The following is a 110,815-nucleotide window of genomic DNA, read 5'->3' as shown; positions in this document are numbered from 1 at the left end:
GCTGTTGGCATTGAGCCTTCTGGGTATCGCCACCGTGGCGTTTGTCGTGTTCATCGAACGCGGTCAGCGCCGGATTACGGTGAACTACCCGCGCCGCCAGGTCGGCAACAAGATGTACGCAGGACAGAGCAGCTACCTTCCGCTCAAGGTCAACATGGCGGGCGTTATCCCGGCCATCTTTGCCTCGAGTATCCTGCTGTTCCCGGCCTCCCTCGGTCAGTGGGTAGGTGCCGGTGATGGCATGGAGTGGTTGCAGCGCGCGTCCCAGGCGTTGGCCCCTGGTCAGCCCCTGTATATCTTGCTTTTCGCGGCGGCGGTGGTATTCTTCTGCTTCTTTTACACAGCGCTGGTCTTTAACCCCAAGGACGTAGCCGACAACCTCAAGAAGTCGGGTGCTTTCCTGCCGGGGATTCGTCCTGGCGAGCAAACCGCTCGTTATGTCGACAAGGTCATGACTCGTCTGACTTTGTTCGGCGCTCTCTACATCACTGCGGTTTCCCTGATGCCCCAGTTCCTGATCGTAGCGTGGAACGTGCCGTTCTTCTTTGGCGGTACCTCGCTTCTGATCGTGGTCGTGGTCATCATGGACTTCATGGCCCAGGTGCAGTCGCACCTCATGTCGCACCAGTATGAGTCGGTGATGAAGAAGTCCAACCTGAAAGGCTACGGTAGCGGCGGCATCATGCGCTAAACGCGCCGCAGGCCGATTTGGCACGCCGCAAGCCGATATTGGAGAGAACGATGAAAGTTCGAGCTTCCGTCAAGAAAATGTGCCGCAATTGCAAGATCATTCGTCGCAATGGCGCCGTGCGCGTCATCTGCAGCGAGCCGCGGCACAAGCAGCGCCAGGGTTGATCCTGGGCTGAATTGAACCGGGTGCTGGCATACCCCTTGCCCTTTTGATGGGAAGGGGGTATGCTATTGCGCCTTTTGTAGTTGATTAACCGAGCAAGCCGCTCAAATTTCGGAGTAAGCTGATGGCCCGTATTGCAGGCGTCAATATCCCGGACAACAAGCATGCGGCGATCTCGCTGACCTACATCTTCGGGATTGGCCGCACTCGCGCACAGGAAATCTGTGAAGCGACCGGCATCGCGCCGACCACCAAAATCCAGGACCTGTCATCTGAAGAGATCGACAACCTGCGTAGTGAAGTCGGCAAGTATACCGTTGAAGGCGACCTTCGTCGTGATGTGACGCTGAACATCAAGCGTCTCATGGACCTGGGTTGCTATCGTGGTCTGCGTCATCGTCGTAGTCTTCCGATGCGCGGTCAGCGCACCAAGACTAACGCGCGTACCCGTAAGGGACCGCGTAAGCCGATCCGCAAATAACACGCACGTTCTGGCGTAAAGACAGGAATTGACATCAACATGGCTAACCCGCGTAGCAACCGTAAAAAGGTTAAAAAGCAGGTAGTGGATGCGGTTGCGCATATCCACGCCTCTTTTAACAACACGATCATTACGATCACAGACCGCCAGGGCAACGCTCTTTCCTGGGCGACAGCCGGTGGTTCGGGTTTTCGTGGTTCTCGCAAGAGCACCCCGTTCGCTGCTCAAGTAGCAAGCGAGCGTGCAGCGACCGCTGCAGCCGAGTATGGTGTGAAAAACGTCGACGTGCTGGTCAAGGGCCCCGGTCCTGGCCGTGAATCCGCCGTGCGCGCGCTCAACGCCGCCGGCTTCCGCGTGCAAAGCATCACCGACGCGACGCCCATTCCCCACAATGGCTGCCGTCCGCCGAAGAAACGCCGCGTTTAAGGAGACAGATTCATGGCTCGTTACATTGGACCTAAGTGCAAACTGTCTCGCCGGGAAGGTACCGACCTCTTCCTCAAGAGCGGTGTCACTCCCTTCGAGAAAAAGTGCAAATCCGAGCAGATTCCGGGTGTGCACGGCCAGCGCCGTCAGCGTCTTTCCGACTACGGCTTGCAGCTTCGCGAGAAGCAGAAAGTACGTCGCATGTATGGCGTACTCGAAAAGCAGTTCCGCAACTACTACAAGGAAGCCGCCCGTCTGAAGGGTGCGACCGGTGAGTTGTTGCTGCAGCTGCTTGAGTCCCGACTGGACAACGTCGTCTACCGCATGGGCTTTGGCGCCACTCGCTCCGAGGCTCGTCAGCTGGTGAGCCACAAGGCGATTGCCGTTAACGGCAAGACCGTCAACGTGGCCTCCTACCAGGTCAAGCCCGGCGACGTGGTATCCGTTCGTGAAAAGGCCAAGCAGCAGGCGCGTATCCAAAACGCCCTGACCATCGCTGCCAACCGTGGCGATGTGGCCTGGATCGAACTCGACGCCAAGAAGATGGAAGGCACCTTCAAGGCCCTGCCCGAGCGCGGTGACCTGACTGCCGACATCAACGAGCAACTGATCGTCGAGCTGTACTCGAAGTAAACGGCCAGTCCGCGCCGCCCTCCCTCGGGAGGGCGGCGATCATTACCGAGTATTCGTTTGGCAGCCTGAAAGGTGTTCATATGCAGCGTTCAGTGACAGAGTTTCTCCGTCCTCGCGACATCAAGGTCGAAGAGATCAGCGCACACCACGCAAAGATCGTGCTCGAGCCGTTCGAGCGTGGCTTCGGCCACACGCTGGGCAATGCTCTGCGTCGTATCCTGCTCTCGTCCATGCCCGGCTGTGCCGTGGTGGAAACCGAGATCGCAGGCGTCGACCATGAGTACAGCGCGATCGAGGGCGTCCAGGAAGATGTCATCGAAATCCTCCTGAACCTCAAAGACGTGGCGATCAAGATGCACAGCCGCGACGAGGCGATGCTCTCGCTGAACAAGCAGGGCCCGGCCGTCGTCACCGCTGGTGACATCGCCGTCGATCACGACGTCGAAGTGGTCAACCCCGAGCACGTCATCGCCCACGTCAATGAAGGCGCCGAGCTCAAGATGCAGCTCAAGGTGGCCCGTGGTCGCGGCTATGAGCCTGCGGATGTCCGCAGCGAAGCCGACGACGAAACACGCGCCATCGGCCGTCTGCAGCTGGATGCGACCTTCAGCCCCGTGCGCCGCGTTTCCTACAGCGTCGAAGCCGCTCGTGTTGAACAGCGTACCGACCTCGATAAGCTGATCATCAACCTGGAAACCGACGGCACCCTGGATCCGGAAGAGGCCATCCGTCGCAGCGCGACCATCCTGCAAGAGCAGCTGGCAGCGTTTGTCGATCTGGAAGCCGACAAGGAACAGGAAGTGGTCGAGGAAGAGGATCACATCGATCCGATCCTGCTGCGCCCCGTAGACGATCTCGAGTTGACCGTTCGTAGCGCCAACTGCCTGAAGGCCGAGAATATCTATTACATCGGTGATCTGATTCAGCGTACTGAAGTTGAGCTGTTGAAGACCCCGAACCTCGGCAAGAAATCCTTGAACGAGATCAAGGACGTGTTGGCTGCTCGTGGTCTGTCCCTTGGCATGCGGCTTGAAAATTGGCCGCCGGCTAGCCTGAAGGACGACAAGGCCACCGCCTAAGCGTCGGCTCGAGTCCCAGTTTGGTAAGGAATCACAACCATGCGTCATCGTAAGAGTGGTCGTCACCTCAATCGTACCAGCTCGCACCGCCAGGCCATGTTCCGCAACATGAGCGTGTCGCTGGTCGAGCACGAAGTGATCAAGACAACCCTTCCCAAGGCAAAAGAGCTGCGTCGTCATATCGAGCCGCTCATTACCCTGGCGAAGGAAGACAGCGTCGCTAACCGTCGTCTGGCCTTCAGCCGTACTCGCTCCAAAGAAGCAGTCGGCAAGCTCTTCAATGAGCTGGGTCCGCGTTACGTCGAGCGTCCGGGCGGTTACGTCCGTATTCTCAAGTGCGGCTTCCGCACCGGCGACAACGCCCCCATGGCCTTCGTCGAGTTGGTCGATCGTCCCGTCGCTGAAGAAGAGGCCGTCGGCGAGGAGTAATCCTTTCGACAGCGCTTCAACACGACGCGAAACCGCCACCCTGAGTGTTCAGGGTGGCGGTTTTTTTTGTCTGCACTTCGCTATCACAAGTGCCTGTTTATTAAGTAAAACTCTGCTGACGATGAATGCCTGTAACGAGCAATGACGACGACGGTAGAGTCTTGCCATGCCTGGCCCTCCTGGCTTCCCCTATGATGTCAGTCAGGCACAAGGTTTCGGGGAAGGAGTTTAATCAGATGTGGCAGAGGCTAATATCGCTCCTCGTGCTGTTGTCGGTCATAGTCGGGCCACAGACACAGGCAGCACAGTTAGATGAGAAGGAAGAGCTCAGGCCATCATCCCTCTCGGTCGACGCTGCCAGCGTGCGTGAGTGCTTTGTGCAGATGGGTCAGGAGGGGGCCGGCAGCTGCATCGCAGAGGCTGCAAACCTTTGCCAGGAGAGCGACGGCGGTAGCACGACCCTGGGGATTGTCGCTTGCCTTCAGGCCGAGACCGAGGTCTGGGACGATCTGTTGAACGCGCAGTACCTGGAGTTGCGGGATAGTATGCGCGAGCAGGATCAGGAGTGGCCGGAACTCGGTATCTCGCGCGCGAAAGCGCTCAGGGATGTGCAGCGCGCCTGGATCGCCTTTCGCGACGCCGAGTGTGGCTATGCCTACGCCCGCTACCAGGGCGGCACCATTCGCAATGTGGTCGCCGCGTCATGCGTGCTTGAAGAAACCGCGCGCCGCGCGCTGACGCTTAAGGCTTTCCTGCATGAGGGCAATATGTAGCAACGGCCTGGCTCCTTTCCAGCGACACCCTGCGCCTCACTTCTCTTCACCTACGACAAGGGGAAGGCCATGGCCTTCCCCTTGGGTCTAGCATCCGCTGATCACCAGGTGAGCAGCGGGCTCCTGGCCGAGCCCTCAGGCCGTTGCGGTGGCCTTGTCATCCTTGCGTGAGGTGGAGGGCGCACGTTCGAGCAGTGGCTTGAGGAAACGCCCGGTGTGGGAGACCTCCATGGTTGCAAGCTGCTCAGGCGTGCCTTCAGCGATGATCCGGCCTCCGCCGGAGCCACCTTCAGGCCCCAGATCGATCAACCAGTCGGCGGTCTTGATCACGTCCAGGTTGTGCTCGATGACGACCACGGTATTGCCGTGATCGCGCAAGCGGTGGAGCACCGTCAGCAGCTGGCGGATATCCTCGAAGTGCAGGCCCGTCGTGGGCTCATCGAGAATATACAGGGTCTTGCCGGTATCCCGCTTGGCCAGCTCCCGGGCCAGCTTGACCCGCTGGGCCTCGCCGCCGGACAGGGTGGTGGCGCTCTGACCCAGGCGAATGTAGGTCAGGCCGACGTCGACCAGGGTCTGCAGACGGCGTGCGATGGCGGGCACCGGGCTGAAGAATTCTAGGGCTTCCTCCACCGTCATCTCCAGCACTTCATCGATGGTCTTGCCCTTGTAGTGGATATCCAGGGTCTCGCGGTTGTAGCGCTTGCCCTTGCAGACATCGCAGGGCACATAGATATCCGGCAGGAAGTGCATCTCGACCTTGATCATGCCCTCGCCCTGGCAGGCCTCACAGCGGCCCCCCTTGACGTTGAACGAGAAGCGCCCCGGCTTGTAGCCCCGTGAACGGGCTTCCTGGGTGCCCGCGAACAGCTCGCGGATGGGGGTGAAGATGCCGGTGTAGGTCGCCGGGTTGGAGCGCGGCGTGCGACCGATCGGGCTCTGGTCAATGTCGATGATCTTGTCGAGCTGATCGAGCCCCTCAATGCTCTTGTAGGGCGACGGCGTCAGGGTCGTGGCCTTGTTCAGCTCGCGGGCGGCGATCGGCATCAACGTCGAGTTGATCAGCGTCGACTTGCCCGAGCCAGAGACCCCGGTAACGCACACGAATAGCCCCAGCGGAAGCTCCAGGGTGACGTCCTGCAGGTTGTTGCCGGTCGCGCCGGTCAGCTTGAGCGTCTTTTCCGGATTACCGGGAATGCGCCAGGGGGGAACCTCGATGGCGCGGGTGCCGGACAGATACTGGCCGGTCAGCGAGGCCTCATTGGCCATGACCTCTTCCGGGGTGCCCTCGGCGACGATTTCGCCGCCGTGGACGCCGGCACCGGGGCCAATGTCGAGCACATGGTCGGCGGCGCGGATGGCGTCCTCGTCGTGTTCGACCACGATCACCGTGTTGCCCAGGTCGCGCAGACGCTCCAGGGTTTTCAGCAGGCGATCGTTATCGCGCTGGTGCAGGCCGATGGAGGGCTCATCGAGGATATACATGACGCCCACCAGACCCGCGCCAATCTGGCTGGCCAGGCGAATGCGCTGAGCCTCGCCGCCGGACAGGGTCTCTGCGCTGCGCTCGAGGTTGAGATAATCCAGGCCGACGTTGACCAGAAACTCCAGCCGCGCCGAGATCTCTGCCAGGATTTTTTCGGCGATCTCGCCCTTGCGTCCGGGCAGGCTCAGCTCGCTGAAGTAGCGCTGGGCGTCGCCGATCGGCAAGCGCACGACTTGGGGTAGCGTGGTGCCATCGACGAACACGTGACGCGCTTCCTTGCGCAGGCGTGAGCCCTCGCAGGTACGGCAGGGCTGCACGGCGATATAGCGGGCGAGGTCTTCGCGCACCATGCTGGATTCGGTTTCCCGATAGCGTCGCTGCATATTGGGCAGCACCCCTTCGAAAGGGTGCTCCCTGGTGACCTTCTTGCCACGATCATTGACGTAGGTGAAGGCAATGTCGTCCTTGCCGCTGCCGTTGAGGATCACTTCCCGCTCATGGCGCGCCAGTTCGTTCCACGGGGTTTCCAGCGTGAAACGGTAGTGGTCGGCGACCGCCTTCAACTGGTTGAAGTAGTAGACGCTGCGCCGGTCCCAGCCCTTGATCACGCCCTCGGCCAGCGACAGTTCCGGGTGGCTGATCAGCTTGTCGGGGTCGAAGAACTGCTGGACCCCGAGTCCGTCGCAGGTGGGACAGGCGCCGGCCGGATTGTTAAAAGAGAACATCCGTGGCTCGAGCTCGGCGATGGAGTAGCCACACACCGGGCAGGCAAAGCGCGACGAGAAGGCCATATCCTCCTGCTCACCGTCCATGAAATGAATCATGGCAGTGCCGTCGGCCAGGCCCAGGGCGGTCTCGAAGGACTCGGCCAGGCGCTGCTCCAGGCCCTCGCGCACCTTGATACGGTCAACGACCACGCTGATGTCGTGCTTGCGGTTCTTCTCCAGCGGGCGCACGTCATCGAGTTCCACCACCTGGCCGTCGATCATGGCGCGCACGAAACCTTGTGAACGCAGCTCGGCCAGCAGCTGCAGGTGCTCACCCTTGCGTCCGCTGACGACCGGAGCCAGCAGCATCAGTTTACTGCCCTCCGGTAGCGCCATGACCTGGTCGACCATCTGCGAAATGATCTGCGCTTCCAGATCCTCCCCATGCTCCGGGCAGCGGGGGGTGCCAGCCCGTGCGAACAGCAGGCGCAGGTAGTCATAGATCTCGGTGATCGTACCGACGGTCGAGCGGGGGTTGTGCGAGGTGGATTTCTGCTCGATGGAAATCGCTGGAGACAGCCCCTCGATGTGGTCAACGTCAGGCTTTTCCATCATCGACAGAAACTGACGCGCATAGGTGGACAGCGACTCCACGTAGCGTCGCTGGCCTTCGGCGTACAAGGTGTCGAAGGCCAGCGACGACTTGCCGGAACCGGACAGTCCGGTGACCACGATCAGCTTGTCACGGGGTAGTTCGACGTCGATCTGCTTGAGGTTGTGGGTGCGTGCACCCCTGACCAGAATCTTGTCCATTCCCACCTCGAGGACGCGGCAAAAGGCCGATTATACGTGGCCCGCCTCCCCACCGGCAAAGTCGCGGTCGAAAAGTCGCCTGTGAAATGACCTTGAGCGCGGCATTTTCTGCACCGCTCGCAGGCGCTAGAATGTGCGGTCCATCTCCGGGGCCTGGCCCCGTCTTCAACGCCGGTATCTTTTTCATGTCCAAGGCCCGACTTCTGTTAGCCTCCGAACGGCGTGCCATCGTCGGTCTGGCGGGGCTCTACGCCACGCGCATGCTGGGACTCTTCATGGTCTTGCCTGTGCTTGCCCTGAATGCTGATCACCTGGCTGGCGCCACGCCGCTGCTGGTGGGGCTGGCGCTCGGCGTCTACGGGCTGACCCAGGCCGTGCTGCAGATCCCGTTTGGACTGCTGTCGGATCGCCTTGGCCGCAAGCCGGTCATCGCCGCTGGCCTGGGGCTGTTTGCCATCGGCAGCGTGATTGCCGCTCAGGCAGACTCCATCGCCATGATGATCGTGGGCCGCAGTTTGCAGGGCAGCGGTGCGGTGGCGGCGGCCATCATGGCATTGCTGGCCGACCAGACCCGGGAACAGGTGCGCACGGCGGCCATGGCGACCATCGGGCTGTCGATCGGGGTGGCCTTCGGTGTGGCGATGGTGCTGGGGCCGCTGGTGGCCAGCCGGTTTGGTCTGGCGGGAGTGTTCTACTTCACCGCCCTGCTGGCGCTGCTGGGGTTGGTCGTGCTGTGGAAGCTGGTGCCTCCGGCTCCGCGGCGTCGCGGTCACCGAGACGTGGGCCTGGATCGTGGTCAGCTGGCCAGTATTCTTGGCCGCCTCGACCTGTGGCGCATGGACGCCTCGATCTTCAGCCTGCACCTGATCCTGATGGCCATCTTCACCGCGGTGCCGTTTCGCCTGGTGGATGCCGGGATCGTCGAAGCACACCATGGGCTGGTCTATCTGCTGGTGATGGGGCTGTCCTTTGTGGCCATGGTGCCGCTGGTCATCGTGGCCGAGAAGAAACGCAAGATGAAACTGATGTGCCTCGGCGCTATCGCCACCATCACGCTTAGCCTGTTGGGCCTCGGCCTGGCGGGCACCGGCCTGGCGGCGCTGTGCGCCTGGCTGTTGGCCTTCTTTACGGCCTTCAACCTGCTTGAGGCGACGCTGCCGTCGATGATCAGCAAGCTGGCGCCTGCCGGTGCCAAGGGCACGGCCATGGGTGTCTATTCCACCAGCCAGTTCCTGGGCGCTTTCCTCGGCGGTGTATTGGGGGGCTTTCTGGCCCAGCAGTTCGGGTTGTCGGCGGTATTTCTCGGAGCGGCTCTGTTGGGGCTTGGCTGGTTCCTGCTGATGCTCGGCATGCGTGCACCGCGTCACCTGTCCAGCGAGGTCGTGGCCCTGGCCGAAGACGTCGAACGCGATACGCTCGACAGTCTGATGGCACGCTTCGCCGCCGTCGCCGGGGTCGAGGACGTATTGGTGGTGCCGGAAGAACGGCTGGCTTACTTGAAGGTCGACCGCACACGGCTCGATACCGAGGCGCTGGAACGGCTGACCCGCACGTCGCGCCAGTCGACGCCCTGACCAGGCAGATGGCGGTGAGAGGCATGGGGGGCGCCAGTGCCCGCGGGATAGACGCACGCGATCAACGCCTGGCGGGGTCAGGTCATGCCGGGGCGCTCGATGTAGCGGCCAACTGTTGTGATCTCGCGTATAGTAGCCACACCTGTCTTACGTGACGCCGACCCGGTATTCGGTGTCGAAAGAACCTCTTCGAGGCGTGAGGGTCGTACCCTGCATGTCTCGGCATCATTATTTGTATCAAGGAGTCAACCATGGCCCGTGGCGTCAACAAGGTCATCCTCATCGGCAACCTCGGTCAGGACCCGGAGGTACGCTTCACCCCCTCGGGTACCGCCGTGGCCAATCTCAATCTCGCGACTACCGATACCTGGATGGACCGCCAGAGCGGCCAGCGCCAGGAGCGTACCGAGTGGCATCGGGTCGTGATGTTCAACAAGCTGGCCGAAATCTCGCAGCAGTACCTGAAAAAAGGCTCCAAGCTGTACATTGAAGGGCGCCTGCAGACGCGCAAGTGGCAGGACCAGAATGGCCAGGACCGCTATTCCACCGAAATCGTTGCCAGCGACATGCAGATGCTGGACGGTCGGGGTGAAGGCGGCCAGGGTGGCGGCTTCGGCGGCCAGCAGGGCGGCAACTTCGGCGGTGGCCAGCCCCAGCAGGGCGGCAACTTCGGCGGTGGCCAGCCCCAGCAGGGCGGCAACTTCGGTGGTGGTCAGCCCCAGCAGGGCGGCAACTTTGGTGGCGGTCAGCCCCAGCAGGGCGGCAACTTTGGCGGTGGCCAGCCCCAGCAGGGCGGTAACTTTGGCGGCGGTCAGCAGGGCGGTGGTCAGCAGAACCGTCCGCCCCAGCAGGCGCCGAACCAAGGCGGCCAGAAAGGCGGCTTTGGTGCTCCGGACCCGGGCAACTTCGACGACTTCGACGACGAAATTCCGTTCTGACCTGGGTGTATCCAAGGAAGCGCAGAATACGTCAGCCGAGCGGAAGAAGCGTCAGACGCCCGTAGTGCAGAACCCACTGCCTATTCGGTAAAGGCGAGGCGTTCGAGCAGCGCGCAACGCAGCGATTCGTCCGCGCAGGCATGTATGCAGTGTTTCCCTAAGCCAGGCAGCCCGTCTTGGCTTGCTGTCCTGGCTAGTCGTGTCGTGAGACCCCGCGGAAGCGGGGTCTCTTCGTTGGTGGGCAAGCTGGCCCGTTGCTGGCTGGAGATGGGATCACTGCGTGTGGGGCCGTCGGTCATCACCGCCTGTCGTTGGGATGAACGTGCCGATGCCTATGCCGATGGCCTGGCAGGATGTGGCGATACCCGCGCCCCCTTCGCTGCACGTTGTCTTCGCCCCATGCGTCTTCGCCCCCTTCGTCTTCTGCCTGATGATCGTTGATTCCGCTCAGGCCGTCGCTTGCCCCCATCCGGCGCCTCTTCGCTCTCTGCTGGGCCAGCTTGCGCCTCAGCGGTCGCCGCCGGCGATGGGGTTTGCGGCGGAACATGACTCTGCATAGCCAGGCGGAGATGAGCGCGCTGGGGATGGAGTACATCACCCAGACATGATCTCTGTAGTGCTGTTCATTGGCGTCTGCAGCGCGGCGGGCGGTGCCGAAGAACAGGGACTCGAGTGGCGCGTAAAGGTAAGGCCCGACGAGAATGGCCAGGGCAATCAGGGTACCGACGAACAGGAAACTGAAGACGACGATGATCGAGAACGCTCGCCGCTTCTTGCCGATCGTTACGGGCGGTTCAACATCCAAGGGGCATCCTCATCTGCTGTCGGCGGTGGGGAGGGCATGACGCCATGTCACTTTAGGCGAGCGAGCCCCCGGCGCAAAAGAGCAGACTGCTCCATGGCGAGCAGCCAAAGATCGCTAGCGTCAGCCTTTCATGAGCGGTGCCGATGGACCACTCGGGTCACCAGACATGACCTTGGTCGATGGGCCTCGGGAGATTGGGACAGAAGGTCGATACAGTGAGCGGGCTACTGATTTTTGCCCACCAACTCCGTACAGTGATAGCTCCTTTGGACGCAATGGAGTGCCCGCGACGTGGCCGGTCTCGAATGGTACCAATATGCCCTGATTGGGCTGATCTTCTGCTGGAGCGGCTTTGTGCGCACCAGCCTTGGCTTTGGCGGTGCGGTGCTGGCGCTGCCATTTCTGTTGCTGGTACTGGATGAGCCGCTGGTCTTTCTGCCCATCGTGGCGGTGCATCTGTTGATCTTCTCCAGCTGGATCGCCTGGCGCGGCAGTCGCCAGATCAAGCAGGAGGCGGGCGGCGAGCACAGCAATATCGACTGGCGCTATTTAAAGCGGGCGCTGTCGATCATGATCATCCCCAAACTGATAGGCGTCGTCGGATTGTTGACGTTGCCGGCAGAGCTGATGACGGCGGTGATCTTCGTGATCGTCATCATCTACGGCGCCAGCTACGCCCTGAACCGGCCGTTTCGAAGTCGCAGCAAGGGCGTCGATGTCGCCCTGCTGGCGCTGGGCGGGTACGTGAGCGGCACGTCGCTGATCGGGGCGCCGCTGATCGTGGCCGTGTTCGCCTCCCACGTGGCCAAGTACCAGCTGCGCGATACCTTGTTTGTGCTGTGGTTCATCCTGGTGGTGATCAAGATGGTGTCCTTCATCATCGCCGGTGTCGACCTGCAGCTGGAGCACCATCTGTGGCTGCTGCCCTGTGCTCTGGTGGGGCACGTGTTGGGCGAGCGAGTGCATCAGGCACTGCTGGGAGCGCGTTCCGAGGTGTTCTTCCGGGTGCTTGGCGTGGTGCTGGTGGTCGTCAGCCTGGTGGGGCTTGCCACCAGCCTCGGCTGAGCGCCGCTTGACCGCCAGATAGCTTCATGAGCAGGTCTGCAAGCCGTCCATACGCAGGTGATGTGGAAGACACCGCCGAGGACGGCAGCGCCTGCCATGGGAGGGGCGCTGTTTCACCAGCAGTTGGTGTAGAATGTGGCCTTTTGGTGCTGCCTCGTCGAGGGAGTATCCGCCGTAACGCCAAGGGTATCGTGCAGACCTGCACGCTGCCCTCATGGACGAGGAGTCGTCGTGAAGCTGCTGATTCTGGATGCGGGGCATTGCCTGTCGCTGGCCCTGGCACGGGAAAGCAACCGGCGCGGTGATACGGAGCTGGTGATCGATCCTGCCACCCGGGTGGGAGCGGACAAGCTGCGGGCGATTGCGCCCGATGCACTGATCATTCCACCGTTGTCGCGCCCTTTCAGCGTGCCCCCCGCCGCCGTGATGGAACACGCCGAGGCTGTCGAGGCCTGCATGGAGGCCTGTCGCGATGTCGGTATTCCTCTGGTCTGGTGCGTCTCTGACCAGTTGTATGAGGACGGTCATGCCTCGCCGATCGACGAGCATGTCATTCCGGCCCCTCGCGATGAAGGCCTGCGCCGTCTGGTGACCGCAGGCGACCGAATCCGGGCAGAGTGCCACCAGCACCTGATCGTGCGCGTTGGCCCGATGTTCGCCCTGGAAGGCAGTCACGCCTGGTTGGGCGAGCTGCTGGATACCTTGATCAGTGGTGGCGTGGTACGTGCCGAGACGGATGTCACCCTCTGCCCCACCTCCGCCGATGCAGTGGCCATGGCACTGATAGGCATGCTCCAGCAGCAAGCCTGCGGCGCGGATGCCTGGGGCAGCTATCACCTGGCAGGTGTCGAGCCGGTCAGCGCTTACACCTTTGTCTGCATGGTGCGTACCCAGCTGGGGACGCGGCTTGAAGGGCAGGGCGAGCAGATTGCGTTGGGCGAGGTCAAGGCGCTGAGTCATCACCACGATCAGCCGTTACGCCGAGTCCTCAATTGCCGTCGAGTGCTGGAGGTGTTTGGCGTGCATCAGAAGCCATGGCGACTGGAGGTGGGCCGCATGCTCGACACCTGGTGCCAGGCGCGTGATGATGCCGCCGCCATCCAGGACAAGGGGGACGCAACCCCATGAACGTGCTGCGCAGCGTCATCTTCTACATCGGCTACTTTGCGGCCATGCTGGTCTGCGGCCTGCTGTTTCTGCCTCCTGCCCCCCTGCTGCCACTGCGTTCGCGCTACCGGCTGCTGAATCTCTACAACCACTTCATCATTGCCTGGTTCCGCCTGGTATGTGGCGTGCGCTACGAGATGCAGGGGCATGAAAATCTGCCCGACGGCCCGGTAGTGATTCTGTCCAACCATCAGTGCGAGTGGGAGACCGTCTACCTTCAGCTGCTCAAGCCTCCGGTCTGCACGGTACTGAAGAAAGAGCTGCTCAACTTCCCGATCTTTGGCTGGGGCTTGCGCCTGCTTCACCCCATTGCACTGGATCGGTCCAAGCCGGCTCGCGCCATGAAACAGGTGCTCAGCCAGGGTGGACAGCGTCTCAAGGAGGGGCTTTCCGTGCTGATCTTCCCCGAAGGCACGCGGGTCGATCCCGGCAACCGTCGCCGCTACAACAAGAGTGGTGCGGTGATCGCCTGTCGTGCAGGAGTCCCCGTGGTGCCCGTTGCACATAATGCCGGTGAATGCTGGCCCGGCCGAGACTGGGTCAAGCGTCCTGGTCGTATCTCACTGGTGGTGGGTGAGCCGATCGCCACACAAGGGCGCACCCCTGATGAAGTGCTGGCAGACACCGAGGCCTGGATCGAGGCGACACTTGCTGAGATATCCAGCGTGCCTCGTCCCCACCAACCGGCTTCGCGTACCGAGACCGCTTGAGACCCGGCGACGGCGCGCCTGAAGACACGACAAGGCCTCTTCCCGGCGTGGGAAGAGGCCTTGTCGGTTAAGCAGCACCAGTGACGCCGTCAGCGTCGCTGGCCTAGCGTTGGCCAGACGCTCACGGATGTTGTCGGCGCGATCCTTGGAGCCCGGGTGTGACGACATCAGGCGGCTCTCGCCGCCGTCCATGTCGGCGAATTTCTCGAAGCCCGTCAGCAGGCCTTCGCGAGGAATGCCACGATCAGTGAGCAGGTCAAACGAGAAGTTGTCAGCGTCGCTCTCCTGGCTTTGGGAGAACTGCGCGTTGATGAACTTTTCACTCAAATCGCCCAGCTGCGAGCTGGACAGGGCGGCTACCGCACCATTGCCGGATGCCGCCATGGCGTCGCGGGCGATGGAGGTCGCGTAGGCGGTCTGCATGGCCTTCTTGCTGTGGCCTAACGCCACATGGCCAAGCTCATGGCCCAATACCCCCTCGATCTCGTTGTCGGTCATCATGTCCATCAGACCGCTGTAGACGCGCACACAGCCGTTGGCCATGGCCCAGGCATTGATGTCGTCGGTCATGTAGACCTTGTAGCTGACCGGGATGCCGTCGATCTGGTGACCCAGGTTGTCGGCGATGCGCTGCAGACGCTGGGCATACTCGGAGCCGGGAGTGGCGATGGTGGATTCGGCATCCATCTGCTCACAGGCTTGAGCGGACATGGCCTGGATCTCCTCATCGCTGATGGTCGCAGCGTCGAAGCCGGTGAGGCCGGTGCTGATCATGTCGTCCGTGGACATGTTTTCACAGCCAGAGAGGAGGAGACTGCAGCCCAGGGTGGCAACGGTCACAGATAGGGTATGACGGAGATTCATGAGCATCTTCCTTGAGAGAGGCATCCAATGGCGCCGCTGGTGACGCGCTGCAGAAGCCTTGGGGCGGCGCCGACGGAAGGAAGTGTAAACATGGCCCCAGTCGACCGCTCAACCACTCTGGCGATGCCTGTTTGCTGTGAGCTAGTTTGTAGTTAATCGAGCAAAATATAAGAGAAAGTGTGTCCATCCAGCGAAAAAACGGCGCCCAAAGGCGCCGTTTTTTGGCTTCTTGCTATCCGTCGTGATGACGGCTTAGAGGAAGTATCAGTCGCTGTAGCGCTGAAGTACCAGGCAGGCATTGGTGCCGCCAAAGCCGAAGCTGTTGGAGAGCACCCGGTCAAGCTTCACGCCATCGCGGCGCTGAGTGACGATGTCGAAGCCCTGGGCTTCATCGTCCAGATCACTGACATTGGCGGAGGCAGCGATGAAATCATGCTCCATCATCAGCAGCGAGTAGATCGCTTCCTGCACCCCGGTGGCGCCCAGCGAGTGCCCGGTCAGTGACTTGGTGGAGCTCATCGCCGGAGTGCTGTCGCCGAACACTTCGCGCACCGCCTTCAGCTCGGCCACATCCCCTACCGGCGTGGAGGTGCCGTGGGTGTTGATGTAGTCGATGTCGCCATCCACGGTGGCCATGGCCTGGCGCATGCAGCGCACGGCGCCTTCGCCGGAGGGAGCCACCATGTCCTTGCCGTCGGAGGTGGCGCCGTAGCCCACTACCTCGGCATAGATCTTGGCGCCACGGGCCTTGGCGTGTTCGAGCTCCTCGAGTACCAGCATGCCCCCGCCACCGGCGATGACGAAGCCATCGCGAGACTTGTCATAGGGGCGAGAGGCGGTTGCCGGAGCGTCGTTGTAGCTGGTGGACAAGGCGCCCATGGCGTCGAACAGGCACGATAAAGTCCAGTGCTCTTCTTCGCCGCCACCGGCAAAGACCACGTCCTGCTTGCCGAGTTGAATCTGCTCCATCGCTGAGCCGATGCAGTGTGCAGAGGTCGCACAGGCGGAAGAGATGGAATAGTTGACGCCCTTGATCTTGAACGGGGTCGCCAGGCAGGCGGACACAGTGCTGCCCATGGTCCGGGTGACACGGTAAGGACCAACGCGGCGCAGGCCTTTCTCACGCATGACATCGGCGGCTTCCACCTGGTTGGCGCTGGAAGCACCGCCGGAGCCGGCGATCAGGCCGGTACGTTCATTGGAAACCTGCTCCGGGCTGAGGCCAGAGTCTTCGATGGCCTGAGCCATGGAAACATAGGCGTAAGCGGCGGCATCGCCCATGAAGCGGCGCAGCTTGCGGTCCACCAGGGAGTCCAGGTCGATATCGACCACGCCCGCCACCTGGCTGCGGAAGCCGCGCTCGGCGTATTCTTCCTTGAAGCGAATGCCGGATTGGCCGTTCTTGAGTGCCTCGAGTACCTGCTGCCGGTCATTGCCCAGGCAGGACACGATACCCAGGCCGGTGACTACCACTCGTCGCATGGAAGCCTCCTGATCAGAAATTCGCGGTGGAGGTGAACAGGCCGACGCGCAGGTCATTGGCCTGATAGATATCGCGGCCATCGACGGAGACAGTGCCGTCCGCCATGCCCAGAATCAGGCGGCGGGTGATGACGCGCTTGATATTGATGCGATAGGTAACCTTCTGGGCTTCAGGCATGATCTGCCCGCTGAACTTGACCTCACCACAGCCCAGTGCCCGGCCACGTCCGGGATGGCCGAGCCAGCCAAGGTAGAAGCCCACCAGCTGCCACATGGCATCGAGGCCGAGACAGCCAGGCATGACGGGGTCACCCGGGAAATGGCAGTCGAAGAACCACAGGTCGGGGCGGATATCGAGCTCGGCGATCAGTTCGCCCTTTCCGTACTCGCCACCCTCTTCGTAAATGCGCGTGATGCGGTCGAGCATCAGCATGTTGGGGGCCGGCAGCTGGGCATTGCCCGGGCCGAACAGCTCACCGCGGCTGCAAGCCAGCAGTTCATCGCGATCAAAAGAGTGTTGCTTGGTCACTGGAGCGTTCCGAGAGTCGAAGTGATGTACGCCGCGTACGGCAATCTGCCGCCACGCGGCCTGCCTAGTCTACTGTTCGTGGGGGCCGAATGCACCCCGTGGACCTTCGATCATGGTCGTGGTTGCTCGGAAAAGGAATCTTGCACTACAGATTTCCTACTGTCGGCCGATAACGATAGGACAGCAATTTCGCCTGTTCTCTCCAGCGGGAGTCCGTATCGACCATGTGGCCTCGTCTCTCCTTTAACCGCCCGCTGATCTGGCTCGGGCTCTGCGCCATGTCGGCGATTTTATGGCTGCCCAGCGTGTCGTTGCGGCTCGGTGCCGTCGTACTGATGGCGGTGGCGCTGTGGGATGGCTGGCGCCAGATCAAGCTCGAGCAACGCCGCGCGCGGCTGACCGAGCAGGTGATGCGTCAGTCCGGCGAAGCGGTGATGATTACCGACGCTCAGCATCAGATACAGGCGGTCAATCCGGCCTTCACCGAACTATCGGGCTATGAGCTGACAGAGGTTCAGGGGCTGAGCGCCAGCAATCTGGCGGCGGCGCGCCATGACAGCGCCTTCTTTGAACGTTTCTGGCAGGCCTTGACCAGCACAGGTCATTGGGAAGGTGAGCTGTGGCAGCGGCGCAAGGATGGCAATGAGTATCCGATGTGGCTGGAGGTTCAGGTGATCTCCGATGCCCGTGGCCATCCCGAGCACCACATTGCCACCTTCACCGACATATCTCTGCGCAAGGCGCGAGAGCAGGACCTGCGACGCATCGGGCGGGAGGATCCATTGACCGGCCTGCCCAACCGTTTTCGGCTACATGAGCTGCTGTCTTCTCGTCTGCGTCACCTGCGAGCAGGAGAAAGCCTGGACCTGGCCCTCATCGATATTGACGGCTTTCGCGAGATCAACGAGAGCCTGGGCGTCAGTGCCGGAGATCGCCTGCTTGCGCGTTTCGGCAAAAGATTGGCCGGTCATGTGGCCGGCGGCGTGGTCGGTCGACTGGGCGGAGATGAATTCATGGTCCTGCGTACCACCACGTACGATGACCACGAGGGCTGGATCGAGGGATTGAAGGCACACCTGGGGGAGCCATTTCAGATCGACGGAAGCACCCTGCGCCTGGGCATTACCATTGGCAGCTGTCGTGCCCCCGAGGACGGCGACAATGATGGTGTGCTGTTCCAGCGACTGGAGTCCGCGCTGGTCTCCGCGCGGCGACGCGGCGGCAATCTGTGCCTGAGGTTTCGGCCGGCATTGGACGTCAGCGACAGCCCCAACCTGGCGCTGCTCAATGACCTGCGCGAAGCCCTCGCTCAGGGTGGCCAGCTGGAGCTTCACTATCAGCCCCAGCATCGACTGTCCGATGAGGCCATGGTCGGCATGGAAGCCTTGCTTCGCTGGCGCCATCCACGCGATGGGCTGGTGTCACCGGCCGAGTTCATTCCCCTGGCAGAGCGTCACGGCCTCATGGCCCCTCTGGGGGACTGGGTGATCCACCAGGCGCTGACACAGCTCGCCCATTGGCGCTCGCGTGGACTGCCGCTGTTGCCGGTGTGGATCAACATTTCGGCCATGCAGCTGTTCCAGGGGGACCTGGAAAAGACCCTTGCCACGGGACGCGCACGCCACGAAGTCGACTCTCACTGGCTGGGGCTGGAGCTGACCGAGTCAGTGCTGCTGGATGATCGTGGCGGCGACATCGCGCCCAGGCTGGAGCGCTTGAGGGATCTTGGGCATCGTATCGCCATCGATGACTTCGGTACGGGGTATTCGTCGCTGGGGTATCTCAAGGAGCTGCCGCTGGACAAGCTCAAGCTGGACCGAGCCTTCGTCAAGGCTCTGCCCCACGAAACCGCCGACGCCGCCATCGTCGATGCGGTGATGGCCATGGCCAGGGGACTGGGCCTGGAGGTGGTGGCAGAGGGGGTGGAAACCGCCGAACAGCGTGACTATCTGCGGCAGGTTGGATGTGATGAGGTCCAGGGCTACTTCTACGCGCGACCCATGCCGGCTCATGAGCTGGAGGCGCTATGGCGCGAGAGCGTCAGTCAGCCGCTGGAGAGCGGTTCTCGCCAGGCGGTGGCGTGAGGTAGCCACGAGCCGCCGCCAGGCTGACCGTCAGGCAGATCAGCGCCCAGATCACGGCCTGGCTCGGCAGTAGCCACGGGGCTAGCGCTACCCCTGCCAGCTTGGCACCGCCGAAATAGGACAGCGGGGCACTGATGGCTCCTCCCAGCGCTGCCAGCCAGGGACGCGCCCACAGCCAGTAGAGCGAGTGATGAATCAGCATGGCGAAAAGAGGCCACAGCCACAAAAGCCACAGCGCCAGCGGTCCCACCCGGACGTCTTCAGGCGCAAAGCGATAGCCCCCCAGTAGCGCCAGGCTACCGTCGATGGCAAGCCCCGTCAGCCCGAAGATGACCAGCCAGCGCCACTCCCCTGGGCGCGCCATGCAAAGGAGATGAGCCGCGAGCACCACGCCGCCGACGATGCCGCCCACGCCCGCACCGCCGATGACGCAGGCCAGCCAACCCAGCTGGAAGCCAGCCGCATTGAGCGCAAGCCAAGGCCAGGTTGTCCGAGAGCGGGCCAAGATTACGGCCTTCCGAGCCGGGTCGGAGGACGCGCATCGGGCTTGGCCAGCAGCAGGTGACAGGTGCTGATGGTGCGCTCCAGGAAGGCGGCTTCGCAGTAGCACAGGTAGTAGCGCCACATGCGAATGAAGCGCTCGTCATAGCCCAGCCGTGCGACACGATCCAGATTGGCTTCAAAGCGGTGGCGCCACTCGCGCAGGGTGCGAGCATAGTGCATGCCTATATCATCCAGATCGATCAGGTTCAGGGACGTGTGTCGCGTCAGCTGGGTGAGCAGCACGGTCGGTGAAGGCAGGAAACCACCCGGAAAGATATAGCGCTTGATGAAGTCCATTTCCTTGCGCGCTGCCTCGTAGCGCTGGTCCCGTACGGTAATGGCTTGCAACAGCACCAGCCCGCGTGGGGCGAGCAACGTATCGAGTGTCTTCAGGTACAGCGGCAGGTAGTCGGCGCCGACGGCCTCGATCATTTCCACCGAGACGATCCGGTCATAGCGACCGCTCAGTTCCCGGTAGTCCTGTTTCAACAGCGTGACCTGGTCGTCCAGCCCCTCTTCGGCCAGTCGACGCGCCGTATGTTGATACTGTTCCTCGGAGATCGTGGTCGTGGTGACGCGGCAGCCGCGGGTTTTGGCGGCATGAATGGCCAGCCCGCCCCAGCCGGTACCAATCTCGAGAAGGTGGTGATGGGGCTGCACATCCAGCTTGTCGAGCATGACGTCCAGCTTGTGGGTCGAGGCTTCCTCCAGGCTGGCATCCGGGCTTGGGAAGACGGCGCTGGAATACATCCAGTGCTCGCGGTCGAGGAACGTCTCGAACAGGTCGTTGCCGATGTCGTAGTGCGCCGCGATGTTGCGCTTGGCGCCCTTGCGGCTGTTGCGCTGCAGTCGCAGCAGCCCCGACAGCAGGAGTCGGCCAAGGCTGGCGACCCCCCTTTCCACGTCGTCATTGACCTGATCGATGTTGAGGGCGAACAGGCGAATCAATCCGACCAGATCGTCAACGTCCCAATCGCCTTCCATGTAAGCTTCCGCAGCACCCACCGAGCCGCCCATGGCCATACGCTTCCAGGCGCGACTGTGACGCACCACCAGGGTAACGGACAGCTCGCCGTCCTCGCCGAGAAGGTGGCGTTCGTGACCATCGATGAGCGTGATGTGGCCGTGCTTGAGCTTGGCCAAGTGGCCCAGCACGCGAGGCTTCAGCCAACGCGACAGTCTGCCTTCTTCGCTGCTGGCGATAGCGTGGTGCTGTGTTCTCAGGGTGGTCATGTCCTGGACTCCTTGGGCTAACCGAGAGCCGCTTGACGGGGGCGGCGGTGCAGTATCGCTGGCGCTGGACTGGCGTGTGGTCAAGGTCATGACTGACTCTCCCTTGGCTGAGGCGTGGCACCCTCTGCGGGGGGCGGATGATCGTGCAAGGGAACGCCCTTGAGCCACAGCTTGAGCGCCTCCCAATGGATGGCGGCCAGTGTCTTGGTGGCCATCCAGGGCTGGCGTGCCAGCGTCGATATGAGGGCACCGCGCGTAGCAGGCTGGCCTTCCAGGGTGAGCGTGGCATCAAAATGGCGCTGCTCGTCTCGCCAGGTTTCCATGTGCATGAACAGCGCCTCTCCGGGACTGTTGAAGCGCCACTGATAGGTCATGCCCATGGGCAGGAAGGGCGAAACGTGAAGGTCCTTGTCGAACGCCGCGCGATGCGTGTGGCGGCTGCCATCCACTGCGCTGGCGTATCGGGTTCGCTCTCTCCAGGGGGTATTGGTGACCTCTCCCAGCACCGCGCCGAGCCGCTCCTCTCCTGTCTCGTCGGCAGGGTGATAGAGGTAGTAGAGCGATATGGGATTGAAGCTGACCCAGGGCGACGACAGTTGCGTCAGCAGGGTGACGCGTCCCTCTGGGGCGGCTCCCAGACGCTCGCGCACCTCTTCCCTGGCGGCCTCTGCCAGTGACAGTTGCTGGCCTCGGGCGGGCAGGTAGTCTTCCCGGCGGAAACGTGCCAGTGCGGGCCGCCTGGCACTGAAGCCGGGCACACCATCGAACAGTGCGGGGAGCTCATCCAGGTCCAGCAACGCCATCCACACGCGATAGTCGAAGGAGTGCTGGCGAGGCAGAAAGCGGCGATGACGCAGGGTGCCACGATAGATGCGCGAGCGCGGCGTCGTGATCATGACGTCGCCTCCCTGAGACGCTCATGGTCGAGCTCGTCACAGCCCAGCGCCTGGGCCACCCGCAAGGCGCTCCAGACGCCATCTTCATGGAACCCATGACGCCAGTAAGCTCCGCAGAAGTGGGTGCGACCCTTTGTGCCGGAAATCTCGGCGTGGCGAGCCTGGGCCAGTGCACCTGCCTGGGTGAACTGAGGGTGTGCGTAGGTGAAGCGTCCAAGTACCTTGTCGGCGGCGATGCTGTCGCTGTCATTGAGGGTCACACAAAAGGTATGCGGCGCCTCAAGTCGTTGCAGGATGTTCATGGCGTAGGTAACCGAGACGTTCGCGCTGTCGGCGCGGCCATCAAGACGGTAATTCCAGCTGGCCCAGGCGCGTGACCGGCGTGGCAGCAGCCGAGTGTCGGTGTGCAGCACGACCTCGTTGTCTGCATAGGGCAGGGCGGAAAGTATCTCGCGCTCCGCCGGGCTCGGATCCTCCAGTAGTGCCAGGGCCTGGTCCGCATGACAGGCCAGGACCAGCTGGTCGAAGCGCTCTTCGCCGCTGTGCGTGCGGATGACGACGGCATCGGCTTCCCGGCGAATGCCATGGACGGGAGTGGCCAGCCGGATGCTGTCGGCGTAGGGCGCAGTCAGGCGGTCAATATAGGTGCGGGAGCCGCCCTTGATGGTGAACCACTGAGGCCTGTCGTTGATCGATAGCAGCCCATGATGATGAAAGAAACGCAGGAAGAAGCGCGTCGAGAAAGCGCGAATGTCGGCCAGGCTGGCGGACCAGATCGCGCCGCCCATGGGCAGCAAGTAGTGGCGCTGGAAGTCTTCACTAAAGCCTTCGCGGTCCAGGTAGTCGCCTAGCGGCAGCAGCAGCGGGTCAGGATCTGCATTTGCGTCATGGTTGGCAAGGTCATGAATCGCCTGGCGGTTGAAGCGCACTATCTGTCCCAGCAACCGGTAGAACGAGGGTCTCAGCAGGTTTCGGCGCTGGGCGAAAAGCGAGGCCAAGGTGTGGCCGTTGTATTCGAAGTCGACGTCAGTGCGATGCACCGAAAAGCTCATTTCGGTGGGCTGGTAGACAACGTCGAGATGATCGAGCAGGCGCTGGAAGTGGGGGTAGGTCCTGTCGTTAAAGACGATGAATCCGGTGTCGATGGCGTAATCTTGACCGTCCACCTCGACATCGACGGTAGCCGTGTGGCCGCCCAGGCGATCCGCTGCTTCAAACAGGGTGACCTGGTGACGGGCACTCAGGTAGCGGGCCGCTGATAGCCCGCTGATGCCGCCACCAATCACTGCAATACGTTGTGCGTGTGGCCCGGGTTCAGGTCGGGTCATCCGTCGTTCTCCTGCTGTGAAGACATCTCGGTATCGTGTTCGCGTCGCACCAGCCGCTTGCCGATCGCGACCCTCAGGCGCAGGGGCATGACGCCCAGCAGCTTGACCAGGTAGGTAAAGCGGCGAGGGAAGTGAATGTCTCGGCGGCGCGCCGAGAGTCCCTCGAGAATGGCCTTCGCGGCCTTTTCCGGGGTCACGGCCATGGGCATGGGGAAGTCGTTGCGCTCGGTCAGTGGGGTCTTGACGAAGCCAGGGTGAATGACGCTGACATCAATCTGCTGATGGGCCAGGTCGAGGCGCAATGATTCGCAGAAGTAGGTGAGCGCCGCCTTGGAGGCGCCGTAGGCTTCGGCCCTGGGCAGGGGAAGATAGGCCGAGGCGCTGGAGGTGACGGCGATCAGCGGGCGTGAACCTTGGTCGCGGGCCTGATGCAGCAGCGGCAGCGCCGCTTCCAGTGCGTGAATGGTGCCAAAGAAGTTGGGATCGAAATTGTCTCTTACCAGCGAGGTATCGACGCGACCGCCGTCCAGGTAGACGCAGGTGCCGGCATTGAAGATCACCATGTCGAGGCCATCGAAGGCATCAGCGATGACGGCTGCTGCGTCCTTCATCGCCTGCAGGTCGGTGACGTCTGCGGGCACCAGCAGTGCGTTGTCGCGCTGGCCGGCCAACGTTTCAAGGCCTGAGCGGCTGCGGGAGGTCAGTGCCACCCGGTGGCCATCGTCCAGCAGGCGCTGTGCCAGCGCTTCGCCGATGCCTGAAGTGGCACCGGTGAGCCATATGCGCTGTGGGTTGGGGTCGCGAGCCATGTCATCCTCACTGTTGCTGGTACCAGATGCTGCTGACTGCCAGCTACGTGGGATGGCTGGTCAGGGTTTCAACCTGCCGCGATACGCTTGATTCGGCGAACCAGCATTCCCAGTAGGGGCAGGCGTTCGTACAGCAGTGCTCCGGCGTCGAAATAGTCCTGATGGCGAATCACCTTGCCGCCTTCGCCGGAGGCAAAGGTCAGCGCCGAGCAGCCCTCCACGGCGATAGGTTTCCCCCGTGCCAGACGCCGATGCTGCAGTGCCATGGTCCAGGTCACGAACCCATGTTGTGCCTCACGCACAGCATGCCTGAAGTCGAACTGGCACGTGATCACGTTGGCATACATGGCATCGAAATCAGCCTTCAGGTTGTTGATGCCGTTGACCCGGTGGAGCGGGTCGATGAACACGATGTCATCAGAATATATACTGTATAGCTTTTCTGTACAGGTTTTGTCCAGCTTATTAAAGGTGTCGCAGAAGGCTGCCAGCTGCGGGTCGTCGATCATCGTGGTCTCCCTGTCGGTGCTCGCGTCTGCCCTAGTCATCCTTGGACAATGACTTGAAGGCCTCGAGCGCTCGTTCGCGAGCCGCCTTGTGCTCGACAATCGGTCGAGGATAGTCGTTGCTGCTGAGGAGATCCGAGGATGGGGCGTGGCGCTGGCGTGCCGGGAGGTCAGCCAGCTCCGGCAGCCAGTGGGCAATGAAGTTGCCGTCGGGGTCGAAGCGTTCGGATTGGGTCGTGGGGTTGAAGATGCGGAAGTACGGGGCGGCATCGGTGCCCGTCGAAGCAGCCCACTGCCAGCCTCCGTTGTTGGCCGCAAACTCCCCGTCGACCAGGTGTTCGAGGAAGAAGCGCTCGCCGCGGCGCCAGTCGATCAGCAGGTGCTTGGTGAGAAACATGGCGGTCACCATGCGCAATCGGTTGTGCATCCACCCGGTCGAGACCAGCTGGCGCATGGCGGCGTCGACCAGAGGGTAGCCGGTACGCCCTTCACACCAGGCGGCGAAATCATCGTCGGCGTCGCGCCACTTAAGGGCTTCTGTATGACGTTGGAAGGCGCGGTATCGACAGACCCTGGGGAAGCCCACGGCCACATGCTGGTAGAACTCGCGCCAGATCAGCTCGCTGACCCAGGTCGTCAGGCCCTTGTCGCCATCGCTCAGGCTGCCGTCATTGATCGAGATGACGGCCTGCATGCACTGGCGCCAGGAGATCATGCCCATGGCCAGGTAAGGAGACAGCTCGCTGGTGCCTCGCTTGGCCGGGAAGTCGCGGTCCTCCTTGTAGCGTTTCCCAGGGCTGCTGATGGATCCGCTCAGGAAGGCCGATAGACGGTCCGCGGCAGCCTCTTCTCCTGCCGGCCACCGGCGGCCATCGACCGCCTTGTCATCGTAGCGAGTGCGCTGACGGGCTGTTGCTGACACTTCCACCGGTGATTGCTTGGCAGGCGCGTCCAGCACCTCGAGGCGTTCGCTGCTGATGGCCTTGTGCCAGGCTTTCGAGAAGGGGGTAAACACGCCATAGTAGTCGCCCTTGCCGGTGAGCAGCTCGCCTGGGCTGAAGGCCACTGCATCGCGGAAGGCACGCACCTCCAGGTCGCTGTTGTCGCTAGCCTCCAGTAACGCCTGGTCACGTTGCCATTCGTCCAGCGGGTACTCGCGATTGAAGTACAGCGCATCTGCGCCGAGCTCGTCGGCCAGGCGCATCAGCGCCTCGGGCGCTTCCTTGAAGGTGGGCGTGTCGAGCTGGATCAGCGGGATATTGCGCTGTGCCAGGGATTCTCCCAGTGCTTCGACACCGCGCGCGATGAAGTCGAGCTTGTTGTCTCCATGTCCGTGTTCGCGCCATTGCTCCTGGGCGTGAAGAAATACCGCGATGACGGGACCCCGCTGGCTGGCATGGAACAGGGCGGTATTGTCGTGGACTCTCAGGTCCGTTCGGAACCAGACCAGGGTGACAGGCATGGAGTGGCCTCCTCGTGTTGAAGGATCGGTCATGGAGGGTTGGGCGTCGGCAGACGATGGCTGGCCGGACGTTGGAGCACTAGCGAGGAGGTCTGGCGAGAAGCGTTGGGCGGCGCTTCTCGCCTACAAAGGGGCGCCCTCGGTATTGATGGATCGGTATTGATGGACCGGTGCTGATGATCCGGTGTTGATGGACCAGTACTGTTGGATCAGTGCTGGCGGATCAGCGGCCTCAAACGATCAAGCGCCATGGGAATGTCGTCACCCAGCACCTCAATCTCGCTATCCTGCAATTCCGCGGCCCTGATGCGCGCAACGGGACCACACAATGCCAGCGTGGTATCGAGCTGCTCGGCCAGGCGCGGCAGCAGTCGGCGCACCACGTCTGCACGCTCTGCCTTGCCGCTGCACAGCACCACTGCGCCAGGACGCAGGCGCTCGAGAGCCAGGGGCAAGTCGGTGAAGGGGAGAGGATCATCCATCAGCACAATGCGATAGCCCCTCTCGCTGGCGGCCAGCGCCATCATCAGCGTCCATAGCGCGCCATCATCGTCAGGCAAGGTATCCAGCAGCAGAGTGGGGCCTCGGGCGATTCGGTTGGCGTGAAACAGCCGAATGCCGATACGGGTGCGCAGGAAGCTCTCCAGTGTGCGTCGCTGCAGCGCGGCACCCAGCTGCCCCTCCCAGCGCTCTTCGAGTTCCAGGACCACCGGCTGCCATAGCTCGGTCAGGCAGGTACCGACCGGATACAGCGCCAGTGCCTGCTGATAGAGGCTGTCCAGGTGGTCCATGTCCAACGCGTCTACCGCACTCAGTACCTGCCGGCGTTGACTTGGCCAGTCGCCTGCCGCGGTGGGGGCAGGTTCGGCCGGCTCGGGTTGCGCCAGCAGGTCCTTGACCTGACTGACGGGCACGCCGCGATTCAGCCATTGCAGGATGCGCTCGACCCGCTCAATGTCCTCGCGGGCGTACAAGCGGTGCCCCTTGGGCGTGCGACGGGGTTCTATCAACCCATACCGTCGCTCCCAGGCGCGCAGGGTCACCGAATTGACCCCGGTTAACCGCGAGACTTCGCGGATGGGGTAGAGAGGAGATTCGGTGGGGGGCGCCGTATGACTCATGGGGGCCTCGATGCGTGTCCTGTTGCGAAGTAAAAGCGCGAAAGCGCCGTGTCCTTTGAACCTGCTGGATCAAATCGACGGTACAGCCAGTGCCGAGCTGTACAGACGGTACAAAGTGTACAACAGCTTTACTGCTTTTCGCTCACGCTGTTTGCATGTGTTACTGGTCCGCGTCGAGCGATTCCCCGACCTGATCCGCGACCGCACTGGCCAGCGCTTCGACGAAGGCCGGGTGTTCGCCAACCGGTGGAAGCAGTGTCAGCGACAGCTGATCGTGCTCCGCCTTCAGGGCGTCGATCTGCGCGGGCACATCCTTGCGCAGATGGCGGCCAGCGGCGAAGAACAACGGCAATACTTCGATCTGGTGAATGCCGCCCTCGCTCAGTTCCGCCACGGTGGCTTCCAGGGATGGCTCGCACAGCTCCATGTAGGCCAGCCGGATGGGCGTTCCCAGACGTGGCACCAGCGCATCGCGGAATTGCTCGAATGGGGCTCGCCACTTGGGGTCGCTGGATCCGTGTGCGAGAAGTATCAGGGCGTATGACATGAACGGATTCCTGTTAAAAAGCGATGATCGCGTGGTATCTGCCGGTGAGCAGCGTGCCGAAAATGTTGCGGTATCCCGCTTCGGTTCGCCACCCGTTCATGGCGCGCCCACCAGCGATACGAGGCGTTCGGCGGCATGGCTGCCGGACAGCCAGGCATCTTCGATGCGCCCGCCTCGGCAGCCATCACCGGCCAGTACCAGGCCGCTGTCGCCGATGCGGTGGTCCTCCTCACCGAGGCAGTTGACTGCGTTGGCGTAGCGCCAGCGATGGGCACCCCCCAGGGTGCTATCGGGCAGTGTGGTTGCCGCTGGCAGTCTATCGGTGAAGGCGTCGAGCAGTCGCTGGGCGATCGATGATGCGTCATCTTCGAGATGCTGTTGGCTCCAGCGCTGGGTGGCTAGCAGGACCACGGTTTCTGCCGCTTCATCTCTGCCGGGTTTGGTGTTGTGGCGAATCGCCAGGCGTATGGGGCCTTCGTCGAAACGGGCCACCGGCCAGCCTGGGTCCACCCCGGGAAGAGATAGCGGTGCGTCGAACGTGACCCAGGCACTCCAGCAGGGCTGCATGTCGATCTCCGAGCATGCGGCGGCCAGCGCCGGATCATGAGGTCGCAGCAGCGGCGTTGCCTGGGGAGCCGGCGCGGTCACGACCACGTGATCGAAGGGGCCATGGAGATCCTGATGGTGATCCTCCAGCCACCAGCCATCTAAGCGTTCGTGCAATTGGGTGATGCGGGTGGAGGGGATCACCTCTTCCCCCGTCGCCAGGTGTCGAGTCAGGGCGCTCATGCGTGGGGTGCCGCAGTAGCGAGTTTCGTCGTCCTGGTGCGGGCGCCATTGGCGCTCGTGGTCGACGCAGTACAGCATGCTGGGCCAAGGGGCCACGATGTCAGCCTCACGCCAAGTGTCGACAGCGGCCTGGAAGTCGGGATGTCGCGCCGTGAAGTGCTGAGCGCCTAGGTCCAGAGACTGTTCACCTTGTCGCCTGGAACCTGCACGGCCACCTGGACCGCGTCCCTTGTCGAAAAGGACGGCGCGGTGACCCAGTGCTGTCAGCCGATTGGCACAGGCTAGCCCGCTGATGCCTGCTCCAACGATGGCAACTTGTCGTCGCATCATGTCCGACTCCCAAGCTCGGCGTGTCGTGATATGACCTAAGCGTACAAATGATGTACAACTTGAGTCAAATAAACTTCTCGACCAGCTGTGAGCGCAACGTCTAGGCTGATGAGAAGCGCAGGTGCGCAGCCGTCAGCGCTGATCGCACATCTTTGAGGGATCAACGAGAGGTGTCCATGCGAGTATTGATCACGGGTGGCAGTGGCTTTGTCGGGCAACGTCTATGTCGCCGGCTGGTCGACAATGGCCATCGGGTGCAGGTGGTGTCGCGCGCGCCAGCCAAGGCGGCCAAGGCCTTGCCAGAGGGCGTCGATGTGCGCAGCAGTGCCTTGGACTTCGTCGACAAGCCCCCTGCTGCGCTGGTCAATCTGGCCGGTGAGCCGATTGCGGACAAGCGCTGGAGCGATAGCCAGAAAGAGCGGCTCATTGACTCTCGGGTGAACGCCACCAAGGAGCTGGTGATGTTGTGCGAGCAACTGTCCCAGACCGCAAGCGCTCCGCAGGTACTGGTCAGTGGCTCGGCCATGGGCTACTACGGTGATCAGGGCGGGGGCGATGACGCTGCGCCAGTGACCGAGCAGACGACACCCCATGATGAATTCGTCCATCGCTTGTGCCAGCGCTGGGAGGATGCGGCAAGGGGGGTAGAGGCCTATGGGGTACGCCTGGCCATCCTGCGAACTGGCCTGGTGCTGGATCAGGGTGGGGGCATGCTCAAGAAGCTACTGCCGCCCTTCAAGCTCGGGCTGGGCGGACGGCTGGGCAAGGGGGATCAATACATGCCGTGGATCCACCGCGAGGACTTGGTGGAGATGCTGCTGTGGTTGATCGAAAAGCCCCATCTGTCGGGTCCCTTCAATGGCAGTGCGCCGCAGCCGGTGACCAATCGTGAGTTTACCCGGGCCATCGGTCGGCATCTCAAGCGCCCAACGCCCTTTCCGGTTCCGGCGCTGGTGCTTGAGACGTTACTCGGAGAGATGTCCAGGTTGCTGCTGACGGGCGCGCGGATGGTGCCTCAGCGCTTTGAGGAGGAGGGCTTCACCTTTCGCTACCCGACCTTGGATCAAGCGCTGGAGGATATCCTCGCCTGATACCACCAGGCCCCGACCATGCGGTTAGGGGCCCGGTGGCCCTGGCAGGCCTGCCAGGGAGGCGCTGGTGCATTCTCGAGCGCCGTGGTGCCCGCCGGGTCAGCGGGTGTCGTCGTCGATGGTCACAATCACGCGTACCGCGTCGAGCCTTAACCGGGTGCCTTCGATGGCCTGATCCAACGCCTGACGTTCCTCACGCAGGGCGGTGATTTCATCCTCGCGCACCGATGGATTGCGTCGTGCCAGGGCTTCCAGTCGCGTCAGCTCGTTGTCCAGACGCTGACGCATGCGTACCTGGGCGGCTTCGACGATCGTCGGCAGCTCGCGCTGGGCCTCGGCTTCGGCGCTGTCGAGCAGGTCTCTCAGCTGGTCGTGGCGGCTCTTGATCAGGTCTCGAGCCACGGCTTTCTTGACCTTCTTCAGGTTCTTCGACAGACCCGTGAAGGACACCTTGTCGGTCAGGTTGGCGCCTGATTCGTCAAGCAGCACCCGCACGGCGGTGGGGGGCAGGAAGCGGTTGAGGTGCAGTCGCTTGGGGGCCGGACAGTGGGTGCGGAAGACCAGCTCCGCCATCAGCCTGCCCGCCGGAATCGCCGGGTGCTTGAGCAGTGCCAGGGCGGTGTTGCCCATGGCGCCGTCGAGGATGCGCCCCATCATTTCGCGCACCAGAGGGTGCTCCCACGACAGTCGTTGGACGTCGTCCCTGGCCAGAGCCCGCGAGCGGGAAGTGGTCACGGTAAAGCCTTCTTCCCCCTTCACCAGCCCAGGTAGGCCATCCAGCATATGAGGCCCGGGGGTCAGCAGCGTCAGATCGTTGCCCAGTTCCTTGCTGTCGACGCCGAAGATGTCCAGCGCCTGATCGAGGTAGCGCGGCAACGCACGGTCTTCATCGAGCTCGACAATCGCTTCGCGCACGGCTTCGACCCGCTCCGGGCGACAGGCGTTGAGCTCCAGCAAGCGGTTGCGGCCCGCATCACGCTCTGCCAGCTTGGCGTCGAACAGCGCGCGTGTCTCAGTGATGACGTCGTCCAGAGCCTCGTCATCCAGCAGGCTTTCGGCCAGGTCATCGCCGAAGGCATCGAACAGCTCATTGCCAAGTCCGTGGGGCGCGCTGAAGGCATCCATGCCCTCCTGGTACCAGCGCAGCAGCTTTTCGCCGGGGCTACCCTCGAACACGGGGACATGAATCTCGATGGCGTGGCGCTGGCCAATACGGTCGAGGCGACCGATGCGCTGTTCGAGCTGATCCGGGTGCAGTGGCAGGTCGAACATCACCAGGTGACGGCAGAACTGGAAGTTGCGGCCTTCAGAGCCGATTTCCGAGCAGACCAGCACCTGGCAGCCGTCTTCATCGTCGGCAAAGGCGGCGGCGGCGCGGTCGCGCTCCACCAGCGACAGATCTTCGTGAAACACCGGAGCCTGGACACCGCCGAGCACTCGCAGGCCATCGGACAGCCCCTGCGCGGTTTCGCGATCATGGGCAATCACCAGCACCTTGTCATCGCCCATCTCGGTCAGGCGTTCCAGCAGCCAGGTCACGCGTGGGTCGAACTGCCACCAGGGCTCTGCGTTGAGCGGATCCTCGCTCAGTGCGCTGTACATGCCATCCAGGTAGATCATCACTTCGGGATGATCGAGCCCGGTCTCGATCAGCAGCTCGTCCAGATAGTCTTCATCGCGGCCAAGACGGCGCAGCACGCGACGGTAGGAGGACGGCAGCTCAAGCTTATCCACGTGCAGGCGGCGCTCGGGGAATCCACCCACATGGCGGCGGCTGTTGCGGAACATCACCCGCCCCGTGCCGTGCCGGTCGAGCAGTTGGTCACGTAGCTGGGCGCTCGCCAGCTCGCGCTGTTCGCTGCTGCTTTCGGGGTTGGATAGCGTCGCCAGCAGGGCCTGGCTGTCGCTGTCATCGGCGACGGCCCCGATCGCGTCGCGGGCACTGGCATCCAGGGCGTGCTCCGAGCTGCCGGCAAGTGCGTCGATGGCTTGGGCCACGGCGACATAGCCTTGTTCTTCGGCGCGGAAGGCGTCGAGATCGGAATAGCGGTCACGGTCCAACAGCCGGAGGCGTGCGAAGTGGCTGGCCAGTCCCATTTGCTCCGGAGTAGCGGTCAGCAGCAGCACGCCCTCGGTGGCATCGGCCAGACGCTCGACGCAGGCGTAGCCCGGGCCGACCTCCGGCTCGCTCCCCTCGTCCTGTTGGTCCTGGTCATGCCACTCAAGGTGATGTGCTTCGTCGACGATCAACAGGTCCCACTGGCAGGCTTCCGCCTGGCTCTGGCGGTGAGGGTTGGCAAACAGCCAATCCTGGCTTGCCAGTACCAGCTGGCCAGCATCGAAGGGATTGCTGTCACCGTGGGCCTGGCTCTGCTGTTCGTCGAGCAGGGTCACCGATAGCGAGAAGCGGCGCAGCAGCTCCACCAGCCACTGATGGGTCAGGCTCGCCGGCACCAGGATCAGCGCGCGCTCGACCCGGCCAGTCAGCAGCAGGCGGTGCAGAATCAGCCCAGCCTCGATGGTCTTGCCCAGCCCCACCTCATCGGCCAGCAGCACGCGTGGCGCCTGGCGGGAGGAGATCTCGTCGGCAATGTAGAGCTGATGCGGAATCAGGTCGATGCGCGGCCCGGCCAGGCCGAGTGCCGGATTCTGCTCCACCCGGTGGTGGTGGTGCAGGGTACGAAAACGCAGGTCGAACCAGTCGTTGCGATCGACCTGGCCGGTCAGCAGGCGGTCACGGGCCTGGTCGAACTGCATGCTGTCGGCCAGACGGGCCTCCGGCAGCTCGCACAGCTCGCCAGCGTCGTCCTCGCCGATGTAGACGATCAGTCCATCGATTTCCTTGGTATCGTCCACCGTCATCTGCCAGCCCTCGGCAGACTGGATGCGGTCGCCGCTGCCGAAGGCGACGCGGGTCAAGGGCGCGAGACGGGTACTGTAGGTGCGGGTTTCCTGGCTGGCGCCGAAGAGCACGGTGACGCTGCGCGCGTCGCAATTCAGGATAGTGCCCAGGCCGAGTTCGGCCTCGCCGTCGCTGATCCAGCGCTGGCCGGGAGAGAAGTCGCTCATGATGCCTCGGGAGATGCGTCGTTACGGTTCGTGGTCGCGGGCCGGGCCCGCCGCCGACAGGGCGCGGTATCTTACAGCAATCTTCAGTCTGGCTTAAGCGCGATTGTCGCGCCGGGGATGACTTTGCAGAGTCGTCGCAGGCCGATCCCGTGACGCGGGGGAGCAAAGCGGCGATTCTGCAGACGACGTGAAGAAGGCGACAGGAGATGGGCGGGCCGAGGCGGGGTGGCCGCCTCGGTCCTGAGACTGCGGGTGCGTTTCACCTGCAGTATAAGAAGAGCGTGGCAGCTGCTCAGCGATTCAGCCAGTCATCCAGCAGGGGCAGCGTCAGCTCCCCCACATGGCGTTCGAGGAGCTTGCCATCGGCACTGAACAGCAGGGTCGTCGGCAGGCCAGGGGATTGGCTTGCTGCCAGCAGCTGTTGACGCGGGTCGAGCAGCGCGTAGCGGAAGTCGAGGTCGGCCTGATCCAGATAGCGGGTGACCTGAAGGAGCGGCTCGCCCTGATTGGCCATGATCACGGTGACATCATCGCGCTGATCGATCTCGGCCAGCAGCGGCATCTCCCGCCGGCATGGGGGGCACCAGGTCGCCCATAGGTTGATGATCATGGGCTTGCCGGCAGCGTCGCCCGTCAGCGTACGCAAGGCGATAGGCGCTCCGTCGACATCTTCCAGGGTCAGCTCTGGCACCTGCTGCGGAGCAGGGCTGGCGGACAGCGGGGCCCAGCTGACCAGCGCCAGCCAGCCAAGTGTCGCCAGCAGGGTCAGGCCTTGGGCGCCCAGCAGAGCGGCCATGCGATCACGCAGCGCCCACAGGGTCCAGAGGGCCGCGGCAGCCAGCCCCCACACGGCACTATACCCAGGCAGCCACAGGCTCACGATATCGAGCCAGTCGTCCCGATACGCCTCCCAGTGCATCACCACATGGCCGAGACGAGCACCGAACAACCAGGCCAGCATCAGGCCGTTGAACCAGCGACCATGACGGCGGCGTGGAAGCCCCAGCAGAAAGGCGCTGGCCGCGAGCAGCAGCAGGGTGATGGCGAGTGCGTAGAGCCGGGGCAGGCTCACTAGCACCGGACCAATGGCGATGGCATCCATGGCGGGGAAGGCTCCGTTGATCAACGCGAGGGCACGAAAAGTCGATAGCGAGCAGGTACACTGGGCGAACCCGATTCGGCAAGGCTACTGCGCTCGTCGGGCGCTGTCATCTTGCGTCAGGCCGCCAGTCCCTCATTTATCAGGATGCGTGATGCCCTCACCCAAGACCTTCGACCCTCTGCGCGCGCTGGCCATCAGTAGTCAGGCGCTGGGTTTCATCATGATCTTCGTGCTCGGCTCGACCCTGGAGTCACCGCGGCCGTGGCAAGGCCTGACGTTGCTGCTCATGCTGGTTGTGGCGCTGGCTGTGGCCGTGGCGCGACGCTATCGCAACAATCGGGTGCAGAAGCAGCGTGATGAGCGCCGCAAACGCCTGTTGCAGGACGATGATGAGGCGCTGGATGAGGGTTTCGACTGACGGATCACCGGCACGGAGTATCGCGCTGGGTGCGGGCTAAGGTGACATGCCGGCACGCGCTGGGGTCGATGGCGGTCAGCCTCAGCCAATGGCCTTCCGGAAGCCGGCACAGCACGACTCGGAAGGCGCATTGGGGCGAGGCGCTGTCGGGCGCATCCCAGCTTCTCACCCACCCGCAGGCGTCTCCGCATTGCTCCAGGCGCTGGCGCAGCCTGGGAAAGTCCGCTGCACTGACCTCCAGATTAATGGTGCGCGGTGGGGTCGGCGTCGTGCTGGCAAGTAGCATCAGCACGTGAGTCGTGTCCCCACCGCCTAGCTCCAGAGTGACGCCTGTGGCGCTCACCACCAATGGCCGCAGTTCCAGCACCTGTTCGAAGAAACGATGCATGGTGGCCAGGTCGGTGACTTCCAGCGCGCTGGGTTCCAGGCTCAGATGCTGCATAGGCTGTCTCGCATAGGGACGTTACCTTTTACAGGGACGTTACCTTTCACAGGGACGCTGCCTCTCTTAGGTGCGCTGTCTGTCAGTCTGGTCGCGGTTGCCAGAACTTTCCCTTTGAACCTGCCAATCATGCCCATGGCCTGGCGCTATCCCGGGTATCCCTTGCTCCTGTCAGGCCACCTTCGGCGGGTATCCGATCGCCTGAACAGCACGCCAGCTCATCGCTGCACCGCCGTGAGTCGTCGCCTCAAGCGAACACGGACAGCGCTCGAGCGGAATATGGCTGTGCGGTGGCATTTGCGTTACAGCACAGTGACGCCAATATTTAATGTCCTGTTTTTTAAAATAATTGTCTGAAAAGGCCTGGGCTGACGTCGATGCGTCCGGGTGAATTTGTCACATCAATGACATTGTCTAGACAACATGCCTTAACCTGCCGCCTGCAGACTGATGCCATTCCAAGAGGAGAGGCATCATGTCCATCCCCACCATCGTCGTCGAGCGACTCAACAAGACGTTCGGCCATCGCCAAGTGCTCGAGGACGTCAGTTTCGAGATCACCCCAGGCGACATCGTTGCCCTGATCGGTCCCTCCGGTTCCGGCAAGTCGACATTGATGCGCCACCTGGTCGGATTGACCTGCTGTAACCGACATACCGGCGGTCGGGTGAGCCTGCTGGGCCGTGAGGTACAGGCCAGTGGCCGGATCAAGCGTGCCAGTCGTGGCCAGCGCTGCCGTGTTGGCTACATCTTCCAGCAGTTCAACCTGGTCAATCGCCTGAGTGTGCTGACCAATGTGCTGATCGGGCAGCTGGGGCGCATGCCTCGCCTGCGCGCGCTCAGCGGGCGCTTCAGTCAGGAAGAGAAGCAGCGGGCGCTTGAGTGCCTCGCCCGGGTCGGCCTGGAGGGCATGGCCTATCAGCGCGCCAATACGCTCTCCGGTGGCCAGCAGCAGCGCGTGGCGATCGCGCGGGTATTGATGCAGGACGCCGACGTGATTCTCGCCGACGAGCCCATTGCATCGCTGGATCCGCGAAGTGCCCGTGAAGTGATGGAGATTCTTCAGCGAATTCATGCCGAGGACGGTCGTACTGTCGTCATCACCCTGCATCAAGTCGACATCGCCCGGCGTTACTGTCATCGCGCCATCGCGCTCAAGGATGGTCGGCTGTATTTCGACGGCAAGACCACTGAGCTGACCGATGCGCGCCTCAGCACCCTGTACGAAAACGCCGGGCTCGATGAGCTTCGTTCCGGCGCCCAGCCCGACCTGCCATCGCCGACCCGAGAGCCGGCCCATGCCCAGCCCGCGGTGGCGGCGCATGTCTAGTTCGGACGGCTGACGGCAATCCAACGTGATACCGACAACGACTGCATCACCTCTCATCTAGAACACCCCCTGCACCCCCCCAGGAGATACCCATGCTTTTTGCTAATGTTCGCCGCCTGTCGCTGCCGCTGATGGCAGGTCTTGGTCTTGCTGCCGTCACTCAGCTGGCGGCCGCCGATACCCTCAAGTTCGGCATTATCTCCACCGAAGCGAGCCAGAACCTGGCACCGCTGTGGGACCCCTTCCTCGAGGACATGTCCGAGCAGGTAGGGATGGAGGTCGAGCCGTTCTTCGCCACTGACTACGCTGCGGTGATCCAGGCCATGCGATTTGGCCAGATTGACCTGGCCTGGTACGGCAACAAGGCGGCCATGGAGGCGGTGGACCGTGCAGGAGGCGAGATCTTCGCCCAGACCGTGGCCGCTGACGGCTCCCCCGGCTACTGGAGCTTGATGATCGCCCACCAGGATAGCGACCTGCATGACGTCGACGACGTGCTGTCCAATGCCTCCGATCTGGTGTTCGGCAACGGTGATCCCAATTCCACCTCCGGCTTCCTGGTACCGGGCTACTACGTCTTTGCCAAGAATGGCGTCGACGCCGCTACCGCCTTCAAGCGCACGCTCAATTCCAGTCATGAGACCAACGCACTGGCCGTGGCCAACAAGCAGGTCGACGTGGCCACCTTCAACACTGAAGGCATGCAGCGTCTGGAAGTGACGGCGCCCGACAAGGCCGAGCAGCTGCGGGTGATCTGGAAGTCACCGCTGATCCCGTCCGACCCGCTGGTGTGGCGTAGCGATCTGGATGAGGCCACCAAGGACACCCTGCGTGAGTTCTTCATGAGCTATGGCGACGATGCCGACGAGCAGGCCATCCTCGAGCCGCTGCAATGGGCCGAATTCGTCGCTTCCAGCAATGATCAGCTGCTGCCGATCCGTCAGTTGGCCCTGTTCAAGGAGCGTTCTGAAGTGGCCAAGGATGACAGCCTGAGTGAAGGGGACCGCGAGGCCCGTCTGGCCGAGATCGATGGCCAACTCGATGACCTTGATACGCGCATGAAGGCCATCCAGGCGGCCGAGGCAATGCCCGAAGACGCCGCCGCCAACGCAGGTTGATGGTTCGCCGGGCCGTCTATCGGCGGCCCGGCCTCGGTTTCAGCGCCGTTCGTGACAGCGCATGACTTAAGCCCTCTGTGGAGAGCGCATGAGCACTCAAACCCAATTATCCGGTATCAGCATGCCGCCCAAGCGCAGCTGGACCACGTTGGCGCTATGGGGTCTGGGCTTGGCGGTATTGGCCTGGTCCTGGCAGGGCGTCGAGATGCAGCCCAGCCTGCTGTTTACCAATGCCAGCAACATGGCAACGTTGGCCGGCGACTTCTTCCCGCCTGCGCTGGGCAACCTGGACCACTACATTGATCAGATGCTGGTGACGATTCAGATCGCGGTATGGGGCACCCTGCTGGCCATTCTGGTGGCGATTCCGGCGAGCCTCTTGTGCTCCGAGAACCTGGTGCCCTGGTGGGTATACCAGCCGGTGCGCCGACTGATGGATGCCACCCGTGCCATCAACGAGCTGGTATTTGCCATGCTGTTTGTGGTGGCCGTAGGGCTGGGGCCCTTTGCCGGCACCCTGGCGCTGTTCGTGCACACCACCGGCGTTCTCGCCAAGCTGTTCTCCGAGGCGGTGGAAGCCGCTGAAGCGGGCCCGATGGAGGGCATACGGGTGACCGGTGCCGGGCGTATCGAGGAGATTATCTTTGGCCTGATCCCGCAGGTATTGCCGCTGTGGATCTCGGTCAGCCTGTATCGCTTCGAGTCCAACATTCGTTCGGCCACGGTGCTCGGGATGGTAGGCGGCGGTGGCATCGGCGTGGCGCTGTGGGAAACCATGCGCGGATTTCAGTATGCCGAAACCGCCACCATCATGCTGGTCATCATCGTCGCCGTGACCTCCCTGGACATGGCGTCACAGCTGGTGCGTAAACGCTTTATCTGATCGCGGTCGTGGCAGCTTGCGCCACGACCACCATCAGCTCCACACGGCTGTGCTACATCGCCTTCTTTTTTTGGAGTGAAGATGTCTAGACAAGTTGCCGAAGCCGCAGGGCTGCCGCGCTACCGCATGCTTGCCGATGTGTTGTCCAGGGAAGTGCGCGGGAGCTATCGCGCCGGCGACCTGCTGCCCAGCGAAGCGGCACTGGCACGACGCTTCGGCGTCAACCGTCACACCGTGCGTCGGGCGCTGGACGAACTGGTGGCTGCTGGAATGGTGACACGCCATCAGGGGCGTGGCACCCAGGTGGTGGATCGCCGCCTGGACTATGCGGTGAATGCCGCCAGCAAGGTGACGCACAACCTGGCTGAGCTGGGCCTGGCGACCGAGACCTGCTGCCTGACCCAGGCGATGGTGGTGCCCCCCGAAGCCATTGCACAGCGCTTCGGCTGCGCCCCGGGCGACAGCCTGCTGTGTGTCGACACGGTGCGCTACGTGGATGAAGCGCCGCTGCTGCGCTTGCGCCACTGGTTCGACCCGCGACGGGTGCCCGGTTGGCAAGACCGCTATCGCGGTGGCTCTACCCGGGCACTGCTGGATCAACATTATGGGCTGCGGCTGAGCCGCTCAAGGGTGCGGCTGGAAGCTGTCCAGGCCGATGACGCCGACAGTCGGCTGCTGCGCTGCCCGCGGCAGGCTCCACTGATGGTGCTGACCAGTGACAACGTCGATGAGGAGGGGCGGCTGGTCGAAATCTCGGTCAGTCGCGCTCGCGCCGATCGTGTTGCCTACCACTTCGACTTTCCGACGGACGAACGTCCGCAGTTTCAAGACGACGAGGCTCTCTCATGACGTCGACCATGACCCCAATGCAACGTCACCGCCTGCTGGCGTTGACGCCCTCCGAACGCCTTGCCCAAGGCTGGCAGTCACTGGGTATCCAGGCGAGACATCGCTGTGTGCGCGGACCAGAAATCGGCATGGCCATGGTACGCGGGCGCATGGGCGGCAGTGGCTCCGCCTTCAACCTGGGTGAGATGACATTGACCAGAGCCAGCGTGGCCCTGGACGACGGCTCGCTGGGACATGGCTGGGTCCGCGGCCGAGACAAGGCCCACGCTGAACTGATCGCGCTGGTCGATGCCTGTGCGCGACACGACCACTGGGCCCGGCGCATCGACAGCGAACTGATGGCGCCGCTGGCGCAAGAACTATCACAGCAACGCGAACAGGCGTCGCGCCAGTCTGCGGCCACGCGCGTCGACTTCTTCACCATGGTTAGGGGCGAATGAACATGACAGCACCACGCGAGGAAAGCGTCAGACCACACGACTGGCCAGGCCTGTCCGATGCTGTGCACGACGCCCAGCAGCGCTTTCGGCGCTTGCTGGGGTGCATGTCGGAGCCGGGCACCTTGACCAGCATGGCGTTGCCGTCGCTGCCGCCGGGAGCAGCGATTTCGCCGGCCGCCTGGGGGACGCTGCTGGCCCTGTGTGATCTGGAAACCCGAGTCTGGATCGATGCCACGCTTTCCGGGGCAGGCCTCGCCGCAGCTCTGGCCTTTCATACCGGCGCCCGGGTCACACCGGACCCGGCCAACGCTGACTTCGCGCTGGTGACGCCGACGACGCTCACCCAGGTCGAGGAATTTGCCTTGGGCTCCGATGCCTGGCCGGATCGCAGCACCACGCTGATCGTGATGGTCGAGACCATCGAGAGCCAAGGTGACTGGCAGCTCTGTGGGCCAGGCGTGCCCGGCGAGCGTCGCCTGGGACTGGGGGATCCCGATCAGGTACGCCCACTGATGCGCGTGCTGCACGCCAATCGTGGTCGTTTCCCGCGAGGCCTGGATGCCTTTATCACCTGTGGCACGCAGCTTACCGCCATTGCCCGTAGCACCCGCCTTAGCGGCCCTGGACTGGAGCAGCCTGAGTTGTCATCTGCCCGTGAGGAGATTGCCTGATGTACGTTGCCGTCAAAGGAGGCGAGAAGGCCATCGCCAATGCCCATCGCTGGATGGCAGATCGCCGCCGGGGTGACCGTCAGCAGGCCGAGCTGGCTGTGGCTCAGGTTCAGGACCAGCTGGGTCTCGCGGTGGATCGCATCATGGCCGAGGCCTCGTTGTACGACCCGGAGCTTGCAGCGCTGGCCTTCAAGCAGGCCAGCGGTGACACCGTGGAAGCCGTGTTTCTGCTGCGTGCCTACCGCACCACGCTGCCGCGACTGGCCGAGACCCGCCCGGTGAATACCAGCGACATGTGCATCGAACGGCGCATCAGCGCCACCTTCAAGGACGTGCCCGGTGGTCAGGTGCTGGGGCCGACCTATGACTACACCCACCGCCTGCTGGATTTCATGCTGCTGGCGGGTGGTGACCGTGACGTGGCAGAACCGGAACAGGCGGATCAAGACCTTGAGGCCTGCCCTCAAATTCTCGACTGCTTGAACCAGGAGGGCCTGATCGAGCGGGAGCAGGATGATGGCAGCGAGCCCTATGACATCACCCGTGATCCCCCCGACTTTCCGGTGGATCGCGCGACACGCCTGCAGATGCTGGCTCGCGGCGACGAAGGGTATCTGCTGGCGCTGGGCTACTCCACTCAGCGGGGGTATGGCCGCAACCACCCCTTTGCCGGCGAGATTCGCCAGGGGACGGTGGAGGTGGAGATCGAGGTCGAGGGTTTTGACGCACCGATCTGCGTTGGCGAGATCGTCATGAGCGAATGCCAGATGATCAACCAGTTCGCGGGCAATGGCGACAGCGCCCCGCAGTTCACCCGAGGCTACGGCCTGGCCTTCGGCCGCAACGAGCGCAAGACCATGGCCATGGCACTGGTCGACCGGGCACTGCGTGCCGAGGAGCTGGGTGAGCCGATTCAGAGCCCCGCCCAGCAGGCCGAGTTCGTGCTGGCCCACGCCGACAGCGTCGAGGCATCGGGCTTTGTGTCACACCTCAAGCTGCCCCATTACGTCGACTTCCAATCCGAGCTGGACCTGATTCGCCGGTTGCGCCGCGAACACGCAGAGCGCACCCAAGGCGACACCCGGCACGCGCAGGCGAGCGGTGCTGACACCGCCGCAGACACTGCCACAGCGCCCACCGCTTCCAAGGAGTGCGCCCAATGATCGCCAACAGCAGTATCGCGGACGCCGCCCAAGGCGAGGCCAGCGGCTACAACTTTGCCTATCTGGATGAGCAGACCAAGCGCATGATTCGGCGTGCACTGCTCAAGGCCGTGGCAATTCCGGGTTACCAGGTGCCCTTCGGCGGTCGCGAGATGCCGATGCCTTACGGTTGGGGCACCGGTGGCATGCAGCTGACGGCTAGCGTGCTGGGGGCTGACGACACCCTCAAGGTGATCGATCAGGGGGCGGACGATACCACAAATGCGGTCAGCATTCGCGCCTTCTTCGAGCGCGTAGCCGGCGTCGAGACGACCACGGCCACCGACGAGGCCAGTGTCATCCAGACCCGCCACCGGATTCCCGAGAAGACCCTGCGGGCGGACCAGATCCTGATCTTCCAGGTGCCTATCCCTGAGCCGCTGCGCTTCATTGAGCCCAGCGAGGAGGAGACCCGCGTCATGCATGCCCTGGAAGAGTACGGGGTGATGCACGTCAAGCTGTACGAGGACATTGCCCACCACGGCCATATCGCCACCACCTATGCCTATCCGGTCAAGGTGGATGGCCGCTATGTGATGGATCCCTCGCCGATCCCCAAGTTCGACAACCCCAAACTGCACATGAGCGAGGCACTGATGCTATTCGGTGCCGGGCGCGAGAAGCGCTTGTATGCGATTCCCCCGCATACCCGGGTGGAGAGCCTCGACTTCGAGGATCATCCCTTCGAGATCCAGGCCTGGGAGCAGCCCTGCGCCATCTGTGGCGCGACCGACAGCTACCTGGACGAGGTCATCACCGATGACCAGGGAGGGCGCATGTTCGTGTGCTCTGACACTGACTATTGCAACACTCGCCGCGAGGACATGGCATGAAGCGTCCACAGCTTGAACGGCCCGCGCTGCTGAAGGCTCGCGGTATTCAGCGCCTCTACGGCCCTGGCAAGGGCTGCGAAGAGATCGACTTCACCCTGCACCAGGGGGAGGTGCTGGGGATCGTCGGCGAGTCCGGCTCGGGCAAGTCGACGTTGCTGCGCGTGCTGTCCGGCCTGGAGAAGCCGGACCAGGGGCAGGTGATCTATCACCCGGCTGAACAGGGCTGCGCAGGAGTGGCGGGCGAGATGGGCAGCGATGCCGAGCTCGACCTGTACGCCATCAGCGAGGCGCGCAGAAGGGCACTGCTGCGCATGGAGTGGGGCCTGGTCCACCAGAACCCGCGTGATGGCCTGCGCCTGGGGGTCTCTGCTGGCGCCAACGTTGGCGAGCGACTGATGGCCATGGGCCAGCGCCATTACGGCGAGCTGCGTGCCGCCGGCCAGGACTGGATGAGCCGGGTCGAACTCGACCCCGAGCGTATCGACGATGCCCCCCAGACCTTTTCCGGGGGGATGCAGCAACGCCTGCAGATCGCGCGCACCCTGGTGACCCAGCCGCGCCTGGTGTTCATGGACGAGCCCACAGGAGGGCTCGATGTATCGGTCCAGGCTCGCTTGCTGGACATGCTGCGTACCCTGACCCGAGAGCTCGGCCTGTCGGTGATCCTGGTGACTCACGATCTGGCCGTGGCGCGCTTGCTGGCCCACCGGTTGATGGTGATGCGTCGGGGCCGGGTGGTGGAGGCCGGGCTGACCGACCAGATCCTCGATGATCCACAGCATCCCTACACCCAGCTGCTGGTGTCCTCGGTGCTGACGCCATGATGGTTTCTCAGGAGTTGACGATGACGTCCCCTTTTCTTACTGCCCGACGGCTCGACAAGACCTTTGTGCTGCACGCCCAGGGCGGCCAGGCACTGCCCGTGATGCGTGGACTCGAGCTGGACCTGTCCCCCGGCGAGTGTCTGGTGCTGGCCGGCCGCAGCGGTATCGGCAAGAGCACCCTGTTGAAGATGGTGAACGGCAACTACCGCATCAGTGGCGGCAGCCTGACCCTGCACTTCGATGATGGTGAACTTGAGCTCGCTGGCCTGCCCGCCCATGCGTGGCATCTGCTGCGGCGCGATGTGATCGGCTACGTCAGCCAGTTTCTTCGGGTGGTGCCCCGCGTGTCGGCGCGGGAAGTGGTGATGGAGCCGCTGCTGGTGCGGGGCTGCGACGAGCAGGAAGCGCGCCGCCGTGCAGAGGCCATGCTGGCGCGGCTCAATCTGCCGGAACGCCTGTGGGAGCTGGCGCCAGGAACCTTCTCCGGCGGCGAACAGCAGCGCGTCAACATTGCCCGTGGCTTTATTGCCGAGCATCCGTTGCTGCTGCTCGACGAGCCCACCGCATCGCTGGACGCCGCCAACCGAGAGGTGGTGGTGACGCTGATCGAGGAGGCCAAGGCCCGTGGCAGTGCCATGCTGGGCATCTTCCACGATGAGGAAGTCCGCGAGCGGGTGGCCGATCGGCTGCTCGAACTGGAAGGTCACATGCTGGTCGGTGGCGCTGGGCGTCGCGACGATAACGACGGGGAGTTTTCTGCATGAGTCAAGATCAGATCCTGACCAATGCGCGCCTGGTGCTCGACGACGAGGTGATCAGCGGCAGTCTCGTCATCAAGGATGGCATCATCAAGGCCATCGAGCGTGGCCCGGTATCGCTTCCCGGGGCGATCGACTGTGACGGGGATATCGTGATGCCCGGCATGATCGAGCTGCATACCGACAATATGGAAAAGTACTTTCAGCCCCGGCCCAAGGTGAGCTGGCCTGGTCGTCAGGCGGCGCTGGCCCATGACGCGCAGATGGCCGCCAGCGGCATCACCACGGTGTTCGACGCGGTATCCATCGGTGATGTCGACGAGCAAAGCATGCGCCACGAGGCTCTGGACGAGATGGTGGGGTCGCTGGCGGCGATCAATGACAATGGCATGGCAAGGGTCGACCACCGCCTGCACCTGCGTTGTGAGGTGTGTCACCCGGACACCCTGACGCGCTTTGAAGGCTTCATGGACTCGCCGCTGCTGGGGCTGGTCTCGCTGATGGATCATTCGCCGGGCCAGCGCCAGTTCGCCAGTCTCGACGCCTATCGCATCTACTACCAGGGCAAGTACGGCCTGGACGACGCCAGCCTTGAAGCCTTTATCGAAAAGCAGCTGGCCAACAGTGCCGCCTACTCGAGCTCCCACCGCCGTGCCATCGCATCGCTGTGCCGTGAGCGTGGGCTGGCGCTGGCCAGCCATGACGATGCCACCGTCGCCCACGTGGCCGAGAGCCTGGAGTATGGCACTCGGGTGGCGGAGTTCCCCACCACCCGTGAAGCCGCGGAAGCGTCTCACCGGCATGGGATGGCGGTGATGATGGGGGCGCCCAACGTGGTGCGTGGTGGCTCCCACTCCGGCAACATTGCCGCCGCCGAGCTGGTGCGCATGGGCGTGCTGGATGTGTTGTCCTCCGACTACTATCCGGCAGCCCTGCTCGATGCCGTCTTTCGCATCGCTGCGATGGAAGGTGGTTACGACCTACCGCGAGCGGTGGCGACGGCCTGTAGGCACCCTGCCGAGGCGGTGGGGCTTGATGACCGTGGGCGCATTGCCCAAGGACTGCGCGCCGACCTGTTGCGAGTACGCGAGATCGACGGACACCCGCTGGTCGCTCGGGTGTGGAGCGCCGGCAGGCAGGTGCACTGATGCTGGTGTATCTGATCGGGGCCAGTGGCGTGGGCAAGGACAGCCTGCTGGTTGCCCTCCGCCAGCAGCGCCCGGACCTGCTGGTGGCCCATCGCTACATCACTCGGGCCAGTGGTCTTGGCGAAGATTCGTTGGCGCTGTCCGAGGCCGAATTCCTGGCCCGGCGCGGGCGAGGACTGTTCTGCCTGGATTGGCAGGCCCATGGGCTGCACTACGGCGTGGGCATCGAGGTCGAGTGCTGGCTCGAGTCGGGAGCAACGGTGCTGCTCAACGGTAGTCGTCGAGCGCTGTGCCAGGCCCGGGAGCGCTTCGGCGACCAGCTGCTGCCGGTGGTGGTGACCGCTCCTGGCGAGGTGCTGAGACAGCGCCTCGTCAAGCGCGGGCGCGAGTGCCGCGAGCAGATCGAGGCGCGTCTGGCTCGCCATGCCGAGGTGGAGGCGGAGCTTGAACGTGACTATCCGACCGTTGCCCGCCTGGATAACGGTGGTGCGCTGGCGGTCAGCGTGGGGGCGCTGGAAGCCCTGGTGGATACGGCGTGCCGCTGAGCCTGTCGGCTGCCAGACCGAGGCGAGCGCAGACCGCTGCGCGTGCTGCCCCCGATGCGCGGTCTGGTCGCGACGGCCCGAGACCATACCGGCTTAGCCGGAGCCCCTGATGTCAGGAGATCACCATGGAGTTTCGCTTCACCGGCACCGGCGACAGTGCCCAGGTGCCTCGCTTTGGCTGCGACTGCCGTGCCTGCACCAGGGCACGTGTGTTCTCGAGCCATCAGCGCGGTCCCTGCTGTGCCGAAGTCAGGGTCGATGGCAGGCGCTATCTGCTCGATGCCGGGCGTATGGATCTGGCTCACAGCTGTGAACTGGAGCGCCCGGCGGCGTTTTTCATCACCCACTATCACGCCGACCACGTTCAGGGCCTGTTCCATCTGCGCTGGGGGACCGGCGCCGATATACCGGTGTATGGGCCCAAGGATCCCAACGGTTGCGCGGATCTCTATCGCAACAGCGGCATTCTCGATTTTCAGCCAGGGCTCAAGCCGTTCAAGGCGCTGGGTCTGGACGGGATGACGGTCACGCCGGTGCCGCTCAATCACAGCAAGCCCACCTTGGGGTATTGCCTGGATGACGGCGGCACGCGGCTGGCCTACCTGACCGATACCTGCGGTTTGCCCGGTGCCACCGAGCGCTTCTTGCGGGAATGGGGGCCCGACATCGTGGTGTTGGATGCCTGCCACCCGGCGAGCCAGCGCGAGACGCGCAACCACAACAATATTACCCAGGCCCTGGAGATCATTACTCGGCTCGATCCCCCCAGGGCCTATCTCACCCACATCAGCCACGAGCTGGATGCAGAACGCCTGGCGGAGCCAGTAGCGTTGCCGCCCAAGGTACGTTTTGCCAGAGATGGCGAGACGCTGGAAGATTGGCACCGACTCGATGCGGTCTGCTGAGAGGACAACACCACATGCACTCTGAATCCCATGCCCCCGACACCTCTTCGGCGCCTGCCCGAGCCGTGGATCAGCCCGCCTCGGCGCGGCTGAGCGAGGCACCCAACGTGGCCGATGATGCGCGGCTTCACGCCAGCCAGCTTGGCCGTTTCACCGAGGTGGGCAGTCGCTGCGTGTTCAACCACGTAAGCCTGGGGGACTACAGCTACATCGAGCGGGATGGCGATGTCATGTTTACCCGCGTGGGCAAGTTCAGTTCGATCGCGGCCAGCGTGCGCATCAACCCCAGCAATCACCCTTGGTGGCGGCCTACCCTGCACCACTTCAGCTATCGTCCCGGCAAGTTTGGCTTCAGCGACGAGGCCGTCGACCCCGAGGTCTTCGCCTGGCGCGAAGCGGACCGCGTCAACATCGGCCACGACGTCTGGATCGGCCACGGTGCCATCGTGTTGCCCGGAGTCACCATCGGCAACGGCGCCATTGTGGGCGCGGGCAGTGTGGTGACCAAGGACGTGCCGGCTTACCACATCGTGGTGGGCAATCCCGCCCGAGTGCTGCGCCCACGCTTCGACGACCCTGGCGTCGCCGGTCGACTCGAGCGTCTGGCGTGGTGGGACTGGCCAGATGAACGGATCAAGCGGCATCTGAGCCACTTTCAGGGCGACGTGATCCGCTTTCTTGAGGCTGCTGAAAAAGGGGCAGTGAGGGCGAGCTGAGAAGGTGAGCTGAGAAGGTGAGCTGAAAGGAAAGGCGGAGAGGCAAGGCGGAGGCCTGCAAAAACGGCGCCACGAGCAGGTGTCTGCTCGTGGCGCCGTCACCTGGGGCGTTACGCTCCTGCCTCAGGCCGTGCCGGGACCGATGGGCCAGCAACCCTTGGCGGGTAGCGGCCCAGTGCGTTATTCAGCCACTGGAGCCGCCGCGCCTTACTGATCCCACTTGGGCGCGAAGTCCGGGTTGGCGACGCGCTCGCCGCGGTCGAGCTTGGCAATGGCGTCCATCTCTTCCTCGGACAGCTCCAGCTTGAGCGCCTCCAGGTTGCTCTTCAGGTTCTTCTCCTTGGTGGAGGAGGGGAAGGTCGGAATGCCGAGCTGATGCAGCCAGGCGATGGCCACCTGTGCCGGGTTGGCATCGTGCTTTTCGGCGATGGCCTTCAGCGTGTCGTCCTCGAGCACCTTGCCGACTGCCAACGGCATGAAGGCGGTGGGGGTGATGCCGTGTTTTTCGCAGTGGGCAACCAGCTCGCGGTTTTGCAGGAAGGGGTGAACCTCGATCTGATTGGTCAGAATTTCACCCTTGCCGAGAATATCCACCGCCTGGTCGATCTGCGCCTTGGTGAAGTTGGAGACGCCGATATGGCGGGCCTTGCCTGCATCCTTGACGTCTTTCAGCGCGGTCAGGTAATCACGCATCGGCACTTCATCGTCCGGCGAGGGCCAGTGGATCAGCAGGAGATCCACATAGTCTGTGCCGAGCTTGGACAGGCTTTCCTCGACGCTGGCCTTGAGCGCCACTGGCTCCAGACGATCCCACCACACCTTGGTGGTCAGAAAGATCTCGCTGCGCGGAACCGAGCTTGCTGCGATGGCCGAGCCGACTTCGGCCTCGTTGCCATAGAACTGAGCCGTATCCAGGTGACGGTAACCGAGCTTCAGGGCGGTGGTCACTGCGTGGCGCAGGGTGTCGCCCGTCAGGCGGAAGGTACCGAGGCCGGGGTTAGGGATAAGCGTTGACATCTTGGCTCCTTGGTCGTCGAGAGCGGCCCCGGGCGCTGTCGTGATCCCGGGGATGCAGTTCCTTGAGCGGCGGCCTTGGCCGTCGCAACGTCGTGCCAATGTTCATCTTTGGACATGCGGTGGCAACGTCGTCAGTTCAAGGGGGCGGAAGAAAAATTAGCAGACGAAATGCTTGTCCGGCGCTCAGGCATTGGCCAGGCGTGCTGCACGACGCTGGTCGAGTCGGCCGGACAGGTGGGTCAGTGCCAGGGCAGCCACCACGATCAGCGCGCCGATCCAGGCGGTGTCTGTCAGTGCCAGGTGTTCGACGACCTGGCCACCGACAACAGAGCCCAGGGCAATGCCGATGTTGAACGCAGCGATGTTGAGTCCGGAAGCGACATCGACCGCTTCCGGCACGTAGCGCTCTGCCAGTTGCACCACGTAGACCTGCAGGCCTGGCACGTTGCCAAAGGCAAAGGCGCCCCAGACCAGAATCGTCAGTACGGCGGCTAGCGGGTGGACGGCGGTCACGTTGAGCACCAGCAGCACCGCGGCCAAACCGATGAAGATCAGCGTCAAGGCCCGGATCGGCCCCATCTGGTCCGCCAGCTTGCCACCGTAGATGTTGCCGAACGCCACCGAGACACCGTAGACCAGCATGATCAGGCTGACCATGGAGGGAGCGAAACCGGTGGCCTGCTCCAGAATCGGTGCGAGAAAGGTGAAGGCAGTAAAGGTGCCGCCGTAGCCCAGGATGGTGATCGCATAGACCAGCAGCAGACGCGGATGGGTAAGCACCTTGAACTGCTGGCCTAGGGTCGCCGGCGCCGCGCGCTTGAGGTTGTTGGGGATCAGCAGGGCGCTACCCAACAGGGCAATCAGGCCCAGTCCCGATACCACCAGGAAGGTGGCTCGCCAGCCAAAGGTCTGGCCGATCCAGGTGCCCAGCGGTACCCCCGTCACCAGCGCCACGGTGAGGCCGGTAAACATGATGGCAATGGCACTGGCCTCCTTGTCCTTGGCGACCAGGCTGGTGGCGATGGTAGAACCGATCGAGAAGAACACCCCGTGGGCCAGGCCGGTGAGCACCCGTGCGGTGATCAACGAGCCGTAGCTGGGCGCCTGCCAGGCCAGCAGATTGCCGGCAATGAACAGGGTCATCAGGCCGAGCAGCACCCACTTGCGGTTGAAGCGCCCGGTCAGTGCCGTCAGCACGGGGGCGCCGACCGCCACGCCGACGGCGTACAGGCTGACCAGCAGTCCGGCAGAGGGCAGGCTCACTGCAAGGTCCTGAGCAATGGTGGGCACCAGGCCGACAATCACGAACTCGGTGGTGCCGATGGCAAAGGCGCTAAGCGTTAGCGCCAGCAGAGCAATAGGCATCGTATCTCTCCTGTGAGATGGCGTCGCCGGGGGACGACTTGACGGCGTGCAGTCTGGCGGAGGACACTTTTTCGATAAACGTGCCTATATGAGAAACACCTTTGTGGTTATCGAGAAAGTCGCTGCGGCTTTTGCTGCGGGCAACAGGAGGGTGAGCCTCCATGGACGAGGAGGGGCCTGATGAAAACTCGCTCGGAGGACCTGGAGCTATTGCTGGCGGTGGTGGATAGCGGTGGTTTCAGTGCCGCCTCCACTCGCCTGGACGTGCCGGTGGCACGTATATCGAGAGCGGTCCAGCGGCTGGAGCAGCGGCTCGATGTGCCCCTGCTGAACCGTACGACGCGCAGTGTGGCGCTGACGGATGAGGGCAGCCGCTTTGTCGCCGAGGTACGCGAAGGACTAGAGCGCTTGAACGCGGCAGAGGAGTCGCTGGCGCTGCGACGGGGAGAGCCTGCTGGCCGACTGCGGGTGGACTCCGCCAGCCCCTTCGTGCTGCACCAACTGGTGCCGTTGGTCGGGGAGTTTCGGCGCCGCTATCCCGGTATCGAGCTGGAGCTGTCTGCCAGCGATGACATCATCAACCTGTTGGAACAGCGTGCCGATGTGGCCATTCGGATTGGCGCCCTGGCGGACTCCACCCTGCACGCGCGATTGCTGGGGCGCTCGCGCCTGCACCTGGTGGCTAGCCCTGGCTATCTCGCGCGCGCCGGCAGGCCCACGTCGGTGGCGGAGCTCGAACAGCATCAACTGATCGGATTTCTCGCTCCCAGCAGCTTGAATCGGTGGCCGGTGGAGGGAATGGATGACGAGATCAGCCCATCGATGTCCACCTCCAGTGGCGAAGTGATGCGGCGTCTGTGCCTTGCCGGAGAGGGCATTGCCTGCCTGTCCAACTTCATGGTCGGTGATGATATCGCCAGCGGGCAGCTTGAGGTCCTGCTACCCGAGGCGATGCGCCATGGTGGTCCACGGGAGCAGGTGCAGGCCGTCTACTACCGCAACACCGCCCTGTCGGCGCGTATCCAGGCGTTTCTCGATGTCATCGCCCCAGGGCTCAGGTTGTAGTTCCGAGACTGTCAGCGCTGACGTCTGGCATCAACGCTCGAGTTCACCGGCATCCATACCGTTGCGTCGCTTGATCTCGAGCAGCAGCGCGCTGTGGTCGAGGTCGGCGCCGCCGGCGTCGACCAGGTCGTTGAACAGGCGATCGGTCAACGCGAGCAACGGCAGATCGAGGCCGAGCTCCTGGGCAACATCGCAGGCGGCGTGGGTATCCTTGAGCTGGTGCTTGGCCGGGCCGCCCGGCGCAAAGTCGCCATCCAGCATGCGCTGGCCGTGCTGCTCGAGGATACGCGAGTAGGCGAAGCCGCCCAGCATGGCCTGGCGGACCTTGGCCGGGTCGGCGCCGCCGGCCTCCGCCAGTACCAGTGCCTCGGAGACGGCGGCGATGGTACTGGCCACGGTCAGCTGGTTGACCAGCTTTGCCAGGGCGCCACTGCCGACGGGGCCGATGTGAAGAGGGTGGCCCATGGCCTGAAGAATCGGCTTCGCTCGTACATAGTCGGCGTCCAGTGCGCCGGCCATGATCGACAGCGAGCCTTCCTGAGCGCCACGTTCGCCGCCGGACACCGGCGCGTCCACCCAGCCGAGGCCAAGCTCGCGACAGCGCTCTGCCAAGGCGACCGCTTCGCTGCGAGCGATGGTCGACATCACGATGATCAGGCTGCCGTGAGCAAGTTGACGGGCGATGCCCTCGTCGCCGAACAGCAGCGTCTCGCACACCGGGCCTGAGCTCACCATCATCACCACCGCCTGAGCACCCTGTACCGCCTCGGCGGGCGTCTCGACCAGGGTGGCGCCAAGCTCGCCCAGCGGGGCGGCCTTGTCGATGCTGCGGTTCCAGGCGCGCAGGTCATAGCCTGCACGAATCAGGTGGCGGCCCATCGGCAGGCCCATGATGCCGGTGCCCAGCAGGGCGATGGTGGCGGAGGATGTCATTCAGGGGGCTCGTTTCACGTCAAAAGGTAGGTGACAGCCTAGCCTCTTCCACCCGCTGACTCCACGCCTGGCCTTGTCCACGCTTAGCCTTGCTGCCGCCACCACTGCACCGGCCAGCCGCGGACCTGTGCGGCGGCGTCAAGCGTCGGATCCGGGTTGATGGCGAAGGGACGGTCGACAAACTCCAGCAGCGGCAAGTCGTTACGTGAATCCGAGTAGCCGTAGCTGAGGGCTGGCGTATGCTCGTCGAGCCAGGCTTCCAGAGCGGCAAGCTTGCCTTCACGGAAGGTGCGAATGCCTTGGGCGCGGCCGGTGTATCGACCCTCGGCGTCGATCTCCAGACGCGTGGCCAGGGCATGGTGGGCGCCCAGACGTTCGGCTACCGGGCCAACCACATGGATCGGTGAGGCAGAGATAATGACCACACGGTGGCCCTGGTCGCGGTGCCAGGCAAGCCGTTCGTGTCCCTGGGCGAACAGCCGCGGCACCACCTCGGCCGCGAGAAAGGCGTCCACCTGCTCCCTGACCTCGGCCTCGCGGCGACCCGTCAGGGGCGTCAGCAACAGTGCCAGATGGGCTTCCATGTCCAGCGTGCCAGCGGCGTAGGCCGCCATATGCTCGGCAAAGGCGGCATGATATTCCTCTCCGTCGTCGATCCAGCCAAGCTCGATCAGCCATTGGCTCCACAGGCGGGTGATGTCGCCGTCGAGCAGCGTATCGTCCAGGTCGAACAGGGCCAGGGTGATGGGCACGTCAGGCGTCTCGGATGTCGCCACACGGCAGGCATCGGTGGTCATGGGGCAAGGGCTCGTCGGGTCATTCATGTATCCAGCTCCTGAACCTCGTCGAGATCGACGTGGACCGTCACCTGCTGGCCTTGCGGCAGCAAGGTGCGAGCGGAGCGATTGAGGGTATCGACGGTCAGGCTGACGCCGGCACAGTCGATGTCGTAGCGCACGATGTTACCGAGCAGTCGGTGTCGACGCACTACCCCGTGCACGCCCGGTCCTACCCGCTCGGGGTGCTCGCCGCCCAGGGGCATGCCCGCCACGCTCAGGTAGAGCGCTTCAGGGCGCAGGGCAACGCGGCCAGCCTTGCTGCGATAGCCGAGCAGCGGAGCGGCCTCGACGGCATCAAGCAGACAGTAGTGGCCCATGAAGCCGGCAGCGTTCTCATCCCGTGGACGGGTGTAGATGGCCTCGGCGCTGTCCTGTTGCAGGATGCGTCCCTGGTGCATCAGGAACACCCGGTCGGACATCAGCATGGCTTCTTCCTGATCATGGGTCACGAACAGGGTCGTCAGGCCCAGCGACGTCTGAATTTCCCGGATCTGATCGCGCAGGTGCTTGCGAATGCGGGCGTCCAGCGCGGACAGGGGCTCATCCATCAGCAGCACCCTGGGCTCGACCACCAGAGATCTTGCCAGCGCTACCCGCTGGCACTGACCGCCAGACAGTTGATGAGGGAACTTGTGGGCCTGGTCCTGCATCTCGACCAGGCGTAGCACCTCGTCCACGCGGCGCGCGCGCTCGTCACTGGGTACCTTCTGCATGCGCAGGCCGAAGGCGACGTTGTCGGCCACCTTCATGTTGGGAAACAGGGCGTAGTGCTGAAACACCATGCCGACGCCACGGCGCTGAGGGGGGAGGTGAGTGATGTCGGTATCGCCCACCAGGATTTGGCCCGCATTCAGGGACGTGAGACCGGCGATCGCCCGCAACAGGGTCGACTTGCCGCAGCCGGATGGGCCCAGCAGGGTGATGAATTCACCGTGGGCGATATCGGCATCGATATTGGCAAAGACATCGGTGTCGCCAAAACGCTTGGCCAGCCCCTTGAGCGAAATCGCGTTGCCGCTGGACGCATGATCGGTGTGGCGGGAGGCGCTCGCGGCCGTGGCGCCTGACGCGATGGCTGACTGCTGGCGATAGAGCGCCTGTGATGCCTTGGGCGTGGTCGCTGACGAGGGGGGGGGAGTGGTGGCAGCCATCATCGTGCGGCCTCCGTAATAGTGTGTTCCGCCTGGCGATTGCCCAGCCAGGTCAGGATCAGAGTGAAGACGAACAGGGTGATCACCAGAGCGCTGGTGAAGTGGCCGCTGGCGCCGCGCATGTTGTTGAGGTAGACCTGCAGCGTCTCGAAGCGGGTGCCCACCAGCATGTTTGCAAACACGAATTCGCCCACCAGGAAGGAGAACGACAGGAAGACGGCGATCTGCACGCCACCTCTCAGGTTGGGCAGAACCACCAGAAAAAACGCCTTCACGGGGCCGGCGCCGAGTAGCTGCGCGGCGTCCATCAGGCTTTGCACGTCCACCGCCCTCAGGCTGTTGGCAATGGCGCGATACATGAACGGCAGGACGATGGTGAAGTAGGTAGGAATCAGGATCCAGGGTGTTCCTACCAGCGCCAGCGGCCCACCGGCGTAGAGTTGCAGCAAGCCCACCGAGGAGACGACTGGCGGCACCGCAAACGGCATCAAGATCAGCGTGTTCATCCAGCGATCGAGTCGCGGATAGCGGGTATGGGCCAACAGGGCGACCGGAAGTACCAGTGCCAGAGATAGCGCCAGAGCCCCCACGGCGATAAACAGCGAGCGCGCAAAGGCCGCCAGAAAGCGAGGGGTGGTCCACAGCTCGATGAACCAGGCCAGGGTCAGGCCGTCTGGCGTCAGGGTCGCGCCCCAGCGTGTGGCCAGGGCGTAGCCCAGTGTGGCTACCAGGGGCAGAGCCAGCACCGCAAAGACCCCGCCGACGACCCAGGAGTAGGGATTAAAGGTTGCCGACAGCGACGCGGCGGTCGGGCTCTTGTGAGCGGGCATGGTGTCAGCGTGAGCCATGCTGTGCACTCCTTCTCAACAGCCACTGTTGCACCAGGGTGACCAGTACCAGCAGCACCACCAGTACCAGCGCCAGGGCACTGGCCAGGTTGGGTTCAAGGAACAGGTCTCCCGCGACCAGGTTGGCGATGCGTATCGTCATCAGGTTGTAGCTGGTGTTGACCAGCGCATAGACGGTGGCATAGGCGCCCATGGCGTTGGCGAACAGCACCGTGAAGGTGCCCGCCAGAGCCGGCCATAGCACCGGCAGGCCGATCCGTTGCCAATAGGCGATGCGTCCGGCCCCCAACAGGTGGGCGGCATCACGCCACTCGGCCTTGAGGCCTGAAAAGGCCGGAAACAGCAGCAGGATGCCGAGCGGTATCTGGAACCAGGTATAGATGACGATCAATCCGCCGGTGGAGTAGAGGCGCACGTCCTCGATGATGCCGAGTTGTTGAAGTGCCAAGGTCAGCACGCCGTTGGCCCCCAGCAGGATGATAAAGGCGAAGGCCAGGGGCACCCCGGCGAAGTTGGAGGTCATGTTGGTGAAGGCGATCATCGCGCGGCGCAGTCGCGGTCCGGAACGCATAAGCGCGTGACAGGTGACGGTGGCGATGATCAGCCCCATGGCGCTTGATACCAACGAGATGGTCAAGCTCTTCCAGATGGCTTGGCGAAAGAACGCGGACTGGGCGATTTCCTGGAAGTGGCCCAGCCCCCAGTCGCCATTGACGTTGAAGGCACTGATGGCGACCCAGGCCATGGGCGCCAGCTGGAAGGCGCAAAACACGATGGCGAAGGGCAGTAGCCACAGCCAGGCCGGCAGGCGCAATGTCATGAGAGGCTCTCTCGGGACGGTGCCGGGGCCGGTGCCGTGGCTTGCGCCGTCATCGCAAGCAGCTCCGGGTGAAAGGGCTTGTCGTGGGTTAGCCCCATGGCGCTGGCCAGGGTGCCGCAAAGGTGAGTCTGTTGGATATGCAGACCTGCGGGGTCGGCAAAGGCGTCACCGAACAGCCACAGCGGTACCCGGCGCTCCTCGGCCAGCAACCCTGAGTGTGAACGATCGGCGTTCATGCCGTGGTCGGCGGTCACCATCACCTGGTAACCATCGGCCAGCCAGCGGGGAAGGTAGTCGGCCAGGGCAATGTCGGCGTGACGCGCGGCATTGCGGTACTGGGGCGAGTCGCCGCCGTGACGGTGGCCGCTATCATCGATGTTCATGCTGTGAACCAGCAGGAAGTCAGGTGCGTGCCGCTGCCTGAGCGCTTCGGCATCGCTGAACAGGTGGTCGTCCGGGTAGTGGTCCTGCCAATAGAAGATGCCGCGCTGGATGGCCGCGTGAGGATCGTCGAGATAGCGGTCGCGGGTCTGGTCGAAGGGCGCCTTGACGTAGAGCTCGCTGACCCAGTGATAGGCCGCGGCGGCAGTGGTGCGCCCCTGGGCGCGAGCCAGGTCAAACAGGCTGACACCGTGTGAGCGGCGCACGATAGCGTTATGCACGACGCCGGAGTCGACGGGACGATCTCCCGTCAGCAGGCACTCGTAGAGCGGGCGAGACATGGCGGGAAGCTCGCAGTCGAGGCTGGTAGTAGTGCCGCGTCCGGCCTCGACCAGAGCGCTCAGATGGCCCATGGCATGGCGCCCGACGTCGTGATTGAGGCCGTCCAGCACGACCAGAATGACAGGGTTTAGCATGATGACTCCTGGCCACCATCAGGGTGGCCCAAGCAACGCTTTCGTACCTCGGGCACCGAGAGCAGCGCTGGTTGGCGCTGCCGCCCGATGCCCAGGGGGGTGGTAAGTGGCGTGATTACTGCTGGTGGATCAAAACGTCCGACTGCCACTGGCGCGGCAGCACCTTGGCGCTCTGTTCCCAGGCGGCGAAGTCCTGAATCGGGCGAGCGCTGGCGTACTGTTCGTTGGGCAGCAGCTTGGCGGCGATCTCGTCGGGCAGGGTCAGGTGCTCGGCGCGGATCGGGCGAGCGTAGCCCTCGGCCAGGTTGAACTGACCTTCATCGGACAGGATGTACTCACGGGCCAGCTTGGCCGCATTGGGATGCTGGGCGTGTACATTGATGATGGTAGCGTAGCCTGAGGTGACGGAGGCGTCGGACGGAATCACCACCTCGAAGGCGTCACGGTCGATCTGGTCACGATAGTTCAAGGCGTTGAAGTCCCACAGCAGGGCCACTTCCACTTCGCCCTTCTCCAGGTTGGCGATGGACACGTCAGCCAGCGACAGGCGGCCCTGCTCGGCCAGCTCGGCGAACAGCTCGAGTCCCGGCGCCAGGTTGCCTTCGTCACCGCCTGCCGCATAGGCAGCGGCCAGCACCGCATTGTTGGCCTGGGAGGCCTGGCCTACCGCGCCCACCGACACTGAGTAGTCACCTTCACGTAGATCGGCGAAGGAGCCCGGACGCTGGTCTTCGTCGACCAGATTCTTGTTGATCATCAGGGCGATAGTGCCGGTGTAGCCGAGCATCCAGTGACCATCCTCGTCCTTGGCCCAGTCAGGGATCTGGTCCCAGGTGCTGGGCTTGTAGGGCTGGGTCACGCCCTGCTGCACGGCGATGGGACCGAAGGCGAAGCCGACATCGCCGATGTCGGCGGTGGCATTCTCACCCTCAGCCTTGAACTTGGCGACTTCCTCGGCGGAACTCATGTCGGTGTCGCTGTGTGCCAGGCCGTAGACGCTGTCCAGGTCAGCCCAGGTGTCCTTCCAGTTGGCCCAGGTGTCGGGCATGCCGACGCTGTCGACGCGGCCTTCCTGCTTGGCGGCCTCGATCAGAGACTCAAGCTCGGCGGAGCTGGCTTGGGCAGCGGTGGACATCAGGCCAACGCAGGCCAGGGCGGTCAGGGTCGGGTAACGCAGAGAAGTGACGTTCACGGGAGGGTCTCCGGGTCAGGGGGCGTGAAGGCGACGGAAACCGGTGTGCGTTTCTGGTCTAGATCAGTTTCCGCTGTGCCTAACCCTAAGGAGCCTTCATGACAGCGCCGTGTCAGTGTGATGGCAGTCTTGTCTCAATCCTTGGTTGGCGATGAAGCCTTCGGCAGACACTACGACGACAGGAGTGTCACCACGATGTCATGGTGAAGTCACTAGACTGTGGCGTATGGCTCAATTGGTCTATACCAGAAGGATAGGTGTAGATCGGCGAGCGTCATTTTTTCTCTTATTAAACATCGGTATGTGCATGGATCGATCGCTGCAAGAGCGCCTCAAACCGGTGCTGGCTGAGGCTCGAAGTGAGAAGGGGCGCCGGCTTCCCAGCGAGCGCGAGTTGATGACCCGCTTCGGGACAACGCGTATCACGTTGCGCGAAGCGCTCAATGCATTGGAGGCAGAAGGGCGGGTCTATCGCGAGAATCGGCGCGGCTGGTTTGTGTCGCCGCCACGGCTTCGCTATGACCTGCTGGCCTGCCTGCCGTTTCACGAGATGGTGCGCTCGCAGCAGCGCAGTGCCCGCACCCTGCTGCTGAGTGCTGAAGAGGTCTCGGCACCCGCAGTGGTCGCTCGGCGTTTGGGTATTGCCGAACACGCGCCGGTCTATCGAATCTGTCGTGCCCGACTAGTGGACGAGCGTCGGGTGCTCTACGTCGAGCATCATCTGCTGCCAAGCTGTTTTCCACAGATTCTCGAGTTCGATCTAGCGCGGGAGTCGCTGACCGAGCTTTACCGGCGCGAGTACGGCATCCGGGTTGGCCGGGTCAGCTATGAGCTTGGCACCTGCGTGCTGTCCAGCGCCGGCGCCGATGCGCTGAACGCCGTGCGAGGCAGTCCCGCCCAGCGCATTTCCCGCATCAATCATGACCAGAACGGCCGAGCCATCGACTGCGACGACGAGTACTGGCGTCACGACGCCATCGAGCTCACCCTGTCTGCCGCTCCCCAGGGGGGAGAGGCCATCCGCACGTCCTGATGACAACGCTATACCGCCGGTGGGCGCTCTTCCAGCAGGTGCCACAGGGGGGCCGCAACGGCCTCTTCATCCCGGTGACGGTAGCAGGCTACCTCGAGGTAGGGACCGCCGAGGGTCTCCTGCATGGACACGAGCTTGCCGCTTTCCAGGTCTTCCTCGATCAGCCCGTGGGGTAGCCAGCCGATACCGAGACCAGCCAGGGCGAGTTGGCGAATGCCGATGGTAAAGGCGGTCTCGCACACCAGCTCGATCTCGTAGTGACGCTGGGCCTCCAGCAGGTAGGGCGCGGCCAGCGCCTGGCCCAGAAAGCTGTCCGGGTCGTAGCCGATCAAGGGCAGGCGTTGCCCCAGTTCGACGGGATGTAGCGGGCCACCATGGTGGTCGGGGGCGCACACCGGCAGCAGGCGTTCGACACCCAGTGACAACCGCTCGATGTGGTCGCTGTCACTGAACAGCGGCACCCCCTCGAGCTCCGAACACAGCAGCAGGTCGGCCTTGCCCTGCTCGAAGTCATGAATGCACTGGCTGCGGTCGGACGAGGTGATCTGCAGCCCCACCTCCGGCGCGTGATGACGCAAGTGACGCAGCAGCCGCGGCAGGTAGCTGACGGTCAGGGTGTGCTGGGTCGTCAGGATGGCCCTGGGCCCTTGGCGGGCATCGCTTCTGAGTCGACTGCGCATGGCGTAGAGCCGGGCCAGCCACTCCCGGAGCTGAGGCTCATAGGTACGCGCGTGGGCGGTCAGCTCGAGTCGTGAGGTGCTGCGATCGATCAGGGCTACGCCGAGCCACTCTTCCAGCTGGCGGATACGTCGCGAGAAGGCCGGCTGTGTCACGTGGCGCCGTTCGGCGGCCAGGGAGAAGGTGCCGGCGTCGATAAGTTCGAGAAAATCCTCTATCCACTCGATCTTCATTGGTGTTTTGTTCTGTCCAGGTGGCGAATCCCTGGCCCAGTCTGGTTGCTATGCAAAAATTTAACAACTGCCGAGCAACTTGGCATTGGTCGACTTCTGCATAGGCCCTTTACCTTGGAGGCGAACGCTCGGTGGTGGGCCCATTGCCTGCCGATTCTTTCGACGTAGGTCGTCAAGAGAGCACGCCAATGCCAACAATGACTCGCCTGGAGGCCCGTATGCACCTGTCCCGTTTTCCCCGTGTCCGTCTCGGCCATATGCCCACCCCGCTGGAGCCGATGGACAACCTGAGCAAGCTGTTGGGCGGCCCGCGCCTGTGGATTAAACGTGACGACTGCACCGGCCTGTCCACCGGCGGCAACAAGACGCGCAAGCTCGAGTTCCTGATGGCCGATGCCCTGGAAAAGGGCGCCGATACCATCATTACCCAGGGTGCCACCCAGTCCAACCACGCCCGCCAGACCGTGGCCGCCGCCTGCAAGCTGGGCCTTGGCTGTCACATCCTGCTGGAAGACCGCACCGGCAGCGAAGACCCCAACTACAACCACAACGGCAACGTCTTCCTCGATCAGCTCCACGGCGCTAGCGTCGAGAAGCGCCCGGGCGGTGCCGACATGGCCGCCGAGATGGAAGGCCTGGCCGACCGTCTGAAGAGCGAAGGCAAGAGGCCCTACATCATCCCTGGCGGCGGCTCCAACGAGATCGGCGCCCTGGGCTACGTCAATGCCGCCCTGGAGTTGCTGGCCCAGGCCAACGACATGGGCCTGCGTATCGATCATCTGGTGCATGCCACTGGCAGCGCCGGCACCCAGGCGGGCTTGGTGACCGGCCTGGCCGCCTGCAACGCCGGCATCCCGGTGCTTGGTATCGGCGTGCGCGCGCCCAAGGACAAGCAGGAGGCCAACGTCTTCGCCCTGGCCCAGAAGACCGAGGCCAAGCTGGGCCTATCCGGCGTGGTCAGCCGCGAGCAGGTGGTTGCCAACTGCAACTACGTGGGCGAGGGCTACGGTGTGCCCACCGACAGCATGATCGAGGCGGTCACCCTGCTGGCCCGTCACGAAGGCATCCTGCTGGACCCGGTGTACTCCGGCAAGGGCATGGCCGGGCTGATCGACCTGATCCGCCAGGGCCACTTCAAGCAAGACGAGAACGTGGTCTTCCTGCACACCGGCGGTGCCGTCGCGCTGTTCGGCTATCCCGATGCCTTCGACTTCCCCGACTACAAGGGCTGAGCCCACAGTGATTCGGAGTTGGCGCCCGTTGCGTTCGGGCGCCCTGGACGACGACATTCGGAGATAACAATGACAATTCGTCATCTCAAGAAGGCGGAGGCCGCCGCAGGCGTTGCCGCCGAGGACCAGCGCGTCACCGAAGCCGTACGCGGCATGCTCGAGGATATTCGCGCCCGTGGCGAGGCGGCGGTGCGCGAGTACGCCGAGAAGTTCGACGGCTGGGCCGGGGATTTCGTGCTCAGCGACGACAAGCGACGCCAGTTGATCGACAGCGTGCCGCAGTCGGTCAAGGACGATATCGACTTCGCCCATCGCCAGATCAAACGGTTTGCCGAGGCCCAGCGCGACAGCCTGACGTCATTTGAAATCGAGACCGAAGACGGTGTGCGGCTTGGTCAGCGGGTGCTGCCGGTACACAGCGCCGGCTGCTATGTACCCGGTGGGCGCTATGCCCACGCCGCCTCGGCGCTGATGAGCGTGGCCACCGCCAAGGCCGCCGGCGTTGAACACGTGGTGGCCTGCTCGCCGCCTCGGGGCGATAGCATCAACCCGGCGGTGGCCTACGCCATGCATGTGGCCGGCGCCGACATGATCCTCGAGATGGGCGGCGTTCACGCCATGGCCAGCATGGCCTTTGGCCTGTTCGGCGGTCGCGAGGCCGATATCCTGGTCGGTCCCGGCAATGCCTACGTGGCTGAAGCCAAGCGCCTGTTGTTCGGTGAGGTGGGGATCGATGTGTTCGCTGGCCCCACCGAGTCGGCGATCATCGCCGACGAGTCCGCCGATCCCATGACCATTGCCGTCGACCTGGTGTCCCAGGCCGAGCACGGCCCGAATTCACCGGTATGGCTATTCAGTACCAGCGAGGCCATCGCCCGCGAAGTGATGGAGATCCTGCCCAAGGTCGCCGACGACATGCCCAACGCCGAGATCGTCCACGCCGCCTGGCGGGACTTCGGCGAGGTTATCGTCGGTGACAGCCGCGAGGAAATCGTCGAGATCAGCGATCAGTACGCCTGCGAGCATCTGCAGGTGCTGTGCGAGGACCTGGACTGGTGGAAAGAACACCTGAGCAACTATGGCTCGCTGTTCCTGGGTGAAGGCAGCACCGTGACCCATGGTGACAAGTGCTCCGGCACCAATCACATCCTGCCCACCAAGCGTGCCGGGCGCTACTCCGGTGGCCTCAATGTCCACAAGTTCATGAAGGTGTTGACCACCCAGCAGTTGAGCGTCGAGGCCAACCTGACCTTCAGCGCGGTGGGTTCCCGGATTTCCCGTACCGAGGGCATGGAAGGCCACGCCCGAGCCTGTGACTGGCGCCTGGCCAAGTACTTCCCCGAGCAGGAGTGGGATTTCCCTGTTCACCGTCAGGATCGTTACTGAGTCGTCCGCGAAGGAGCTTGCCATGCGCCGTTTTGCCAAATCCTTCACCCAGCAGGAAGCCATCTCTGACGACGCCATCGCCTCGGCAGTCGCTGTGCTCAAGAGTGGTCGCCTGCATCGCTACAACCTGGCCGAAGGCGAGGCCGGCGAAACCGCTTTGCTGGAGTCCGAGTTCGCCGCGAGCCTTGGTGTCGACTATTCACTGGCCTGCGCCTCCGGCGGTTATGCATTGCAGCTGGCGCTGCGCGCCTGCGGCCTCGAGGCTGGCGACAGGGTGCTGTGCAACGCCTTCACCCTGTCCCCGGTGCCCGGCAGTATCGTTGCGGCGGGGGGAGAAGCGGTGCTGGTCGACATCCGCGATGACACCACCGTGGATCCCGACGACCTGGATCGCGCCGCCCGCGAAAGCGGTGCCCGATTCTTTGTGCTGTCGCACATGCGCGGGCACATCGGTGACATGGACGCCATCGTCAAGGTGTGCCGGTCCCATGAGATCGTGCTGATCGAGGACTGCGCCCATACCATGGGCGCCGCCTACGACGGTCGGCCCAGCGGCACCTTCGGCAAGGTTGGTTGTTTCAGCACCCAGACCTACAAGCACATCAATTCCGGTGAAGGCGGCCTGCTGGCCACCTCTGACGCCGAGGTCATGCGTCGCGCGGTGATCCTGTCCGGCTCCTATATGCTGTTCGATCGTCACCTGGCCGCGCCCGCGGCGGACAGCTACGGCGACACCCGCTTGATGACCCCCAACATGAGTGGCCGCATGGATAACCTGCGCGCCGCCATCCTGCGTCCTCAGTTGGCCGAGATGGAAGAGCGCAAGCAGCGCTGGAATGCGCTGTATCGGCGCATGGAACAGCGACTGGGCGACATGGCTCAGGTGCAGACGATAGTGCGCCACGAGCAGGAGGACTTCGTCGGCAGTTCGATCCAGTTCCGCCTGCCGAGGCTGGATGCCGCCACCATCGCGCACTTCGTCGCAGACTGCGAGGCCCGCGGTATTCCTTTGAAGTGGTACGGCAAGCCCCTGCCGGAGGACTACACCAGTCGCTACGACAGCTGGGGCTATCTGCGTGATACCCGCCCCCTGCCGGTGGCGGACCGGGTTCTGGCCACCCTGTGCGACCTGCGCCTGCCGCTGACCTTCGACCAGACAGACTGCGACGACATCGTCGCGCTGATGAGTTCCGCCATGGATCAGGCGGTGCACCACCCCAAGGCAACGCCCGACCAGGCGATCGGCTCGTCCTGAGCCACGCCGAACAACATCAATAACGAGATTTCGGGAGTGATAACAATGTTCAAGAAGACTCTACTGACCGCCGCCATCGTCATGGCGACCACCGCCACCGCCGCCGAAGCCAAGACCCTCAAGGTCGGCATGGGCGATCCCATGGATTCCGACCAGGGGGCCCTGGCCCAGCGTTTCGAGGAGCTGGTCGAGTCGCTGTCCGATGGCGAGATGCAGGTCGAGCTGTTCCCAGGTGGCCAGCTCGGCTCCGAGACCGGGATGATCCAGGACACGCGTATCGGAAAGCTGGACTTTGCCCTGATCGGTGTCGGCAACCTGACCCCCTACGCCCCGCGCCTGGGTGCCCTGACCATGCCCTACGCACTGCGCAGTCACGCCGATGCGGTCAAGGCCACTACTGGTCCACTGGCTGACCAGTGGAATGCCATCGCCGAGGAAGAGGCCGGTGTGCATATCGTCAGCTGGCTGTACTCCAACTTCCGCCACCTGACCAACTCCCAGCGACCGGTGACGACGCTAGCCGACGTCGAGGGGCTCAAGGTGCGGGTTCCCCAGAACGAGATCATGCTGGCCAGCTACGAGGCCTGGGGTGCCAGCCCCATCAGCATGTCCTGGCCGGAAGTCTTCACCGGGCTGCAGCAGGGGGTGATCGATGGCCAGGACAACCCCTACATCGTCAACAGCACCATGAAGTTTCACGAAGTTCAGGATCATCTGACCGAGCTTCACGCACAGTACTCATTGCAGCCTATCGTGATGGGGGTGCGCAGCTACGAGCGACTGTCTGACGAGGAGCGCGAGATTATCGATCGCGCCGGGCTGGAGGCGCAGCTCTACGCCCTTCAGTTCCAGCTGACCAAGGCCTCCGAGGCGCGTGCTGCCATGGAAGCGGAAGGGGTTGAGGTGGCCACCCTGGAAGACGAGGACGAGTGGATCCGCGTCGCCCAGGAAGAAGTCTGGCCGCAGTTCTACGAGGATATCGGCGGCCAGGAAGCCTTCGAGGAAATGCAGGCGGCGCTCGGTCACTGATCGTAGCCGTCTCGGGCGGCGGTCGCTGACCGCCGCCCGGGTCTCGTTGTCATTGCTGCTGCATTCCCGTCGGGAAGGAGGCCTCCATGCTGGCCAAACTCAACTATATCGAAGACTACGCCTGTCGCTTTTTGCTCGGGCTGTTCGTCATTCTGCTGTTCGTCCAGGTAGTCATGCGGGTCACCCTGGGGATCGGGATGGCCTGGATCGAAGAGCTTGCGCGCTACGCTTTCGTCTGGTTCGTCTTTCTGGGCGCGGCCCACGCCGCCCACTTGAGCGCGCATAACCGCCTGCAGACCCATATCAAGCTGATGCCGCGCAAGGTGGCCAACACCCTGCTGCTGCTGGTCGACCTGATCTGGGTCGCCTTCTGCCTGGTGCTGGCCTACAAGAGTCTGGATTTGATCGGACTGTTGCTCGAGTTTCCCTACAACTCTCCGGCCCTGGGCTGGTCGCTGGCATACGTCTACTTTGTGTTCCCCATCGCCTTTACCTTGATGGCACTTCGCGTGCTGCAGGTGCAGTACCTGAAACTGGTCAAGGGCATCGAGCCCGGCGATGTAGACGCCCAGGAGGTGTCCCGGATCACCGAGGAAGAAAGCCACTTGAACGACGGCAAGGCACCGTCCAAGGCGGAGGGCTGAGTCATGGCTGCAACCCTTTTGTTTTCCATGTTCGCCGGACTCCTGTTCTTCGGCACCCCCATCGTGGTGTCCCTCGGCGTGGCCTCCATGGCCGTCTATGTGCTCAACGGCGACGATCTCAGTTCGCTGATCGAACTGGCTTTTTCCGCCATCAATTCCTTTCCGTTGATGGCCTTGCCGTCGTTCATCCTGGCAGGCGCCTTGATGGGGGATGCCGGCATCGCCAGACGCCTGATCCTGATCGCCGAGGAGCTGGCTGGCCCCGCCGCAGGCGGGCTGGGCGCCGCGGCGGTGATGGCCTGCATGTTCTTTGGCGCGATCTCGGGCTCTGGACCTGCCACCACCGCGGCGGTGGGCATGCTGGTGATACCGGCGATGATCGAGCGCGGCTACGGCAAGAGTTATCCGGCGGCGATCACCGCCACCGCCGGTGGTCTCGGGGTGGTTATTCCACCGAGCATGCCGCTGGTGATCTATGGCGTTACGGCCAATGAATCGATCTCGGCGCTGTTCATGGCCGGCGTCATCCCCGGCATCATGCTGGGAGGCGGCTTGATGGTGGCCAATTACATCATTGCCAAGCGTAACGGCTACCAGACCGAGGGAACTTCCTACGATCGCAAGCGGGTGTTTGCGGTGCTCAAGGATGGCTTCTGGTCGCTGATGGCGCCGGTGGTCATCCTGGGCGGCATCTACTCGGGGATGTTTACCCCCACCGAGGCGGCCGTGGTGTCGATCTTCTACGCCCTGTTCGTCGGTGTCTTCATCCACAAGGAGTCGTCACTGCGCGGGCTCAACGAGGCCTTCCAGAGCACCACCTGGCTGACCGGACGGGTGTTGATCATCATGTTCACCGCTACCGCCTTCGGCCGCATCCTGGTCGAGAACCACATCCCGGCGATGATTGCCCAGGGCATCCTGGAAATCACCGATAGCCTATGGCTGGTGTGGATCCTGGTGATCGGCTTTCTGCTAATCGTCGGGATGTTCATCGAGATCCTGGCCACCATCATGATCGTTACGCCGGTGCTGTTGCCGGTGATGGTGGAACTCGGCGTCGACCCCGTGCACTTCGGTATCGTGCTGGTGGTCAGCCTCGGCATCGGCTTCTCGACGCCGCCACTGGGCGAGAACATGTTCATCAGTTCCTCCATCGCCAATGTCTCCATCGAGAAGATATCTGTCCGTGCACTGCCACTGGTGGGTTCGATGGTGATCATCGCGCTGCTGCTGGCGTTCTTCCCCCAGATCAGCCTGTGGCTGCCCAATCTGCTCGGCTTCTGACGCTGTCCCATTTATTCAAGGAACTCCCATGACACCAGCAATCGATAACCCCAGCGGGATCAGCGACCACCTGATGGTCGGTGTCCTCGGCGGCATGGGACCGGACGCCACAGTGGCCTTCATGCAGAAGGTCATCGAGGTGACGCCCGGCGAGGACGACATCGACCACGTACACCTGTTGGTCGATAACAATCCCAAGGTGCCATCGCGCATCAAGGCGCTGATCGATGGCGATGGCGAATCGCCGGCGCCTGCCATCGCCGCCATGGCCAGGCGGCTGGAGCGGGCGGGCTGTGGCTTTCTGGTGATGCCTTGCAATACTGCCCACTACTACTGGTCGGATGCCCAGCAGGCGGTGGACATTCCGGTGTGGCATATCGTCGAGCGCACCCTGGACCGGATTGCCGCTGAGATGCCCGGCGCCAGGGTGGGCATGCTGTGCTCGCCGGCACTGCGCAAGATCGGTCTCTATGAAGGCTTTGTCGAGGACAGAGGGCTAAGTCTGGTCTACCCCGAGAACGAGGGCCGAGTGCTTGACGTGATCCGTGCGGTCAAGCGTGGTGCCGGGCCCGCGCCCGACACCCATGCCGCTCTCGTTGAGGCGGCCCGCGACGTCCAGTCGCGTGGCGCCGACGTGCTGGTACTGGCCTGTACTGAGCTGTCGGTAATCCGCGATGCCCTCGATGGTCATGTGCCGATCATCGATAGCGTACAGGTGCTGGCCGAGGACGTCGTTGTCGCGGCGACAGGCGGCTGATACCTGTCATCAATTGAGACGGTGGCTAATACCGTCATCCTGTTCCTCCAAGAATTGTTTGCCTCCTGCCGAATTTGTCGGCAGGACGGGTTGGCTTACGTCCGTGTTCGGGAGTTGCATCATGACTTCGTCATCTTCATCCACTTGTGGGGTGGCTCCATGGCGGCGCTTGACGCGCCGGCTGTCGTCCCTCAGTCCTGTCGGGCGAGGGCTGCTGGTATGCGTGACCATCGCCCTGGCCACCACCTTTATCGCTGACCATTACGGTGGACCGACCCTGCTCTACGCCCTGCTATTTGGCATGTCGCTGCACTTCTTGAGCGAGGAGGGACGCTGCCTGCCGGGCATCGAGTTCGCCGCACGCACCGTACTGCGCCTGGGTGTGGCATTGTTGGGTGCGCGCATGACGCTCGAGCAGGTCGGTGATCTGGGGCTCGGCCCGGTGCTGACGGTGCTCGCCGCGGTGGGCCTGGTGATCTGCGCCGGTGGTCTGCTGGCCCGGGCGCTTGGCCTGCAGCGTGATCTCGGCCTGCTGACCGGAGGTGCGGTGGCGATCTGCGGGGCTTCGGCGGCGCTGGCGCTGTCGGCGGTGATGCCAAAAAATGAGACCAGCGAGCGCAACACCATCCTTACGGTGGTGGGTGTGACCACGCTGTCCACCATGGCCATGGTGACCTACCCCTTGTTGGTGGGGGTGCTGGACCTCGCCAATACCCAGGCCGGCATCTTTCTCGGTGGCACCATCCACGACGTGGCCCAGGTGGTGGGCGCGGGCTACATCATCTCCGACGAGACCGGGGATGTCTCGACTCTGGTCAAGCTGGTGCGGGTGGCCATGCTTGTGCCGGTGGTGATGGTGTTCAGCTGGCTCTATCGAGCCTCGCGCAAGGATCAAGGCGAGGGCAAGCGTCGGGTACCGATGCTGCCGGGCTTTCTGGTGGGGTTCGTGGCGCTGGTGCTGGTCAACAGCCTGGGGCTGATTCCCGGCAGCGTGAATGACGGATTGTCGGCCCTTTCGCGCTGGTGTCTGGTCACCGCCATCGCCGCCCTGGGCATCAAGACCTCCTTTCAGAAGCTTGCAGTGGTCGGCTGGGAGCCGGTCATCCTGATGGTGCTGGAGACCCTGCTGCTGCTGGCCATCGTGCTGGGGGTGGTGGTCTTCGGCGGACTGGGAAGTTGAGCGTCGGTGTTATGACGCAATGTCCTCCCTGACACACAACAACACAACAAAGGTCACTGAACCATGACAACTCAAGCCTCAACAGCCGCTTCTCCTCCACCCTTATCCTTCCGCGGGGGTACCCTCGGCGCTCTACTGCCATTGTTGGTACTCGTGACGGGGTTGATCTACCTGTCGGTATTCGAGCGTGCCGGGACCAAGCCGTTCTGGGCCTGCGCCTGGGTGGCCATGGGCGTCGGACTGTTTCTCTGTCGGCAGCGCTCCGCTTACTGCGACAGTCTGCTCAAGGGAATGGGCAACTCCACCGCAACGGCGATTATCGCCCTGTGGCTGCTGGCCGGTGTATTCGGCAAGTTGATGGCCGCGGGTGGCTTGATCGATGGTTTGATGTGGCTAGGCGCGTCCATTGGTGCAGAGGGGGCCACCTTTACCCTGATTGCCTTCGCCATGGCCATGGTATTTGCTCTCGGTACGGGGACGAGTACCGGCACCGTCATTGGTCTGTCACCGGTGCTGTACCCGGCGGGGGTGATGTTGGGGGCCGACCCGTCCATGCTGGCGGTGGCGATCCTGTCCGGTGCTGCCTTTGGTGACAACCTGTCGCCGGTGTCGGATACCACCATCGTCTCTTCCTACACCCAGGGTGCCGAGATCGCCGATGTGATCCGTACCCGGCTGCCATTGGCGCTGTCGGCAGCAGGGATATCCATGGTGATCTTCATGCTGTTCGGCGCCAGTGGTGAGGCGTCTTCCGCAACGGCCGAGGTGCCGACCGGCCATGCCTCGGGACTGGTCATGCTGATTCCGCTGGCGGCGGTGGTGGTGTTCGCGATGAAGCGCCGCCATATTGTCGAGGCGATGTTTATCGGCAACCTGGTGGCCATGGCGTGCGCCCTGGGTATCGGTGCCATCGGCCTTGGTGACCTGTTCTCGTTGCCCCAGGCGCGGGGCGAGAGCACCGGGCTGATCGAGAATGGCATTGCGTCGGTGACAGGCGCCGTTCTGTTTGCGTTGATGGTGCTCGCGCTGACGCAGGTGATCCTGGATACCGGTCTGATGGAGCGCCTGCTGGATAGCACCAAGAAGAAGCTGGTCAAGGACCGTGCCAGTGCCGAGACCAGCATCGTGGCGGTGACCATCGCGGCGTCTACACCGCTGTCGGCCAATGCTCCGGCGCTTCTGTTGGTGGGGCCGGGGCTGGTCAAGAGTCTGGCCCAGCAGTTTGGTATCTCCCCCGCCCGCGCCGCCAACCTGATGGACTGTGCGGTATGTACGGTGTTCTTCCTGCTGCCCTGGCACATCGTGGTAGCGGTGTGGCAGGAGGTCATTGCCGCGACTGCCGTTCAGAATGGTGTGGCAGCGCCGTCGGCGTTTGCCTCCTTCTTCACGCCCTACCCCTGGGCCATGCTGGTGGTGCTGGCGCTATCGATCTGGCTGAGGAAGCGCCGGGCAGGGGCGGATCTCGCCGCCACCGCCTGACTCAGGACGCTGCTGCAGCGATGAAACCAAAAAGGCCCCGACGTTATCGTCGGGGCCTTATCGCTATGGGTGCTGGCGTGTCATCGCTCGCATCATTTATCCAGCGCTTTCTGCGTTAGCAGAGTCGACGGGCGGTGAAGCCAACCATGCTCAAAGCAGCACCCCGAGAGGAACGAGAAAAGGCAGAAGGATAAGGCCGAGCAAGCACCAGAACAGCGTCATGCCGGAGGATGTCGGTGGTTCAGGCGCTGGACCATACCGGTTCTCACCACTGGAGCCCTTGACGCAGTAGAGCATGATGAAGATTGCAAGATTGACCAATGGAACCAGAGCGAGAAGTAGCAGCCAACCCGATCGATTCTGGTCATTAATGCGGCGTTTGGCTTGAAGAGTCCAACAGACGGTGAGAGGTATAGAGAGCACGATCGTTAACAATAGTACTGTACCTAGTATTGCTTCTGCTGCTGCTGATTGTGTAGTCACCGCGTAAGCCACAGCGCCTATGTAGGGCCCGTTGACCATCAGAGAGGACAATGTGGTGCGGTTAAAATAGGTGACCCGACCGATACGGCCACGTGTGGACCACCATCCCGTCTTTTTCTCGGAGCCGTGCTGGGTCATAGCTGAGCCATGCTCCGAGTCGGTATTGGAGACTGGTGGGTGGGATGTTTCAGACGTTGCCTGTGGCGAGGTTGCCTTCTCTTGGTCTGTAGACATGTGGTCAACTTCCTTGAAGTCGGGTGGATATAACATACGACTCGCCGCGGAGATGTCGGGTGTTGGCATCACTGGTAATACGGTGGGGCGAAAGTGCAGGGGGGCAGAAAAGTTGCCCCGAGTTATTTGTCAAAAGGTCACCAGTCATCCGGGACTGGTAAGGTAAATAACGTTATATGATGTGTTGGCAGTAATTGTTTGCTACTGAAGGGTGTAGCCTTGGCGTCAACACAACGTGGTAATGATTTAAACAATGGGTAATGTGTAACGAAAGAGGCGTTCTCTTACGAACTAAGCCTTTTGGAAAACTACCCGGGTTGGCATATTTGCCCGTCATTCAGGCTTGCTCGTCGCCGAGGCACGATCACCGACGAGGGAGTCAAACGCCAACGCCGCGGTGTAAGCCGTGCGAGCCCCCCTGCTGGCAGGCGCCAGCAGGGGGGCTGAGGGTGGGGATCTATGGGTGAGGGGATCTACAGATGAGGGATCAGCCGGCGGGACCAATCAGATGCTTGACCTCGAGGTAGCCGGACATGCCCCAGGGTCCTAGTTCACGGCCAATGCCGCTGGCGCCAAAACCACCCCAGCTGGCTTCGGGCATGACCAGCTGCTCCGAGTTGTACCAGATACTGCCGGCACGCAGCGCGCGTCCAACCCGCTTGGCGCGGTCGACATCTGCAGAGATCACGGTGGCGGCAAGTCCGAAGGCGCTGTCGTTGGCAAGCGCGATCGCCTCGGCTTCGCTGTCCACGCTGCGCGCGCACAGCACTGGGCCGAAGATCTCTTCACGCCACAGGCGGCTGTCGGTCGGCACGTCCCGGTACAGGGTCGGGGCGATGAACTCGCCCTGAGCGGGCAGGTCGCGGTGACGGCCATCGCGCACGACGGTGAGGCCTTCCTCGCGGGCCATCTCAAGATAGCGCTCCACGGCTTCACGCTGTCGGGCACTGGTCATCGGTCCCATGTCGGTGCCTTCGACGAGTGGGTCGCCGAGGGTCAGGGCATCGATCCGACTTGCCAGTGCCTGATAGAGGGGCTCTGCCAGAGACCGATGCACGATCAGGCGTGATGTGGCGGAGCAGATCTGCCCCGAGTTGAAGTAGATCCCGGCCATGACCCAGTCGGCGGCGGCATCCACATCGGCGTCATCCAGTACCAGAATCGGCGATTTGCCGCCCAGCTCCAGAGAAACGCCTCGCACGCCATGGGCCGCGGCCTGCATCACCTTTTCGCCGACCACGTTGCTGCCGGTGAAGGACAGCTTGTCGACTCCCTGGTGGGCCGACAGGGGGGCACCAATGCCCTCGCCATCACCCAGCAACAGGTTGAGTACCCCGGCGGGAAGCTTGATGTCGGCGGCGATCTCAGCGATGGCCACTTCGGGCAGCGGGGTGACTTCGGAAGGCTTGAACACGATGGTGCAGCCCGCCGCCAAGGCGGGAGCGATCTTCCAGGCGCTGGTGACCAGCGGGAAATTCCAGGGCGTGATCAGACCCACGACGCCGGCCGGGTCCTCGTAGAGACGCGCGTCGACACCTTCCATGGCATGGTCGACGAGGCGGCCCTGGCGGTCTTCCAGAGCGCGTGCCTGGGTGGCGTAGTAGCGATAGCAGGCGATGGCATCGTCGAGGTCGATGGCCGCCTCGGCCAGGGCCTTGCCATTATTGGTCGAAGATATGCGCATCAGCGCTTCCCGGCGGGACGTCAGGGCCGCGGCAATGGCCTCCAGGTAGTCCGCCCGTCGATGCCCCCCCAGCTCTTGCCAGGCCGGAAGTGCCGCCCTGGCGCTGGCAACGGCGGCGTCGACGTCGGCGGCATCTCCCGCGGTGATTTCGGCAATCTGGGTCTGGCGGTAAGGATCTGTCACGGCCAGGCGGCGACGACTATGGCTGTCGACCCAGGTGTTGTTGATGAACTGTTGTGTCAGTTGTTGCACGAAAGGGCTCCACAAACTCAGGAATGGCGACGCAGCCAGTCGTCGATCAGCGCGTGACAGCGTTCGCCGGAAAAACTGGGAAAATGACCACCATGAACCGTGCGGATGGGCAGACGGCGCAGGCGCTCCAGGCTCCTGGCGTAGTCATCCAGGTCGCTGTGATAAGCGTCTTCGATCAGCTCGCCATCATAGAGGATATCGCCACTGATCAGGGTTCCCGTGGACGCCTCCCACAGGGCAATGCCCCCCGGTGAGTGACCGGGAGTATGCACCACCTCGAGTTGACGGTTGCCCAGGTCGAGGATGTCGCCGTCCTCCAGCACCTCGATACGCGGTGGCGTTGGAATGCGATAGCCACTGTGGGCGTAGGGCGCCGGCGGTAGCTCATCGAACATGGCGTCGTCGAGGAAGGCATCGGCCAGGGTGCGGCGGTTGTCGGGACTCGTCAGGATATCGGCTTCGGCGCGATGCACGTGGCAGCAGTCGAACTCATGGGCGGCACCGATATGGTCGAAGTGGGTGTGGCTCGCCACCGCCACAATCTCGCGTTCGGCCAGCAATGCCACCCTATCGCGAAGCGGCACGGCACCAAGGCCGAAGTCCACCACCAGGTCACGCTCGCGACCTCGCAGGTGCCAGATATTGCAACGGTAGAACGGTTTGATCGCGGGCTCATCGATCAGGGTGATGTCGTCACCCATGCGCTGAGTACGATACCAGCGGTCGGCGCTTCCCCGGGGCAGGGTAAAGCCCGTCATTGGCAGTGTCCCTTCAGCGGGCGAAGATCCTTGAGGTAGTCCTGGTGAACACGACTCTCATGGATACGTTCGAGATCCAGGTCGACGACCAGCACGGCGGCATCATTGCCGAGCCGGCCCAGCACCTCGCCGTCCGGTCCCGCCACCAGGCTGTTACCACAGTAATGCAGGGTGTCCTCGACGCCTGAGCGATTGATACAGGCGACAAAGCGCTGGTTATCCATCGCTCTGGCCCTGATCTGCAGCTGCTGGCGATCTGCATTGGGGACCATGTTGGCGGTCGGTGACAGAATGACCTCTGCTCCGGCCTGGGCCAGGGCCCTCGCCATTTCCGGAAACTCATTGTCGTAGCAGATCATCAGCCCCAGCTTGCCGAGGCGAGTGTCCACGACGCAGAGCTCGTCACCCGGAGCAAAGTACCGGTGCTCGCGGTCCCACAGCTGGCGCTTGTGGTAGCAGGCAAGCTGGTGGCCTTCGTCATCGAGCAGTACCGCTGAATTGGTGAGGCGGCCGTCGGCCTGGCGCAATGCCAGGCCAAACAGCACATGCAGATGATACTGACGTGCCAGCGACGCCACGCGATCGACCAGCGCTCCCTCGTCGGCCAGCTCATCGAGGCGGTCAAATACGTTGTAGCCGGTGAGTGCCAGTTCCGGTAATGCCAGGAGGTCGGCGCCGGCGGCTTCGGCTTGTCTGCACAGGCCCTCCAGGGTACTCAGGTTGGCTGCGATATCGCCGGTAACAGGATCCGTCTGGGCCAGCATCAGGCGCATGGGTCAGTCTCCTTGCAGAACGAAACGTCGGCGGGTGAACAGCACGCATCCCAGCCAGTAAAGGCCACCGGTGATCACGAACACCGGCAGCGAGGCACCGATCGACAGCGGGGCGACCAGGGTCCAGTAGGCCGCCAGCAGGGCACCCGCCAGGTAGGCGCAGATGGCGATGGTCGCCGTTGGCCGACCGAGCTGGCGCGGCGAGCGCAGCAGCTCGGCAGTGTAGCCTTCACGGCCGACCAGGTAGTAGTCGACGATCATTACCGAGAAGGCGGGAATGAACAAGGCGCCGATCAGCAGCAGGAAGTTCTGGAACTGATCGAGGATGCCGGGAATCAAGGCGCCGAACACGGTGACCACGCCGATGACCAGCGCCGGCTTCCAGAATGCCATGCCGGGAGAGACGTTCATGCAGGACAGGGTGGCGCTGTAGACCGCCATGACGTTGGTGGTCATCACCGAGAAGAAGATCACCAGCGCGGCAGGCAGACCAAAGCCGAAGCCGGACAGCAGGCGAGTGGGGTCATAGGTCTGCTCCATGCCGCCGAGCACGGACAGGCCTGACACGGCAGCGCCCAGGCCCATGGCAATCATCGACGCGCAGACATAGCCACCATAGGTGCCAAGTACGGCGATCCGCCCGCTCTTGCAGTTGCGGTTGTAGTCGGCAGAGGTCGAAATCCAGGAGAACGCCGTCGCCACCACGATATCGAAGGCAATGCCGAGGGTAATACCGTTGCGGGATTCGACGGGCATCTCGAACAGTGCGCCGACGTCATAGTGCCGGTTGAGCTGATACACCACGCCGGCGGCCAGTACCATCATGGCCAGCGCTGCCCAGCGCTCGATACGCTCGATACCCAGGTGGCCGCGCAACACGATCAACACCACGATGGTCTCGCACAGTACGGTCATCAACGGCAGGTTGGAGTAGCCGGTGGTGGTCTCGATGGCGTAGTTCAGGCTCATGCCGGCCAGCAACGCCTGGATCCAGCTCCAGGCGATCAGTACCGCCATGTTCACCAGGCTGATGATCTTTGAGCCGGTAGGCCCGTAGGCGCGACGGCTCAGAGCCATGGAAGGAAGCCCTGTCCGTTGGCCCATCAGGCCCACCAGCAGCAGCGGTATGGCCCCGATCAGCGAGCCGATCAAGACCCAGGTCATGGCCACCGGAAAACGCAGGTCGGGGACCAGCAGCATGCCGGTGAGGATCGTGGTCACCACCACGTTGGCACCGAGCCACAGGGCGAAGGTGGCCGTGGCCCCCATGCTCTTGTGCTGGTGTTCGTCCAGGGTGTCGTGGCCAATCAGCCGCTTCAGCGCATTCATCGAAGAGTCCTTTATGGTTGTGATTATGGTGGTGACTACCTTGGCAGCCACCGGGTAGTGCGACCCGTGCAAGGGCTGGTCGGTGGCAGACGACGGGTGATTGCCCAGTTGCCCGAACAGCGTCTAGGGGGTGGCCCGCCAGGGGGGCAGGCAGGGAGCCAATAGCCCCCGTCGACCCAGACGTGTCGACGGGGGCGCGGGACATCAGTGTTCGCCCAATGCATCGTTCCAGGCTGCTGCATCGATCTCGATCAACATCGGCCCATCCTTGGGACGATGCTCAAGAGCGCGCGCCAGCCCCGCGGGGTTCCCGACTCGGGTGGCGGCGCAGCCGAAGCCAGCGGCCAGGGTCTGGAAGTCCGGTGCCTGGATATCGACGCCCAGGCGGGTGACGCCAGCGTTATCCATGAAACGGCGGATTTCTTCGTAGCCCTGGTTATGCCACAGCAGCACGATCACCGGCAGGCGCTCTTCGACGGCACAGGCAAGCTCGGACAGGGTGAACATGATGCCGCCGTCGCCGACGAGCGCCACCACGGGCAGCGACGGCTGGCCGAGGCAAGCGCCCATGGCGGCGGGCAGGCCATAGCCGAGGGTGCCGTAGCCGGTGGAGGCATTGAAGAAGCGGCGCGGCGCATCCTGGCTGACCAGATGGTTGGCCGCATAGGTGGTGGCGCAGGAGTCCCCGACCAGAATGGCGCCAGGAAGGTTGTCACCCAGGGTGTCGAACAGCGGCACGTAGGCGCGGAAGGCCGGATCCGAGGCGAGGGACAGCGCTTCCAGGGCGGCACGGGTACGCGTGTGGCCGTCGCGTTTGAGCGAGCGGCTGGCAAAGCGGCGCGCCAGTGCTTTCAGACTCTCGCTGGCATCGGCGACGATGGCCAGGTCAGCATGCTGATTGCGGGCGAGCTGTTGCGGGTCGAGATCGATGCGGATCAGGCGGCCACCCAGCTCGAAGCCATCATCGAACACCACATCGTAGTCCGTCTCACCCAGCTCTGTGCCAATCGCCAGCACCACATCGGCGTCTCTTGCCAGTTGCCGCACGGCGGGCAACGAGGCATTGGCGCCGAGGTCGAGGGGATGGTCACGACCGAGCAGGCCCTTGGCATTGATGGTAGTGACGGTGGGGGCATCCAGCGCGTCGACCAGCTGACGGGCCGCCTCGGGGGCATCGACACAGCCTCCACCGAGCAGGACCAGCGGCTGGCGTGCCTCGCTTAACCAGGCTTCGGCCTGGTCCAGCGCATCGCTGGCCGGGGCTGCCTTGCTGATGATCGTGCGAGTGGTGCTGCCAGGGGCAGTGACCGGCGCATTGAACAGGTCGATGGGAATTTCGATATGGACGGGGCCCGGGCGAGCACCGTCGAACACCGCAAAGGCGCGCGCCAGGGTTTCCTCAAGGCTGTCGGGATCGAGCACCGTGTGGCTGAAGCGCGAGACGCCAGCGATCAGTTCGCGCTGGCCAGGCAGCTCATGCAGGCGCCCCTGGCCGCGGCCCAGGGTGTCACGGCGATTGACGCTGGAAATCACCAGCATCGGCACCGAGTCTGCCAGCGCCTGTCCCATGGCGGTTGCGATGTTGGTCATGCCGGGACCGGTGATGATGAAGCACACGCCGGGCTTGCCGGTGGAGCGTGCGTAACCATCCGCCATAAAGCCGGCACCCTGCTCGTGGCGCGGCGTGACGTGGCGAACGCCGCTGTCGTTGCCGCCTTCCAGACCGCGATAGAGTTCGATGGTGTGGACGCCGGGGATACCGAAGACGGTGTCCACGTCGTAGGTATCGCGCAGCAGGCGAATCAGCAGTTCAGCGCAGGTCATACGGTGCTTCCTTGGGACATGGGGGGAGTGAGGGCGGGGTCCGGGGCCAGCGAGTAGGGCACCCGGGCAAAGATCCGCCGAACCATGGGCTCGAAGTGCGATAGCGGCAGCGTGTCATAGTCCGGGTCGAACGAAGGACAATCCCAGTCCCGGCAGAACGCCTCGCAGTCGGCGAACCAGGGGTGACCGCGGAAGCGCTCCCTGGCGTCCTTGTCGCCACCGACCTTGTCCCAGTAGTAGTGGCCCTGGAAGACATCGTGGTGCTGGATGATCCAGTGGGTCTTCTCGCTGACGAAAGGGCGCAGGATCGAGGCCGCATAGGCGGCGTGGTCGAACAGCGCCAGTTCGTCGCCGATATCATGCAGCAGGGCAGCGACAATCATTTCTTCATCGGCACCGGCTCGCTCAGCGCGGGTTGCGCTCTGCAGACAGTGATCGAGCCGGCTGATCTGGTAGGGCTGGTGACCCTCGCCCAGGCGGGCAAGGGTCGTCAGGATGGTGTCGGGAAGCCCCGCCAGGTAGTCAGCGTCGTGGGCGGCGATCAGCGCCCAGTCCTCAGCAGTGCTTTCATCGATGCGGGTGAAGGCCGCCTTGCCGGCGGCCTGTGAGTCGTTGGAAGTCATCTCGGGTTTTCTCCCCTGTCAGCCCACCAGCCAGTGGGCCATGACGACGATGATCGGCAGCGTGATGGCGGTGCGCAGCAGGAAGATCACGACCAGCTCCCACAGCTTGAGGGGGATCTTGGATTTGAGCAGCAGCGCGCCGATTTCCGACATGTAGATCAACTGGGTCAGCGACAGACAGGCGATGACAAAACGCGTCAGCTCGCTTTCGATATCGCTGGCCAGTACCGCCGGCAGGAACATGTCGGCGAAGCCGACCAGGGTGGCGGGAGCCGCAGCCTCGGCTTCCGGCAGACCCATCCACTCCAGCACCGGCACCATCGGCATGGACAGCCAGGTAAACAGCGGCGTGAATTCCGCCAGCACCAGCGCGACGGTGCCGATGGCGATGACCAGCGGCAGCAGACCGAAGAAGATATCGGCCACGTTGAACAGTGCCAGGCGGGCAAGCTTGGCCGGTCCCGGAGCGGTTTCGGCGCGGGCGACGGCAATGCCCAGGCTGTAGCGCAAGAGGCTCTGGTTACTGGTGTTCTCTTCCTGAATCTGGCAGCCCACGGGCTCGTAGTAGGTATTCGCCTTGCGCGACAGCGGCGGCAGGCGAGGGATGATGACTGCGGCCACCAGACCTGCCACGACCACGGTCAGGTAGAAGGGAATGAACAGGTGATTGATGCCGATGAAGCTGGTCACCAGCAGCGCAAAGGCGATGGAGACGATGGAGAAGTTGGTGGCGATGGCAGAGGCTTCGCGAGCGTTGTAGTAGCCCTGCTCATACTGCTGAGTGGTGATCAGCACGCCTACGGTGCCGGAGCCCATCCAGGACGCCGTGGCATCGATGGCGCTGCGGCCGGGCAGGCCAAAGATCTTGCGGAACGGGGTGCGCACCATGGAGCCAATGAACTCCATGAAACCGAAGTCGACCAGGAAAGGCAGCAGAATGGCGGCGAAGAAGAAGAAGGTCAGCAGCACCGGCGCAAGGTCGTTGAGCATCACTCCGCCAGTGAAGGAGGCGGTGATCATCTCGGGCCCGACCTGGAAGTAGGTCATCAAGGCAAAAAGGGCGCCCAGCGCGCGCATGACGACCCACAGCGGCGCGATGTCGAACAGCTCTTTCAGGGCACCTTGGCTAGCCCAGCCGGGCTTGGTCAGCTTGACCAGCAGCGTCAGCACCAGCGATAGCGTGAGTACCACCGTGGCAATGGCCGGCAGCGCATCGCCAAGCGTGGCCTTGAGCCAGTCGGCGGCCAAGCCCATGCCGATATTGATGGTGTCGCCTACGGAGAAAGGTACCAGGAACAGCAGGATGCCGATCACAGACGGGATCAGGAACTTGAGCAGACCGTGGGTGCTTAGCTTGCCCCCTTCGGTGGTGATCTTGTCGGCAGAGTGCAGATGGGAAGACATGGGAGGGTCACTCTTTGATGTTGTAGTGTTCGGCGCTCCTTAAGGAGCGCCTCATAGGGACGAACCAGGGCCTCTCCCTGGCCCTGTCAACGGTCAGTCACGGCGCTTGACGCCGGGCAGCACGCACAGCATTTCATACAGCAGGGTGGCCCCCATCAGCGCAGTGTTGCCGCTGGGGTCGTAGGGCGGGGAGACCTCCACCAGATCACCACCCACAATGTTGAGTCCCTTGGCGCCGCGCACGATTTCCAGGCCCTGGGCCGAGGTCAGACCGCCCATTTCGACGGTGCCGGTGCCCGGTGCGACGGAGGGGTCAAGGCCGTCGATGTCGAACGAGATGTAGACCGGGCCATCGCCCATCTGCTCGCGAACCTCAGCCATCAGGGGCTCCAGCGACTTGTGCCAGCACTGCTCGGCCTGCACCACGCGGAAGCCTTGCTGGCGGCACCAGTCGAAGTCTTCAGCGGCATAGCCGGTGCCACGCAGGCCGATCTGCACCACACGGTTGGCGTCCAGCAGGCCTTCTTCCTGAGCCCGGCGGAACGGACAGCCGTGAGCGACTTCTTCACCGAACATGTGCTCGTTGACGTCAGCGTGGGCATCGATGTGGATCAGGCCAACGGGGCCGTGCTTCTTGGCGATGGCGCGCAGGATCGGCCAGGTCAGCGTGTGATCGCCGCCCAGGGTGAGCGGCACACAGTCATGGGCCAGTACCTGGTCATAGAAACCGGAGATGATGTCCAGGTTCTTCGGCAGGTTGAAGGTGTTGATCGGCACGTCGCCGATATCTGCCACCTGCAGGCTGTCGAAGGGCGCGGCCCCCGTTGCCATGTTGTAGGGACGCAGCATGCGCGACTCGTCGCGAATCTGGCGCGGCCCCAGGCGAGTGCCGGGACGGTTGGACGTACCGATGTCCATGGGAATGCCGATGAAGGCGGCATCGAGCCCCTGGGCGCTATCCTGAGTAGGCAGGCGCATCATGGTGGCTGGACCGCCGAAGCGAGGCATTTCGTTGCCGCCGAGGGGTTGGTTGAAGTCGCTCACTGGAACTCCTGACATCGCTGATGAGGTCACCTTGGCCAGACGACTGGCCAGGCATGCATAGGTTTGTTTAAGCAGGAGGTGTGCCAGTTCTGCGATTGTTATACTAAAGGCGCAAAAAATGTGCACGAAGTTGCCGTACACGGAGCGATATCCGGGGCTCGTTGATTCACTATTGAATCAATGGCGGGGCTGGCCGTGATACACTTTTGCATCAATGATGCGTTTATGGATCGCCGATGACTGACGATGCGCTGATACTTAAGACGATTATCGACACGGCGCACGATCACTTCTTTATCGTCGCGCCCGATGGCCATATACGGGACGTCAGTCCCGGAGCGGCGGCGGTCTACGGCATGTCCTGTGAAGAGCTCTGTGCCACCAGCGTGCAGCGGCTCGAAGCGGAGGGCGTGTTGACGCCGTCGGTCAGTCTTGAAGTCATTCGCACGGGCAAACCCACCCAACTGGTGCAGCACACAGGCACCGGGCGGCGGGTGATTGCCCAGGCACATCCGGTGTTTCAAGGCGAGCGCCTTATCGCCGTGGTGAGTCGCTCCATGGACTTGACCGACCTGCAGCTGTTGCAGCAGGAGTACGCGCTGCTGCAGCGACGCTTCAGCGAGCACTTGAGACGCGGTCACGCGATCGAGTCGGAGAGTGGCCTCCAGAGTGGCTTGCAGGAACAGGAGCTGGGGCATCTCGAGGTCAAGAGTCAGCTCATGGGCGAGGTGGCGCTCTTGCTCAAGCGTGTGGCCCCTACCGACGCTACCGTGCTGATGTTGGGAGAGTCAGGGGTCGGCAAGACGGCGTTCGCTCGCCAGCTTCATCGCTGGAGTTCACGCAGGGAAGGGCCGTTCATCGACGTCAACTGCGCCGCCATCCCGGAAAGCCTGTTCGAGTCCGAGATGTTTGGCTACTGCCAGGGCGCCTTTTCCGGAGCGGCCCCCGGTGGCCGCAAGGGGCTGATCGAGCAGGCTGAGGGCGGCACGCTGTTTCTCGACGAGATTGGTGAGCTGCCGCTGTCGGTGCAGACCAAGCTGCTCAAGACCATCCAGGACGGCAGCATCACGCGACTAGGGGACCGAGCGCCCCGGCGCGTCGATTTTCGTCTGGTCGTCGCCACCAATCAGGATCTCTCGGCGCGGGTCGAGGAGGGACTGTTTCGACTGGATCTCTACTATCGGCTGAATGTCATTCCCGTCACCCTGCCGCCCCTGCGCGAGCGGCGAGAGGACATTCCGGGCCTTGTCGAACGTCAGCTTGCGCGGCTCAACCGGCGCTACGGGCGAGACAAGATGCTGGCACGGGACGTCTGGCAGGCCCTGATGGGGTGGGAGTGGCCCGGCAATGTGCGCGAACTGGAGAACGTCATGGAGCGGGCTTGGCTCGCCAGTGACGATGTGATTCAGGCACGCGAAGTGCTGCCCGGCACGCAGGTGCCCGCGGCGGCCGCGCCGGAAGCATCGGGCCAGGTGACGTCCCCGACATTCTCCCCCTCCGCGGTTGCTGCTGGCGCGGCCACGGAGGAGATCGGGCGTGCCTCCGACGACAGCAGGAGCGTGACGGGCTCGAGGAATACGGCGGAGGACATCTGGGCGTCGCCAGGCAGGGGCGACGGGGAGGGTCTGAAAGAGACGCTTGCCCGGGTCGAGCGAGAGATTCTGGCGGACTGCTGCCGAACGCTGTCCAGCACTTACGCCATTGCCGAGCGCCTGGGGATCAGCCAGCCGAGCGTGGTGCGCAAGCTCCGGCAGCATGGGCTCAGAATCGGCTGAGCGGTGCGTGGTCGGCGATGGTACCGCCGTCAGAACAGGAAAAAGCAGCTGACCCAGATGCCTACGGTAAGCAGCGACTTGACGGCCATCACCCCTTGATGCCCCCGCTCGCGCTCACCATGCTCATTGATGGTCGTTTCGCCGGGCTGCATGACCAGGACCACCGTCAGCAGGAGATTGGCTCCGGGAAACAGCAGCATGACGCTGCAGTGGCCGCGTTGGCCCACATCATGCAGGCGGCGAACGCCGTGCAGCACCAGGGGATATACGCTGACCAGTAGCCAGCCTGCCCCCACCAGCAGTCCCTCCGGAGAGACGCTGTCGTTGAGGTCGGGCGCGGTGATGATCAAGGCCCATAGACCTGCGTAGTAACAAGAGAGGGCCAGGATGGCGTTGAGGCAGAAGTCAGCCCGACTTTCGCGTCCGCTGATGCTGTCGAACCAGTAGCCGGGCAGGCCCGGACGTGGGTCCAAGGGGTGGCGGGGCACGTTGGCACAAGACGCCACATCATCTTGAAGAGTGGAAGCAGTAGGTCGTTGCATCGGCGGATCGTCCTGAGGTTCCTGTACGAATGTCCTGGGCGAGTTTCCTGTCTGTAGTGCCTGTGCGCCGACAATGCGCAAGGGCGAAACGAACGTATGAGACTTGCTGCCATGTGCTGATGTGAATCCTACCGAGTTTCGCACTGTGACCAGATAGTCGATGGCGCAAGTTCTAGTACGATCCGCGTAAATCGTGCTGGTTCATAAGAATGATTTGGATCACCCCTGCGTAATTGTTAGGTGCTTGACGGAGAGTTGTGCAAGGGTGTCAGGCGCGTTCCGCGCTTTTTCGTTGTGTATTTGCTAGTTAGAGCATTTTTTGTAGGCGTTGTGCGCCTCAATCAGAGCAGTTTGGCAAATACTGTGCTGCGACCTTACGCCACCCCTAGAATGATGGTCTGAGGCTTGGACGTCCGTTCCCTGCACCTCGCCTTCACATCGCACCCGGGCGATGATCTTGACCCTCTATTTATCATGATAAATACTGTGGGGCATTGCCAGGCCGCAGCCCCGCGGCCTGTCTGCTTTCGCTCCTGGTCTGCAGCCTCCACTGCGGCCGCCACCCCTTCTGTCCCACATAACAAGGACAACCTGATGAGTGTTCGTGATCAAGCGCTTGCCGAGCGCAAGAAATGGTACAGAACAGTGCCTGACCCGATGGTGCTGATCTTCTTGATTCTGCTGGCGACCTTCGCGCTGACCTATATCATTCCCGCCGGTGAGTTCGAGCGAGTGATGCAGGATGGGCGTACCCGGGTCGTGCCCGACTCATTTCACTACCTCACTGACGTGGCCGCGATTTCGCCATTCGATATCTTTGTCGCGATTCCCAAAGGCCTTAACGCGGCCTCGCTATATCTGTTCATCGTCTTTATCGCGGGAGGGCTGTTTCATATCCTCCAGCGCACTGGCGCGCTCGAGAACGCTATCGGTGTAGCGGTCAATCGCGTCGGTATCGAGCGTCGCAATGTCATTATTACCGCCGGGACCTTTATCTATGGCTTCTTTGGGGTGGCCGTCGGCTTTGAAAACAACATTGCGCTGGTGCCCATCGCGGTGCTCATCGCCAGCGCCGTGGGCTGTTCCAGCCTGGTAGGCACCACCATGGCGGTGGGCGGCATCGGGGTCGGCTTTGCCCTGTCTCCGATCAATCCCTACACCGTCGGTGTCGCCCAGGGCATCGCCGAGCTGCCGACCTTCTCAGGTGCCTGGCTGCGGGCCTTGCTGGTGGTCACGTCACTGGCCCTGTTGTCCTGGTACATCTGCCGCTTTGTGACGCGGATGGACTTTCGTGAACCCAACGATGCCAAGGCCATGAGCAAGTCCCTGGATGAGTATCGCCTGAGTGGTCGCGACAAGTGGACGCTGGTGGTGTTTGTCGGCGGCCTGGCGGCCATGCTGGTCGGTGTATTCACCCAGGGCTGGTACATCAACGAGATCGCCGGCATGTTCCTGCTGATTGCGATTGTGATCGGTATCGTCAATGGGCTGTCGGCCAATGAGATCGTCAAGCAGATGATGGAGGGTGCGTCGGGAGTCACCGCAGGAGCCCTGGTCATCGGCCTGGCAGCATCCATTCAGGTGATCCTCAAGGATGCCCAGATCATTGACACAATCGTCTATGGTCTCAGCGGACTGATCCAGAATATTCCCGCTGCGCTCTCGGCGATCATGGCCAGCGTGGTGCAGGGGGCAATCAATCTGTTCGTGCCTTCTGGCTCGGGTCAGGCCTTGGTCACCATGCCGATTCTGATCCCGGTGGCAGACCTGGTCGGCATGAGTCGTCAGTTGATGATTACCGCCTTCCAGGTCGGTGATGGTCTGACGAACCTGATCGTCCCGACGTCCGGTGGAACCCTGGCGATGCTGGCCCTGGGCCGCGTTTCCTACGAGCAGTGGCTGAAGGCGATTCTTCCGTTCATGGCGCTGGTCTACGTGCTGTCCTGGGGCGGTCTGGTGCTTGGCCACATGGTTGGCTACTGAGCCATCCCATGACGCTATCTCTACTGCACGTCAACCCAGACACTGGCACGGTGGCGGCCCTGACCGCCACCGGAGGCGTGGCGGTAGGGGGCTACGTCCATCATGCCTGGCGGGGTATCGGCGCCTGCGCGACGCAAGGTCGTGTGACCCATCCCTGGTATCCGGAGGGTATTCGCCAGGCGCTCGCCGATGATGTTCGCGCTCAGCAAGCCCTCGACGATCAAGTCGTTCAGGATCCGCAAGCGACCTTGCGTCAGTGTCTGGTGATGGATCGCTACGGAACGTCGGCGCTTCACAACGGTGCCGACAACGGAGCCGTGGTCGCATCGTGCCACTACCCTGGCGTAGCCGCGGCAGGCAACCTGCTGGCGGATCGGCGTGTCGTCAATGCGCTGTGCGACACCTTGCTGTCGTCCAGCTGCCGCAACGCCGGGGCGGTGATTGCCGCTGGCACGATGCCGGTGTATCGCGCGGACTACGAGCGTTGCCTGCCCGAAAGCCTGGTGGATGCGCTGGAAGCGGCCTTGGGGTGTGGCGGTGATGTCCGCGGCACGCGCTCGGCGGCACTGCGCGTCGAATCCTTTCACCAGGCCCCTATCGACCTGCGCATCGACTGGTGCGAAGGGGACCTGGTCGGTGAGCTGCGCGGCCTGATACGTCGTGTACGTGAGTCGACGTTTGCCGACTTTCTGGCGGCGATGCCCCGGCGCTGATGCCTCAGCCTGGCTTCCTCTTTCTTCTTATCTGCAAGTGACTACCCACAAGACGCCTCACAGGAGATGTCATGCACCCCGATTGTGAACCGTTGGCCCTTGGCCAGCAGCTATTGGAGCGACTGGATGCCGCGGCGGAATGCTCCGAGCCTGGCCCTGGAGTGACGCGCCTATTCTGTTCCAACGAGCATCGTCAGGTGCTCGAGATCATCGCCGAGTGGATGCGTCGCGCCGGTCTGACGCCTCAGCTTGACGCCTCAGGCAACCTGGTCGGCCGTTGCGACAAGGCCAGGGCCGGAGCGCGAACCCTGATCATGGGGTCGCATCAGGACACGGTGGTAGAGGGCGGCAAGTACGATGGAATGCTGGGCGTCGCGCTGCCGCTGCTGGCGCTGGAAACTCTGAAGCAGCAAGGGGTCGAGCTGGAGTACGGGGTCGAGGTGGTGGCCTTCGGCGATGAGGAGGGGACGCGCTTTCAATCGACGTTGATTGGTAGTCGCGCCCTGGCCGGCCGCTTTGACCCGACCAGCCTTGAGGCGCGCGACGCCAATGGGGTGAGTCTTGGCGAGGCGCTGAAGGCGTTTGGCGGAGATCCGGAACAGATAGCGTCTCTGGCCAGGGACCCGGAGACGGTGCTCGGTTTCGTCGAAGTGCATATTGAGCAAGGTCCGGTGCTGGAGCAGAGAGACCACGCGCTTGGCATAGTGACTGCCTTGACCGGGATCGAGCGACATCGGGTCACGGTGGGAGGCAAGGCCGGACATGCCGGAACGACGCCGATGCCAGGACGGCGTGATGCGCTGGTGGGTGCGGCCGAGATGATCGCGGAGGTTGATCGTATCCTCAACGCCACCGAGGACTTTGTCGGCGTGGTGGGCAAGCTTGAGGTGCGCCCCAATGCGGTCAACGTCATTCCGGCAGAGGTGACCTTCACCCTGGAGCTACGCTCGCCCCGGCTGGAGGTTCGAGAGCAGGGGCGTGAGGCCATTCTGGCGGCCTGCCGGCGATTGGCCAGTAACCGCCAGCTGGCCCTCGAGATCGAGCAAACCTATCAAGCCGAGGCCGTGGCGTGTGCCGATGAGTTGATGCAGTCGCTGCACAACGCGTGCCGTGACTGTGAAGAGCCAGCAGACACCCTGTTCAGCGGCGCTGGCCACGATGGCTTGGCGATGTGCGAGCTGACCGATATCGGCATGCTGTTCGTCCGCTGCACCGATGGCCTCAGCCACCACCCGGACGAGGCTATCACGGCAGCCGATGCTGGGGCCGCGACGCGAGTGCTGATGCGCTTCCTCGACAGGCTGTCGGCGGATGTCTCGCGCTGACGGCTGAGACGCGTCCGTGCAGGCCTTTATGCAATGGTTCCCAAGGCCTCACTCACTGAGGAAGCCCCTGGTGACCTGGGCTTCGTTGCCTTGCATGATGCCTTGGGCCTCCAGCAGATGGTCGCGCATAAGGGTGTGAGCACGCGTTGCATCACCCGCTTCGATGGCATCCAGAATCTCGGCGTGGTACTGGCATCCGGCAGGCCCTATAGGGTGGTCCCCTGGCTCATAGAGTCGGCGGTACACCGTGAGGTCTGACAGCACCTGAGCGGTAAAGCGGATGATGAACGCCAGCAGTGGGTTGCCGCCGGACAGCTGCGCCAGCTCCTGATGAAAGTCGAGCGAGTCGATATGCTGCTGGCGCTCTGCGTGCATGTCTCCGGCGGGGGTGGCATAGCTGTGAAGGGACTCGCGCAGTCGAGCGATGTCGCTGGCGCCGACGTTGCCCGCTAGCGACGCCACCATTTCTGGCTCGAGGGCGAGCCGAATCTGGTAGATGTCCCTGACCGAGATGTCCTTGAAGTAGAGATAGTGGCTGAGCAGCGAGATGGCTCTGGCCTCGCTCATCTGACGGATAAACACCCCACCGCCAGGGCCAGTACGGGTTTCCACCAGGCCCTGGGCTTCCAGCACCCTGATGCTTTCTCTGATCGTGCCCTTGGAGGCGCCCAGCAACGCCATCAACTCTGCTTCGCCCGGGAGACGGTCGCCGGGAGACAGCTCGCGCTCGACGATCCAGCCCTTGATGGTTTCTGCCAATTGATAGGGACGTCTGCGGGAGGAAGTTCCGGCCATCGTGTCCTCGCTTGAAGGGTGTTGCGCCAGCATACCAGAGCCTGGGCGGAAGACGATTGATTGACGTGCCTCTCGCCGGCGCTTGGACGGCACGGGCTTTGCCGCCTTCGCCTCGGGGCCGCCGGGGCCTGCCAGAGATTGCCAGGGATGGCGGCTGAGACAGGGGGACATCGACTTACAGTAGCTGGTCATTGTGACTGATATGGCGTCAGCGGAAAGCTGTGACACGCTAGTCCAATGCGCTGAGCAGATCTTGACGGGCATCTTCGGCTGGTGTTGGCGATAATGAACCGTGCAGGTGGGCCGTCATGGATCACGACCATGGCTGACTTAGGGAAGACGCAAGGTTGAGAATAGGGGAACCTGCATGTCCTTTCGTGCAAGGCTGCTGCTGGTGATGCTGTTGTTGACACTCGGTATCCAGCTGGTGGCTTCCTGGGCGGTGCTGAGTGCGGTTCGCTCCGCGGCGCTGGAGCAAGGCAAGCGTGAGCTGGATGTCGCCTCGGGGGTGGCGGTGGCTCTGCTTGAAGGGTGGGGGCAGCAGTTGCTGCGCAATGTGGACCTGCTGGTCGATGACCCGCGCTTTCTTGCCGCCGTCGATGATGTCCTGGTCGACACGTCGTCGCGCCTGGCCGCCGCTGGCACCTTGCGGCAGCAGGCCGCCCGGATGGGCGCAGATACCCTGCTGTTGCTGGATGAGGCAGGGCACGTCATGGCTTCCAGCCAGCCTGCGGCAGGGTCGGGTGTCTTTGTCGACAGCTGGCGGATGCCGCTCACGACGGACGATGCGGGCGTCGTTTCCCCCAGCATTCTCAATGGGCTGGGCTACCAGCTGGTTCAGCATCCGCTACCGCCGGGGGCGGGCGCTACCCGGGTGGCGCTGGGATTCCGTCTGGATGAGTCGATGGCGTCGGCGCTGTCCGGGTTGATTGGCAGTCAGGCCCACTTTGATGTCTCGGTGTCACCGAACGATGTTGCAGCGGGGCAGGATCACCAGGGGCTCAGTCGCCGTCTCCCCCTTTATCAGGGCGAGCAAGGGCGCATTGATATCGTGGTGGAGCGCTCTCTCGAGACACTTTTGGCGAACTACCAGGACGTGAAGGTCAGTCTGGCGACCATCTTTGCGGTAAGCCTGGGCCTGATGCTGGTGGCGGTGGTGCTGATCGCCCGTGGCGTCAGCCTGCCACTGCTGCGTCTGGCGGGCGCGGCGAAAAGCGTCGGTCGAGGAGAACCGCTGGACCTCAAGCGTATGCCCAGGCAAGGCGAGTTTGGCTTGCTGTCCTCCACCCTGTTGAAGATGCAAGGGGATCTGTCACGACGGGAAGAGGACATGCGCACCCGCGCGCGGCAGGATCAGTTGACGGGACTGGGTAATCGCCAATGTGCCAACGAGGATATCGAAGCCGCCATCGAGACCGGGCGCCCCTTTACCCTGTTGCGCCTGACCATCAACCACATGCGTCGGATCAACGATACCTTCGGTCACGACTTTGGTGACCGGGTACTGAGTACCCTGGCCCAGCGGCTTGCCGACCTGCCGGCCCCCAAGGTGGGGGCCTATCGCTTGAGCGGGGATGAGTTTCTGCTGTTGCTCACGGTGGCCCGCCTTGAGCCGCTGTGGCTTGAGGATACCCTGCGTGGGCTGACCCGTGAGCTGCGGCTCGACGACTCTCCCGTGTCGTTGAAGGTGGCCATGGGCGAAGCACGTTTCCCAGAGCACGGCGATGAGGCCAACCTGTTGCTGCGGCGAGCCGAGATCGCGCTGGATCGTGCACGCCAGCTACGTCAGGCCCATCAGTGCTACCAGCGCGGACAGGATGAGAGCCATCTTCGCCATCTGGCCCTGGTGCGAGACTTGCAGCACGCCGCCCACCGGGGCGAATTCTCCCTCAGGTATCAGCCGCAGGTGTCGGCGCTGACCGGACGAGTGATCGGGCTGGAGGCGCTGTTGCGCTGGGATCACCCGCAGCTGGGCTGGATTCCTCCGGATGAATTCATCGAGCTGGCGGAACGCTCCGGGCAGATTCACCAGCTGACCCACTGGGTCATCGACTCGGCCTGCGCCCAGTTGGCCAGCTGGCGTGACATGAAGCTCAAGATTCGTCTTGGCATCAATATCTCGGCGATGGATCTGCAGCAGCCTGGCCTGGTCAAGCGAGTGGAAAAAGCCCTGGATCGCTATGGCCTACAGGGCGAACAGCTGTGTATCGAGCTGACCGAAAGCGCCTTGATGCAGTCTCCGGAAATGGGCGCACGCAAGCTTCAGGCGCTGCGTTCCATGGGGGTCGAGCTGGCCATTGATGACTACGGGACCGGCTATTCATCGCTGGCCCAGCTCAAGCGCATGCCGGTTCAGGAATTGAAGATCGACAAGTCCTTCATCATGCAGCTGATCAAGGGCTCCGACGATGATGTCATCGTTTCTTCCACCATCGAGCTGGCACACCACCTCGGGCTGCAGGTCGTGGCCGAAGGGGTCGAGGACCAGGCGGTGGCCGACCACCTGGCCGAGCAGGGCTGCCACGTTCTGCAGGGCTTCTTGATTGCTCGCCCCATGGGGAGCGAGGCCATGACCGAATGGTTGAAAGAAAAAGGCGACGTCAGTCTGCGCGATGCGGCCAACGACCATCACCGCTGAACGGAATGAATCGCCTTAGCCGATGGCCTGCTCAATGCCCGCGGGATGCAGCGGGCATTGACGGTATGGGGTCAGGCAAAGCCACCGTTGGCGCGAATGACCTGGGCATTGATCCACTCGGACTCTGCGCGCATCAGAAAAGAGACGATCGCCGCGATATCCTTCGGCTCACCCAGGCGCTCCAGGGGCGGCTTCTGGGCAAAGCTTTCAATCTGCTCGGCACTTTTGCCGCGCCGGAACAGAGCCGTATCCACCGGGCCCGGGGCGACCGCGTTGACGGTGATGCGTCGACCGCGAAGCTCCCCGGCGAAGACCTTGGTCAGTGACTCCACCGCGGCCTTGGTGGCGTTGTAAAGACCATAGCCAGGCAGGTTCAAGGCCAGGGCGCTGCTCGACAGGTTGACGATGCGGCCACCGTCTTCAAGGCGCGATGCAGCCTCCCGCAAGGTATTGAAGGTCCCTCTGACATTGGTGTCGAAGTGATGGTCGTAGTCGCTGTCACTGGACTCGGCCAGCGGCACCATGCTGAGGGTTCCGGCATTGTTGACCAGGCCGTCGACGCGACCGAAACGCTGACTGGCGGCCTCGAACAGCTGGGTGACATCTGCCGGACGTGTGACGTCGGCGGCGACGGCCAGGGCGACGCCACCCTGGGCCTCGATCTCCTCCACCAGACTTTCAGCGCTCTCGCGGCTGTTGGCGTAATTGATGACCACCTGGTGGCCATCACTGGCCAGGCGTCTGGCAATGTCTGCACCAATGCCGCGAGCGCCACCGGTGATAATGATGACGCGCTTGTCTTCTATCGCCATGAGATCAGGACTCCTGGAGGTATGCGTCCGTCAGCGTCCGAAGAAACGTCAGCCGGACAGTGTCAAGGCGCTGCCAGCAGCGCCGTTAGTGATGGCAGGCTTGTCTAGGCTTTGTCCGAAAAGTCGACGAGCGAAGGTTAGACAAGGCAAAAATTGGTGAGAAAGCGCAGTTTACGAGGTGTAAATGAGCATTTTAAGCCGATTTTTAACACCGTATTACCAAGCGCAGGCACTTTTCGTACAAGCCCTAGCGAAGCGCGATGGGAGGCTCCACTAGCCCCCTCACTCCCGGTAGCGCCTCGGCCAGATCGAACAGGAAAATGGCGCCATCTCGGCGTGAAGGCGCCTGTTCGCCAGCGGCCGGGGACTGCCCCTCTGTGGCAGTGGTGATCAACAGCTGGGTCAGGTGGTGACCGCCAAAGGCGGGGCAGGAAGGTTGTTCGGCGTTGACGCTGATATGGCAGACCTCTTCTCCCGTCGGGGAGAGGCGGGCGACCCGTCCCGAGCCCCACAGCGCGAGCCACATGTAGCCTTCTGCATCGATAACCGCGCCGTCGGGATTGCCGACATCCCCAGAAAAGTCCGCCCAAGGCTCGGGAGCGATCAATGCTTCCGGTGCTGCTGGCTCGCCTCCCTGAAGGAAGCTGTTGCCGTCGGCGCGCAGGGGGAAGCCGTGGGCGTCCAGCGACCAGCGCATGACCACGCCTGTGACGGTATCGGTAAAGTAGCCGAGTCGCCCGTCGGGAGAAAAGCACAGGGCATTGGGGATGCTCATGCCGCGCTTGAGGCAGGTGATCTGGCCGCGATAGAGGCGATAAAGACTGCCAGCCCCCGGCTCTGCAGCCTTGCCCATGGTGGAGAACCACAGGCCCCCGTGGCGGTCGATGCGAGCATCATTGCTGCGAGTGACAGGATTGTCGGCTTCTACCTCCCGCCAGGGCGATATCTGGCCATGGGCATGGTCGCGTTCCTTGAGGCCTGACTCGGTGACCAGCAGATCATCGCCGCTGGTCAGGGGGGCAGCGAACGAGGTTAACTCGTCCAGCGCTTGGCTGTTGTGGGAGCCATCGTCGAGTCGATAGCGGTGCAAGCGCTTGCCTAGGATATCCAGCCAGCGATACTCGCCACGCAGGGCGTCCCAGCTTGGGCCTTCGCCCAGCTCGCAAGGACCGTCGAAGATCACCCGGGCCTCGCCCAGGCAATGGGAGGAAGAAGACGTCATCGGTTGTCTCTCAGGGGTAGCCGAGCTATGAGTGTTTCCTCAGTGTGCGAGCCCGCCCGAGCGGCGGCAAGTGTGCGGCTCGCTCGGGCGGCCATCAATGGCTGCAGAAATACCCTGTCGACAGGTGGGGCTTACCACTCGGCGACGGAGCCATCCTCATGCTGCCATACCGGATTGCGCCAGCGGTGACCGACCTTGGCACGTTCCTCGACAAACTCCTCGTTGATCTCGACGCCCAGGCCTGGCCCGTCAGGAATCGCGCAGTAGCCGTCTTCGATGGACAGGGCTGACTTGTCCACCAGGTAGTCGAGCACGTCGTTATCCTTGTTGTAGTGGATACCCATGCTCTGTTCTTGAATGAAGGCGTTGTGACACACCGCATCCAGCTGCAGCGAGGCGGCCAGCGTCAGCGGACCCAGCGGGCAGTGGGGGGCGAGTGCCACGTCATAGGCCGAGGCCAGGGTGGCGATCTTGAGACCTTCGCTGATGCCACCGCAGTGCGACAGGTCCGGTTGCACGATATCCACCATGTTGTCGGCCAGCAGATCGCGGAAGGCAAAGCGGGTGTGCAGACGCTCACCGGTGGCGATGGGGGTCGCCAGGTCCTGGGCGATGGTCTTGAGGACGGGCAGATGCTCCGGCGCAACCGGCTCCTCGATGAACATCAGGTGATAGGGCTCGAGCTCGCGCATCAAGGTCTTGGCCATGGGGCGATGGACGCGACCGTGAAAATCCACCGCGATGCCGACATCTGGGCCCACGGCGTCACGGGCCTCTGCCACCCGTGCGACCGCGTCATCGATCTTGCGATGGCTGTCGACGATCTGCATCTCCGGGGTGCCATTCATCTTGAAGGCGGTAAAGCCCTGATCGGTCAGCGCCTTGGCACCTGCCCCCACGTCGGACGGGCGGTCACCACCGGTCCAGGCATACATGCGCATGCGATCCCGCACCTTGCCCCCGAGCAGCTGATGCACCGGCACGCCGAGTTCGCGGCCCTTGAGGTCCCACAGCGCCTGATCGATACCGGCAATGGCCGACATCAGAATGGGGCCGCCACGATAGAAGCCAGCGCGATACATGACGTTCCACAAGTGCTCGATGTTGCGCGGATCCTGGCCGATCAAGTAGTCCGACAGCTCGTGTACGGCCGCTTCGACGGTGGCCGCTCTACCCTCGATGACGGGTTCGCCCCAGCCGTAGACGCCTTCGTCGGTCTCGATCTTGAGAAAGCACCAGCGCGGCGGCACCTGCCAGGTCTTGAGTTTGGTGATCTTCATGGTGGAAACCTCATGTCGGCGGCCGGTTCAGCCGCGTGGAATGTAAAAGATGCACAGCAGTGGCGGTGACGCTCGCCCCTGTGGCTTACAGGCTGGGTCGAGTTGACGGCGCCATCACACCCTGGCCAGGTGCCAGCGAACCCAGGTCGCGGGCGGTGCGCTCGAGCAGGCTTTCAGTGGCTTGGCGGGCCTGTGCCGGTTGCCTCAGGCGAATCGCTTCCAGCAGTTGGCGGTGCCGCTCCAGGCTGTCGCTGAGCCCTTCGGCCTGGCCCGTTGCCTGATCCTGGGAGCGCTGTATCAATGCCACAATGCATGGGCGCAACAGCAGCCCTAGCTGGCGCCAGACCAGGTTATGGCTGGCACGGTAGATGGCATCATGGAACGCCACGTCGTACTCGGCATGGGTGAGCCGCAGGTGGGGCAGGTCGGCGGTGCTCAGCATGCCCTCGAAGGCTCGCTCGATACGTGCGAGGTCCTCACCCGTGGCATGCAGGGCGGCCAGTTCGCTGATGTACGGCTCTGCCGCCAGGCGAAAGGAAAATACCGCAGCGATCAGTTCGGGATGGGGAGCCTCCAGGCTTGCCATCCAACGGCTCATCTGTGGGTCCAGCAGGTGCCAGTCGATGACATCACGGACCAGCGTTCCGCGTCCGGCCACCCGCTCGATCAGACCTGCCGAGACGAGCTCGGCGAGGGCGTTGCGAACGCGATTGCGGCTGGCATCGAAGTGATGGCAAAGGTCCAGTTCGCGAGGGAAGTCATCGCCCGGTTGCCAGCGCCCCGAGAGGATCGCTTGGGCGAGGACCTCGGCCAGGGCTGACGCGCCGCCTGTCTCTGGCGATGGCGATAATGACGAGAGAGCGGCCATCTGAACCTCCGAAATGTTGGATGTTAGTGTATTTAATGTCTGACATTTATAGCAAGCGACAATGACACCCTCAGGACTAGACCTTGGTAGGGGGCAGGGGCAAGGAACTCGCGGGCTGGGGGCTTGTGGGTAGAGGTCAACGCTGCCAGATATCGATGGATCGTCTCACCCTGCGTCAGAGTGTCGGATCCTCGTGAAAGGAATGCCGCACCCACCTAGAGGCATCTCGATGACCAGCTGGGAACTCAGGCTGCACAGGCTCAAGGTGAGCCTTTGATCCTGTGCTTGCCAGACATTCAGTGGCGGTTCGAAGGAGCGAGAGTCGCGCTCGAGGTCAATGCCTGCGGACATCGGCATCGCCACGAGCGATGCGATGCGGGTGGCCAAGACATGGTCCGGTGGCTGGTCCGCCAGACAGCCGAGCTTGTAGCAGGCCTCGTGCAGGGTCCAGGCGCGGTAGAAGGCGGCAAGAGGATCACTTGAGGCGCGGATGGCGTAACGCACCTCGGCCTCAGGCAATGTCTCGATCAGCCCCTCGAGGCGACGCTGATGTCGCTGCTTGCGAGAGGGGCTTGGCGCCTCGATATCCAGACCGATCGGCACCTCACCAAGTCCGGCGACGACCAGGCTGCCGCTGTGGCTTAGACAGGCCGTCCAGGGACAGGGCAAGTCGGTATGGCGCGGTGGCCCCGCGCCGCGTGGCGACCAGCCTTCCAGCGCACAGCGATGGCCAAGCTGGGCGGCCAGCCGGGTTAACAGCTCCCGTCCCAGGCGGGATGTCTCTGCCCCCCGCGTGATGGCCGAAGTTGGCCGCCCCTGGGGAGCAGCACCGTCGTTGGCCGACAGCGCTGCGATGGCCAACAGCAGCCGCGGACGCTCAGCGCAGTGTGACGACATCGCCCTTCAGTGCCACCCCGGCCATCAGCGCGCCGGCATGGCACTCGTACTCGTCGGTCAAGGCGCGCGGGTTTCTGTCGTAGAAGCTTGCGATGTTGACCACGGCGTTACCGCCCTGCTGGCGCGCACTGTCCTGCAGGGCGATCAGCGCCGACAGCATGACCCAGCGGCAGGCTTCTTCATCCGTCTTGTTGAACGCGTTGGTCTTGCGGCTGGTGACCACTTCACCAAAATTGCGGTCGACGGTACCGCCGTCATCGGCAAACACCAGCCGGATGCTGGGGTCCAGCTTCTCCTGAGCGGCTGGTGTGGCCAGTGCTTCCTGAATGGGCAGGAAGTAGGGGGTGTCGCGTGCTTCAGCACTGGCGGCTGTGCCAAGGCTTGCGAGAAGCAGTGACAGGGCAAGAGTTCCTTTCTTCATGTGTCGTGTCCTTTCTTCTTCTGGGGAGGCCGTTGGCCCCGCGCGGTCGCGTCATTACCAGCGGCGGAAAATGAGCGACGTGTTGATGCCACCGAAGGCAAAGTTGTTGCTCATCACGTATTCACACTGCATATGCCTGCCCTCGCCACGCAGGTAGTCGAGCTCAGCACAGTCGGGGTCCGGATTCTCGAGATTGAGGGTGGGATGGAACCAGCCGTCGCGCATCATCTCGATGGCGACCCAGGCCTCCAGTGCGCCGCAGGCCCCCAGGGTGTGACCGGTGAAGCTCTTGAAGGCGCTGATCGGCTGGTGCTTGCCGAACACTGCCTGAGTCGCCTTGCTTTCGGCGACATCACCGCGATCGGTCGCGGTGCCATGTGCGCTGACGTAGCCGATATGGGAGGGGTCAAGCGCTGCATCGGCAAGCGCACCGCGAATAGCGCCTTCCATCATGCTGGCATCTGGTTGGGTAACATGGCGACCGTCGCTGTTGGTGCCAAAACCGACCACCTCAGCGTAGATATGGGCGCCACGGGCCAGGGCGTGTTCCAGGTCCTCAAGGATAAGGCTGCCGGCGCCTTCGCCGATGACCAGACCGTCGCGATCGCGGTCAAAGGGCCTCGGTGTTGCCTGCGGCGAATCGTTGCGGGTACTGGTGGCGAACAGGGTGTCGAACACCGCGGCTTCCGATGCGGAAAGTTCTTCGCAGCCACCTGCGATCATCGCCTTCTGGCGGCCGAAACGAATCGCTTCGTAGGCGTAGCCGATACCCTGGCTGCCCGAGGTGCAGGCGCTGGAGGTGGTATGAATGCGCCCGCGTACGCCGAGAAAGACCCCGATATTGACCGGCGCGGTGTGGGCCATCATGCGAATGTAGGAGTTGGCGTTGAGGCCGTCTGTGGACTTGTTGATCAGCATGTTGCCGAAATCGGCAACGGCATCTGGCTCACCGGCTGATGCGCCATAGGCGATTCCCATTTCGCCACTACCCAGCAACGGGCTGTCAGCAAGCCCCGCATCCTCCAGTGCCAGCTCGCTGGCGCGAGTGGCCATACGGGCCCCGCGTCCCATGCTGCGCAGGGCCTTGCGATGATAGTGCGCAGGCAAGTCGAAGGTTTCCACCGGGGCACCCAGACGGGTGTTGAGTCCTTCATAGACGGCCCACTCGGGCAGATGACGGATGCCATTTTCGCCGCGCAGCAGGCGTGCCTTGATGGTTTCCCAATCGTTGCCGACTGGCGAGAAGCCGGCCATGCCGGTCACTGCCACGCGACGCCCCAGGCCGTCGGCGCGATGTCCGTGATGATGCATCAGCATAGCCCCCCGTTGACGCCGATCACCTGGCGAGTGATGTAGCCTGCGTCCTCGGAGCACAGGAAGCTCACGGCGGCAGCCACCTCTTCGACTCGCCCTGTTCGGCGCATCGGTATCGCCTTCATCGCCTCGTCACTTGCCAGGTCTTCTGTCATGTCAGTGTCGATCAATCCAGGTGCCACCGCATTGACCGTGATCCTGCGTTTGGCCAGTTCGACGGCCAGCGCTTTCACTGCGCCAATCAGTCCGGCCTTGGCCGCGCTGTAGTTGACCTGCCCGCGGTTGCCCATGACCCCGGAGACCGAGGACATGACCACAATACGGCCAGGCTTGCGCCGACGTATCATTGGCATGCTGACCGGTTTGATCACGTTGTAGAAGCCGTTGAGGCCAGTATCGATGACGCTGTCCCAGTCATTGTCGGTCAGTGCCGGAAAGGCGCCATCGGCCGTGATGCCAGCGTTCAGTACCACGCCGTAGTAGGCACCATGGGTCTCCATGTCATGTTCCAGCGCCGCCCGAGTGGCCGCGCGGTCGGTAACGTCGAAGCACAGTACCCGTGCCTGTCGGCCCTGGCGGCGGATGAGCTCGGCGACGTCTTCGGCGGCATCTTGGCGGCTGCGGCAATGAACCACGATATCGAAACCATCCCGGGCAAGTCGCAGAGCGATGGCGCGGCCGATGCCCCGGCTGGAACCGGTGACGAGCAGGGTATCGGTCATGGCGTGGCGTCCTCGAACATGGCTGACAGAGCGTCGGCGCTGTCAGGCTGAAAGACATTCAGGGTGGCGCTGGCCAGCGTCAGGCCAGTGGCCCCGCTGAGTTCGCCGCGAAAGGCACCGAGACCATTGTCGGCGCGATAGTCGAGCACGATCTTGACGGTGACCGGGAGATCGAAGCAGAAGTGCTCGACGTCGCAATGGTAGTGTCGGGAGCCAAGCAAAAAGCCGATTCGCGGCGTGTCTCCGTGTTGTCTTGCGGCCTGGCCGGACCAGGCCGCAATCGCTTGGGCCAGCCACTCCAGGCCCACCCAGCCAGGAATACCCTGGTCGTCGGCAAAAGGATCGTGACGCCGTGGAGTGACGCTGGCCACCAGGTGCTCCTCGCCGATCTCCACAACCTGGTCGAGCAGACACATGCTGGCCTGGTGAGGCACCAGCTCGGCGATCGGCGGAAAGCGCTCCTCAGCCACGTCAAGGTCAGTGGCCTGCTCGGGAGTGGCCTTCGATGACATGCCGGTAGCCTCGGCACAAGGGGGGAGTGTCATGACGTACGCTCCATCACGAGAGAAATATTGTTGCCGCCAAAGGCGAAGGCGTTGGATAGCGTGCGGCGAACCCGGGTGTGAGCGGATGGCAGTGCCTGGCATAGCGCTAGCTGCGGCAGCGTCGGATCGGCGGCATCCAGGTGAGGCGGGCACCGGTCATGCTGCATGGCGAGCCAGCAGAAGGCCGCTTCGAGAGCGCCGCAAGCGCCCAGGGTGTGGCCGGTCAGGCTCTTGGTCGAGCCACAGGCAACCCCTGCGGGAAAGGCCTGGCTCACGGCGCGTGACTCCATGGCATCGTTCTGTCGGGTCGCGGTGCCATGGAGGTTCAGATAGTCGATGTCGGCCGGTGTGAGGCCTGCCATCTCCAGAGCGGCTTGCATGGCATTCAGGGCTCCCTCACCGTCGGGCCGCGGCGCAGAAATGTGGTGGGCATCGCTGGTTTCCCCGTAGCCACTGAGCTGGATGCCACCCGGCTCGCCGCTGACCAGGAACAGCGCAGCCCCCTCGCCCAGGTTGATGCCGTCACGCTGCTCCGCGAAGGGCTGGCAGGGTTGGTTGCTGACCGCCTCAAGGGCAGAAAATCCGTTTACGGTAAGGCCGCATAAACTGTCGGCGCCACCTGCGATGACGACATCACAAAGCCCCGCCTTGAGCATCCGCCTGGCGCTGGTCAGGGCCTTGGCACTGGAGGTGCAGGCGGTCGAGAGGGTGTAGGCAGTGACGACAGTGACGTTTGGCCGAGCGTTGGCGATACGCCAGGCCAGGAAGTCGGACGGAGCGCCGATCTCGTGGCGAGCGTAGTGAAAGTCTTCAGGCCAGTGGCCCGTTTCAGCGCGCTGTGCGACCGCGCGTTCGGTTTCGCCGATGCCTGAGGTGCTGGTGCCCAGCACGATACCCAGGCGCGCCTGTGGATGTGTCTCCAGATAGGCGTCCAGCAGCGGGATGAGTCGCTCGAAGGCGGCGTCCAGCAAGCGGTTGTTGCGCGAACGGTGGCGCGCTGGCCAGTCACTATCATCCGGCAGGGGGGACGTCACGGCGCCCAGCCATAGTGGGCGTCCGGGGCTGTGCTCATCACTGAGCACAAGGCCACGGGTGCCGCTGAACAGCCGCGAGGCGATGGTCTCAAGGTCATCCCCTAGCGGGCAGACCAGTGCCGGCGCATTGAGTCGGCAGAATGTCTGCGTGGGTGTCACGTCGAGGGGCATGGTAAATCAGTCGCTGCACGGTGGTTGATTGTTGTGTCGGGAGTGCGGGTAGCGGGAGCCGGTGAGGATCCCAGCCTCGAGACACTAAGCCAGTAGTTGGCCTCGATATCATGAATCACATGGCAGGCTGGCGTCATCTTGACGCCAACGACCAACTGATTTCGAAAATAGATGCTGCGTGCATTGTCCTGCTGAACCAGCGACCAGTCACTACCTGCAAAGGCCTCGTGCAGTCGCTGTTCCGGCCACAGGCTAAAGCTCAGGCGACTGGCCAGCCAGTCGGCGCTGAACGGCGGGGTAAAGACGGCTCCTGGTGCAAAGCGCGCCCCTTCGGCGTCCTGCGTCAGGGTCAGCAGTCGCTGGCCTTGCAGGCTAAGCAGGGCCAGCTGCAACTGCCGATGATCATGGCGTAGTACCCCGATAAGCTCTCGACGCTCACCCTGATGCACGAACGTCAGTCGCTGGGTCTGAGCGCTGACCGGTTCCAGACCGTCGAGACTCGGCATGGGCGCTATGCCGGGGCCCTGCGCGCAGCCGCCCAGCAGTGACAGCAGTCCCAGGGCAGCAACAAGACCCAAGCGTTCCAGCGCCGCGCGCAGTCTCTTGCGCTCGGCGACGGGGGGCCGCTTGCTCGGGCAACAGGCTTGCCTTGCGCGGGGTGTGGGTACCATCGTCAGGCTCACGGTATCGCCGCCTCGCTGTCCAGCTTGCAGCGTTCGGCAAGACTCGTGAGGCGTCGGCGACTGGCGGCCACGAAGGGGTTGTCAGTATCCCACGCGTAACCGGCCAGGACCGAGGCAATCATCTGGCGGACCCGAGGCTGCTGGTCGGGATGGAAGATGACGCGAGGCAAGCGGCCGTCGTACCAGGCGTCGACGAACTCGCGGAAGGTGGCAACCCCCTGGCGCAAGGGGTGTTCAAACTCACGCTGCCAGTCGATCGTCTCGCCCTCCAGCTGGCGTGCGACAAGGGGTGCCGCGCGCAGGGCGGAGTCCAGGGCGATGGTGACACCGGAAGAAAACACCGGGTCGAGAAACTCCCCCGCGTTGCCAAGAATGGCAAAGCCCGGACCGTGCAGGCGGCGAATGTCGGCGGAGTAGCCGCTGATTCGCTGGACCTCGCGTGTGGCGGTTGCTGCCTTGAGCAGCCGCGCGTAGCGGGGCTCCTGTGCCAGCATCGACCACAGTCGCTGCTCGTCGTTGTCACCTGCCTGTGCAAGCTGTTCAGGACTTGCGACGACGCCGACCGATGCGCGTCCATCACGAAACGGTATCAGCCAGTACCAGACTCCAGCGTGTTCGGGGTGAACGCCAATCAGGATCTTCTCACGGTCGTGGAGCGCCGGATCAATATGGTCCTCGACGTGGGTAAACAAGGCGCAGCGCGGGGGGAGGTCGGATGGGCGATCCAGCGCCTCGAGACGTGCCAGCACACGGCCATAGCCGCTGGCATCGAGCACAAAGCGGGCATCCACGTCGAAAGATTGACCGCTGTCGTCGACGCAGCTCAGCCGTGGCCTGATCGCATCCGCGTGAAAGCCAGTGACGCTGACACCGAAGTCAACCCGGGCCCCTGCGGCTTGGGCACCCTCGATCAGGCGCCGGTCGAAGTCTTCCCGCGGCACTTGCCAGGTAGTGCCAGGCCCTTGACTGAACTTGTCCCGGAAGTCGATGGCGGCATAGTCCTCACCACGACAGAAGGCGGCACCATTCTTGGCTTGATAGGCACCCGCCTTGGCGGCGTCGAGCAGACCGCAGCGGTCCAGGTGAACCATGCACTGGGGCAGCAGGCTCTCGCCGATCACGAAACGCGGAAAATGGGTGCGCTCCAGCACCCTGACCGAATAGCCCTTGCGAGCCAGCCAGGCGGCCGCTGCCGCACCGGAGGGTCCAGCACCGATGATGGCGATGTCGGTTTCAGGTCGTTCTTCCATGGGATGCGTTCTCCGGTTCGTGGGCGTCGCCTCCTGCGACACCATGATGAAAGGCATCGTCGGCGCGTGTTCTTGCGCCTCGGGCCAGGGGGACCAGGCACCAGGCGGCGATCAGTCCAATCAGGCAGGTCTGCCCGAGAAAATGCAGGGCTGGCGTTGCACTGAATGCCAGCAAGCCAAAGGCCAGGAGACTCGAGGCGCAGGACAGGCTGATGGCTAACCAGGCGCCAGGATCCTCTCGGTGTTCAGTGCTGAAGATTCCCGCATCCAGCCCGATCCCGAGCACCAGCAGTAGTCCCAGCAGGTGGAACAGCGTCAGCGGTGTCTGGTGCAGCGCAAAGATTCCCAGGGTGATCAACACTGCGCCCACGGGGGGCAGCAGGGCGCGCCAGACGTTGCGGCGATAGCGTACGCCGAACACCAGTATCAGCAGCGCCAGCGCCACTGCCAGCCAGCCCACCAGCTCGGCGCTGAGCAAGGCGAGCTGCTGCGAGAGTGCGGCGACACGATCGCGGTAGATCACGTCCTCTGCCTCGGCGAGCTGGTGCAGAGCGGCGGTCGCACTGGCATCGACATCACCCAGCATGATCAGCGCGGCGGGTGAGTCGAGACCGTCGAGCCAGAGTGCACGGTCGGCTTCTCCGGCGGAAGTTGCCAGCCAGGCGCTGGGCGTCAGGATGGGCACGTCGTCCAGGCGTTGGCGTACTCGATCCTGGAGCGCGCCCGGTAATCCGGCCGCGGTCAGCAGTTCTGGCAAGGCCTCGGCATAGCGCTCTTGCACCTGGGCCAGGGCGTTGTCCTGAGCGCTAGCCGGGGGCACTGTCTGGGCAAGATGGCGGAAAGACGACAGGTGGCCCTGCCGCTGCAGCCTGGCGAGCGGTTCGCTGAGTTGGTCCAGGCGCGTCAGCAGTGCGTCGGTCGAGGTGGCGGTGACGAGCAGATAGCGGAAGCTGGCGGGACGCTCAAGCAGAGCTTGTACGCACTGCTGCTCGTTGATCAACGCTGCCGGTGACGGGTTGAGCTGTCGCAGGTCATGACTGGTGCTGCCCCTGGTCAGCGCTAGTGCGGCGGCAGCTGCCAGCAGCAGCACCAGCAATAGATACTTCCAGCGGGAGTGGGTACGCGGGCGCCACCGGTCAAGTCGCAGGGCGATGGCCGCGGTGGCCGGATGCGGCTGGACCGGGACACAGGGGAGCCACAGGCGCACGCTCAGCCAGGCGCCGATGAGTCCCAAGGCGGTGAAGGTGGCCATCTGGCGCAGGCCCGGCAACGGGGTGGCCAGTTGTACCAGATAAGCGCATAGGCTGGAGCCCAGGCCCAGCGCGAGTCCTGGCCAGAGCTGGCGTAACGGACGCTGAGGGTTGAGCTGGCGGGCGCACTGCAGGTGCAAGGCGTAGTCGACGGAAAGCCCGATCAGGCTGGCACCGAAGGCCAGGGTGATCAGGTTGAGTGTATTGAAGATCAGCCAGGTCAGGGCGCTGGCAAAGAGCAGTCCGGTGGCCACCGGCAGCAGCAGCAGGGCAATCGCTCGGGGCCGCCGAAAGACCAGTGCCAGCAGCGCCAGGATGCCGAGCAGCGAACCGAGGCCGATGGTCGCGATCTCCTGACTGGCCTGCTGGGCGCCGGCGGCGGCGTGAAACACCAGACCCGCTCGCAGGATGGTCAGCTCGGGGTGTGCCTGGTGAGCACCTTCGAGCACTGCAGCCAGGCGGTGCTGTAGATCCATGGCGTAGGGGCTGTCCGTCAAGGTACCACTGATCAGGCTCCATTCGGCCTGGTCGGTGATCACCACCGGGCCTCCGGGGCGCCAGCTGACCGGGCCCTGGAAACGGGACTGCAGCCAGGCGTCGAGCAAGCCGAATGGGTCCTGCGCCAGATTGGCGTCGAGGCCTGGAGTGAAGAGCCGCGTGAGGCCGCGCTGACGCCACGCTTCGGCGTCAGCATCGGCCAGGGCGTCAGCCAGCAGTCGATAGCGGTAGGCTGACAGGCTTTGGTCGGGCCTTGGTGGCGATTGGCTATCGAGGGTCGCGACGATGCCGCTATCCGTCAGTGCGTGGCGAAGCTGCTCGACAGCCGTCGCCTGCGCCGCCGGCGACGAGCCGTTCACCAGCAGCACGAAACGTCGCTCGAAGATGGTGGAGAGACGCTGGTCGGCCGCACTGATCAGCTGTCCTTGCGGTGAATCAGGCAGCAGTGCGGTAATGCGCGTATCCAGCGCTCCCCCTCGCAGTACCTGCAGCGCCAGCAGGATGACGCAGGCCAGCAGGACCAGTCCCCAGCCCCTGCGCAGCAGTGCGGCGGCGCTGAGGCCCTGGGAAGGGGCGCGCGAAGTGCTCATGCTCCGGGTGCTCGCGGCGGGCAGGGTAGCGGCGACAGGGCCAGGCTGAGGCGGTCTCCGTCGGTGAAGCGAACCTCCAGTGAGGACACCAGCTCGTCGCCCTTCAGCGCTATGGACTCAAGGCGCTCCGCGATGGCGGCGTCCTTGGGTGACAAGGTGGCCTGCCAGGCGTCGAGGCGCCCGGACAGCGTCACGCTGAAGTGTTGCTCCAGGGCTGTCCAGTTACCGTCAAAAAGGCCTGTCAGGACGGGCAGCAGGGCCTTCATGCCCGTCGCCAGGTCCGGGTTTTCGGCAGATAGCACCAGCCTGTCCTGAATCGGTGTCAGTGTCTGCCAGACCAGCCCCGTTGACTGGCGACGGAAATAACCGGTGCTCGGTAGCTCCGTCTCAAGATCAGCCATCCAGCGTCGCTGATCAAAGCTGACGCAGGCGGGCGGGTCCTGGCTCAAATGGCGGCTGAGCTGCGTCAGGTCGGGTGGCGCAGCGATCGCGCTGGCGCTGGTTGCAAACATCAGTACCGCCAGGCGGGACGTCGCTTTAGCCCACGCTATGCCAGCCAGGAACCTGCCACCATGGGGTTCGGCCTGGGTCTTTCGGTTCATGACTGTGCCTCTTGCCAGGCAAGGATCCGCTCGCTCAGAACGGGCGGTGACGCCAGGCGCATTTCGCCATCGCCAAGCCCTACCGCGACCTGCACTGACCAGGCTCGGGTCAGGCGTTTGGCGGTCTCGGCGCAGCGAATGGTGTAGTCGATCTTGAGACGATGTTCCCACTCGCTGAGTCGAGCCTCGACGTTCAGGTGTTGACCGAAGCGTGCCGGGGCGGCGTAGCGCAGCCTCAGATCGATGATGGGCCAGGCGAAGCCGGACGCCTTCATCTGCGGGTAGTTGTAGTCGATGGCGTCGAGCAGACGGCAGCGGGCAATCTCGAGATAGCGCACATAGTGCCCGTGCCAGGCGACCTCCATCATGTCGACGTCGTGGAACGGGACCTCAAGGGCCACACTGGCCCTGGGCAGGGGGCGAGCATCAGGCGTCATACAGGCTCCAATGGCGGCGGCGTATCAGCGTGCACAGATGGTTGAGGTCGCTGTCCAGGGCGCGGTCCTCCTCCAGCGGTGCGATATCACGGCGCAGTTCATCCAGGAAAGCCGACAGCCGCTCCGGGATGGCGCTGGCGTTGCCAACACGACTGCGTAGCTCGACTCCCTGTGCTGCTGCATGCAGGGTCGCAGCGGCGACCTGTTCCACCAGGGTCAGGATGCGCAGTGCATCCCGGGCAGCGATGGTGCCCATGCTGACCTTGTCCTGATTGTGGCACTCGGTGGAGCGTGAAAAGACGCTGGCGGGCATAGTCAGCTTGAGCGCTTCAGCGGTCCAGGCCGAGGCACCTATCTGTACGGCCTTGTAGCCATGATTGAGGGCCAGCCTTGAGGCGCTGGCGCCGCTCAGGTTGCTCGGCAGACCGTGGTTGTAGCGGCTGTCCACCAGCAGGGCCAGCTGGCGATCAAGAAGGTCGGCAAGGTTAGCGGTGGCCTGCTTCAGGCTGTCCATGACAAAGGCCACGTGGCCACCGTAGAAATGCCCCCCGTGCATGACCTTTCCGACACTGGCGTCGACAAGCGGGTTGTCGTTGGCGCTGTTCAATTCATTGGTCAGGAACTGGCGCCACCAGGGCAGGGCATCCTCGACCACGCCGATCACATGGGGCGCGCAGCGGGTCGAGTAGCGATCCTGCAGGCGCGGTGAGTTTCGTGGTGTGCGCGGTGCATGCAGATCCAGGCGCAGCCTTGCGGCCACCTCCTGCTGGCCTGGGTGCGGCTTGGCCGCGAACAGGTCGGCGTCGAAGTGATAGGGATTGCCGTCCAGTGCCTGGACCGATAACGCGGTAATGCGTGTCGAGAGTTGCGCCAGATAGGCGCAACGGGCGAAGGCCAGGCACCCCAGGGCGGTCATGACCGCCGTGCCATTCATCAGCGCCAGGCCTTCCTTGGGCTTGAGCCGATAAGGGGCCAGTCCACGCTCGGCAAGGGCCTCGGCGGCGGGACGCTGGACGCCGTTGTCGATGACCTCGCGCTCGCCGCACAGTACCGCCGCCAAGTAAGACAGCGGTGTCAGGTCGCCGCTGGCGCCGACGGAGCCCTCCTCGGGAATCAGCGGAAGCACATCATGTTCCAGCAACCATGAGAGGCGCTCCAGCAGCTCGACACTGACTCCCGACACGCCCTGGCAAAGGGATACCAGTCGCACCAGTACCACGGCCCTGGCCGCCTCGGCATCGAGTGTCTGGCCCATGCCGCAGCCATGAAAGGTATACAGCTGGCGCGGCAAGTCATCGATGTCGTCGTGGGCCACCGGCCGGGTGCAGGCGTCGCCGTAGCCGGTGGTGACGCCGTAGACCACACCGTCTTCCTCCAGCAGTTGCGCAAGAAAACGCTGGCCACGTTCGATGCGGGCGCGAAATTCAGGGCACGGCGACAGCACGATGCCACGGCGGCGCTGAGCGACGGCGAGAACATCTTCCAGCGTCAGGGCTGCGCCATCCAGGACCAAGGGGGCAGTCGACTCAGCGGGGTGGGACATGGTCATTGGTCTCGTCGGCAGTCCAGAAAGGGAAAAAGTTGAACCATTGCAACGGATGGCGTTGGACGCGCCAGGCCAGGTCGCTGCAGTGGCGCTGCATGGCGGCAGAAATCCAGGCGGCACGCTCTCGACGTCCCACCTGGCTGGCATCGTCGAGCAGATCGAAATCGACCAGGAAACCGTCGCTCTGGCGCACGCAGGCTAGCCGGTAGACCCGGCAGCGGAGCAGGCTGGCGAGCAGGAAGGGGCCTTCCGGGAAAGGCGCCTTGGCATCGAGAAAGTCGAGCTCACGGGTACGCCCCTGGCGGGGCGGAACACGGTCGGCTGCGATGACCACAAAGCCCCCTGCACGGATACGTGCATCCAGACGCTGAGCGCTGGACGGCGAAATCTCGTTGACCTCAAGAATCTCGGGTCGGCGTCGTCCGGTGGCGCGCTCCAGCAGCGCATTGAACTTGCGGGCGTTGGGCGTGTGCATGATAACGATCAGGTCCAGCGCCGGATGGCATTCGCTCAAGGCGTTGACGATATCGAGATTGCCGTGGTGAGCGACCACGATGAGCCCGCCCTGTCCTTCATCGACCGCTTTGGTGAAGTGGCTGACGCCGGCCCCCGAGAGCCTTGACGGAGGATACTCGCCGTTCCAGGCGGCGACCTTGTCCATCAGCGAGCGGCCAAAGCACAGGAAATGCCGAACACTGCGTGCCCGCAGTCGCACAGGGTGTCCTGCCAAGTGGGGATCAAGGCGTGAGAGATAGTCCTGGGAGGCTCGCCTGGCCGTGCGGTGCGTCAGGTAGTACCACAGGATGATCGGCCACAGCAGGAGCTGAAAGGGCCAGTCGCCGAAGCGTCTGAGCCACACCATGAACAGCATTCCGCCCAGGGTGCCGCGCTCGCCAATGGTGGCCCAGTGGCGCTGGCGCTTGATGGCGCGGCTCATGGCTGCCTCCAATGACGTCGCAGCAGGCGTGGCAGGCGTGGCCACATGGCCAAGAACAGGCGGGCGTGCATCAGACTGATCTGGGTGTTGTCACGCCATACCGCGAAGTGGCTGACGCCCTGCTCGGGATAGTGCACCCGCACGGGTAGATTGGCGAGCTCGCCCCCTGCCCAGTACCAGCGTACGAGTACCTCGGTATCGAAGGTCATGCGATTGCCGCAAGGGTGGCGGCGCAACAGCGAGTTGACCTGTGTGACCGGGTAGAGGCGGACCCCGCACATGGAGTCACGAATGTGGCGTGACAGGGTGTTGATCCAGACCCACACATGGGTGGCGTAACGGCCGTAGCGACGAGCCTTGGGCACGCTTTCGTCATAGCAGGCGTATCCTGCCAGCAGTCGGCGAGGCGACTGGTACATGGCATCGAGGAAGGCAGGGATATCCGCTGGGTGATGCTGGCCGTCGGCATCGACTTGCAATGCGTGGGTATAGCCCAGACGCTCGGCTTCGATGAGGCCGCTGCGCACCGCCGCGCCCTTGCCACGGTTGTCGGCATGGGTCACCAGCGTGTGGCCCAGGGATGCCAGGCGCTCGAGCTCGCGGCGACATCCTGCATCACTACCGTCATCGACCAGAATGATCGGCAGCTCGTGGCGGGCGAGTCGCTCTACCACTCCGGCGACGGTGTCCGGGTGGTTGTAGACCGGTATCAGGGCGCAGGGGCGAAGCTCACTCATCCCGAGCCTCCAGGCGAACCCTGCCTGAGGCGTGGCGCCCCTGTGCCGAGTCGTAGGTAAAGCCGATACCGTCGGCGCGACGTTGGAGGCTGAGCGTCAGGCGCTGGCCGGGGCGCACGACCTTCTGGAACTTGAGGCGGTCCACGCCGCGAAACCGGCCCAGGTCGGAAAATACCTCACGGGCATGCTGAATAGCCCATTGCACCAGCACCACTCCTGGCACCAGGGGAAAGCCTTCGAAGTGGCCTTCCAGATAGCGCAGTCGCTCCGGTACCTCAAGGGTCAGATGCCATTGTGTATCCTGGCCTTGAGCCCCCAGCCAGCGGGGCTGACGGTCATCAGTGAGGTCGTCGAAGAAGCGGCGCAGGGCGGCTTGATCATGCTTGCCTTGAGGATTGAGCGGCAGCGCCTCGACGAAGCGCCAGTAGCGGGGCATGGCCGATGGTTCGAGCGCTGCGCCAAGGTGTTCACGCAATGATGCGATCAAGCGCCGGCGTGGTTCATGCTCCTGTGGCAGGGCGTCGCCAGCCATGGCGACCACCACACCAAGGCGGCCATCGCGCAGGTCGAGGTCCACGCACCGAGCATCATCAACGTGCTGAAGCTCGCACAAGCGCTGTTCCAGTGCCGTCAGCGATATGCGCTTGCCGCCGACCTTGGCCAGCCGGTCGCGACGTCCCAGCAGGCGGAAGCCCTCGCCGTCACGTTCGACGCGGTCGGCTTGTTCCCACCATTGGTCAGGGTGGGGGAGAAAGGGTGAGCGCAGACGAAGGGTGCTGTCATCGAGATCCAGCTCGATGCCGGGAAATGGCCGCCAGGCGTCCTGTCGCGACTGCTGGCGATAGGCGATGCCGCCGGTCTCGGTGCTGCCGTAGATCTCGATGACCGGGGCGTTCAGCAGCTGCTCGCAGCGCATGGCGTCCGTAAGCGCCAGGGGGGCGCCAGAGCTGAAGACGTCGGTGATGCGCTGGTGCTCCAGGGCCAGATGCTGGGGCAGCCGCGATAGCTGAGCGGGACTGGTGACCAAGCGGTTGGTCAGTCCGATATGTGAGGACTCGCTCGCTCGCTGGGCCATCACCTCGGGATAGCGACTGTCATTGCCACAGAAGGGGACGTTGTGACAGAGCGGCGACAGGATACCGGTCAACAAGCCATAGATATGCTGATGGCTTACCTGGCTGATCACGGCGCGACCGGTCAGGGGCCATAGGCTGGCATGACGGCTTAGTTCCTCGTCCAGTTGACGGAAGGACTTCGCCACAAGGCTGGGCTGCCCCGTCGAGCCGGAGGTACATAGCACCACCGCTTCACCCTCGAGGGGAAGGCCGGCGTCGGGGGGCGATAGCGCCACGTGCGAGGTCGCTGCAGTGTTGTCCTGGGTGCCCGCCACGGTGGGTGTAGCGGTAGGTGCAGAGGGTATGCGGCCAACCACCAGAGGCAACAGGCGTTCCAGGGTCGCTGGTCGATCATCGCCAGGCAGCAGGGCGCTTTGCCCACTTTCCCACAATGCCAGCAGAGCGGCGGTGAAGGTACCAGGGTCCGTGGCGAACAACAGCCAGCGTCCTTTCGGCCTTGGCTCAAGCCAGGTTCGCCATGCATCGATGGAAGGTCCAAGCGTCTGCGCGTGACACCAGGCGTCCGTCAGCGCGCCATTGCTCTGCACGGGCTGTCGCCAAGGGCGTTGCGTCAGGCCGAGATAATCGCTCCCAGCGCGGATAGCGTGGGTAGAAAAGGGGGTCATGGAGGGGGGCTCCGCAGCCGGCGTCGGCAAAGCCACTCACCGGCAAACATCAGGGCGATCAGGACATAGCTGATGACGCCGTTGTACAGGGTCCAGACGTCCAGGTCTGCATAGGCTGCCGTCCAGGCAGCGATGGTGCCGTTGACCACAAAGAACAGGCACCAGACTTGCGTCACGACTCGGGTATAGCGCACGCCGGCCGGCGGTAGATTCGGCTCCTGCAATCTGGCCAAGCGTTCTACCACAGGCACGCCGCGCCACAGGCTGAGGGCAAAGGTGGCCAGCAGCACTGCATTGACGGCGACGGGGTAGCCACGTACGCCCAGTTCGGCGTCCACGGTCAGCCCCAGGGCCAGCAGCGTCAGGGCGGCGATGGCTGCCAGGCCACGAGCCTGAGGCAGCCGCCAGGCGACCAGTGCACAGCCGGTCAACAGCAGCGGCCAAGGGCCGAGGATCCCAGACAGCCCCCACACCGCGAACGGCCAGGCCAGCGATAGCCCGATCGTCACCGCCTTGGCGGAAACCGTACGCGTACGCAACGCTGACCTCAGCCTCGCATCAGCTGGTCGACGGCGTTGACCACGTCGTCGATGCTGCGCACGGACTTGAACGCTTCGGGGTCGATGCGACGGCCAGTAAACTGCTTCAGCTCGACCACCAGGTCGACGGCGTCAATGCTATCGATATCCAGGTCTTCGTAGAGTCTCGCTTCGGGTGACACCTCGGCAGGTGAGACTTCGAACAGCTCGACCAGGGTGCGTTGAACGTGGGCCAGAATTTGCTCCCGGCTGACAGTGGCTTCAGTCGACACGACGTTCCTCCACCAGCGCTTTCAGCGCGGCAAGACTCGCAAAGTGGCGGCGGGTGTCTTCGGCTTCGGCATCCAGGGTGACGCCGTAGCGCTTCTGCAGGGCCAGGCCGAGCTCCAGCGCGTCGATGGAGTCGAGCCCCAGACCGTCGCCAAACAAGGGCGCTTGTTCGTCAATATCATCCGGGGTGACATCCTCGAGCTCGAGGGTGTCGATAATCATGTGCTTCAAATCAAGCGCTAGCGCGTCGCTTTGGTTCATCGTGAATGCGCTCCAGTTCCCTGTTGAAGTAGTCACTTAGCTCCCGCGTCAGGTGGCGGGCCTGCTGGCTGGTTGGTAGATGTGACGCCCGCTCTGTCGGCAGGTCGTCGAGTACACGCAGGTCCATCTGCACCTTGCGCGGTGGGATGTGGTACCAGGGTTCACCCTTGGTGAGGGTGGTCGGGGAGCACTGGATCAGCACCGGGGTGATCGGGCTGCTGGTGCGTAGAGCGATATTGGCTCCCCCACGGCGAAACTTGATGGGGCGCCCGGGCGTTGTGCGGGTGCCCTCGGGGAACAGGATCAGCGAGTTGCCCTGGGCGAGGCTCTGTCTGGCGGCCTCTAACAGGGCTTCGGGGTCGCGATTGGTGATATAGCCCGCGACATGGATAGGCCCGCGAGTAAATGGGTTGGTGGCGAGCCTGCCTTTGACGATGCAGTCGGCGTTGGGGGTGTAGGCCAGCAGAAAGACGACGTCTATCAACGAGGGGTGATTGGCCACAATCAAATGACCACCTCGGTTGAGCCGTTCGCTTCCCTGCAGGCGGTAGTCGAGGACACCAAGTCCCTTCATCAGCGCAATGAAGGCGCGAAAGACCTGTTGGATCAGCTGGCGGGCGACGCGCTGGCGTTGCTGAGGGTGACGCACACCAAGGCGTAACAACGGCGCTACGGCGAGTCCGATGACCAGGCCGCCAACGCCAAAGGCAGCGAACGACAGCAAGGTGCCAAGTCCCCTTCGCCACTGATCCAGCGTCATGCTTCCTCCAGGCGCCAGGCAGAAGCCGCGTCCAGGATGGGTACACGTCCCCCCAGCCAGTCGATCACATCAAGCGGGGTCGGTGCTATGCAGCGGCTACTGGTGACAGGTACCAGTGCTCTGCCATCGTCATGAGATAACCTGAGTCCGACGGCGCAGGCACTGC

The 110,815-nt window shown here is 63.4% G+C and carries 108 protein-coding genes and 1 pseudogene (2 of these 109 only partly in view); 46 read left to right on the top strand and 63 right to left on the bottom strand.

The features are described 5' to 3' along the window. From secY to KUV45_RS04000, 8 genes are all read left to right on the top strand, one after another. Positions 1 to 691: the 3' portion of a preprotein translocase subunit SecY gene (secY, locus tag KUV45_RS04035; protein WP_206944188.1), read on the top strand. The gene continues 641 nt to the left of window position 1, outside the view; the window shows 691 of its 1,332 coding nt (coding positions 642-1,332); its start codon lies beyond the left edge, outside the window; the stop codon is at positions 689 to 691. A 50-nt stretch (positions 692 to 741) separates the two neighbouring features. After that, entirely contained in the window at positions 742 to 855 is a 114-nt protein-coding gene (gene rpmJ / locus KUV45_RS04030; protein WP_008959154.1) for a 50S ribosomal protein L36, read from the top strand. A 122-nt stretch (positions 856 to 977) separates the two neighbouring features. Next, on the top strand, positions 978 to 1,334 hold the full coding sequence (gene rpsM / locus KUV45_RS04025) for a 30S ribosomal protein S13 (protein WP_206944187.1): 357 nt from the start codon (positions 978 to 980) through the stop codon (positions 1,332 to 1,334). 39 nt (positions 1,335 to 1,373) lie between these two features. After that, positions 1,374 to 1,760, top strand: a complete 387-nt coding sequence (gene rpsK, locus KUV45_RS04020; RefSeq protein WP_013331014.1) for a 30S ribosomal protein S11 — start codon at positions 1,374 to 1,376, stop codon at positions 1,758 to 1,760. Between the two features lie 12 nt (positions 1,761 to 1,772). Then, entirely contained in the window at positions 1,773 to 2,393 is a 621-nt protein-coding gene (rpsD, locus tag KUV45_RS04015; RefSeq protein WP_206944186.1) for a 30S ribosomal protein S4, read from the top strand. A gap of 80 nt (positions 2,394 to 2,473) precedes the next feature. Then, a complete protein-coding gene (locus KUV45_RS04010) occupies positions 2,474 to 3,472 on the top strand; it encodes a DNA-directed RNA polymerase subunit alpha (RefSeq protein ID WP_108133880.1) in 999 nt (332 codons plus the stop codon). A gap of 39 nt (positions 3,473 to 3,511) precedes the next feature. Further along, the gene (gene rplQ, locus KUV45_RS04005; protein WP_206944185.1) at positions 3,512 to 3,901 is read left to right on the top strand and encodes a 50S ribosomal protein L17; all 390 of its coding nucleotides are present in this window, start codon (positions 3,512 to 3,514) and stop codon (positions 3,899 to 3,901) included. A gap of 191 nt (positions 3,902 to 4,092) precedes the next feature. Continuing rightward, complete coding sequence (locus KUV45_RS04000; RefSeq protein WP_222164141.1) at positions 4,093 to 4,674, top strand: lysozyme inhibitor LprI family protein; 582 nt, start codon at positions 4,093 to 4,095, stop codon at positions 4,672 to 4,674. 135 nt (positions 4,675 to 4,809) lie between these two features. Here the strand turns inward: KUV45_RS04000 and uvrA are convergent, their stop codons facing one another. Continuing rightward, entirely contained in the window at positions 4,810 to 7,680 is a 2,871-nt protein-coding gene (gene uvrA / locus KUV45_RS03995; protein ID WP_222164140.1) for an excinuclease ABC subunit UvrA, read from the bottom strand. A 185-nt stretch (positions 7,681 to 7,865) separates the two neighbouring features. Here uvrA and KUV45_RS03990 point away from each other — a divergent pair, with 185 nt between their 5' ends. Beyond that, positions 7,866 to 9,254, top strand: coding sequence for an MFS transporter (locus KUV45_RS03990; RefSeq protein ID WP_206944178.1), 1,389 nt, complete (start codon positions 7,866 to 7,868; stop codon positions 9,252 to 9,254). A gap of 251 nt (positions 9,255 to 9,505) precedes the next feature. After that, complete coding sequence (locus tag KUV45_RS03985; RefSeq protein WP_206944176.1) at positions 9,506 to 10,192, top strand: single-stranded DNA-binding protein; 687 nt, start codon at positions 9,506 to 9,508, stop codon at positions 10,190 to 10,192. A gap of 298 nt (positions 10,193 to 10,490) precedes the next feature. Here the strand turns inward: KUV45_RS03985 and KUV45_RS03980 are convergent, their stop codons facing one another. Further along, a complete protein-coding gene (locus KUV45_RS03980) occupies positions 10,491 to 10,997 on the bottom strand; it encodes a hypothetical protein (RefSeq protein WP_222164139.1) in 507 nt (168 codons plus the stop codon). Positions 10,998 to 11,288: 291 nt separating this feature from the next. Here KUV45_RS03980 and KUV45_RS03975 point away from each other — a divergent pair, with 291 nt between their 5' ends. From KUV45_RS03975 to KUV45_RS03965, 3 genes are all read left to right on the top strand, one after another. Then, entirely contained in the window at positions 11,289 to 12,062 is a 774-nt protein-coding gene (locus tag KUV45_RS03975; RefSeq protein ID WP_206944170.1) for a TSUP family transporter, read from the top strand. Between the two features lie 231 nt (positions 12,063 to 12,293). Beyond that, entirely contained in the window at positions 12,294 to 13,190 is an 897-nt protein-coding gene (locus KUV45_RS03970; RefSeq protein ID WP_206944168.1) for a sugar nucleotide-binding protein, read from the top strand. Next, positions 13,187 to 13,939: a 1-acyl-sn-glycerol-3-phosphate acyltransferase gene (locus tag KUV45_RS03965; protein WP_206944166.1), complete on the top strand. Its 753-nt coding sequence runs from the start codon at positions 13,187 to 13,189 to the stop codon at positions 13,937 to 13,939. The genes KUV45_RS03970 and KUV45_RS03965 overlap by 4 nt, the downstream gene beginning before the upstream one ends. Positions 13,940 to 14,068: 129 nt before the next feature. On the opposite strand, the pseudogene KUV45_RS03960 reads toward KUV45_RS03965, so the two are convergent. The 3 genes and pseudogenes from KUV45_RS03960 to fabA all read right to left on the bottom strand — a co-directional run. Then, a pseudogene (locus KUV45_RS03960) lies at positions 14,069 to 14,626 on the bottom strand (M48 family metalloprotease); the annotation flags it as partial. 441 nt (positions 14,627 to 15,067) lie between these two features. Then, positions 15,068 to 16,285 carry a beta-ketoacyl-ACP synthase I gene (gene fabB / locus KUV45_RS03955; RefSeq protein ID WP_222164138.1) on the bottom strand — a complete coding sequence of 406 codons (1,218 nt, stop codon included), beginning with the start codon at positions 16,283 to 16,285 and terminating at the stop codon, positions 15,068 to 15,070. A 13-nt stretch (positions 16,286 to 16,298) separates the two neighbouring features. Then, positions 16,299 to 16,814 carry a 3-hydroxyacyl-[acyl-carrier-protein] dehydratase FabA gene (fabA, locus tag KUV45_RS03950; RefSeq protein ID WP_206944160.1) on the bottom strand — a complete coding sequence of 172 codons (516 nt, stop codon included), beginning with the start codon at positions 16,812 to 16,814 and terminating at the stop codon, positions 16,299 to 16,301. Positions 16,815 to 17,038: 224 nt separating this feature from the next. Here fabA and KUV45_RS03945 point away from each other — a divergent pair, with 224 nt between their 5' ends. Continuing rightward, positions 17,039 to 18,898 (top strand): bifunctional diguanylate cyclase/phosphodiesterase, encoded by a 1,860-nt coding sequence (locus tag KUV45_RS03945; protein WP_206944158.1) that lies wholly within the window; start codon positions 17,039 to 17,041, stop codon positions 18,896 to 18,898. Here the strand turns inward: KUV45_RS03945 and KUV45_RS03940 are convergent. The 10 genes from KUV45_RS03940 to KUV45_RS03895 all read right to left on the bottom strand — a co-directional run bounded on the left by KUV45_RS03940 (position 18,855) and on the right by KUV45_RS03895 (position 28,462). Beyond that, the gene (locus KUV45_RS03940) at positions 18,855 to 19,403 is read right to left on the bottom strand and encodes a DUF2878 family protein (protein WP_222164137.1); all 549 of its coding nucleotides are present in this window, start codon (positions 19,401 to 19,403) and stop codon (positions 18,855 to 18,857) included. The genes KUV45_RS03945 and KUV45_RS03940 overlap by 44 nt on opposite strands. Positions 19,404 to 19,405: 2 nt before the next feature. Beyond that, on the bottom strand, positions 19,406 to 20,674 hold the full coding sequence (locus KUV45_RS03935; RefSeq protein ID WP_206944154.1) for a cyclopropane-fatty-acyl-phospholipid synthase family protein: 1,269 nt from the start codon (positions 20,672 to 20,674) through the stop codon (positions 19,406 to 19,408). Positions 20,675 to 20,760: 86 nt separating this feature from the next. Continuing rightward, complete coding sequence (locus KUV45_RS03930) at positions 20,761 to 21,570, bottom strand: DUF1365 domain-containing protein (RefSeq protein ID WP_222164136.1); 810 nt, start codon at positions 21,568 to 21,570, stop codon at positions 20,761 to 20,763. Further along, positions 21,567 to 22,898, bottom strand: coding sequence for an NAD(P)/FAD-dependent oxidoreductase (locus KUV45_RS03925; RefSeq protein ID WP_222164135.1), 1,332 nt, complete (start codon positions 22,896 to 22,898; stop codon positions 21,567 to 21,569). Before KUV45_RS03925 ends, KUV45_RS03930 begins: the two co-directional genes overlap by 4 nt. Then, a complete protein-coding gene (locus tag KUV45_RS03920) occupies positions 22,895 to 23,707 on the bottom strand; it encodes an SDR family oxidoreductase (RefSeq protein WP_222164134.1) in 813 nt (270 codons plus the stop codon). The genes KUV45_RS03925 and KUV45_RS03920 overlap by 4 nt, the downstream gene beginning before the upstream one ends. A 68-nt stretch (positions 23,708 to 23,775) precedes the next feature. Next, positions 23,776 to 24,216 (bottom strand): nuclear transport factor 2 family protein, encoded by a 441-nt coding sequence (locus KUV45_RS03915; RefSeq protein WP_222164133.1) that lies wholly within the window; start codon positions 24,214 to 24,216, stop codon positions 23,776 to 23,778. 31 nt (positions 24,217 to 24,247) lie between these two features. After that, positions 24,248 to 25,675 (bottom strand): deoxyribodipyrimidine photo-lyase, encoded by a 1,428-nt coding sequence (phrB, locus tag KUV45_RS03910; RefSeq protein ID WP_222164132.1) that lies wholly within the window; start codon positions 25,673 to 25,675, stop codon positions 24,248 to 24,250. A 209-nt stretch (positions 25,676 to 25,884) separates the two neighbouring features. Beyond that, on the bottom strand, positions 25,885 to 26,796 hold the full coding sequence (locus KUV45_RS03905; protein WP_222164131.1) for a MerR family transcriptional regulator: 912 nt from the start codon (positions 26,794 to 26,796) through the stop codon (positions 25,885 to 25,887). 160 nt (positions 26,797 to 26,956) lie between these two features. Further along, entirely contained in the window at positions 26,957 to 27,343 is a 387-nt protein-coding gene (locus KUV45_RS03900; RefSeq protein WP_206944141.1) for a sirohydrochlorin chelatase, read from the bottom strand. A gap of 96 nt (positions 27,344 to 27,439) precedes the next feature. Next, positions 27,440 to 28,462 carry an NAD(P)/FAD-dependent oxidoreductase gene (locus KUV45_RS03895; protein WP_222164130.1) on the bottom strand — a complete coding sequence of 341 codons (1,023 nt, stop codon included), beginning with the start codon at positions 28,460 to 28,462 and terminating at the stop codon, positions 27,440 to 27,442. A 176-nt stretch (positions 28,463 to 28,638) separates the two neighbouring features. Between KUV45_RS03895 and KUV45_RS03890 the strand changes: the two genes are divergently transcribed. Continuing rightward, positions 28,639 to 29,553: a TIGR01777 family oxidoreductase gene (locus tag KUV45_RS03890; RefSeq protein WP_222164129.1), complete on the top strand. Its 915-nt coding sequence runs from the start codon at positions 28,639 to 28,641 to the stop codon at positions 29,551 to 29,553. Between the two features lie 99 nt (positions 29,554 to 29,652). On the opposite strand, the gene rapA is transcribed toward KUV45_RS03890, so the two are convergent. Together rapA and KUV45_RS03880 are read right to left on the bottom strand one after the other, a co-directional pair. Continuing rightward, positions 29,653 to 32,622, bottom strand: coding sequence for an RNA polymerase-associated protein RapA (gene rapA, locus KUV45_RS03885; protein ID WP_222164128.1), 2,970 nt, complete (start codon positions 32,620 to 32,622; stop codon positions 29,653 to 29,655). A 292-nt stretch (positions 32,623 to 32,914) separates the two neighbouring features. Further along, positions 32,915 to 33,724 (bottom strand): TlpA disulfide reductase family protein, encoded by an 810-nt coding sequence (locus KUV45_RS03880; RefSeq protein ID WP_222164127.1) that lies wholly within the window; start codon positions 33,722 to 33,724, stop codon positions 32,915 to 32,917. 151 nt (positions 33,725 to 33,875) lie between these two features. Here KUV45_RS03880 and KUV45_RS03875 point away from each other — a divergent pair, with 151 nt between their 5' ends. Beyond that, positions 33,876 to 34,142 carry a hypothetical protein gene (locus tag KUV45_RS03875; RefSeq protein WP_206944136.1) on the top strand — a complete coding sequence of 89 codons (267 nt, stop codon included), beginning with the start codon at positions 33,876 to 33,878 and terminating at the stop codon, positions 34,140 to 34,142. 4 nt (positions 34,143 to 34,146) lie between these two features. Here the strand turns inward: KUV45_RS03875 and KUV45_RS03870 are convergent, their stop codons facing one another. Beyond that, positions 34,147 to 34,584: a hypothetical protein gene (locus tag KUV45_RS03870; protein WP_222164126.1), complete on the bottom strand. Its 438-nt coding sequence runs from the start codon at positions 34,582 to 34,584 to the stop codon at positions 34,147 to 34,149. A 475-nt stretch (positions 34,585 to 35,059) separates the two neighbouring features. On the opposite strand from KUV45_RS03870, the gene phnC reads away from it, so the two are divergent. The 14 genes from phnC (at position 35,060) to KUV45_RS03800 (ending at position 46,806) form a co-directional block, all read left to right on the top strand. Then, positions 35,060 to 35,914: a phosphonate ABC transporter ATP-binding protein gene (gene phnC, locus KUV45_RS03865; RefSeq protein WP_222164125.1), complete on the top strand. Its 855-nt coding sequence runs from the start codon at positions 35,060 to 35,062 to the stop codon at positions 35,912 to 35,914. Between the two features lie 92 nt (positions 35,915 to 36,006). Then, the gene (gene phnD, locus KUV45_RS03860; RefSeq protein ID WP_206944132.1) at positions 36,007 to 37,032 is read left to right on the top strand and encodes a phosphonate ABC transporter substrate-binding protein; all 1,026 of its coding nucleotides are present in this window, start codon (positions 36,007 to 36,009) and stop codon (positions 37,030 to 37,032) included. An 88-nt stretch (positions 37,033 to 37,120) separates the two neighbouring features. Beyond that, the gene (phnE, locus tag KUV45_RS03855) at positions 37,121 to 37,915 is read left to right on the top strand and encodes a phosphonate ABC transporter, permease protein PhnE (protein WP_206944130.1); all 795 of its coding nucleotides are present in this window, start codon (positions 37,121 to 37,123) and stop codon (positions 37,913 to 37,915) included. A gap of 81 nt (positions 37,916 to 37,996) precedes the next feature. Next, complete coding sequence (gene phnF / locus KUV45_RS03850) at positions 37,997 to 38,764, top strand: phosphonate metabolism transcriptional regulator PhnF (RefSeq protein ID WP_206944128.1); 768 nt, start codon at positions 37,997 to 37,999, stop codon at positions 38,762 to 38,764. An 8-nt stretch (positions 38,765 to 38,772) separates the two neighbouring features. Beyond that, positions 38,773 to 39,204: a phosphonate C-P lyase system protein PhnG gene (gene phnG / locus KUV45_RS03845; RefSeq protein ID WP_222164124.1), complete on the top strand. Its 432-nt coding sequence runs from the start codon at positions 38,773 to 38,775 to the stop codon at positions 39,202 to 39,204. Positions 39,205 to 39,206: 2 nt separating this feature from the next. Continuing rightward, complete coding sequence (gene phnH / locus KUV45_RS03840) at positions 39,207 to 39,875, top strand: phosphonate C-P lyase system protein PhnH (protein WP_222164123.1); 669 nt, start codon at positions 39,207 to 39,209, stop codon at positions 39,873 to 39,875. Continuing rightward, complete coding sequence (locus KUV45_RS03835; RefSeq protein ID WP_222164122.1) at positions 39,875 to 41,038, top strand: carbon-phosphorus lyase complex subunit PhnI; 1,164 nt, start codon at positions 39,875 to 39,877, stop codon at positions 41,036 to 41,038. The genes phnH and KUV45_RS03835 overlap by 1 nt, the downstream gene beginning before the upstream one ends. Then, positions 41,035 to 41,910 (top strand): alpha-D-ribose 1-methylphosphonate 5-phosphate C-P-lyase PhnJ, encoded by an 876-nt coding sequence (locus KUV45_RS03830; protein WP_222164121.1) that lies wholly within the window; start codon positions 41,035 to 41,037, stop codon positions 41,908 to 41,910. The genes KUV45_RS03835 and KUV45_RS03830 overlap by 4 nt, the downstream gene beginning before the upstream one ends. After that, positions 41,907 to 42,734 carry a phosphonate C-P lyase system protein PhnK gene (gene phnK, locus KUV45_RS03825; RefSeq protein ID WP_222164120.1) on the top strand — a complete coding sequence of 276 codons (828 nt, stop codon included), beginning with the start codon at positions 41,907 to 41,909 and terminating at the stop codon, positions 42,732 to 42,734. Before KUV45_RS03830 ends, phnK begins: the two co-directional genes overlap by 4 nt. Positions 42,735 to 42,754: 20 nt before the next feature. Continuing rightward, the gene (gene phnL, locus KUV45_RS03820) at positions 42,755 to 43,498 is read left to right on the top strand and encodes a phosphonate C-P lyase system protein PhnL (protein WP_222164119.1); all 744 of its coding nucleotides are present in this window, start codon (positions 42,755 to 42,757) and stop codon (positions 43,496 to 43,498) included. Then, a complete protein-coding gene (locus tag KUV45_RS03815; RefSeq protein WP_222164118.1) occupies positions 43,495 to 44,640 on the top strand; it encodes an alpha-D-ribose 1-methylphosphonate 5-triphosphate diphosphatase in 1,146 nt (381 codons plus the stop codon). Before phnL ends, KUV45_RS03815 begins: the two co-directional genes overlap by 4 nt. Beyond that, positions 44,640 to 45,185: a ribose 1,5-bisphosphokinase gene (gene phnN, locus KUV45_RS03810; RefSeq protein ID WP_222164117.1), complete on the top strand. Its 546-nt coding sequence runs from the start codon at positions 44,640 to 44,642 to the stop codon at positions 45,183 to 45,185. The genes KUV45_RS03815 and phnN overlap by 1 nt, the downstream gene beginning before the upstream one ends. A 125-nt stretch (positions 45,186 to 45,310) precedes the next feature. Further along, on the top strand, positions 45,311 to 46,090 hold the full coding sequence (phnP, locus tag KUV45_RS03805) for a phosphonate metabolism protein PhnP (protein WP_222164116.1): 780 nt from the start codon (positions 45,311 to 45,313) through the stop codon (positions 46,088 to 46,090). Between the two features lie 14 nt (positions 46,091 to 46,104). Beyond that, positions 46,105 to 46,806, top strand: a complete 702-nt coding sequence (locus tag KUV45_RS03800; RefSeq protein WP_222164115.1) for a DapH/DapD/GlmU-related protein — start codon at positions 46,105 to 46,107, stop codon at positions 46,804 to 46,806. Positions 46,807 to 47,013: 207 nt separating this feature from the next. Here KUV45_RS03800 and dkgB read toward each other — a convergent pair whose 3' ends face one another. Next, on the bottom strand, positions 47,014 to 47,823 hold the full coding sequence (dkgB, locus tag KUV45_RS03795) for a 2,5-didehydrogluconate reductase DkgB (protein WP_222164114.1): 810 nt from the start codon (positions 47,821 to 47,823) through the stop codon (positions 47,014 to 47,016). 183 nt (positions 47,824 to 48,006) lie between these two features. Further along, positions 48,007 to 49,188: an MFS transporter gene (locus tag KUV45_RS03790; protein ID WP_206944102.1), complete on the bottom strand. Its 1,182-nt coding sequence runs from the start codon at positions 49,186 to 49,188 to the stop codon at positions 48,007 to 48,009. A 180-nt stretch (positions 49,189 to 49,368) separates the two neighbouring features. Here KUV45_RS03790 and KUV45_RS03785 point away from each other — a divergent pair, with 180 nt between their 5' ends. Continuing rightward, on the top strand, positions 49,369 to 50,253 hold the full coding sequence (locus KUV45_RS03785) for a LysR family transcriptional regulator (RefSeq protein WP_222164113.1): 885 nt from the start codon (positions 49,369 to 49,371) through the stop codon (positions 50,251 to 50,253). A gap of 30 nt (positions 50,254 to 50,283) precedes the next feature. Here the strand turns inward: KUV45_RS03785 and KUV45_RS03780 are convergent, their stop codons facing one another. The 7 genes from KUV45_RS03780 to KUV45_RS03750 form a co-directional block, all read right to left on the bottom strand. Further along, positions 50,284 to 51,186, bottom strand: coding sequence for an NAD(P)-dependent oxidoreductase (locus KUV45_RS03780; protein WP_222164112.1), 903 nt, complete (start codon positions 51,184 to 51,186; stop codon positions 50,284 to 50,286). An 83-nt stretch (positions 51,187 to 51,269) separates the two neighbouring features. Next, a complete protein-coding gene (locus KUV45_RS03775; RefSeq protein WP_224852156.1) occupies positions 51,270 to 52,010 on the bottom strand; it encodes an HAD family phosphatase in 741 nt (246 codons plus the stop codon). Next, the gene (locus tag KUV45_RS03770) at positions 52,007 to 53,179 is read right to left on the bottom strand and encodes an ABC transporter ATP-binding protein (RefSeq protein ID WP_224852155.1); all 1,173 of its coding nucleotides are present in this window, start codon (positions 53,177 to 53,179) and stop codon (positions 52,007 to 52,009) included. The genes KUV45_RS03775 and KUV45_RS03770 overlap by 4 nt, the downstream gene beginning before the upstream one ends. After that, positions 53,176 to 54,024: an ABC transporter permease gene (locus tag KUV45_RS03765; RefSeq protein ID WP_222164111.1), complete on the bottom strand. Its 849-nt coding sequence runs from the start codon at positions 54,022 to 54,024 to the stop codon at positions 53,176 to 53,178. Before KUV45_RS03765 ends, KUV45_RS03770 begins: the two co-directional genes overlap by 4 nt. Beyond that, entirely contained in the window at positions 54,011 to 54,844 is an 834-nt protein-coding gene (locus KUV45_RS03760) for an ABC transporter permease subunit (RefSeq protein ID WP_206944080.1), read from the bottom strand. Before KUV45_RS03760 ends, KUV45_RS03765 begins: the two co-directional genes overlap by 14 nt. After that, the gene (locus KUV45_RS03755) at positions 54,841 to 55,701 is read right to left on the bottom strand and encodes an alkaline phosphatase family protein (RefSeq protein ID WP_222164110.1); all 861 of its coding nucleotides are present in this window, start codon (positions 55,699 to 55,701) and stop codon (positions 54,841 to 54,843) included. The genes KUV45_RS03760 and KUV45_RS03755 overlap by 4 nt, the downstream gene beginning before the upstream one ends. Before the next feature lie 115 nt (positions 55,702 to 55,816). Further along, positions 55,817 to 56,893: an ABC transporter substrate-binding protein gene (locus KUV45_RS03750; protein ID WP_224852154.1), complete on the bottom strand. Its 1,077-nt coding sequence runs from the start codon at positions 56,891 to 56,893 to the stop codon at positions 55,817 to 55,819. 307 nt (positions 56,894 to 57,200) lie between these two features. Here KUV45_RS03750 and KUV45_RS03745 point away from each other — a divergent pair, with 307 nt between their 5' ends. Further along, a complete protein-coding gene (locus tag KUV45_RS03745; protein ID WP_224852153.1) occupies positions 57,201 to 57,926 on the top strand; it encodes a UTRA domain-containing protein in 726 nt (241 codons plus the stop codon). Positions 57,927 to 57,934: 8 nt separating this feature from the next. Here KUV45_RS03745 and KUV45_RS03740 read toward each other — a convergent pair whose 3' ends face one another. Continuing rightward, positions 57,935 to 58,837 carry a LysR family transcriptional regulator gene (locus tag KUV45_RS03740; protein WP_222164109.1) on the bottom strand — a complete coding sequence of 301 codons (903 nt, stop codon included), beginning with the start codon at positions 58,835 to 58,837 and terminating at the stop codon, positions 57,935 to 57,937. Between the two features lie 188 nt (positions 58,838 to 59,025). On the opposite strand from KUV45_RS03740, the gene KUV45_RS03735 reads away from it, so the two are divergent. From KUV45_RS03735 to KUV45_RS03695, 9 genes are all read left to right on the top strand, one after another. Continuing rightward, complete coding sequence (locus KUV45_RS03735) at positions 59,026 to 60,069, top strand: D-cysteine desulfhydrase (RefSeq protein WP_224852152.1); 1,044 nt, start codon at positions 59,026 to 59,028, stop codon at positions 60,067 to 60,069. A 69-nt stretch (positions 60,070 to 60,138) separates the two neighbouring features. After that, positions 60,139 to 61,455: a histidinol dehydrogenase gene (hisD, locus tag KUV45_RS03730; protein WP_222164108.1), complete on the top strand. Its 1,317-nt coding sequence runs from the start codon at positions 60,139 to 60,141 to the stop codon at positions 61,453 to 61,455. 22 nt (positions 61,456 to 61,477) lie between these two features. Further along, positions 61,478 to 62,710, top strand: coding sequence for a DegT/DnrJ/EryC1/StrS aminotransferase family protein (locus KUV45_RS03725; protein WP_222164107.1), 1,233 nt, complete (start codon positions 61,478 to 61,480; stop codon positions 62,708 to 62,710). A 45-nt stretch (positions 62,711 to 62,755) separates the two neighbouring features. Next, positions 62,756 to 63,739: a TRAP transporter substrate-binding protein gene (locus KUV45_RS03720; protein ID WP_222164106.1), complete on the top strand. Its 984-nt coding sequence runs from the start codon at positions 62,756 to 62,758 to the stop codon at positions 63,737 to 63,739. Positions 63,740 to 63,825: 86 nt separating this feature from the next. Then, positions 63,826 to 64,383 carry a TRAP transporter small permease gene (locus KUV45_RS03715; RefSeq protein ID WP_222164105.1) on the top strand — a complete coding sequence of 186 codons (558 nt, stop codon included), beginning with the start codon at positions 63,826 to 63,828 and terminating at the stop codon, positions 64,381 to 64,383. A 3-nt stretch (positions 64,384 to 64,386) separates the two neighbouring features. Next, positions 64,387 to 65,667, top strand: coding sequence for a TRAP transporter large permease (locus KUV45_RS03710; RefSeq protein WP_222164104.1), 1,281 nt, complete (start codon positions 64,387 to 64,389; stop codon positions 65,665 to 65,667). Positions 65,668 to 65,695: 28 nt separating this feature from the next. Next, positions 65,696 to 66,424 carry an aspartate/glutamate racemase family protein gene (locus tag KUV45_RS03705; RefSeq protein WP_222164103.1) on the top strand — a complete coding sequence of 243 codons (729 nt, stop codon included), beginning with the start codon at positions 65,696 to 65,698 and terminating at the stop codon, positions 66,422 to 66,424. Positions 66,425 to 66,545: 121 nt separating this feature from the next. Next, positions 66,546 to 67,604: a YeiH family protein gene (locus tag KUV45_RS03700; RefSeq protein ID WP_222164102.1), complete on the top strand. Its 1,059-nt coding sequence runs from the start codon at positions 66,546 to 66,548 to the stop codon at positions 67,602 to 67,604. Between the two features lie 63 nt (positions 67,605 to 67,667). Continuing rightward, entirely contained in the window at positions 67,668 to 69,083 is a 1,416-nt protein-coding gene (locus tag KUV45_RS03695) for a Na+/H+ antiporter NhaC family protein (protein ID WP_222164101.1), read from the top strand. Between the two features lie 150 nt (positions 69,084 to 69,233). On the opposite strand, the gene KUV45_RS03690 is transcribed toward KUV45_RS03695, so the two are convergent. From KUV45_RS03690 to speB, 9 genes are all read right to left on the bottom strand, one after another. After that, a complete protein-coding gene (locus KUV45_RS03690; protein WP_222164100.1) occupies positions 69,234 to 69,800 on the bottom strand; it encodes a DUF805 domain-containing protein in 567 nt (188 codons plus the stop codon). 487 nt (positions 69,801 to 70,287) lie between these two features. Further along, complete coding sequence (locus KUV45_RS03685; protein ID WP_222164099.1) at positions 70,288 to 71,736, bottom strand: aldehyde dehydrogenase family protein; 1,449 nt, start codon at positions 71,734 to 71,736, stop codon at positions 70,288 to 70,290. A gap of 17 nt (positions 71,737 to 71,753) precedes the next feature. Then, positions 71,754 to 72,494, bottom strand: a complete 741-nt coding sequence (locus KUV45_RS03680; protein ID WP_222164098.1) for an MBL fold metallo-hydrolase — start codon at positions 72,492 to 72,494, stop codon at positions 71,754 to 71,756. Then, entirely contained in the window at positions 72,491 to 73,267 is a 777-nt protein-coding gene (locus KUV45_RS03675) for a carbon-nitrogen hydrolase family protein (RefSeq protein ID WP_222164097.1), read from the bottom strand. The genes KUV45_RS03680 and KUV45_RS03675 overlap by 4 nt, the downstream gene beginning before the upstream one ends. Positions 73,268 to 73,270: 3 nt before the next feature. Continuing rightward, positions 73,271 to 74,596 carry a cytosine permease gene (locus KUV45_RS03670; RefSeq protein WP_222164096.1) on the bottom strand — a complete coding sequence of 442 codons (1,326 nt, stop codon included), beginning with the start codon at positions 74,594 to 74,596 and terminating at the stop codon, positions 73,271 to 73,273. A gap of 204 nt (positions 74,597 to 74,800) precedes the next feature. Further along, complete coding sequence (locus tag KUV45_RS03665; protein WP_222164095.1) at positions 74,801 to 76,420, bottom strand: 5-guanidino-2-oxopentanoate decarboxylase; 1,620 nt, start codon at positions 76,418 to 76,420, stop codon at positions 74,801 to 74,803. Next, positions 76,417 to 77,043: an HD domain-containing protein gene (locus KUV45_RS03660; protein ID WP_222164094.1), complete on the bottom strand. Its 627-nt coding sequence runs from the start codon at positions 77,041 to 77,043 to the stop codon at positions 76,417 to 76,419. Before KUV45_RS03660 ends, KUV45_RS03665 begins: the two co-directional genes overlap by 4 nt. 18 nt (positions 77,044 to 77,061) lie before the next feature. Next, positions 77,062 to 78,447 carry a YjiH family protein gene (locus KUV45_RS03655; RefSeq protein ID WP_206944058.1) on the bottom strand — a complete coding sequence of 462 codons (1,386 nt, stop codon included), beginning with the start codon at positions 78,445 to 78,447 and terminating at the stop codon, positions 77,062 to 77,064. A gap of 93 nt (positions 78,448 to 78,540) precedes the next feature. Continuing rightward, positions 78,541 to 79,491, bottom strand: a complete 951-nt coding sequence (speB, locus tag KUV45_RS03650; RefSeq protein WP_224852151.1) for an agmatinase — start codon at positions 79,489 to 79,491, stop codon at positions 78,541 to 78,543. 236 nt (positions 79,492 to 79,727) lie between these two features. On the opposite strand from speB, the gene KUV45_RS03645 reads away from it, so the two are divergent. Further along, positions 79,728 to 81,266 carry a sigma-54-dependent Fis family transcriptional regulator gene (locus KUV45_RS03645; RefSeq protein WP_222164093.1) on the top strand — a complete coding sequence of 513 codons (1,539 nt, stop codon included), beginning with the start codon at positions 79,728 to 79,730 and terminating at the stop codon, positions 81,264 to 81,266. Between the two features lie 29 nt (positions 81,267 to 81,295). Here the strand turns inward: KUV45_RS03645 and KUV45_RS03640 are convergent, their stop codons facing one another. Further along, a complete protein-coding gene (locus KUV45_RS03640) occupies positions 81,296 to 81,808 on the bottom strand; it encodes a DUF805 domain-containing protein (RefSeq protein WP_206944054.1) in 513 nt (170 codons plus the stop codon). 594 nt (positions 81,809 to 82,402) lie between these two features. Here KUV45_RS03640 and KUV45_RS03635 point away from each other — a divergent pair. From KUV45_RS03635 to KUV45_RS03625, 3 genes are all read left to right on the top strand, one after another. Further along, a complete protein-coding gene (locus tag KUV45_RS03635) occupies positions 82,403 to 83,791 on the top strand; it encodes a YfcC family protein (protein ID WP_222164092.1) in 1,389 nt (462 codons plus the stop codon). Positions 83,792 to 83,799: 8 nt separating this feature from the next. Then, positions 83,800 to 84,504, top strand: coding sequence for a DUF1028 domain-containing protein (locus tag KUV45_RS03630; RefSeq protein WP_206944050.1), 705 nt, complete (start codon positions 83,800 to 83,802; stop codon positions 84,502 to 84,504). A 71-nt stretch (positions 84,505 to 84,575) separates the two neighbouring features. Further along, a complete protein-coding gene (locus KUV45_RS03625; protein WP_222164091.1) occupies positions 84,576 to 85,829 on the top strand; it encodes an allantoate amidohydrolase in 1,254 nt (417 codons plus the stop codon). A gap of 48 nt (positions 85,830 to 85,877) precedes the next feature. On the opposite strand, the gene KUV45_RS03620 is transcribed toward KUV45_RS03625, so the two are convergent. Then, positions 85,878 to 86,624: a FadR/GntR family transcriptional regulator gene (locus tag KUV45_RS03620; protein WP_206944047.1), complete on the bottom strand. Its 747-nt coding sequence runs from the start codon at positions 86,622 to 86,624 to the stop codon at positions 85,878 to 85,880. Positions 86,625 to 86,991: 367 nt separating this feature from the next. Here KUV45_RS03620 and KUV45_RS03615 point away from each other — a divergent pair, with 367 nt between their 5' ends. After that, positions 86,992 to 89,262 carry a bifunctional diguanylate cyclase/phosphodiesterase gene (locus tag KUV45_RS03615; protein WP_222164090.1) on the top strand — a complete coding sequence of 757 codons (2,271 nt, stop codon included), beginning with the start codon at positions 86,992 to 86,994 and terminating at the stop codon, positions 89,260 to 89,262. A gap of 71 nt (positions 89,263 to 89,333) precedes the next feature. On the opposite strand, the gene KUV45_RS03610 is transcribed toward KUV45_RS03615, so the two are convergent. From KUV45_RS03610 to KUV45_RS03495, 24 genes are all read right to left on the bottom strand, one after another. Continuing rightward, positions 89,334 to 90,074, bottom strand: coding sequence for an SDR family oxidoreductase (locus KUV45_RS03610; RefSeq protein ID WP_222164089.1), 741 nt, complete (start codon positions 90,072 to 90,074; stop codon positions 89,334 to 89,336). Between the two features lie 247 nt (positions 90,075 to 90,321). Further along, positions 90,322 to 91,296, bottom strand: coding sequence for an SMP-30/gluconolactonase/LRE family protein (locus tag KUV45_RS03605; RefSeq protein WP_224852150.1), 975 nt, complete (start codon positions 91,294 to 91,296; stop codon positions 90,322 to 90,324). Between the two features lie 131 nt (positions 91,297 to 91,427). Then, complete coding sequence (dgoD, locus tag KUV45_RS03600; RefSeq protein WP_206944042.1) at positions 91,428 to 92,576, bottom strand: galactonate dehydratase; 1,149 nt, start codon at positions 92,574 to 92,576, stop codon at positions 91,428 to 91,430. An 85-nt stretch (positions 92,577 to 92,661) separates the two neighbouring features. Continuing rightward, positions 92,662 to 93,444, bottom strand: coding sequence for a FadR/GntR family transcriptional regulator (locus KUV45_RS03595; protein ID WP_222164088.1), 783 nt, complete (start codon positions 93,442 to 93,444; stop codon positions 92,662 to 92,664). Between the two features lie 165 nt (positions 93,445 to 93,609). Continuing rightward, positions 93,610 to 94,341 (bottom strand): 4'-phosphopantetheinyl transferase superfamily protein, encoded by a 732-nt coding sequence (locus tag KUV45_RS03590; protein WP_222164087.1) that lies wholly within the window; start codon positions 94,339 to 94,341, stop codon positions 93,610 to 93,612. Further along, positions 94,322 to 94,762, bottom strand: a complete 441-nt coding sequence (locus tag KUV45_RS03585) for an excinuclease ATPase subunit (RefSeq protein ID WP_206944038.1) — start codon at positions 94,760 to 94,762, stop codon at positions 94,322 to 94,324. Before KUV45_RS03585 ends, KUV45_RS03590 begins: the two co-directional genes overlap by 20 nt. A gap of 54 nt (positions 94,763 to 94,816) precedes the next feature. Beyond that, positions 94,817 to 96,073 (bottom strand): beta-ketoacyl-ACP synthase, encoded by a 1,257-nt coding sequence (locus KUV45_RS03580; protein WP_206944037.1) that lies wholly within the window; start codon positions 96,071 to 96,073, stop codon positions 94,817 to 94,819. After that, on the bottom strand, positions 96,073 to 96,798 hold the full coding sequence (gene fabG, locus KUV45_RS03575) for a 3-oxoacyl-ACP reductase FabG (RefSeq protein ID WP_222164086.1): 726 nt from the start codon (positions 96,796 to 96,798) through the stop codon (positions 96,073 to 96,075). The genes KUV45_RS03580 and fabG overlap by 1 nt, the downstream gene beginning before the upstream one ends. Beyond that, entirely contained in the window at positions 96,795 to 97,343 is a 549-nt protein-coding gene (locus tag KUV45_RS03570; RefSeq protein WP_224852149.1) for a hotdog family protein, read from the bottom strand. The genes fabG and KUV45_RS03570 overlap by 4 nt, the downstream gene beginning before the upstream one ends. Further along, complete coding sequence (locus tag KUV45_RS03565) at positions 97,340 to 98,548, bottom strand: beta-ketoacyl-ACP synthase (protein WP_222164085.1); 1,209 nt, start codon at positions 98,546 to 98,548, stop codon at positions 97,340 to 97,342. Before KUV45_RS03565 ends, KUV45_RS03570 begins: the two co-directional genes overlap by 4 nt. Then, entirely contained in the window at positions 98,533 to 99,231 is a 699-nt protein-coding gene (locus tag KUV45_RS03560) for a DUF3261 domain-containing protein (protein ID WP_224852148.1), read from the bottom strand. Before KUV45_RS03560 ends, KUV45_RS03565 begins: the two co-directional genes overlap by 16 nt. Continuing rightward, the gene (locus KUV45_RS03555; RefSeq protein ID WP_224852147.1) at positions 99,228 to 100,481 is read right to left on the bottom strand and encodes an NAD(P)/FAD-dependent oxidoreductase; all 1,254 of its coding nucleotides are present in this window, start codon (positions 100,479 to 100,481) and stop codon (positions 99,228 to 99,230) included. Before KUV45_RS03555 ends, KUV45_RS03560 begins: the two co-directional genes overlap by 4 nt. Continuing rightward, the gene (locus tag KUV45_RS03550; protein WP_222164084.1) at positions 100,465 to 102,819 is read right to left on the bottom strand and encodes an MMPL family transporter; all 2,355 of its coding nucleotides are present in this window, start codon (positions 102,817 to 102,819) and stop codon (positions 100,465 to 100,467) included. Before KUV45_RS03550 ends, KUV45_RS03555 begins: the two co-directional genes overlap by 17 nt. After that, positions 102,816 to 103,421 carry a LolA-related protein gene (locus tag KUV45_RS03545; protein ID WP_222164083.1) on the bottom strand — a complete coding sequence of 202 codons (606 nt, stop codon included), beginning with the start codon at positions 103,419 to 103,421 and terminating at the stop codon, positions 102,816 to 102,818. Before KUV45_RS03545 ends, KUV45_RS03550 begins: the two co-directional genes overlap by 4 nt. After that, a complete protein-coding gene (locus KUV45_RS03540) occupies positions 103,418 to 103,858 on the bottom strand; it encodes a thioesterase family protein (protein ID WP_206944032.1) in 441 nt (146 codons plus the stop codon). Before KUV45_RS03540 ends, KUV45_RS03545 begins: the two co-directional genes overlap by 4 nt. Further along, on the bottom strand, positions 103,848 to 105,401 hold the full coding sequence (gene hutH / locus KUV45_RS03535; protein ID WP_222164082.1) for a histidine ammonia-lyase: 1,554 nt from the start codon (positions 105,399 to 105,401) through the stop codon (positions 103,848 to 103,850). Before hutH ends, KUV45_RS03540 begins: the two co-directional genes overlap by 11 nt. After that, positions 105,385 to 106,341, bottom strand: coding sequence for a glycosyl transferase (locus tag KUV45_RS03530; RefSeq protein ID WP_222164081.1), 957 nt, complete (start codon positions 106,339 to 106,341; stop codon positions 105,385 to 105,387). The genes hutH and KUV45_RS03530 overlap by 17 nt, the downstream gene beginning before the upstream one ends. Then, positions 106,338 to 107,078 carry a glycosyltransferase family 2 protein gene (locus tag KUV45_RS03525; protein ID WP_222164080.1) on the bottom strand — a complete coding sequence of 247 codons (741 nt, stop codon included), beginning with the start codon at positions 107,076 to 107,078 and terminating at the stop codon, positions 106,338 to 106,340. The genes KUV45_RS03530 and KUV45_RS03525 overlap by 4 nt, the downstream gene beginning before the upstream one ends. Beyond that, on the bottom strand, positions 107,071 to 108,819 hold the full coding sequence (locus KUV45_RS03520) for an AMP-binding protein (RefSeq protein ID WP_222164079.1): 1,749 nt from the start codon (positions 108,817 to 108,819) through the stop codon (positions 107,071 to 107,073). Before KUV45_RS03520 ends, KUV45_RS03525 begins: the two co-directional genes overlap by 8 nt. Beyond that, entirely contained in the window at positions 108,816 to 109,358 is a 543-nt protein-coding gene (locus tag KUV45_RS03515) for a hypothetical protein (protein WP_224852146.1), read from the bottom strand. Before KUV45_RS03515 ends, KUV45_RS03520 begins: the two co-directional genes overlap by 4 nt. Before the next feature lie 8 nt (positions 109,359 to 109,366). Next, complete coding sequence (locus KUV45_RS03510) at positions 109,367 to 109,630, bottom strand: acyl carrier protein (RefSeq protein WP_206944023.1); 264 nt, start codon at positions 109,628 to 109,630, stop codon at positions 109,367 to 109,369. Beyond that, the gene (locus tag KUV45_RS03505; protein ID WP_206944022.1) at positions 109,620 to 109,889 is read right to left on the bottom strand and encodes a phosphopantetheine-binding protein; all 270 of its coding nucleotides are present in this window, start codon (positions 109,887 to 109,889) and stop codon (positions 109,620 to 109,622) included. The genes KUV45_RS03510 and KUV45_RS03505 overlap by 11 nt, the downstream gene beginning before the upstream one ends. Next, entirely contained in the window at positions 109,861 to 110,649 is a 789-nt protein-coding gene (locus KUV45_RS03500) for a 1-acyl-sn-glycerol-3-phosphate acyltransferase (protein WP_206944021.1), read from the bottom strand. Before KUV45_RS03500 ends, KUV45_RS03505 begins: the two co-directional genes overlap by 29 nt. Further along, positions 110,646 to 110,815 carry the 3' end of a beta-ketoacyl synthase chain length factor gene (locus KUV45_RS03495; RefSeq protein ID WP_222164078.1) on the bottom strand. The gene runs 496 nt beyond the window's last position, so the window shows 170 of its 666 coding nt (coding positions 497-666); its start codon lies off the right edge, out of view; the stop codon is at positions 110,646 to 110,648. Before KUV45_RS03495 ends, KUV45_RS03500 begins: the two co-directional genes overlap by 4 nt.

Origin of the sequence: Halomonas sp. DP3Y7-2, from assembly GCF_019800795.1 — a bacterium.
GTDB lineage: Bacteria > Pseudomonadota > Gammaproteobacteria > Pseudomonadales > Halomonadaceae > Halomonas > Halomonas litopenaei_A.
This window is presented reverse-complemented; position numbering and strand designations above follow the sequence as displayed.

Excerpts from the sequence above, each read along its gene's own strand:
- KUV45_RS03765 (WP_222164111.1), bottom strand. The coding sequence starts at position 54,024 with ATGGCTCACGCTGACACCATGCCCGCTCACAAGAGCCCGACCGCCGCG.
- KUV45_RS03690 (WP_222164100.1), bottom strand. The coding sequence starts at position 69,800 with ATGTCTACAGACCAAGAGAAGGCAACCTCGCCACAGGCAACGTCTGAA.
- rapA (WP_222164128.1), bottom strand. The coding sequence starts at position 32,622 with ATGAGCGACTTCTCTCCCGGCCAGCGCTGGATCAGCGACGGCGAGGCC.
- phrB (WP_222164132.1), bottom strand. The coding sequence starts at position 25,675 with ATGCCTGTCACCCTGGTCTGGTTCCGAACGGACCTGAGAGTCCACGAC.
- KUV45_RS03790 (WP_206944102.1), bottom strand. The coding sequence starts at position 49,188 with ATGCCTATTGCTCTGCTGGCGCTAACGCTTAGCGCCTTTGCCATCGGC.
- KUV45_RS03935 (WP_206944154.1), bottom strand. The coding sequence starts at position 20,674 with ATGACCACCCTGAGAACACAGCACCACGCTATCGCCAGCAGCGAAGAA.
- uvrA (WP_222164140.1), bottom strand. The coding sequence starts at position 7,680 with ATGGACAAGATTCTGGTCAGGGGTGCACGCACCCACAACCTCAAGCAG.
- phnK (WP_222164120.1), top strand. The coding sequence starts at position 41,907 with ATGAAGCGTCCACAGCTTGAACGGCCCGCGCTGCTGAAGGCTCGCGGT.
- rplQ (WP_206944185.1), top strand. The coding sequence starts at position 3,512 with ATGCGTCATCGTAAGAGTGGTCGTCACCTCAATCGTACCAGCTCGCAC.
- KUV45_RS04010 (WP_108133880.1), top strand. The coding sequence starts at position 2,474 with ATGCAGCGTTCAGTGACAGAGTTTCTCCGTCCTCGCGACATCAAGGTC.
- KUV45_RS03725 (WP_222164107.1), top strand. The coding sequence starts at position 61,478 with ATGCGCCGTTTTGCCAAATCCTTCACCCAGCAGGAAGCCATCTCTGAC.
- KUV45_RS03630 (WP_206944050.1), top strand. The coding sequence starts at position 83,800 with ATGACGCTATCTCTACTGCACGTCAACCCAGACACTGGCACGGTGGCG.
- phnD (WP_206944132.1), top strand. The coding sequence starts at position 36,007 with ATGCTTTTTGCTAATGTTCGCCGCCTGTCGCTGCCGCTGATGGCAGGT.
- phnF (WP_206944128.1), top strand. The coding sequence starts at position 37,997 with ATGTCTAGACAAGTTGCCGAAGCCGCAGGGCTGCCGCGCTACCGCATG.
- KUV45_RS03895 (WP_222164130.1), bottom strand. The coding sequence starts at position 28,462 with ATGATGCGACGACAAGTTGCCATCGTTGGAGCAGGCATCAGCGGGCTA.
- dkgB (WP_222164114.1), bottom strand. The coding sequence starts at position 47,823 with ATGTCAACGCTTATCCCTAACCCCGGCCTCGGTACCTTCCGCCTGACG.
- KUV45_RS03800 (WP_222164115.1), top strand. The coding sequence starts at position 46,105 with ATGCACTCTGAATCCCATGCCCCCGACACCTCTTCGGCGCCTGCCCGA.
- KUV45_RS03830 (WP_222164121.1), top strand. The coding sequence starts at position 41,035 with ATGATCGCCAACAGCAGTATCGCGGACGCCGCCCAAGGCGAGGCCAGC.
- KUV45_RS03775 (WP_224852156.1), bottom strand. The coding sequence starts at position 52,010 with ATGAATGACCCGACGAGCCCTTGCCCCATGACCACCGATGCCTGCCGT.
- KUV45_RS03655 (WP_206944058.1), bottom strand. The coding sequence starts at position 78,447 with ATGTCTTCCCATCTGCACTCTGCCGACAAGATCACCACCGAAGGGGGC.
- rpmJ (WP_008959154.1), top strand. The coding sequence starts at position 742 with ATGAAAGTTCGAGCTTCCGTCAAGAAAATGTGCCGCAATTGCAAGATC.
- KUV45_RS03740 (WP_222164109.1), bottom strand. The coding sequence starts at position 58,837 with ATGAAGATCGAGTGGATAGAGGATTTTCTCGAACTTATCGACGCCGGC.
- KUV45_RS03770 (WP_224852155.1), bottom strand. The coding sequence starts at position 53,179 with ATGATGGCTGCCACCACTCCCCCCCCCTCGTCAGCGACCACGCCCAAG.
- KUV45_RS03710 (WP_222164104.1), top strand. The coding sequence starts at position 64,387 with ATGGCTGCAACCCTTTTGTTTTCCATGTTCGCCGGACTCCTGTTCTTC.
- KUV45_RS03660 (WP_222164094.1), bottom strand. The coding sequence starts at position 77,043 with ATGACTTCCAACGACTCACAGGCCGCCGGCAAGGCGGCCTTCACCCGC.
- KUV45_RS03755 (WP_222164110.1), bottom strand. The coding sequence starts at position 55,701 with ATGCTAAACCCTGTCATTCTGGTCGTGCTGGACGGCCTCAATCACGAC.
- KUV45_RS03880 (WP_222164127.1), bottom strand. The coding sequence starts at position 33,724 with ATGGATGCCATCGCCATTGGTCCGGTGCTAGTGAGCCTGCCCCGGCTC.
- fabG (WP_222164086.1), bottom strand. The coding sequence starts at position 96,798 with ATGACCGATACCCTGCTCGTCACCGGTTCCAGCCGGGGCATCGGCCGC.
- hisD (WP_222164108.1), top strand. The coding sequence starts at position 60,139 with ATGACAATTCGTCATCTCAAGAAGGCGGAGGCCGCCGCAGGCGTTGCC.
- KUV45_RS03745 (WP_224852153.1), top strand. The coding sequence starts at position 57,201 with ATGGATCGATCGCTGCAAGAGCGCCTCAAACCGGTGCTGGCTGAGGCT.
- KUV45_RS03705 (WP_222164103.1), top strand. The coding sequence starts at position 65,696 with ATGACACCAGCAATCGATAACCCCAGCGGGATCAGCGACCACCTGATG.
- KUV45_RS03905 (WP_222164131.1), bottom strand. The coding sequence starts at position 26,796 with ATGAGTCATACGGCGCCCCCCACCGAATCTCCTCTCTACCCCATCCGC.
- KUV45_RS03695 (WP_222164101.1), top strand. The coding sequence starts at position 67,668 with ATGACAACTCAAGCCTCAACAGCCGCTTCTCCTCCACCCTTATCCTTC.
- KUV45_RS03620 (WP_206944047.1), bottom strand. The coding sequence starts at position 86,624 with ATGGCCGGAACTTCCTCCCGCAGACGTCCCTATCAATTGGCAGAAACC.
- KUV45_RS03530 (WP_222164081.1), bottom strand. The coding sequence starts at position 106,341 with ATGAGCCGCGCCATCAAGCGCCAGCGCCACTGGGCCACCATTGGCGAG.
- KUV45_RS03920 (WP_222164134.1), bottom strand. The coding sequence starts at position 23,707 with ATGGCTCGCGACCCCAACCCACAGCGCATATGGCTCACCGGTGCCACT.
- KUV45_RS03985 (WP_206944176.1), top strand. The coding sequence starts at position 9,506 with ATGGCCCGTGGCGTCAACAAGGTCATCCTCATCGGCAACCTCGGTCAG.
- KUV45_RS03590 (WP_222164087.1), bottom strand. The coding sequence starts at position 94,341 with ATGTCGTCACACTGCGCTGAGCGTCCGCGGCTGCTGTTGGCCATCGCA.
- KUV45_RS03760 (WP_206944080.1), bottom strand. The coding sequence starts at position 54,844 with ATGACATTGCGCCTGCCGGCCTGGCTGTGGCTACTGCCCTTCGCCATC.
- KUV45_RS03500 (WP_206944021.1), bottom strand. The coding sequence starts at position 110,649 with ATGACGCTGGATCAGTGGCGAAGGGGACTTGGCACCTTGCTGTCGTTC.
- phnN (WP_222164117.1), top strand. The coding sequence starts at position 44,640 with ATGCTGGTGTATCTGATCGGGGCCAGTGGCGTGGGCAAGGACAGCCTG.
- KUV45_RS03545 (WP_222164083.1), bottom strand. The coding sequence starts at position 103,421 with ATGAACCGAAAGACCCAGGCCGAACCCCATGGTGGCAGGTTCCTGGCT.
- KUV45_RS03635 (WP_222164092.1), top strand. The coding sequence starts at position 82,403 with ATGAGTGTTCGTGATCAAGCGCTTGCCGAGCGCAAGAAATGGTACAGA.
- KUV45_RS03595 (WP_222164088.1), bottom strand. The coding sequence starts at position 93,444 with ATGGCCGCTCTCTCGTCATTATCGCCATCGCCAGAGACAGGCGGCGCG.
- phnH (WP_222164123.1), top strand. The coding sequence starts at position 39,207 with ATGACAGCACCACGCGAGGAAAGCGTCAGACCACACGACTGGCCAGGC.
- KUV45_RS03715 (WP_222164105.1), top strand. The coding sequence starts at position 63,826 with ATGCTGGCCAAACTCAACTATATCGAAGACTACGCCTGTCGCTTTTTG.
- KUV45_RS03900 (WP_206944141.1), bottom strand. The coding sequence starts at position 27,343 with ATGTCATACGCCCTGATACTTCTCGCACACGGATCCAGCGACCCCAAG.
- KUV45_RS03570 (WP_224852149.1), bottom strand. The coding sequence starts at position 97,343 with ATGACACTCCCCCCTTGTGCCGAGGCTACCGGCATGTCATCGAAGGCC.
- phnE (WP_206944130.1), top strand. The coding sequence starts at position 37,121 with ATGAGCACTCAAACCCAATTATCCGGTATCAGCATGCCGCCCAAGCGC.
- KUV45_RS03990 (WP_206944178.1), top strand. The coding sequence starts at position 7,866 with ATGTCCAAGGCCCGACTTCTGTTAGCCTCCGAACGGCGTGCCATCGTC.
- KUV45_RS03720 (WP_222164106.1), top strand. The coding sequence starts at position 62,756 with ATGTTCAAGAAGACTCTACTGACCGCCGCCATCGTCATGGCGACCACC.
- KUV45_RS03700 (WP_222164102.1), top strand. The coding sequence starts at position 66,546 with ATGACTTCGTCATCTTCATCCACTTGTGGGGTGGCTCCATGGCGGCGC.
- rpsM (WP_206944187.1), top strand. The coding sequence starts at position 978 with ATGGCCCGTATTGCAGGCGTCAATATCCCGGACAACAAGCATGCGGCG.
- hutH (WP_222164082.1), bottom strand. The coding sequence starts at position 105,401 with ATGTCCCACCCCGCTGAGTCGACTGCCCCCTTGGTCCTGGATGGCGCA.
- KUV45_RS03605 (WP_224852150.1), bottom strand. The coding sequence starts at position 91,296 with ATGACGTCTTCTTCCTCCCATTGCCTGGGCGAGGCCCGGGTGATCTTC.
- KUV45_RS03870 (WP_222164126.1), bottom strand. The coding sequence starts at position 34,584 with ATGCAGCATCTGAGCCTGGAACCCAGCGCGCTGGAAGTCACCGACCTG.
- KUV45_RS03890 (WP_222164129.1), top strand. The coding sequence starts at position 28,639 with ATGCGAGTATTGATCACGGGTGGCAGTGGCTTTGTCGGGCAACGTCTA.
- KUV45_RS03785 (WP_222164113.1), top strand. The coding sequence starts at position 49,369 with ATGAAAACTCGCTCGGAGGACCTGGAGCTATTGCTGGCGGTGGTGGAT.
- KUV45_RS03815 (WP_222164118.1), top strand. The coding sequence starts at position 43,495 with ATGAGTCAAGATCAGATCCTGACCAATGCGCGCCTGGTGCTCGACGAC.
- KUV45_RS03675 (WP_222164097.1), bottom strand. The coding sequence starts at position 73,267 with ATGCGCCTGATGCTGGCCCAGACGGATCCTGTTACCGGCGATATCGCA.
- KUV45_RS03640 (WP_206944054.1), bottom strand. The coding sequence starts at position 81,808 with ATGCAACGACCTACTGCTTCCACTCTTCAAGATGATGTGGCGTCTTGT.
- KUV45_RS03665 (WP_222164095.1), bottom strand. The coding sequence starts at position 76,420 with ATGACCTGCGCTGAACTGCTGATTCGCCTGCTGCGCGATACCTACGAC.
- KUV45_RS03780 (WP_222164112.1), bottom strand. The coding sequence starts at position 51,186 with ATGACATCCTCCGCCACCATCGCCCTGCTGGGCACCGGCATCATGGGC.
- phnL (WP_222164119.1), top strand. The coding sequence starts at position 42,755 with ATGACGTCCCCTTTTCTTACTGCCCGACGGCTCGACAAGACCTTTGTG.
- KUV45_RS04000 (WP_222164141.1), top strand. The coding sequence starts at position 4,093 with ATGATGTCAGTCAGGCACAAGGTTTCGGGGAAGGAGTTTAATCAGATG.
- KUV45_RS03525 (WP_222164080.1), bottom strand. The coding sequence starts at position 107,078 with ATGAGTGAGCTTCGCCCCTGCGCCCTGATACCGGTCTACAACCACCCG.
- KUV45_RS03505 (WP_206944022.1), bottom strand. The coding sequence starts at position 109,889 with ATGAACCAAAGCGACGCGCTAGCGCTTGATTTGAAGCACATGATTATC.
- KUV45_RS03930 (WP_222164136.1), bottom strand. The coding sequence starts at position 21,570 with ATGATCACGACGCCGCGCTCGCGCATCTATCGTGGCACCCTGCGTCAT.
- KUV45_RS03670 (WP_222164096.1), bottom strand. The coding sequence starts at position 74,596 with ATGAATGCGCTGAAGCGGCTGATTGGCCACGACACCCTGGACGAACAC.
- KUV45_RS03680 (WP_222164098.1), bottom strand. The coding sequence starts at position 72,494 with ATGACGGGCTTTACCCTGCCCCGGGGAAGCGCCGACCGCTGGTATCGT.
- rpsK (WP_013331014.1), top strand. The coding sequence starts at position 1,374 with ATGGCTAACCCGCGTAGCAACCGTAAAAAGGTTAAAAAGCAGGTAGTG.
- KUV45_RS03610 (WP_222164089.1), bottom strand. The coding sequence starts at position 90,074 with ATGGCGATAGAAGACAAGCGCGTCATCATTATCACCGGTGGCGCTCGC.
- phnC (WP_222164125.1), top strand. The coding sequence starts at position 35,060 with ATGTCCATCCCCACCATCGTCGTCGAGCGACTCAACAAGACGTTCGGC.
- KUV45_RS03645 (WP_222164093.1), top strand. The coding sequence starts at position 79,728 with ATGACTGACGATGCGCTGATACTTAAGACGATTATCGACACGGCGCAC.
- KUV45_RS03550 (WP_222164084.1), bottom strand. The coding sequence starts at position 102,819 with ATGAGCACTTCGCGCGCCCCTTCCCAGGGCCTCAGCGCCGCCGCACTG.
- KUV45_RS03925 (WP_222164135.1), bottom strand. The coding sequence starts at position 22,898 with ATGACCCGACCTGAACCCGGGCCACACGCACAACGTATTGCAGTGATT.
- dgoD (WP_206944042.1), bottom strand. The coding sequence starts at position 92,576 with ATGAAGATCACCAAACTCAAGACCTGGCAGGTGCCGCCGCGCTGGTGC.
- KUV45_RS03555 (WP_224852147.1), bottom strand. The coding sequence starts at position 100,481 with ATGGAAGAACGACCTGAAACCGACATCGCCATCATCGGTGCTGGACCC.
- KUV45_RS03875 (WP_206944136.1), top strand. The coding sequence starts at position 33,876 with ATGCCCTCACCCAAGACCTTCGACCCTCTGCGCGCGCTGGCCATCAGT.
- KUV45_RS03540 (WP_206944032.1), bottom strand. The coding sequence starts at position 103,858 with ATGACGCCTGATGCTCGCCCCCTGCCCAGGGCCAGTGTGGCCCTTGAG.
- rpsD (WP_206944186.1), top strand. The coding sequence starts at position 1,773 with ATGGCTCGTTACATTGGACCTAAGTGCAAACTGTCTCGCCGGGAAGGT.
- KUV45_RS03945 (WP_206944158.1), top strand. The coding sequence starts at position 17,039 with ATGTGGCCTCGTCTCTCCTTTAACCGCCCGCTGATCTGGCTCGGGCTC.
- KUV45_RS03585 (WP_206944038.1), bottom strand. The coding sequence starts at position 94,762 with ATGAAGAAAGGAACTCTTGCCCTGTCACTGCTTCTCGCAAGCCTTGGC.
- phnP (WP_222164116.1), top strand. The coding sequence starts at position 45,311 with ATGGAGTTTCGCTTCACCGGCACCGGCGACAGTGCCCAGGTGCCTCGC.
- KUV45_RS03580 (WP_206944037.1), bottom strand. The coding sequence starts at position 96,073 with ATGCATCATCACGGACATCGCGCCGACGGCCTGGGGCGTCGCGTGGCA.
- KUV45_RS03735 (WP_224852152.1), top strand. The coding sequence starts at position 59,026 with ATGCCAACAATGACTCGCCTGGAGGCCCGTATGCACCTGTCCCGTTTT.
- KUV45_RS03915 (WP_222164133.1), bottom strand. The coding sequence starts at position 24,216 with ATGATCGACGACCCGCAGCTGGCAGCCTTCTGCGACACCTTTAATAAG.
- KUV45_RS03835 (WP_222164122.1), top strand. The coding sequence starts at position 39,875 with ATGTACGTTGCCGTCAAAGGAGGCGAGAAGGCCATCGCCAATGCCCAT.
- KUV45_RS03965 (WP_206944166.1), top strand. The coding sequence starts at position 13,187 with ATGAACGTGCTGCGCAGCGTCATCTTCTACATCGGCTACTTTGCGGCC.
- KUV45_RS03565 (WP_222164085.1), bottom strand. The coding sequence starts at position 98,548 with ATGCCCCTCGACGTGACACCCACGCAGACATTCTGCCGACTCAATGCG.
- KUV45_RS03520 (WP_222164079.1), bottom strand. The coding sequence starts at position 108,819 with ATGACCCCCTTTTCTACCCACGCTATCCGCGCTGGGAGCGATTATCTC.
- KUV45_RS03615 (WP_222164090.1), top strand. The coding sequence starts at position 86,992 with ATGTCCTTTCGTGCAAGGCTGCTGCTGGTGATGCTGTTGTTGACACTC.
- fabB (WP_222164138.1), bottom strand. The coding sequence starts at position 16,285 with ATGCGACGAGTGGTAGTCACCGGCCTGGGTATCGTGTCCTGCCTGGGC.
- phnG (WP_222164124.1), top strand. The coding sequence starts at position 38,773 with ATGACCCCAATGCAACGTCACCGCCTGCTGGCGTTGACGCCCTCCGAA.
- KUV45_RS03625 (WP_222164091.1), top strand. The coding sequence starts at position 84,576 with ATGCACCCCGATTGTGAACCGTTGGCCCTTGGCCAGCAGCTATTGGAG.